This is a genomic window from Klebsiella sp. CN_Kp066, from assembly GCF_040065135.1.
GTDB lineage: Bacteria > Pseudomonadota > Gammaproteobacteria > Enterobacterales > Enterobacteriaceae > Klebsiella > Klebsiella oxytoca.
In genome coordinates, this window is sequence record NZ_JBEAIU010000023.1 from 278,840 (window position 1) to 394,182 (window position 115,343).

At 55.4% G+C, this 115,343-nt stretch carries 97 protein-coding genes and 1 riboswitch (2 of these 98 running past the window's edge); of the genes, 61 read left to right on the forward strand and 36 right to left on the reverse strand.

Annotated features, from left to right (window positions below):
• Positions 1-471 carry the 3' portion of an alpha/beta hydrolase gene (locus ABLV75_RS04305; RefSeq protein WP_004102181.1) on the forward strand. Its footprint begins 366 nt before the window's first position, so the window shows 471 of its 837 coding nt (coding positions 367-837); its start codon lies beyond the left edge, outside the window; its stop codon occupies positions 469-471.
• A 42-nt stretch (positions 472-513) separates the two neighbouring features.
• Here the strand turns inward: ABLV75_RS04305 and ABLV75_RS04310 are convergent, their stop codons facing one another.
• Entirely contained in the window at positions 514-732 is a 219-nt protein-coding gene (locus ABLV75_RS04310; RefSeq protein ID WP_004102179.1) for a YdcH family protein, read from the reverse strand.
• Between the two features lie 145 nt (positions 733-877).
• On the opposite strand from ABLV75_RS04310, the gene ABLV75_RS04315 reads away from it, so the two are divergent.
• The gene (locus ABLV75_RS04315) at positions 878-1,771 is read left to right on the forward strand and encodes an oxidoreductase (protein ID WP_004113159.1); all 894 of its coding nucleotides are present in this window, start codon (positions 878-880) and stop codon (positions 1,769-1,771) included.
• A gap of 87 nt (positions 1,772-1,858) precedes the next feature.
• Here ABLV75_RS04315 and ABLV75_RS04320 read toward each other — a convergent pair whose 3' ends face one another.
• Positions 1,859-2,107: a hypothetical protein gene (locus ABLV75_RS04320; protein ID WP_004102175.1), complete on the reverse strand. Its 249-nt coding sequence runs from the start codon at positions 2,105-2,107 to the stop codon at positions 1,859-1,861.
• 359 nt (positions 2,108-2,466) lie between these two features.
• On the opposite strand from ABLV75_RS04320, the gene ABLV75_RS04325 reads away from it, so the two are divergent.
• From ABLV75_RS04325 to ABLV75_RS04355, 7 genes are read left to right on the forward strand one after another with little or no spacing between them, the layout of a single operon-like run.
• Positions 2,467-3,438 (forward strand): phosphotriesterase, encoded by a 972-nt coding sequence (locus ABLV75_RS04325; protein WP_004102173.1) that lies wholly within the window; start codon positions 2,467-2,469, stop codon positions 3,436-3,438.
• Between the two features lie 9 nt (positions 3,439-3,447).
• Positions 3,448-4,188: a creatininase family protein gene (locus ABLV75_RS04330; protein WP_004102171.1), complete on the forward strand. Its 741-nt coding sequence runs from the start codon at positions 3,448-3,450 to the stop codon at positions 4,186-4,188.
• On the forward strand, positions 4,181-4,624 hold the full coding sequence (locus tag ABLV75_RS04335; RefSeq protein ID WP_004102169.1) for a PTS sugar transporter subunit IIA: 444 nt from the start codon (positions 4,181-4,183) through the stop codon (positions 4,622-4,624). The genes ABLV75_RS04330 and ABLV75_RS04335 overlap by 8 nt, the downstream gene beginning before the upstream one ends.
• 26 nt (positions 4,625-4,650) lie before the next feature.
• A complete protein-coding gene (locus ABLV75_RS04340; RefSeq protein WP_004102167.1) occupies positions 4,651-4,938 on the forward strand; it encodes a PTS sugar transporter subunit IIB in 288 nt (95 codons plus the stop codon).
• A complete protein-coding gene (locus ABLV75_RS04345; RefSeq protein WP_004102166.1) occupies positions 4,935-6,245 on the forward strand; it encodes a PTS ascorbate transporter subunit IIC in 1,311 nt (436 codons plus the stop codon). The genes ABLV75_RS04340 and ABLV75_RS04345 overlap by 4 nt, the downstream gene beginning before the upstream one ends.
• 16 nt (positions 6,246-6,261) lie before the next feature.
• Complete coding sequence (locus ABLV75_RS04350) at positions 6,262-7,002, forward strand: SIS domain-containing protein (protein WP_024274197.1); 741 nt, start codon at positions 6,262-6,264, stop codon at positions 7,000-7,002.
• Between the two features lie 14 nt (positions 7,003-7,016).
• Complete coding sequence (locus ABLV75_RS04355; RefSeq protein ID WP_004102164.1) at positions 7,017-7,772, forward strand: GntR family transcriptional regulator; 756 nt, start codon at positions 7,017-7,019, stop codon at positions 7,770-7,772.
• A 158-nt stretch (positions 7,773-7,930) separates the two neighbouring features.
• On the opposite strand, the gene ABLV75_RS04360 is transcribed toward ABLV75_RS04355, so the two are convergent.
• Positions 7,931-9,238, reverse strand: a complete 1,308-nt coding sequence (locus ABLV75_RS04360; protein ID WP_023329728.1) for a serine hydrolase — start codon at positions 9,236-9,238, stop codon at positions 7,931-7,933.
• A gap of 108 nt (positions 9,239-9,346) precedes the next feature.
• On the opposite strand from ABLV75_RS04360, the gene ABLV75_RS04365 reads away from it, so the two are divergent.
• Positions 9,347-10,225, forward strand: coding sequence for a LysR family transcriptional regulator (locus tag ABLV75_RS04365; RefSeq protein WP_004102162.1), 879 nt, complete (start codon positions 9,347-9,349; stop codon positions 10,223-10,225).
• A 126-nt stretch (positions 10,226-10,351) separates the two neighbouring features.
• Here the strand turns inward: ABLV75_RS04365 and asd are convergent, their stop codons facing one another.
• A complete protein-coding gene (asd, locus tag ABLV75_RS04370) occupies positions 10,352-11,470 on the reverse strand; it encodes an aspartate-semialdehyde dehydrogenase (protein WP_017145848.1) in 1,119 nt (372 codons plus the stop codon).
• Positions 11,471-11,836: 366 nt separating this feature from the next.
• Between asd and ABLV75_RS04375 the strand changes: the two genes are divergently transcribed.
• Positions 11,837-12,055 carry a ParD-like family protein gene (locus ABLV75_RS04375; protein WP_004102160.1) on the forward strand — a complete coding sequence of 73 codons (219 nt, stop codon included), beginning with the start codon at positions 11,837-11,839 and terminating at the stop codon, positions 12,053-12,055.
• Positions 12,036-12,815, forward strand: coding sequence for a type I methionyl aminopeptidase (gene map / locus ABLV75_RS04380; protein ID WP_004102158.1), 780 nt, complete (start codon positions 12,036-12,038; stop codon positions 12,813-12,815). Before ABLV75_RS04375 ends, map begins: the two co-directional genes overlap by 20 nt.
• Before the next feature lie 59 nt (positions 12,816-12,874).
• On the opposite strand, the gene ABLV75_RS04385 is transcribed toward map, so the two are convergent.
• Complete coding sequence (locus tag ABLV75_RS04385; protein WP_004102156.1) at positions 12,875-14,197, reverse strand: FAD-binding oxidoreductase; 1,323 nt, start codon at positions 14,195-14,197, stop codon at positions 12,875-12,877.
• A 909-nt stretch (positions 14,198-15,106) separates the two neighbouring features.
• Between ABLV75_RS04385 and ABLV75_RS04390 the strand changes: the two genes are divergently transcribed.
• The 14 genes from ABLV75_RS04390 to ABLV75_RS04455 all read left to right on the forward strand — a co-directional run bounded on the left by ABLV75_RS04390 (position 15,107) and on the right by ABLV75_RS04455 (position 27,267).
• Entirely contained in the window at positions 15,107-15,652 is a 546-nt protein-coding gene (locus tag ABLV75_RS04390; RefSeq protein WP_004102154.1) for a fimbrial protein, read from the forward strand.
• 67 nt (positions 15,653-15,719) lie between these two features.
• Positions 15,720-16,253: a fimbrial protein gene (locus ABLV75_RS04395; RefSeq protein WP_004102152.1), complete on the forward strand. Its 534-nt coding sequence runs from the start codon at positions 15,720-15,722 to the stop codon at positions 16,251-16,253.
• A 106-nt stretch (positions 16,254-16,359) separates the two neighbouring features.
• A complete protein-coding gene (locus ABLV75_RS04400; protein ID WP_047719819.1) occupies positions 16,360-18,861 on the forward strand; it encodes a fimbria/pilus outer membrane usher protein in 2,502 nt (833 codons plus the stop codon).
• 19 nt (positions 18,862-18,880) lie between these two features.
• Complete coding sequence (locus tag ABLV75_RS04405) at positions 18,881-19,615, forward strand: fimbria/pilus periplasmic chaperone (protein ID WP_047719820.1); 735 nt, start codon at positions 18,881-18,883, stop codon at positions 19,613-19,615.
• A 32-nt stretch (positions 19,616-19,647) separates the two neighbouring features.
• Complete coding sequence (locus ABLV75_RS04410; RefSeq protein ID WP_047719821.1) at positions 19,648-20,241, forward strand: type 1 fimbrial protein; 594 nt, start codon at positions 19,648-19,650, stop codon at positions 20,239-20,241.
• Positions 20,241-20,768 carry a fimbrial protein gene (locus ABLV75_RS04415; RefSeq protein ID WP_004102135.1) on the forward strand — a complete coding sequence of 176 codons (528 nt, stop codon included), beginning with the start codon at positions 20,241-20,243 and terminating at the stop codon, positions 20,766-20,768. Before ABLV75_RS04410 ends, ABLV75_RS04415 begins: the two co-directional genes overlap by 1 nt.
• A 183-nt stretch (positions 20,769-20,951) precedes the next feature.
• Positions 20,952-21,341, forward strand: coding sequence for a hypothetical protein (locus tag ABLV75_RS04420; RefSeq protein WP_004102134.1), 390 nt, complete (start codon positions 20,952-20,954; stop codon positions 21,339-21,341).
• Between the two features lie 35 nt (positions 21,342-21,376).
• Entirely contained in the window at positions 21,377-22,720 is a 1,344-nt protein-coding gene (locus ABLV75_RS04425) for an FKBP-type peptidyl-prolyl cis-trans isomerase N-terminal domain-containing protein (protein WP_227506363.1), read from the forward strand.
• A gap of 134 nt (positions 22,721-22,854) precedes the next feature.
• Positions 22,855-23,829: a LuxR C-terminal-related transcriptional regulator gene (locus tag ABLV75_RS04430; protein ID WP_047719823.1), complete on the forward strand. Its 975-nt coding sequence runs from the start codon at positions 22,855-22,857 to the stop codon at positions 23,827-23,829.
• Positions 23,830-24,071: 242 nt separating this feature from the next.
• Positions 24,072-24,827, forward strand: coding sequence for a fimbria/pilus periplasmic chaperone (locus tag ABLV75_RS04435; protein ID WP_017145859.1), 756 nt, complete (start codon positions 24,072-24,074; stop codon positions 24,825-24,827).
• A gap of 1 nt (position 24,828) precedes the next feature.
• Positions 24,829-25,356 (forward strand): fimbrial protein, encoded by a 528-nt coding sequence (locus tag ABLV75_RS04440; RefSeq protein ID WP_004102130.1) that lies wholly within the window; start codon positions 24,829-24,831, stop codon positions 25,354-25,356.
• 20 nt (positions 25,357-25,376) lie between these two features.
• Entirely contained in the window at positions 25,377-25,862 is a 486-nt protein-coding gene (locus tag ABLV75_RS04445) for a fimbrial protein (protein ID WP_004102126.1), read from the forward strand.
• Between the two features lie 62 nt (positions 25,863-25,924).
• Entirely contained in the window at positions 25,925-26,386 is a 462-nt protein-coding gene (locus ABLV75_RS04450) for a fimbrial protein (RefSeq protein ID WP_017145861.1), read from the forward strand.
• A gap of 26 nt (positions 26,387-26,412) precedes the next feature.
• Positions 26,413-27,267, forward strand: coding sequence for a hypothetical protein (locus tag ABLV75_RS04455; protein WP_004102124.1), 855 nt, complete (start codon positions 26,413-26,415; stop codon positions 27,265-27,267).
• Positions 27,268-27,581: 314 nt separating this feature from the next.
• On the opposite strand, the gene ABLV75_RS04460 is transcribed toward ABLV75_RS04455, so the two are convergent.
• The gene (locus ABLV75_RS04460; protein ID WP_004102123.1) at positions 27,582-28,382 is read right to left on the reverse strand and encodes a hypothetical protein; all 801 of its coding nucleotides are present in this window, start codon (positions 28,380-28,382) and stop codon (positions 27,582-27,584) included.
• A gap of 332 nt (positions 28,383-28,714) precedes the next feature.
• Between ABLV75_RS04460 and ABLV75_RS04465 the strand changes: the two genes are divergently transcribed.
• From ABLV75_RS04465 to ABLV75_RS04485, 5 genes are all read left to right on the forward strand, one after another.
• Entirely contained in the window at positions 28,715-29,386 is a 672-nt protein-coding gene (locus ABLV75_RS04465; RefSeq protein ID WP_004102122.1) for a helix-turn-helix transcriptional regulator, read from the forward strand.
• Positions 29,387-29,401: 15 nt separating this feature from the next.
• A complete protein-coding gene (locus ABLV75_RS04470) occupies positions 29,402-30,481 on the forward strand; it encodes an alanine racemase (RefSeq protein WP_004102121.1) in 1,080 nt (359 codons plus the stop codon).
• An 18-nt stretch (positions 30,482-30,499) separates the two neighbouring features.
• Positions 30,500-31,660: a M20 family metallopeptidase gene (locus ABLV75_RS04475; protein WP_004102120.1), complete on the forward strand. Its 1,161-nt coding sequence runs from the start codon at positions 30,500-30,502 to the stop codon at positions 31,658-31,660.
• A gap of 16 nt (positions 31,661-31,676) precedes the next feature.
• Positions 31,677-32,138, forward strand: coding sequence for a RidA family protein (locus tag ABLV75_RS04480; protein WP_047719825.1), 462 nt, complete (start codon positions 31,677-31,679; stop codon positions 32,136-32,138).
• Positions 32,139-32,254: 116 nt separating this feature from the next.
• Positions 32,255-33,544: an MFS transporter gene (locus ABLV75_RS04485; RefSeq protein ID WP_016808947.1), complete on the forward strand. Its 1,290-nt coding sequence runs from the start codon at positions 32,255-32,257 to the stop codon at positions 33,542-33,544.
• Positions 33,545-33,625: 81 nt separating this feature from the next.
• Here ABLV75_RS04485 and ABLV75_RS04490 read toward each other — a convergent pair whose 3' ends face one another.
• From ABLV75_RS04490 to ABLV75_RS04515, 6 genes are all read right to left on the reverse strand, one after another.
• On the reverse strand, positions 33,626-34,678 hold the full coding sequence (locus ABLV75_RS04490; protein ID WP_047719826.1) for a tyrosine-protein phosphatase: 1,053 nt from the start codon (positions 34,676-34,678) through the stop codon (positions 33,626-33,628).
• A gap of 10 nt (positions 34,679-34,688) precedes the next feature.
• Positions 34,689-35,540: a PTS system mannose/fructose/sorbose family transporter subunit IID gene (locus tag ABLV75_RS04495; protein WP_004113118.1), complete on the reverse strand. Its 852-nt coding sequence runs from the start codon at positions 35,538-35,540 to the stop codon at positions 34,689-34,691.
• Positions 35,537-36,331 (reverse strand): PTS sugar transporter subunit IIC, encoded by a 795-nt coding sequence (locus tag ABLV75_RS04500; protein ID WP_004113116.1) that lies wholly within the window; start codon positions 36,329-36,331, stop codon positions 35,537-35,539. The genes ABLV75_RS04495 and ABLV75_RS04500 overlap by 4 nt, the downstream gene beginning before the upstream one ends.
• 40 nt (positions 36,332-36,371) lie before the next feature.
• Positions 36,372-36,842: a PTS sugar transporter subunit IIB gene (locus ABLV75_RS04505; protein WP_004102114.1), complete on the reverse strand. Its 471-nt coding sequence runs from the start codon at positions 36,840-36,842 to the stop codon at positions 36,372-36,374.
• A gap of 11 nt (positions 36,843-36,853) precedes the next feature.
• Positions 36,854-37,285, reverse strand: coding sequence for a PTS sugar transporter subunit IIA (locus tag ABLV75_RS04510; protein WP_004102113.1), 432 nt, complete (start codon positions 37,283-37,285; stop codon positions 36,854-36,856).
• A gap of 208 nt (positions 37,286-37,493) precedes the next feature.
• Complete coding sequence (locus ABLV75_RS04515; RefSeq protein WP_032704848.1) at positions 37,494-38,345, reverse strand: MurR/RpiR family transcriptional regulator; 852 nt, start codon at positions 38,343-38,345, stop codon at positions 37,494-37,496.
• Between the two features lie 122 nt (positions 38,346-38,467).
• Between ABLV75_RS04515 and ABLV75_RS04520 the strand changes: the two genes are divergently transcribed.
• Positions 38,468-39,049 (forward strand): nucleotidyltransferase family protein, encoded by a 582-nt coding sequence (locus ABLV75_RS04520; RefSeq protein WP_023320965.1) that lies wholly within the window; start codon positions 38,468-38,470, stop codon positions 39,047-39,049.
• Positions 39,050-39,094: 45 nt separating this feature from the next.
• On the opposite strand, the gene fyuA is transcribed toward ABLV75_RS04520, so the two are convergent.
• The 7 genes from fyuA to ybtA all read right to left on the reverse strand — a co-directional run bounded on the left by fyuA (position 39,095) and on the right by ybtA (position 61,535).
• Complete coding sequence (fyuA, locus tag ABLV75_RS04525; protein WP_004102110.1) at positions 39,095-41,116, reverse strand: siderophore yersiniabactin receptor FyuA; 2,022 nt, start codon at positions 41,114-41,116, stop codon at positions 39,095-39,097.
• Positions 41,117-41,246: 130 nt separating this feature from the next.
• The gene (locus ABLV75_RS04530; RefSeq protein ID WP_348854894.1) at positions 41,247-42,824 is read right to left on the reverse strand and encodes an AMP-binding protein; all 1,578 of its coding nucleotides are present in this window, start codon (positions 42,822-42,824) and stop codon (positions 41,247-41,249) included.
• A gap of 3 nt (positions 42,825-42,827) precedes the next feature.
• Positions 42,828-43,631: an alpha/beta fold hydrolase gene (locus tag ABLV75_RS04535; RefSeq protein ID WP_047719829.1), complete on the reverse strand. Its 804-nt coding sequence runs from the start codon at positions 43,629-43,631 to the stop codon at positions 42,828-42,830.
• Positions 43,628-44,725, reverse strand: a complete 1,098-nt coding sequence (locus tag ABLV75_RS04540; RefSeq protein ID WP_047719830.1) for a Gfo/Idh/MocA family oxidoreductase — start codon at positions 44,723-44,725, stop codon at positions 43,628-43,630. Before ABLV75_RS04540 ends, ABLV75_RS04535 begins: the two co-directional genes overlap by 4 nt.
• Positions 44,722-54,201 carry a yersiniabactin polyketide synthase HMWP1 gene (irp1, locus tag ABLV75_RS04545; protein ID WP_048257958.1) on the reverse strand — a complete coding sequence of 3,160 codons (9,480 nt, stop codon included), beginning with the start codon at positions 54,199-54,201 and terminating at the stop codon, positions 44,722-44,724. Before irp1 ends, ABLV75_RS04540 begins: the two co-directional genes overlap by 4 nt.
• Positions 54,202-54,287: 86 nt before the next feature.
• Entirely contained in the window at positions 54,288-60,395 is a 6,108-nt protein-coding gene (locus ABLV75_RS04550) for an amino acid adenylation domain-containing protein (protein WP_348854895.1), read from the reverse strand.
• Between the two features lie 180 nt (positions 60,396-60,575).
• Positions 60,576-61,535: a yersiniabactin transcriptional regulator YbtA gene (ybtA, locus tag ABLV75_RS04555; RefSeq protein WP_023329710.1), complete on the reverse strand. Its 960-nt coding sequence runs from the start codon at positions 61,533-61,535 to the stop codon at positions 60,576-60,578.
• A 256-nt stretch (positions 61,536-61,791) separates the two neighbouring features.
• On the opposite strand from ybtA, the gene ybtP reads away from it, so the two are divergent.
• Genes ybtP through ABLV75_RS04575 form a run of 4 tightly spaced genes read left to right on the forward strand, consistent with a single transcriptional unit; the run spans position 61,792 to position 67,883 of the window.
• Positions 61,792-63,504: a yersiniabactin ABC transporter ATP-binding/permease protein YbtP gene (gene ybtP / locus ABLV75_RS04560; protein ID WP_047721063.1), complete on the forward strand. Its 1,713-nt coding sequence runs from the start codon at positions 61,792-61,794 to the stop codon at positions 63,502-63,504.
• Positions 63,491-65,293 carry a yersiniabactin ABC transporter ATP-binding/permease protein YbtQ gene (gene ybtQ / locus ABLV75_RS04565; protein ID WP_004113102.1) on the forward strand — a complete coding sequence of 601 codons (1,803 nt, stop codon included), beginning with the start codon at positions 63,491-63,493 and terminating at the stop codon, positions 65,291-65,293. Before ybtP ends, ybtQ begins: the two co-directional genes overlap by 14 nt.
• Positions 65,286-66,569, forward strand: a complete 1,284-nt coding sequence (locus tag ABLV75_RS04570; protein ID WP_023329707.1) for an MFS transporter — start codon at positions 65,286-65,288, stop codon at positions 66,567-66,569. Before ybtQ ends, ABLV75_RS04570 begins: the two co-directional genes overlap by 8 nt.
• Before the next feature lie 3 nt (positions 66,570-66,572).
• Positions 66,573-67,883 (forward strand): salicylate synthase, encoded by a 1,311-nt coding sequence (locus ABLV75_RS04575; protein WP_032746064.1) that lies wholly within the window; start codon positions 66,573-66,575, stop codon positions 67,881-67,883.
• A 69-nt stretch (positions 67,884-67,952) separates the two neighbouring features.
• Here ABLV75_RS04575 and pgtP read toward each other — a convergent pair whose 3' ends face one another.
• Positions 67,953-69,344, reverse strand: a complete 1,392-nt coding sequence (gene pgtP, locus ABLV75_RS04580) for a phosphoglycerate transporter PgtP (protein ID WP_004102086.1) — start codon at positions 69,342-69,344, stop codon at positions 67,953-67,955.
• A gap of 406 nt (positions 69,345-69,750) precedes the next feature.
• Between pgtP and pgtC the strand changes: the two genes are divergently transcribed.
• From pgtC to ABLV75_RS04605, 5 genes are all read left to right on the forward strand, one after another.
• Positions 69,751-70,971 (forward strand): phosphoglycerate transport regulator PgtC, encoded by a 1,221-nt coding sequence (pgtC, locus tag ABLV75_RS04585; protein WP_016808960.1) that lies wholly within the window; start codon positions 69,751-69,753, stop codon positions 70,969-70,971.
• Positions 70,968-72,977, forward strand: a complete 2,010-nt coding sequence (gene pgtB, locus ABLV75_RS04590) for a two-component system sensor histidine kinase PgtB (RefSeq protein ID WP_004102084.1) — start codon at positions 70,968-70,970, stop codon at positions 72,975-72,977. The genes pgtC and pgtB overlap by 4 nt, the downstream gene beginning before the upstream one ends.
• Positions 72,967-74,217 (forward strand): two-component system response regulator PgtA, encoded by a 1,251-nt coding sequence (gene pgtA / locus ABLV75_RS04595; RefSeq protein ID WP_023320954.1) that lies wholly within the window; start codon positions 72,967-72,969, stop codon positions 74,215-74,217. The genes pgtB and pgtA overlap by 11 nt, the downstream gene beginning before the upstream one ends.
• Positions 74,218-74,620: 403 nt before the next feature.
• A complete protein-coding gene (locus tag ABLV75_RS04600; RefSeq protein ID WP_024274175.1) occupies positions 74,621-75,904 on the forward strand; it encodes an HAAAP family serine/threonine permease in 1,284 nt (427 codons plus the stop codon).
• A gap of 63 nt (positions 75,905-75,967) precedes the next feature.
• Positions 75,968-77,335: an L-serine ammonia-lyase gene (locus ABLV75_RS04605; RefSeq protein WP_004102078.1), complete on the forward strand. Its 1,368-nt coding sequence runs from the start codon at positions 75,968-75,970 to the stop codon at positions 77,333-77,335.
• 84 nt (positions 77,336-77,419) lie between these two features.
• Here the strand turns inward: ABLV75_RS04605 and ABLV75_RS04610 are convergent, their stop codons facing one another.
• The 6 genes from ABLV75_RS04610 to treZ form a co-directional block, all read right to left on the reverse strand.
• A complete protein-coding gene (locus ABLV75_RS04610; protein WP_004102076.1) occupies positions 77,420-77,860 on the reverse strand; it encodes a helix-turn-helix transcriptional regulator in 441 nt (146 codons plus the stop codon).
• Between the two features lie 863 nt (positions 77,861-78,723).
• Positions 78,724-78,996 (reverse strand): DUF1471 domain-containing protein, encoded by a 273-nt coding sequence (locus tag ABLV75_RS04615; protein ID WP_004113093.1) that lies wholly within the window; start codon positions 78,994-78,996, stop codon positions 78,724-78,726.
• Between the two features lie 770 nt (positions 78,997-79,766).
• Positions 79,767-80,201 (reverse strand): DUF4440 domain-containing protein, encoded by a 435-nt coding sequence (locus ABLV75_RS04620; protein WP_004102070.1) that lies wholly within the window; start codon positions 80,199-80,201, stop codon positions 79,767-79,769.
• 59 nt (positions 80,202-80,260) lie between these two features.
• Positions 80,261-82,336: a glycogen debranching protein GlgX gene (glgX, locus tag ABLV75_RS04625; protein ID WP_004102068.1), complete on the reverse strand. Its 2,076-nt coding sequence runs from the start codon at positions 82,334-82,336 to the stop codon at positions 80,261-80,263.
• Positions 82,337-82,338: 2 nt separating this feature from the next.
• Positions 82,339-84,879, reverse strand: a complete 2,541-nt coding sequence (gene treY / locus ABLV75_RS04630) for a malto-oligosyltrehalose synthase (RefSeq protein ID WP_004102067.1) — start codon at positions 84,877-84,879, stop codon at positions 82,339-82,341.
• Positions 84,876-86,663: a malto-oligosyltrehalose trehalohydrolase gene (treZ, locus tag ABLV75_RS04635; protein WP_004102066.1), complete on the reverse strand. Its 1,788-nt coding sequence runs from the start codon at positions 86,661-86,663 to the stop codon at positions 84,876-84,878. Before treZ ends, treY begins: the two co-directional genes overlap by 4 nt.
• Positions 86,664-86,807: 144 nt before the next feature.
• Here treZ and ABLV75_RS04640 point away from each other — a divergent pair, with 144 nt between their 5' ends.
• Both ABLV75_RS04640 and ABLV75_RS04645 read left to right on the forward strand, forming a co-directional pair.
• Positions 86,808-87,335, forward strand: a complete 528-nt coding sequence (locus tag ABLV75_RS04640; protein ID WP_004102065.1) for a GNAT family N-acetyltransferase — start codon at positions 86,808-86,810, stop codon at positions 87,333-87,335.
• A gap of 113 nt (positions 87,336-87,448) precedes the next feature.
• A complete protein-coding gene (locus tag ABLV75_RS04645) occupies positions 87,449-88,333 on the forward strand; it encodes an SDR family oxidoreductase (RefSeq protein WP_004102064.1) in 885 nt (294 codons plus the stop codon).
• An 82-nt stretch (positions 88,334-88,415) separates the two neighbouring features.
• Here the strand turns inward: ABLV75_RS04645 and ABLV75_RS04650 are convergent, their stop codons facing one another.
• Entirely contained in the window at positions 88,416-88,643 is a 228-nt protein-coding gene (locus ABLV75_RS04650) for a hypothetical protein (protein ID WP_004102052.1), read from the reverse strand.
• Positions 88,644-88,962: 319 nt separating this feature from the next.
• On the opposite strand from ABLV75_RS04650, the gene ABLV75_RS04655 reads away from it, so the two are divergent.
• Positions 88,963-89,124, forward strand: coding sequence for a YqaE/Pmp3 family membrane protein (locus ABLV75_RS04655; RefSeq protein ID WP_004102047.1), 162 nt, complete (start codon positions 88,963-88,965; stop codon positions 89,122-89,124).
• Positions 89,125-89,198: 74 nt separating this feature from the next.
• Here the strand turns inward: ABLV75_RS04655 and ABLV75_RS04660 are convergent, their stop codons facing one another.
• The gene (locus ABLV75_RS04660; RefSeq protein ID WP_004102044.1) at positions 89,199-89,744 is read right to left on the reverse strand and encodes a YfaZ family outer membrane protein; all 546 of its coding nucleotides are present in this window, start codon (positions 89,742-89,744) and stop codon (positions 89,199-89,201) included.
• Positions 89,745-90,187: 443 nt separating this feature from the next.
• Between ABLV75_RS04660 and ivy the strand changes: the two genes are divergently transcribed.
• Positions 90,188-90,628: an Ivy family C-type lysozyme inhibitor gene (ivy, locus tag ABLV75_RS04665; protein WP_004102042.1), complete on the forward strand. Its 441-nt coding sequence runs from the start codon at positions 90,188-90,190 to the stop codon at positions 90,626-90,628.
• A 152-nt stretch (positions 90,629-90,780) separates the two neighbouring features.
• On the opposite strand, the gene nqrE is transcribed toward ivy, so the two are convergent.
• Both nqrE and ABLV75_RS04675 read right to left on the reverse strand, forming a co-directional pair.
• Complete coding sequence (gene nqrE / locus ABLV75_RS04670) at positions 90,781-91,380, reverse strand: NADH:ubiquinone reductase (Na(+)-transporting) subunit E (RefSeq protein ID WP_004102040.1); 600 nt, start codon at positions 91,378-91,380, stop codon at positions 90,781-90,783.
• Between the two features lie 136 nt (positions 91,381-91,516).
• Positions 91,517-93,037 carry a cyclic diguanylate phosphodiesterase gene (locus tag ABLV75_RS04675; RefSeq protein WP_004102038.1) on the reverse strand — a complete coding sequence of 507 codons (1,521 nt, stop codon included), beginning with the start codon at positions 93,035-93,037 and terminating at the stop codon, positions 91,517-91,519.
• 268 nt (positions 93,038-93,305) lie between these two features.
• Here ABLV75_RS04675 and ABLV75_RS04680 point away from each other — a divergent pair, with 268 nt between their 5' ends.
• The 5 genes from ABLV75_RS04680 (at position 93,306) to ABLV75_RS04700 (ending at position 99,438) form a co-directional block, all read left to right on the forward strand.
• A complete protein-coding gene (locus ABLV75_RS04680; RefSeq protein WP_049094763.1) occupies positions 93,306-94,631 on the forward strand; it encodes a glycoside hydrolase family 10 protein in 1,326 nt (441 codons plus the stop codon).
• A 51-nt stretch (positions 94,632-94,682) separates the two neighbouring features.
• Positions 94,683-95,135 (forward strand): nuclear transport factor 2 family protein, encoded by a 453-nt coding sequence (locus tag ABLV75_RS04685; RefSeq protein ID WP_004102035.1) that lies wholly within the window; start codon positions 94,683-94,685, stop codon positions 95,133-95,135.
• A gap of 127 nt (positions 95,136-95,262) precedes the next feature.
• The gene (locus tag ABLV75_RS04690) at positions 95,263-95,685 is read left to right on the forward strand and encodes a hypothetical protein (RefSeq protein ID WP_004102033.1); all 423 of its coding nucleotides are present in this window, start codon (positions 95,263-95,265) and stop codon (positions 95,683-95,685) included.
• Positions 95,686-95,701: 16 nt separating this feature from the next.
• Complete coding sequence (locus ABLV75_RS04695; protein WP_004102030.1) at positions 95,702-98,809, forward strand: multidrug efflux RND transporter permease subunit; 3,108 nt, start codon at positions 95,702-95,704, stop codon at positions 98,807-98,809.
• 11 nt (positions 98,810-98,820) lie between these two features.
• On the forward strand, positions 98,821-99,438 hold the full coding sequence (locus ABLV75_RS04700) for a TetR/AcrR family transcriptional regulator (protein ID WP_004102028.1): 618 nt from the start codon (positions 98,821-98,823) through the stop codon (positions 99,436-99,438).
• A gap of 99 nt (positions 99,439-99,537) precedes the next feature.
• On the opposite strand, the gene ABLV75_RS04705 is transcribed toward ABLV75_RS04700, so the two are convergent.
• Together ABLV75_RS04705 and ABLV75_RS04710 are read right to left on the reverse strand one after the other, a co-directional pair.
• Positions 99,538-100,098 carry an RNA polymerase sigma factor gene (locus tag ABLV75_RS04705; protein WP_004102026.1) on the reverse strand — a complete coding sequence of 187 codons (561 nt, stop codon included), beginning with the start codon at positions 100,096-100,098 and terminating at the stop codon, positions 99,538-99,540.
• Positions 100,099-100,103: 5 nt separating this feature from the next.
• Positions 100,104-100,529 (reverse strand): hypothetical protein, encoded by a 426-nt coding sequence (locus ABLV75_RS04710; protein WP_017145893.1) that lies wholly within the window; start codon positions 100,527-100,529, stop codon positions 100,104-100,106.
• 198 nt (positions 100,530-100,727) lie between these two features.
• Here ABLV75_RS04710 and ykgR point away from each other — a divergent pair, with 198 nt between their 5' ends.
• The gene (gene ykgR / locus ABLV75_RS04715; RefSeq protein ID WP_004102022.1) at positions 100,728-100,829 is read left to right on the forward strand and encodes a small membrane protein YkgR; all 102 of its coding nucleotides are present in this window, start codon (positions 100,728-100,730) and stop codon (positions 100,827-100,829) included.
• Between the two features lie 60 nt (positions 100,830-100,889).
• Here ykgR and ABLV75_RS04720 read toward each other — a convergent pair whose 3' ends face one another.
• The gene (locus ABLV75_RS04720; RefSeq protein WP_004102018.1) at positions 100,890-102,032 is read right to left on the reverse strand and encodes an alpha/beta hydrolase; all 1,143 of its coding nucleotides are present in this window, start codon (positions 102,030-102,032) and stop codon (positions 100,890-100,892) included.
• Between the two features lie 167 nt (positions 102,033-102,199).
• Here ABLV75_RS04720 and ABLV75_RS04725 point away from each other — a divergent pair, with 167 nt between their 5' ends.
• From ABLV75_RS04725 to ABLV75_RS04765, 9 genes are all read left to right on the forward strand, one after another.
• Positions 102,200-103,234, forward strand: coding sequence for a LacI family DNA-binding transcriptional regulator (locus tag ABLV75_RS04725; protein WP_016809028.1), 1,035 nt, complete (start codon positions 102,200-102,202; stop codon positions 103,232-103,234).
• A gap of 184 nt (positions 103,235-103,418) precedes the next feature.
• The gene (locus ABLV75_RS04730) at positions 103,419-104,342 is read left to right on the forward strand and encodes a TIM barrel protein (protein WP_142447905.1); all 924 of its coding nucleotides are present in this window, start codon (positions 103,419-103,421) and stop codon (positions 104,340-104,342) included.
• 14 nt (positions 104,343-104,356) lie between these two features.
• The gene (locus ABLV75_RS04735; protein ID WP_142447904.1) at positions 104,357-105,529 is read left to right on the forward strand and encodes a Gfo/Idh/MocA family oxidoreductase; all 1,173 of its coding nucleotides are present in this window, start codon (positions 104,357-104,359) and stop codon (positions 105,527-105,529) included.
• Between the two features lie 205 nt (positions 105,530-105,734).
• Positions 105,735-105,836: riboswitch (TPP riboswitch) on the forward strand.
• A gap of 69 nt (positions 105,837-105,905) precedes the next feature.
• Entirely contained in the window at positions 105,906-106,601 is a 696-nt protein-coding gene (locus ABLV75_RS04740; protein WP_047719841.1) for a TenA family protein, read from the forward strand.
• Positions 106,598-107,326 (forward strand): ABC transporter ATP-binding protein, encoded by a 729-nt coding sequence (locus tag ABLV75_RS04745; protein ID WP_024274161.1) that lies wholly within the window; start codon positions 106,598-106,600, stop codon positions 107,324-107,326. The genes ABLV75_RS04740 and ABLV75_RS04745 overlap by 4 nt, the downstream gene beginning before the upstream one ends.
• Complete coding sequence (locus tag ABLV75_RS04750) at positions 107,323-108,063, forward strand: ABC transporter permease (RefSeq protein ID WP_032746075.1); 741 nt, start codon at positions 107,323-107,325, stop codon at positions 108,061-108,063. The genes ABLV75_RS04745 and ABLV75_RS04750 overlap by 4 nt, the downstream gene beginning before the upstream one ends.
• 24 nt (positions 108,064-108,087) lie before the next feature.
• Positions 108,088-109,023, forward strand: a complete 936-nt coding sequence (locus tag ABLV75_RS04755; RefSeq protein ID WP_017145897.1) for an ABC transporter substrate-binding protein — start codon at positions 108,088-108,090, stop codon at positions 109,021-109,023.
• A 307-nt stretch (positions 109,024-109,330) separates the two neighbouring features.
• Positions 109,331-110,716 (forward strand): diaminobutyrate--2-oxoglutarate transaminase, encoded by a 1,386-nt coding sequence (locus ABLV75_RS04760; protein WP_017145898.1) that lies wholly within the window; start codon positions 109,331-109,333, stop codon positions 110,714-110,716.
• Positions 110,717-110,725: 9 nt separating this feature from the next.
• Positions 110,726-112,207 carry an aspartate aminotransferase family protein gene (locus ABLV75_RS04765; protein ID WP_166643886.1) on the forward strand — a complete coding sequence of 494 codons (1,482 nt, stop codon included), beginning with the start codon at positions 110,726-110,728 and terminating at the stop codon, positions 112,205-112,207.
• A 306-nt stretch (positions 112,208-112,513) separates the two neighbouring features.
• Here the strand turns inward: ABLV75_RS04765 and ABLV75_RS04770 are convergent, their stop codons facing one another.
• Positions 112,514-113,296: an SDR family oxidoreductase gene (locus ABLV75_RS04770; protein WP_023329689.1), complete on the reverse strand. Its 783-nt coding sequence runs from the start codon at positions 113,294-113,296 to the stop codon at positions 112,514-112,516.
• Between the two features lie 114 nt (positions 113,297-113,410).
• On the opposite strand from ABLV75_RS04770, the gene ABLV75_RS04775 reads away from it, so the two are divergent.
• Entirely contained in the window at positions 113,411-113,959 is a 549-nt protein-coding gene (locus tag ABLV75_RS04775; protein WP_016809038.1) for a TetR/AcrR family transcriptional regulator, read from the forward strand.
• Positions 113,960-113,961: 2 nt separating this feature from the next.
• Here ABLV75_RS04775 and ABLV75_RS04780 read toward each other — a convergent pair whose 3' ends face one another.
• Positions 113,962-114,705 carry a glutamine amidotransferase gene (locus ABLV75_RS04780; RefSeq protein WP_023329688.1) on the reverse strand — a complete coding sequence of 248 codons (744 nt, stop codon included), beginning with the start codon at positions 114,703-114,705 and terminating at the stop codon, positions 113,962-113,964.
• 104 nt (positions 114,706-114,809) lie between these two features.
• Positions 114,810-115,343 carry the end of a penicillin-binding protein 2 gene (gene mrdA, locus ABLV75_RS04785; protein WP_348854896.1) on the reverse strand. The gene runs 1,386 nt beyond the window's last position, so the window shows 534 of its 1,920 coding nt (coding positions 1,387-1,920); its start codon lies off the right edge, out of view; it ends in the stop codon at positions 114,810-114,812.

A 115,343-nucleotide genomic window follows, 5' to 3' on the forward strand; every position in this document is an offset into this window, starting at 1 on the left:
ATCAGTTCGGTTCCGCCCTTGATGGTCAAAACGGAGAGCAATCCTGGCGGTACGCCAATTGAAGTCTTCGATGGTTTTCGCCAGGCGCTGGCTGCCAATCGCTCGCAGTTTTATCTCGACGTGGCGTCCGGCCCATTTTATGGCTTTAACCGCGAGGGCGCGGAGGTGTCCCAGGGCACTATTCAGAACTGGTGGCGGCAGGGCATGACCGGTAGCGCAAAAGCGCATTATGAGGGGATTAAAGCCTTCTCTGAAACCGACCAGACCGAAGATTTAAAAGCCATTACGCTGCCGGTGCTGGTGATGCAGGGCGATGACGATCAGGTGGTGCCTTATCAAAACGCGGCGATACTGCAGGATAAGCTGCTGCCGAACAGCCAGCTGAAAATTTATCCCGGCTTTCCGCATGGCATGCATACCTCCCACGCCGATGTGATTAACGCCGATCTGCTGGCGTTTATTCGCTCGTAGTCAGGCGGTATAAGAAGGCCGCCATGGCGGCGGCCTTATCGTCTACATCAGGCTTTCATGCTGGAGGATTTTGAGCATTTCATCCTTCAACATAAGTTTTTCTTTCTTCATCTGTACGAGCTCGAGACTGTATCCTTTGCCATCGACTCCTTCTATCCGGGAAATGTCGTGATCGAGTGCGTTATGTTTTTCGAATAGCGACTGAAAGCGCGGGTGCGTGGTTTTCAATCGAGAAATCAGCTCTCTGTATTCTGGAAACATGTACCTTCCTTGTTAATGGAGAAAGTGTGTACGACGACACACACATTCAGATTACCCATATGAATAAAATGGTAATGCGAACGAAGTCGCGTTTATGTTATGTAGCCATGAAATCTCAGGGGCCGGAGGCGGCCTGGAGGCATAGATGAATGTTGAAGAACCCACCGTTGCGTTGATTGGTCCCGGCGCAATTGGCACCACCATCGCCGCCGCGCTGCACGAGGTGGGTCGAACGCCTCTGGTATGCGGCCGGCGCGCTCACCCGCAGCTATCGCTACGTTTCGATGGCGGAACGATTGTGGTTCCGGGGCCAGTCGTCACTGAACCGTCTTCGGTCGTTGCGCCGTTCGATCTGCTTTTTGTGGCGGTAAAAGCAACGCAAATTGCCGCTATTGCGCCGTGGCTTAAAGCGCTATGCCATGCGCAAACGGTGGTTTGCGTGCTGCAAAATGGCGTTGAACAACGAGCGCTTTTCGCGCCTCATGTCGCGGAAGCGACGGTACTGCCGTCGGTCGTCTGGTTCCCCGCGCAGCGCGAACCGGAAGCATCGGTCTGGCTGCGGGCGAAACCGCGCCTGACGCTGCCCGATGCGCAGGGGGCTGAACGGGTCCAGTATGCGCTACGGGACACGCGCTGCGCAGTGGATATTAGCGACGATTTTCTCTCCGTGGCGTGGCGTAAACTGCTGCAAAACGCGGTTGCGGGCCTGATGGTACTGGCGGGACGGCGGGCAGGCATGTTTGCGCGCGAAGATATCACCGCGCTGGCTTTTGCTTATCTGCAGGAGGGGCTGAAGGTTGCTCGCGCCGCAGGCGCCAGGCTGGACGAGAGCGTGGCGCAGGAGATCGTCGCGGGATTTCATCGCGCGCCTCCGGACTTAAGTACTTCTATACTCACCGACCGTGAGGCTGGTCTACCGCTGGAGTGGGATATTCGTAACGGGGTCGTGCAGCGTTACGGCCGTATTTACCACATTGCCACGCCGTTAAGCGATGTGATTGTGCCGCTGCTGGCCGCCGCCAGCGACGGTCCCGGATAAAGGCGCGGGCGGCGGCACTAATCGATTATTCTTCTGCGAGCTCTGGCGACAGGTGACCAAAACGCCGGTGTGTTGCGTTTCCCGTGATTAGAGAGATTCTGCCAGCCGGTCTACGACAACTTTGCCGCTATTATCAAACTGGGTAATTCGATAATTCACGCAATACGAACGACGGGTGGAAAATTGATTGAATAACGCCACCCGGCCTTTTTTATCGCCATTTTTACTCACAATTATCCATTCGGTGACGTCCGTTGAATTGCCGTTATCGCTGCTGGCGTCCTGCTGTTCCACCAGTCGATCCTCTTTTTCTACCTTCAAAAAATCTCGTAACATTTATTTATCTCCGCTCATCATTGTTTTTAACAATACTCTCTTTATCGATTCATTCAATTAAACATTTTAATCAAAGGTATTGATTATTAGTCTGAAATGCATTGGTTTAATAGGTGCGTATCCAATTGAATTAATAGAACATAAATTTAATCGCCTCATCCGAAACACCTATATTTTTCCATGAGTAACGGTTTTTTAGCCCGAATCTATTTACGTGACAACGTCACATAAATGTTAATGTCGACCCACCTCACAGATAAGAATTTAATATGATTGATGCGAACTTGATCACTTGACTGGTCAAGTGAGTCGCGCCTATGTTGAAGGCACCTTCTTATCCGTTCCGGAGAGTAAGAAACATGGCCATCATTCGAACGTTAAACGGGGATATTTCCGCTAATCAGCTGGGCGTAACCTACAGCCACGACCATATCTACTGTATTCCGCCCTATTGGGCCGAGCGTCAGGATGACGACCTCTTGCTCGACGATCCACAGGCTTCTGAGCGTGAATTAAGCGACTTCCGCCAGGCGGGAGGCAATGCCATCTACGACGCCACCGCGCCGGATTATGGTCGTCAGGCCGCTGCCGTCGCGGCCATGGCGCAGCGCCAGCAGCTGCACATTATTGCCACCGCGGGTTTTAACAAAGGGTTTCTGTGGAGTAGTCAGCGACCGGGCACAGCGCAAACTTTTGCCGAGTGGATTGAGCGTTCTGACGTCGACGAACTGGTTGAACACGTTTGCCGCGAGGTCACCGAGGGAATCGAAGGCACCGCGCATCGGGCCGGCGTAGTAAAATGTGGCACCGGCTATAACGCCATTTCCCCTCTGGAATACAAAACCATGGAGGTTATCGTTCGCGCCCAGCAGCGTACCGGGGCGCCGATGCACAGCCATACGGAAATGGGGACGATGGGACTCGAACAGGCGCGGATCTTTAAAAAATGGGGACTGGATTTGTCCCGCTTATGTTTTGCCCATATGGATCGCAATCCTGACCCCTGGCTGCACCGTCAGATCGCCAACACCGGGGCGTTTCTCTCATTTGACGGTATCAGCCGCATTAAATATCACCCTGAGCACATTCGCACCCAGGCCATCCTGGCGCTCTGCCAGCGCGGTTATCAAAAGCAGATTTTGATCGGCGGTGATTTTGCCCGTAAATCCATGAGCGCACATTACGGTAAAGGAGGGCTGGGACTGAAGTTCATCCTCAGCGACTGGCGGCCAAGATTCATGGAAGAGGCCCGGGAGGCGGGGTTTGACGGCGAAGCGTTGCTGCATGATTTCTTCGTCGAAAACCCGGCGCGTTACCTCGCTTTTGCCTGAGGAGGCGTCATGAAGCTGCATCATTTAAATGAGCGCGAGGCCAGGCGGGCGCTACAAAAGGCGCGGATAGCCTTACTGCCCCTTGGCGCGGTCGAACCGCACGGTGACCACCTGCCGCTGGATACCGATAACCTGCTGGCCGAGCGGTTTTGCGCGCGGCTTGATGAGCAGTTGGGCGAGTGCGCGCTGAGCCTGCCGGTTATCTCCTATAGCCAGGTCTGGTCGCTGCGCGGGCATGCGGGCGCGATTGATATCGGTAATGAACGGCTGACGTCGCTGCTGGTGGCGCTGGCGGAAAACATGGCCAGCTACGGTATTACCACCACGGCGGTGATCAACGCGCATTACGGCAACTTTGACGCGATTAAAGCCGCTTCCCGCCAGCTTAAAGAGCAGGGCATCACGCTGCTTAGCTACAGCTGGGCGGGTATGGATGAAGAGGTAAAAAAACGACAAACCTCGGCGGTGGCTTATCCGGGATATATGCATGCCGACGAGGTCGAAACCTCGCTGATGCTGGCGCTGGCGCCGGAGTTCGTCAACATGGCGGAGGCGCGCGCGCACTATCCCGAATTCCCGCAGAATTTTCGCTATCAGCCGATGCGCTGGACCGAGTTTTCTGCTTATGCGGTGCTGGGGGACCCCACCCTGGCGAGCGAAGAGAAAGGGCGCGCGTTTGTTGCCCGGGCGCTGGCGACCACCCTGGCCTCCATTCGCCACCACTTAACGCAAGGAGCCCGTGATGATTGAACGTCAGTCGATAACCGTTGACTGCCCGGCCGCTACCCCGGAGGAGGCTATTCGCGAGGCGGGGAACGCGCTGTGCCGCGCGGGGGCCTGCAGTCCGCAATACGTCCAGGCGATGATCGCCAGCTATCGCGAGCTGGGCCCTTATTTTGTCATCGCCCCTGGTCTGGCCCTGCCGCATGCCCGTCCGGAACAGGGAGCGATCAAAGCGCAAATTAGCGCGATCCGGCTGCGCGAACCGCTGGCGTTTGGTCATGCGGAAAACGACCCTGTGCGGGTGGTTCTGGGCCTTTCGGCTACCAGCAGCGACGCGCATATCCACCTTATCCAGCATATCGTCACCGTGCTCAGTGATGAAAATAATCTGCATACCCTGATGCATTCAGACGATCCGGAACAACTTTATCGGCTGTTGGCCAGCGGCTCACAGCGTTTATAGCTGTAATTAACACGGAGTGAATAGCGATGAAAATTCTGACAGTCTGTGGTTTAGGTATGGGCTCCAGCCTGATTTTAAAAATGAACGTTGAGGCGGTATTAAAGCAGCACGGGATTCAGGCCTCCGTGGAACATATGGATGTCTCATCCGCCGCTTCGGCCAACGCCGATGTCGTCATCACCAATGCTGAACTGGTGGACAACCTGAAGCATCTTTCCTGCCCGGTGGTGGTAGTAAACAACTACATTGATAACGCAGAAATCACCGCGGCGCTGACCCAGGCGCACATTCTGCGCGCGGGAGAGCCAACATGAGCGAGTTTCTTGGCGTCCTGCGCTGGATCACCATCAACATATTTGGTGAGGCGTCGATTTTAATTGGCCTGATCGTGCTGCTGGGACTGGTTTTGCAGAAAAAATCGCTGGCAGACATTGTGTCCGGCACCCTGAAAGGCATTCTGGGCTTTCTGATCATCGGCGCGGGGGCCGGGATTATCGTTTCCGCGCTACTGATCTTTCAGCCGATCTGGACCGAAGTTTTCGGCCTCAGCTCGATGAATCTGACCAATATTATCGGTCAGGCGCGCTTTAGCGAACGCTACGGAAGCAGCGTGACGATCGCCATTGCCGGCGGTTTCGCTATCAATCTACTGCTGGCCAGGCTGACGCGCTTTAAATATATCTACTTGACCGGACACATGATGTTCTGGACCACCATGATATTTGCCGGGGTGATGGTGAACACCGAGCCCGCTATTTCTGCGCTACAGCTGACGCTCATGCTGACGGTTATCATGGGACTGTACTGGACCTTGCAGCCCGCGCTGGTTCAGCCATGGGTACGGAAAATTACCGGCAACGATAACGTGGCGCTGGGGCATACTTCCGCCTCGGTCGCGCTGCTGGGGGCCATTTTCGGCCAGATCTTCGCCCGTAATAAAATCAGTTCCGAAGATATCAAAGTTCCTAAAAAGCTCGGTTTTCTGCGCGATTCCAACGTGGTGACCGCGTTAACCATGGCGCTGCTGTTTTTTATCGGCACCTTTATTCTGCAAATCAAAGGCACCCCGAAAGCGGCGGAGATCCTTGCGCAATCCGGCGACCTGAGCTTCTACATCTATGCCCTTAAACAATCGCTGATGTTCACCGGGGGCATCGCCGTGGTGCTGCTCGGGGTGCGGATGTTTATTGGTGAAATGGTGCCCGCGTTTAACGGCATCGGCTCGCGGCTGGTTCCGGGGGCCAAACCTGCGCTGGACTGCCCGATTCTGTTCAACTTTGCGCCAAATGCGGTGGTGCTGGGGTTCGTCGGCGCCTTTGTGGGATCGCTGCTGTGGCTGACCCTGATCGGCCGCTATACCGGCTACGTATTTATTCCCAGCATGATCGTCATTTTCTTCCATGCCGGTACGGCAGGGGTCTTCGGCAATATCACAGGCGGCTATAAAGGCGCGCTGCTGGCGGGATTTATCACCTCAACGGTGGTCGCCTGGGGACAATATTTCTGCGTGACCGGCTTTATCAACAACACGATCCCGGATACGGCGCTGTGGGCGGGCGATAGCGATATGTTTGTCCTCGCGCCGCTAATCCATCTTTTGACCCGCTTGCTGACGTTCTGATATCAGGAGGAAGTCTATGAGCCAGGCACTGAAACAGTATTACAGTCAGATCCGCCAGAAGCTGGGGTTGCTTGAACAGCGCGCCGATGAGCTGAACCGGGCGGCAGAAATGATGGCCCACAGCATTCTGGCGCAGCGCAATATCTTCGTCTTTGGCGCCAGCCACGCCGGTATTCTGGCGGAGGAGATGAGCTATCGGGCAGGCGGTCTGGCCATCATCAACCCGCTTTTTACCCCTGCGCTGATGCTTAACGTCAGGCCGTTAACCCTTACCAGCGCGGTGGAAAATGTGGAAAATCTTGGCCGCGTGCTGGTTGAACAGTCGCCGCTGAGGGCCGACGATACTCTGCTGATTCACTCAGTGTCGGGGCGAAATGCGATTACGATCGATGTCGCGCTGGCGGCAAAAGCCTGCGGAGCCAGGGTTATCGCCATTACCAGCCTGGCGACGGCGGCACGAGTCTCTTCCCGCCACTCCAGCGGTAAACTGCTGGTAGACATTGCCGATATCACCCTTGATAACCACTGCGAGTATGGCGATGCGGCGGTGAGCCTGCCGGGGCTGGCGCAGAAAGTGGCGCCGCTCTCCACCATCATGGGGGCGGCCATCGCCAATAGCCTGGTACTGCGTATTTGCGAAATTATGCTGGAAAATGCGCGCACGCCGCCGGTTCTCGCCAGCGCAAACATAGACGGTAATCAGGAGATAAATCAGGATATACTGAGCGCATACAGGAGCCAGATACACTATCTCTGAGTTGGAGCGCAAGTATGTATGAGTCGGATGGACTCCCTCTCTATTTAAGAATAAAAGACGTTATCCTGCAGCGGATCCTCTCTTTTACCTATGACGATAAACTCCCGGGCGAGCTGCTGCTTGCCGGGGAGTTCAAGGTGGCGCGCGGCACGATTAAACAGGCGATAGATTCGCTGGCCAGCATCGGTATGGTTTATCGCGAGCAGGGAAAAGGCACGTTTATCAACCGCGATGCGTTGCAAAAATACTACACCGACCTGCCGGACGTACTGACCACCTTTGCTGCTCCCGGCGCGATAGAAGTGGAGGTGCTGTCGCTGATTTCAACCATGGCCGACCGCCACGTAGCGGAACAGATGGGGCTCGATTTGGGTAGCCAACTGATGCGTCTGGAGCGGTTACTCGTGCAGGGGGAGCGGCCGGTCGGCCACGTGCTGACCTGGCTTAACGGCCGAATTTATAACGACCTGAGTCACGTGGACGGCAGCCGATCGCTCTATAAACAGCTGCGGGAAACATTCGGCTACTCGCCGGCTAACGCGACCGAACGCTATACGCCGGTGTGCTGCGATATCCGCACGGCGGGATTGCTGAATATTGAACCCGGGCGCCCTCTGTTTCGCATTGAGCGCGTCGCGCGCGATCTTGATGACGTGGTCCTTGAATACAGCGTCACCCATACTCTGGACGCCAGCCTGTCGCTACAGATCGCCACCAGTCAGAGTAGCGTGAGTCAGCAGTGGAACTGCACGATCGAGAAAGGGCGCTGATCCGCCTTATATTACCGGCTTGCCACCCCAGCGACAGGCAGATGATAGCCAGCGTACCGCAGCAGCTTTGCCGTTGGCAGGCTGGCTTCCAATCGTTTAAAAATGGTTGAGCTCACTTCGCTCATGGTCTGCAAAAGAGCGACAGTTTTAAACCGGCATTAGCGTAACGCCTTCGCTATCGCGCTAAACATCAGCGACGCCTCAAGCGGTTGGGCGCTGAAGGAGGGTTCAGCCTGCGGCCAGGTCGACCACTGCACGATGACCAGATTTTCCGCCTGATTGACCATAATCATCTGACCAAATATCCCCAGCGCCCACAGCGAATGTTGAAGGGATGCCTGCGGAGCGGGCTCAACGTTGCTGGCATTGGCCGGCACTTCATTGTTCCACCACTGATAGCCGTAGAGACCGTTTGGATGTGCCGCGGATACTGAACCTGTCGCCCGGGTCCAGTTTGATGATTCGGCGACCCAGTTTTCCGGCAAGATCTGCTCGCCGTTCGGCAACACGCCGTTATGCAGGATGAACTCACCGAAGCGCCCCCAATCTTCTAGCGTGGCGTTAAAGCCATGCGCGCCCACGTCGTGCTCACCTTTTGTATAGGCATGCCACACGCCATCGCTCGCCATACCGTAGGGTTGCCAGATACTTTTCTCCAGATACGCCGCCAGCGTCATACCGGTGGCGCGTTCCAGGACATCACCCAGTAGCCAGGCGCCGCCGGAGGAGTAAGACCAGTTCTCTCCGGCCGGATGTGCCCGACGCAGGCCGGACACCAGCTGACGTACGCAGTCATAGGCGCCGGGTCTGGCTTCACACTCGGTAAGCCGGGCGAAGTCAGAGTGCGGATTAGTGTAGTCCTCATTCCACGCCACCCCGGAGGTGTGGCTAATCAGCTGCCTCAGCGTCACGCCTTCCCAGGCGGTGCCTTTCAGGTCGGGTTCATACTGGGTGACGAGATCGTCAAGCGAGTGAATTTTGCCCTGTTTAATCGCCACGCCCACCAGCGTGGAAACCACGGATTTGCCCACCGAGCGCGAGGTCCAGAGGGTGGTGTCGGTATTGCCTTCCGCCAGATATTTCCAGGCAACTTTGCCATTTTTCAGCACCAGCATGCCGCTGACGTTCTGGCGCTGCAGATAATCCTGCAGGGTCCAGGTGTGGCCATTAACCTGATAGCTGGCGTGAGTTAACCGTTTCGCTGCAGCCTGCAACGGTACGGCATGACCGTGATGAAACACATCGCCTGCGTAATTGCGGTAGTCGTTACGAAAGCCGATTACCCGGTCGGTCTGGCTCCAGGTGAGCATTTTATGGGTATCCGGAAGCTGTGCATCAAAGGGAGCAGGGCACGCGCTAAGTTCGGTCCCGGGGCAGGCGGCCTGCGCGATGGGGGCCAGCAGGCCGCTGCAGAGGGTGATGACAACACTGGACAGCAGGCGACGATTAACCACTTTGTTTTTCATATTTTTTCTCGTTCAGCTCAGGAAGGCGTTTAGCTTAAAAAAATGCGGCCTATAATAAAAAACGCCTCATGGGGGAAAATCCCCCCGAATAACCGAGTGGAGAGCACAATGCCGACCCTGATGTATTCTTTTGCCCAACTTGAAGCCTTCACCGCTGTGGTTGAGTGCAAAAGCCTGGCGAAAGCGGCGCGCCAGCTGGGCAAGGACCGCACGACGCTTCGCGATTTGATTGAGTTCCTTGAAGATGGTCTGGGGTATGCGCTGTTTCTGCGTCAAGGTCGCAGCTTGCAGCTGACGCCGGAGGGGGAACAACTGCAGCGTCAGGCGCACCTGCTGATGCGCCAGGTCAAAGCCTTTGAAGCCTTTGCCAAAGAAGTGCCGAATAGCGCCACGCAGGATATTACGCTGGCCTACGATCCCTTTACCCCCAGAACGTTGTTACAGGCGCTGATTGGCGCCATGGCCCGGCGCAACGTTCGTCTGAGCCTGATTAACGCCTCGCGTGACGAGGCGGAAAGGCTGCTGGCGAGTGGATTGGCCGACCTGGGTATCTGCCAGGCGCGACATCGCAGCGTGGGCGACGCTATGGAGTGGCGCGCCCTGGGGTCAATCGAGATGGATTTTTACGCCTCCGAAGCGCTTTTTCCCGCCGCTAAACAACCGCTTTCTCTGCTGGAACTTTCGCTGGCACCGCAGGTGATTATGCACCCGGATACTGACGAGCCCGTGGCCCGCCGTCTGCAGATTTCAGGGCGCACCATTTTTACCAACGAACAGGAGATGCTGCGCGCCCTGCTTGAACAGGGCTGCGGCTGGGGATTTTTGCCGACGCACATGAATGCGGCGCGGTGGAAAAACGTCAAAAAATTGCCGACCGAAGTGGGTAATCAGGGGATCGGCCAAACGATGGTGACCATCTGGAAGCCCGGCAACGACAGGCGCACGCTGGTGGCTGACGCGCTGGCCTTGTTGCCGGAACTGTGGTGAAAGCAGAGCCTCGCTGTGGGTTTGACGGCGACAGGCCGGGGCACAGGATGCCGCGGTGGTGGAACCGATATTTAAATATATTTCCCTGACCACCATTCTGGTATTAAAACGCCTGCCGCAGAAGAATTAAACGCGATTAAGCAAGATATTTAACATACGACGCAAAGGCTCCGCCGCTCCCCATAAAAGCTGATCCCCAACGGTGAGTGCCGAATATACAGGTTCATTATTCAGGGCCATTTTTTTATAACGGCCTATGCCTACCTGCAGCGAGCCACTGATATAGGCTGGGGTTAATTTGCTGACGCTGTCGTTTTTATTATTGGGGACATAGTTAACCCAGGGATGGGCATTACCCACTAATTCAGCAAATTCAGCTTCGCTGACTTCACGCTTTAATTTTAAAGTAATCGCTGCGCTATGGCAGCGAATGACGCCAACCCGAATGCATAAACCGTTCACGGGAATAGTTCCGCGGGGCAAGCCCAGAATTTTGTTCGTTTCTGCTTCGCCTTTCCACTCTTCGCGGCTATTGCCGTCGCCTAAATCGGCATCAATCCAGGGAATGATGCTTCCCATTAGGGGAGCGCCGAAGTGTTGGACGGGCATGCCCGCGCTGTTAATCAGTTCGCTGACTTTATTGACTAAAGGAAGGACTGAGCCGGAGCTGGTCAATTCCTCTGCCGACAAATGATTGCTCACCCAGGCGCTTTGCGCGATTAATTCTCTGACATGTTTAGCGCCAGCGCCGGATGCAGATTGATAGGTCATCACGCTCATCCATTCGATCAGGTCAGCCTTGAGCAAGCCGGCGAGCCCCATCAAGCTGAGGGTAATCGAACAATTACCGCCGACAAAAAGTTTTAGCCCTTGTTGGATTGCCCGATCGATATGGGTACGGTTAACCGGATCGAGAATGATACAGGCTTTTTCATCCATGCGAAGCGCCGATGCCGCATCGATCCAATAACCCTGCCAGCCATGCGTAATAAGTGCGGGATAAATGGCTTTAGTATAATCGCCGCCCTGGCAGGTGATAATAATATCCATATCGGCGAGTTCACTGACTGAATTCGCATCTTTAAGGATATAACTCTCGCCATCTATAGTTGGGCCAACGGTCCCCGCGCTGGAGGTACTAAAAAAATGTGCAGCGATATCACGGAAATCGTTTTCTTCAACCATGCGTTGAAGCAATACAGAACCTACCATGCCACGCCAACCAATAATGCCGACCTGTTTCATTTACTTAGCCTTTGCTCTGTTATAAAAAAGTTAAATCTTGCGTGGTTTTATATCGCACTCTTAAGTTCAGGTCATCAAAAATAAATGGAATTGATATCGTAATAAGAATATTTAATCAGGGGTTAGAGAAAGTAATAAGAGAATTTTCGAAGACCAAATAAAAAACCTAATCTGCTTACACTTATTCCTCTGCCGTTCTTTCATGCAACACGGCTGGGTGTGGCTTTCGCCGCGCATCATGCTGCTCTTTTCAGTCAACACGATCGCTGTCGGCAACGGCAAAAGGGGCCGAGGCAGAAAAAACTGGACGCTTGCGTCCGCAGGCGTAATATACGAAACATATATAAATCGTAATGGTACGTATAAATGGGTATTGTAAAAATTTCAGACCTGCTGCACGACGATATTCGTGACGCCAGTAAGGCGATGTCGCGTTCGGTCAACGCCCAGGCGGAGTACTGGATCCGTCTGGGGATGATGAGCGAGCTCTATCCCGAACTTAACCATCAGCAAATCAAGCTGATGATGCTCAAGTCCGGCTCTGACCGGTTGCTGGAGGTGATCAATGCTATCAATTCCCATTAAAACCACGCAGGAGCTCGCCAGCCAGCGCCATGCCGGCAAACTGCTGGCCTCGGTCTTCGACATGTTGGATAGCTTTATTCAGCCCGGCGTCTCCACCATGGCCATCAACAATCGGGTGGAGGATTTTATCGTCAACGACCTGCATTCGCGTCCGGCCAGCAAAGGGCAGTACGATTTTCCCTATGTGCTCAATACTTCGATCAATGAAGTCGTTTGTCACGGCATGCCAAAGGAAAGCGAGCTGCTGAAATCCGGCACGATCGTGAACGTGGATATTACGCTGGAGAAAGAGGGGATGATTGCCGATTCCAGCAAAATGTATCTGATTGGCGAGGTTTCACCGCTGGCCCGTCGGCTAGTGCAGAAAACCTATGAAGCTATGTGGAAGGGCATTAAGGTTGTCAGACCGGGGGCGACGCTGGGCGATATCGGCCATGCGATCCAGACTTATGTTGAAGGTAATGGCTACAGCGTGGTCAGGGAGTACTGCGGGCACGGCGTTGGCAGAGAGATGCATGAAGATCCGCAGGTGCTGCATTACGGCAAGCCCGGCACCGGTGCCGTGCTCAAGGAGGGGATGGTATTTACCATTGAACCGATGGTTAATCAGGGCGATAGCCGAATAAAAACCAGGAAAGACGGCTGGACGGTGGTCACTCGCGATAAAAAACTGTCTGCCCAGTGGGAGCATACCGTCGCCGTCACCGCCGAGGGGTTTGAGGTGCTGACCCTGCGAAAAGATGAAGTGATTCCGGATTAGCCTGAGTAACAGGTTTCACGCCTGCGCGGTGAAACCTGTCAGTCACCCGCCCGTAGTGACTATACGGGCATCTCTTTACGTCCCATATAACGCTCTTTCCATAACGCGCCCGCCACCCCAATATCCAGGAACGGGGAGGGCGGCATAAAGTTGGCCTGGCCGAGCGACTGCATCGCGGCGATCAGCGGGTTGTCCTGGCCCATCGCCAGATCGGCAAGCAGCGTCCCGGCGATGGTCTGTTTTGATACGCCGGCGCCGTTACAGCCCCCCGCAGTCCAGATCCGCGGCGCAAGACGCCCCCAGACCGGCGCGCCGTTGCGGGTGACGCTGATGGTCCCGGACCAGGTTCGCTCCAGAGGAACATCCTGCAGCTGCGGATAGGCCGTATGGAACAGCGCCAGATGCTGTCTTGCGGCGTTAGCGGTTTGTCCGGCGGTAATCACGCCGCGCAATGCCGGATCGACATGCTGGCGGACAAGAAAACGATAATCGTGGGTATAGCGTAGGGTGGCCCCGGCGATCGCATTGACCGGGGTTAATCCCCAGCTCTCCATCGCCGGCAGACGCTGGCGCTGATCGGGCGTAAGCGGGGCAGTAATGCTGGCGTAGGTCGCCATCGACGCCTGGCGGCTCACGGTTGGCGAGAGCTCGCGGGAGAGCGCATTGGTGGCGAGCATCGCCTGGTCGGCGCGGATGGTGCCCTGCAGGGTCGTCACCCTGACGCCGCCGTTTTCCTGGTGAAGAGCCAGCGCCGGGGTCTGGTGAAACACGGTGACATTATCCGGCAGATGGCGCGCGAGGCCCGCGATCAGTTTTGCCGGATTCACCAGAATGCAGCCGGGAGTGTAAATCCCTTTGCTGTAAAGGCGAGTTCCCAGCTTTTGATACAGCTCTTCGCCGTTCAGCAGGCTGTAAGGTTCCTGCATCAGCTGCAGGTTATCCACGTACTCCTGCATAATGGCTTCGCTGGACGGATCTATCTGGCAGTGGTATTTCCCGACGTTTTCCCATTCGCAATCGATCTGGTGTTTGGTCACCGTGTCATCGAGCTGGCGGATCCCCTCCTGCAGCAGAGCGCGATAGTCCTGCGCCTTTTTCAACTCGGCGGTAGAGCTGCCGATATTATGCGGCAGGCCGATAATAAAGCCGGAATTCCGCGCCGAGGAGCTGGTCGCAGCGCATTCTGCGTCAATGAGCACGATGCTCTGCTGCGGGTTGATGCTGGCCAGCCTGCGGGCAAAGCTTACCCCGGCATAGCCGGAACCGATAACCACCCAGTCAGCTTTAATGTCGCCGCTCAGCGAGGGCTGGCGATAAAGATCTTCTTCATTAAGCGGCCATCCCACCTGATTTTGATTGAAAGGTACTGATGCAAATCTCACGGTAAATCTCCCTGTGGAAAAAACACCTGCAGGGCAGGTGTGAATAATGGATTTGCCGCTCTCCGTGTTTTTGCTCTGGAGGGTGAGGCGGCAAGCGCCAGGACAGCGTCTGATAAATAACTACGCTGAATGATAATCACCTGGACAACAATTCAGCAGAATAACAAGTAACCGAAAAAATAACACCTCTACGTGTAGGGGTATGATGTTAAATCCCACTTGCCCTATCTCCCTGCCGGGGATGCATGCTCATTTGCTGCAGTGAAGAGGGCAAATCTTTTTCCTCTTTCATCTGACCCGGCAAGATACCGCATAAGATATTGCTGTGGATCATGATCGTATTGCCGACATACCTATAAGGTTACTTCGGCCGCAAAAGGCTTTTTGACCAAATGGTAAAATATTGCTTCTCTGCGCTGCTTCCAATAAAGAAATCCTACTATTTTATAGGATTTTTCAGTTTTAAAACTTTCCCGCCAGAAATATGCATTAGGAATTTTCCTATGGATAACTCCTAATGTTTTTAGCGCCTTTATAGATCAGGTAATTCATTGAAAATTAATGTTTTTTTAATCGCTTTGATTACCGGTGCACTTCTGTTGAAGGTTGCGATAAGTTTTTTTTTAATTATTAGTAATATTTTTACACACATTGTCGTGTTAAAGGGGTGTGGCGAGATATTATCCTGTAAATTATTTTTTTATAAAATTATTAGCTAGTAATGTTCGTTTAAGTAGGTGCATATATTTGACTGGAAGGGTTTTCAAGTTAGTATGACTTCGCTGTCAGGAATAAACATAACTCAACAAGATATAGCAACACTTTGGCCACCAGAAACAGCCGTAGTTATCTTTGCGAGTTATTTTTCAGGATGGTTATCCAGTAACTTTTAATATAACGGAATGTATTATGAAAATTAGCAAAATTGCATCTGCTGTTGTTCTCACTATGGGTGTCGCCTCTTTCGCAGCTCAGGCCGATCAGGGAAGCGGCAAGGTCACCTTCTGGGGTTCTATTATTGATGCTCCATGCTCTATTAAAAATGGCTACGGCGATCAGCGTATCGAACTGGGTCAGATCTCCAATACGCATTTGGATAATGGCGGTATCTCTACTCCTCGTCCGTTCGACATTGAGCTGGAAAACTGCTCCTTCGAGAAGGATTCAAACGGTGACCCGATGTATAACACCGTCAAAGTGACCTTTGCTGGCGGTAATGTTCCGGGAGATATGAGCATGCTGGCTATTTCCGGTCAGGCTGCGGGGGCTGGCGTACGTATTGAAGATGGTTCTGGTCAACCTGTGAAATTATTGGTACCTACCAGCGGCCGCGGCCTGGGCATTGGCAACAATACCCTAAGCTTTAGCGCTTACCTTGAAAAAATCTCTACTGTTACCAACGTCACTCCGGGTGATTTTGAAGCGGTAACCAACTTTACCCTGGCTTATGAATAAGGTGAGTCCTGTTCTCATGTAGCTTTATTCGGGCTGCGTTTGCAGCCCGATATTCAGGAGCACAGTCATGGTAAAAATATCGCGTTATCTGATCTTGAGTGGGTTATTAGGCATATCACCGTTGTCTCTGGCGTCCGATCAGGGGCGGGGACTGGTCACGATGAATGGTCAAATTCAGGAGTCGGCCTGTTCCATTCATACCAACGATGCCTGGCAGGAAATTCCATTCGGCGTGATTTCGTATAACGATCTTAATGAGCAAGGCAAGGCGGTCATCAAACCCTTCGCAGTACGACTGGTGAATTGCTCACTGGAACGGAGCCGCGGTGGCTTATGGCAAAGCGTAAATATCACCTTTAGCGGGGAAACTGAGGTATTTCGCCCGGATATTTTTAAAGTCAATGGCGAGGCCCAGGGGCTTGGACTGCGTATTCACAATCAGGCTGGCGATGTGGCTCGCGACGGAATACCGATGCCGGCCGTAATGATACAAAATGAAAACAATGAGTTACGTTACTTATTATCGTTAGTACGCGGCAGCAAAACGCTGTCGGAAGGCGACTGGTACGGAATCATTCGTTTCATGGTGACCTATCAATAACGGAAAAAATGAATGATAAAAATAGATGAACTGCTCATCTAAATTATTTCCGGAATTGACATCTCCCACCGGTGAATTCTACCAGGCAATAAATGGATTTTAAAAAATGAAAAAAAGCAGACCACCAGCTTTTTACCTGCGACGACTGGGTATTTACATTGTTATTGCCATTTTTGGTTCTACATCACCGGTAGTGGCGGTAGAGTTTAATATAGATATTCTGGACTCGGAAGACCGGGAAAATATCGACTTGTCGCGTTTTTCCCGCGCCGGTTATATTATGCCCGGAACCTACACGCTCAGCATGCGCTTAAACGAGCACAGTATTTCTGACCAGGAAATTTCTTTTATTGAAAGAACCCGTGACGATGGAGTGGTTGTAGAAACCTGTCTGACGCCTGCACAGGTAGAGCTTCTCGGTCTGCGGGAAGACGCGTTTAAAACGATTAAGTGGCTCGACGAGGGGCGTTGCGCTGATTTTTCCGCTCTTGAAGGCGTCGTCCTGCGCGGCGATCTGTCCGAGTCATCCCTGCAAATCGCGGTGCCTCAAGCCTGGCTGGAATATCAGGATGCTTCCTGGTTACCGATTTCCCGCTGGGAAGAGGGTATCCCCGGGATGTTGGTTGACTATAACCTGAATACCAATGTCACCTGGCCGCGTCAGGGGAATCAGAGCCAGAGCGCCAGCATCAGCGGTACGACGGGCGTCAATTTGGGACCCTGGCGTCTGAGAGGGGATTACCAGGGGAGCTATTACAATACCACCGGACGTTCGGATAAAAATTCACGTAATTTTGACTGGAGCCGTTTTTACGCCTATCGCGCATTACCTGGAATGATGTCAAAACTCACCGTCGGTGAAGACTATCTCTCTTCCGATCTCTTTGACTCATGGCGCTATACCGGTTTGTCGCTGGCAAGCGATGAAAGCCAGCTGCCACCTAAGCTTCGAGGCTACGCGCCTGAAGTATCCGGTATCGCTCGCACCAATGCCAAAGTGACGGTCAGCCAACAGGGCAGAGTCATCCATGAAACGACGGTTGCCGCTGGCCCGTTTCGTATTCAGGAACTAAACAGCGCGCTAACCGGACGCCTGGATGTGCGGGTTGAAGAGCAGGATGGCTCCGTACAGACATTTGCGGTTGAAACGGCTCAGGTCCCTTATCTGACGCGTCCCGGCCAGCTACGTTATAAAATGACCACCGGTCGTCCGCGCGATTATAACCACAGCACTCAAGGACCCTACTTTGCCACAGGCGAACTCTCATGGGGCCTTACCAACGCGTGGTCGCTGTACGGCGGCGGCATTATTTCTCAGGACTACAACAGCCTGGCGCTTGGCGCCGGTCGTGATATGAACGCCTACGGGACGCTCTCTGCTGACGTTACTCATGCCAGTGCTCGTTTCCCGGATGATAAAAGCAGGCAAGGTCGGTCCTGGCGCCTGAGCTATTCCAAACGGTTTGATGAAATCAACAGTGAAGTCACGTTTGCCGGTTACCGTTTTTCCGAGCGCAACTATCTCACCATGGGTGAATATCTGGATATGCGCTATCGGGATGGCTACGTCGGGAACAGCAAAGAGCTTTATACCATCCAGGCGACCAAAAACTTTGCCGACCTGCGTTTGTCAACGCACATCAACTGGTCGCATCAGACTTACTGGAACCGCCCGGCGACCGATCGCTATAGCGTATCGTTGAATAAATATTTTGACCTCGGCGACTGGCGACATCTGTCGTTGTCCCTCAACGCCGCTCGCAGTGAGTTCAATGGCCGCAAGGACGACAGCGCCTATATCTCACTGACGATGCCGTTTGGTTCGGGAACCGTGGGTTATAACGGCAGCATAAGCCGCGACCGTTATACACAAAATGCCAGCTGGAGCCAAAGGCTGGATAACAACGACTATTACAGCATCAACGCCGGCAACAGCGTCGGGGGCGGTGAGGGAACGCGTAGCCAGATGAGTGGCTACTATTCTCATCCCGGCAATATAGCGGATGTCACCACCAACTTTAACTGGGCGCAAAGCCAGTACACCTCCTTTGGTATTTCCGCCAGCGGTGGGATGACCGCCACCGCTGAAGGCGTGGCCCTACACTCCGGTGGGGTGCAGGGGGGGACGCGTTTGATGGTCAGTACGGAGGGAGTAAGCGGTGTTCCGGTGGGCTTACAGGGCTATACCAATGCTTTTGGCATCGCGGTTATCCCTGGAGTGCCAAATTATTATCGAACCAGGGCTGAGATTGACGTTAATCGTCTGCCGGATGATGTCGAGTCTGGCGGAACGCCGGTTGTAGAGCTCGCCCTGACTGAAGGCGCTATCGGTTTCCGTCGCTTTGATGTGCTGAAGGGTTCTAAGGTCGTGGCAATCCTTAGCCAGGAAGATGGACGCCATCCGCCTTTCGGCGCCACGGTACACAATGCAAAAGATCGCGAACTGGGTATGGTCAGCGACAGTGGACTGGCCTGGTTGACCGGTGTGAATCCGGATGAACGCTTAACCGTGCACTGGAGTGGTTCCGCTCAGTGTGAAGTCGTACTGCCACGGGTTATCCCTGCACAGCAACTATTGCTGCCGTGCAAGCCGGTCACTCGAGGCTGAGAAAGTCAATGGTGATGTAATGAAAAGCAAAAAGATAGCGATGACGATAGTGCTGGGAAGTCTGGCCGCGGGTCTGATAAACGAAGCCGGGGCTGCGATCGCGCTGGACAGGACTCGGGCCATTTTTCCCGGTTCGGAAAAGAGCATTTCCCTGAGTATTACTAACGACAGCACATCAATGCCGTACCTGGCGCAGGGATGGATTGAAGATGAGCACGGGAAAAAAATCAGCGGCCCTCTTGTTGTCGTCCCGCCGCTGCAGCGTCTTGAAGCTAAAGGTAAAAGCATGATGCGTATCAACGCCATGCCGGATGCCGCGATGTTACCTCAGGACAGAGAGAGCATTTTTTATTTCAACGTGCGCGAGGTACCACCAAAAAGCGAGCGACCCAACGTGATGCAGCTGGCGTTACACACCAAAATTAAACTGTTCTATCGTCCCAAAGCCATCCTGCCGGAGAAGTATAGCCGCTGGGATAACCAGCTGGTGCTGCATAAAGTCAACGGCGGTTATCAGATAGAAAATCCGACACCCTATTACATGACGGTAATTGGTATTACCGCCGCGCCGAAAGTGGCGGTGGCTAGCGGATTTCAAACGGTGATGGTGCCGCCTAAGTCCACCGCGATGGTCAATAGTTCGCACTATACCACGCCGCACGTCACCACGATTAACGACTTCGGCGGTAAGCCAACCCTGCCGTTTAGCTGCAGCGGTAACATTTGCCGAGCTGCAGAAACCCCGGCTACCTGATGAATGCCGGAGCTGTACACAGGAGAAGCCTGATGAAAAAAGGATTTGGTCGAACCACCCTCATATTGTGGCTTTTGACGGCTGGAATCGTTTCTGCTGCGAGCGCCGCAAACTGGGACACCGATGGCCTGAACGGTGGGATACGCGCTAGCGGAACGCTTGTTGCGTCACCTTGCGCGTTGCTGCCTGAGTCGGCTGAACAAGAGATCGATTTGGGCAGTACCATTGCCTGGGGGCTGGAACGGCCGGGGAGCGTGACGCCATCAGTACAGGTGTACATCAAATTAGATCGCTGTCCGGGAGAGTATCAGTTTATGCGCGATCGCCAACAGATGCGCGGTGCCACGATGTTAAACGGACAGTCTGCGGTAAGAATGACTATCTATGGGGAAGCAGAACCGATGGATGACCGCTTTTTCCGGGTGCACGGTGGGGTCGAAGGCGTTGCGCTGCGCCTCAGCGACCGAAAGGGAGAGCTCCTGCGACCCGCGATTCAGAGTCGGCCGCAGATTCTCTACCCCGGACGCAACGATTTGGTGTTACAGGCTCAGCTATGGCGTCTTCCCGTTCCGTTGCTGGCTAATGAATGGCGCAGCGTGGTGAATATCGGCCTGGAGTACGAATAATGCAAAAAAACAAAGTGCGCGTACTTAGCCTGGCAAGCTTTCCTCTCATGCTTTTGCTGGCTGGCGTATCGGTCACGCATGCTGATACTGACGTCTATTTCTCCGGGAATTTGATTGCCGATCCCTGCGAATTGCACGTTGACTCGGAAGATCAGATTGTCGATTTTCGTAACGTGCCTTCTAAGACATTTATGAAATATCCCCGCAGTGAACGTGAGCGTTTTTCCATCTGGTTGACGGAGTGCGATCTCTCGCTTGGCGATACGGTTACCGTAACCTTTATGGGAACCGAAGATAGCGCTCAGCCAGGACTATTTGCGGTTAGCGGAACAGCGAGCGGCATTGCCATTGCGGTGGAAGATGAGAATGGTGTACCGGTTAAACCGAATGTACCTATGCGACCGGCAGCATTGAGATCAGGAGACACCTTTTTAAATTTTCAGGCCTTTATTTCTGCACCAGTACACAGTCTGGTCAGAGAAGGGGACTTTGAGTGCGTCACCACTTTTCTTCTGGAATATGATTAGCCCGAGTTGATAAGCTATTTCGGATTTACCTCAAATGTCAGCTGATTAACGTCTTTTGGCTGCTGTTTATTAATGGTGAAATTAACTATTGGGATATCTTCTGCAAATATCTGCTGGCCTCCTGTGCTTTATTTCAGGAGGAAAGATAATTAAAAAAGAAATACATATGGAGTACATGAAATAATGTTTAGATTAGGATGCATAGCCGCGATCATTGCTGGTACATTTTTAACGGGTTGCGTTGGAAAAAAAATTCCTTCTCAGGTGACTTCGTCCATGGAATCCGTAGAGCCCCCAGTGACCTCAGACGGAGAGCTGGATATGGTCCAGTGCGAAAAAGAGCTTCAGGCACTGGAGTCGATTAATCATATTAAGCATGTCGATCTCAAATCACGCTTTGAGCGAGTGATGCTCGGCGCTTCCGGTTATACCAATGTAAGAGGTTCCGTTAATCCTGAAACACGTAATGCTATTGATGCTTTGTATAAGTTTCAGGCGGTAAAATTATGCTCGGAGATCCGAGCCGAAATGCTCAATAGCCTGGCAGCGAAGCCAACCGGTGAGAGTATCTAATGGGTCGTAGAGCAGGGAATGTTTTGGTCCTGATTATGAGTATCATTTCGATTTCATCTTCGCAGGCAGATGTGTTGAATTATGCCCGTGAATGGACGTCACGCAAGGACGAAAACAAAGCCATCACATCCCCGTCTCAGCCCCAGACGGAGGAAGAAAAATCCTCTGCTACGCGTCAAAAATCTGCTGTAAAGCGTTCTCTGCCTGATAAGGAGAAATCGACAGCTCAGCCTCCAGCAGTCATCAGAAAAACAATCGCGCCGCCGGCTGTTGGCGCTGACAAGCGAATGCAATCACCGGCTAACAGGCCGACGGAACCGACAGCTAAGAAGGCCCGAACGGCTTCGGGTGACAACGTCACCTCAGCCGCTGGTGTCACGAAAAATAGCGCTTTACCGGAACCGCACGTTTTAGGGGGCTGGATTAAGGCTTTGATACAACATTTGTCGCTTAGCCCGGCAGAGATCGATTTACGTAAAAACCTCCAGTTGGCCCGTAAAGAGGTACAGAGATTGAAGAATGAACTCATTCTGCTTCGCCGCGAAGTACAACAGTCAGATAGTACATTGGCGGAGCAGGTCGTGGCTCTCCAGGCAACTTATGAGCAACTGGCTGCGGCAGAGGAAAAAAATGTTACTCAACAGAATGAGCTCCAGGCGCTTACTGCGCGCACTACCCAGCTGGAAGAAAAAAATGCGCAGTGGCAAGTATTAACCAGAAAATTACAGTCGAGCCTTAAGGAAGCGCACTATCCCGCACTGCCAGCAACTGACGGTGAACTGGCGGATTTTGCGGCCGGGATGGCGATGGGTTATGACATTTTGGCGGTACTCGAACAACGGGATGAACAACAGATACATATTGATAAGGAAGTCTTTCTGGCCGGCATTACGGAAACGATACGCGGCGAACGCCGATTGTCGCAGGAGGATTTTGAGCGCCACCTTAAACGCGCCAATCAGCGAGTAGAAGAAGCGATGCACAAGTTCAGGCAACAAAAGGAAGCGCGGGATAGCGCATGGCTGGCGCAATTTATTCAAGAGGAAGGGACGCAGAGTGCAGGTGAACAGGCCTGGTATAAAGTCATCCATGCAGGCGAGCCGCTGTTCGAGGATGAGCACTCTGAAGCGGCGCTAACCATTTCGGTCAATCGTCGTCTGTCTGATGGTACCGTGATTGCGGACACAGATATAACTGGCCTGGTATTACAAGAAAAATTTTCCGACCTCCCTGGATGGCTTCGGAAAGTAGTGAAAGATATCCGTCTGTACGGTGAAGCAGAGTTAGCCGTTAAAGTTGATGAATATGGTGTTCCACAAGAACGCGGTAATTATATTGAACATTGGCGCATACGTGTAATTGAACGACAGACTATGTAAATAGGTTATAGAAAAATTTACGTTACTTTTAAAATATTGCGTGTAGAGGCGTCAGAGTTAGTCGGGTAATAACTGTATAATCTTTTTTAATGTTTATTTTTGTAGAGATGACAACTTCCAGATAAGAGAGCAATATGATGAGTGATACCAGTGGTACATATTTGCCAGTTTATGTGGCAACTGAGAACAATTATTTTTCTCAGGGAATAATCTTTCTCCTGGAGGAGCTGTTTGAGGATGAGTTTAGCGGAAAAATTACTGTATCCTTAGTCAGAAAATCGCGCGAAGCCGATCTCATCGTGCAGGTCCAATCACCTGGAGAAAAAGCGTTTGACTGGGTCGATTGTCAACAGTTTCGCACCCACAATGACTATAAGTTTAAGCTTCTCAATAAAAAGTGGCTAAGCGTTTATCCACGTAGTGAACATTACGACAAAAATTTTCATTGCCCGGTTGTCAGTTCAGTCATCGCGATGAGAAATTCGGTAACCACTATCCGGAGAAAATTGTTCATGCTGTTTTTTGCCGATCTCATGTGTGGCCCTCCGGACTTACGTAAACCAAACTGTAGCAAATGTCCTGGCCCCTACCAGTTGACATGGCGGGAACAGCTAATGCTAGGCTATTTGAGCCAGGGATTAGGCCACGATGAAATTTCTCGCAGAATGGGCTGTAGTATTAAGGCGCTTAGCAGTTATCGACGCTCGATTATGCGTAAAGTCAATATCACCCGCTATAGCGATTTCGTTATGTGGCTAGGTAAAAAATCCGTTTCTGATAAATATACTGAGGTTGTTAATAATCACGAGCGTGATGCGGATGAAGACCAGCTAATATGGAAAACAACGTTGTCCGGTAATTTGGAGAGACAGCTGGATGATAAAGAGCGAGCTTTGCAAAGTATTAAACGATTGGTCAATAAACGGTTAAGAAAAAGCGAGCTGGATGATGAGGTATGGTTAACAACTCGAGAAATAGCCAATGAGATGGATATCAGTATCTACAGCATGCGTTATTTATTATGCCAGATGGAAACAAACGGTAAAGTGATTAGCATCAAAACCGGGAAGGGTAGAAGCCATACTCTGCGCTGGAAACTGGCAAGTTAATTGCTGTGTTGAACAGCTGGCATAGCTAATAAGGCTGTGACGTAGGCTGAATTTGAAGGGTGGGCGAGATGCAAATTTAGGAATGTTCATCGATCCATTTCTGAAAGTGGCTCTCTACCTTACAAATTCATATATCCAGACATGCCTAAAATGTAAATTATCTGCAAGATGAAATGGATTTGACTCTCTGCCGTCAGAGAGGAAATAACTCTGGTCCTGTAAGTTATACGACAGGTGAAAGTATGAAACTTAAATTAATGACTTTTCTGGGGATTATCTTGTTTACCGGAAGCCAGCATTTGGCTCAGGCGGCATTATCCGTAGAGCGCTCCCGGGTTATTTTCAATGAAGGGGAGAAATCTGTTGGATTGAGCGTGAAAAATAATAATACGCAGGATCCTTATCTCGCCCAAGGGTGGATGGAAAACGAGAAAGAAGAAAAAATAAACGGCCCGCTGATGATTTTACCGCCCGTACAACGTATTGAGCCTGATGGTCGAACGATGATCCGCGTCCAGCAGGTCGCCGAAACGCCGTCTCTGCCCACCGATAGAGAAAGCGTCTTCTGGCTTAACTTACGCGAGATCCCACCAAAATCCGATAAGCCTAACGTTTTGACGCTGGCAATGCAGACCCGGATGAAAGTTTTCTGGCGGCCCAAGGCCCTCAAGGTCGATCCGCTTCTCGACGTGGTGCCGGGGGCTGAAACGCTGACCCTTACCCGCAAGGGGGACCGCTATGAGGTTGAGAATCCTACGCCCTATCATTTTTCGTTTGTCGAAGCGCGCGGCAGCCTGCACGGTAAGGCGCTGGATGATTTTGAGCCTGTCATGGTTTCGCCAAAGGGCAAAGCGCAGCTGCCGTTATCCGCATCCCGGATGGGCACGACGCCGACGCTGATGTTTATCAATGATTATGGCAGCGCACGGTTACTGCCGTTTACCTGCACTGGCATCGCCTGCCGCGCCGGGAAGGTGGCACAACCAAAGGAAGGTTAATATGACACGCCAACGCTTAACGATAATCCGGATGCACCTGATGATGGCCGGAGCCGCACTGCTTCTTGCTGGCGGACAGGCGAGCGCCGCTGAAGGAGACACCACCACTATCACCATCAACGGCACCCTGATCGATGGACCGCAGTGCGTTATTGACGGTAACGATACCGTAGACGTGAAATTTGGTGATGACCTCATTACTCGGCTGGTAGACGGGGTGAATTATAAGAAAGAGATCCAGTACGGTCTGACCTGTACTGATCTGAACAGCAATGCCCTCAAGCTGACGATTCGAGGCTCGCTGGCGAGTTTTGGCTCCGGGCTTCTCCTGACCAGCAAGGGGGGGCTGGGTATACAGCTTTACAGCGGAAGCGCAGGCACCACGGTTATGACGCCCGGCAGCTACGTCAACTTCAATGGCATAGCCAATAAACCCAGGCTATGGGCCGTACCCGTGGCGCAAAACAACGCTACGCTCACCGCAGGTCCGTTTTCCGGCACAGGCACCATGGTCATTGACTACCAGTGACGTAAGAGGAGAGAGATATTATGAGCCCTGTAAACCTGCGTAAGCTACTGCTTCTTCTTACGGTGTGTATTAGTGGTAGCGTGCTGGCCGACGCAACGGTCAACTTTAGCGGCACGCTGATAGAAGCCCCGCCGTGCGTGGTGAATAACAATAATGTTATCACCGTCAACTTTGGCAACGAGGTGATGACCACCCGTATCGACGGGACGCAGTACCGCAAGCCAATTGACTTCGATTTAGATTGTTCAATGGCGGTATCGTCGAAACAGAAAGTGCGCATTACGGGTACCCCGGCAAGTTTTGACAGTACCGCGCTGGCGGGAGGGAAAAGCGGGTTAGGCATCGCTCTCTACAATGGTGATACCCGTCTTAACCTCGGCTCCTGGCTGAATTTTACCGATCCCAATATCCCCAGGCTTTACGCTGTCCCCATTAAGCAAAGCGGGATAACCCTGAGCGGCGGGGCATTCAGGGTTATGGCCTCGCTGGTCGTGGAGTATCAGTAATGGCACAGGGAATCAACATAATGAGATTGATTGGATATGCACCATTTCTTCTGGCCGCATTGATGATGACAGGGACCTCATCACTTCAGGCGGCAGACCCGGAAAACCTTGAATTTATCGGCACCCTGATAACGCCTCCGTCTTGCTCAATAAGCGAAGATGGCCCGGTATATATCAACTTCAATGATGTCCGCATAAAAAAAGTTGCGGAGGGAAGATATCGTGAAACCGTCCCGCTGACCTTGAAGTGTGAAGAGAGCAGTCTGGCCTGGCAGTTGCGGCTCAGCGTACGCGGTAATCCGGCCGGGTTTGACGCCGATAACGCCACCGTGGTGAGCGCAGAACAGGCCAATCTTGGCGTGAAAATCTTCCAGAACGGCCAGCCGTTTAAACTGGGCGAGGCCATTAACATCAATAGCGTGACGTTGCCGACTATTGAAGCCCTCCTTGTTCAGCGTGATGGGGTGGAATTGGTGGAAGGATTATTTAACGCCACCGCGACCCTGCGAGCCGAATATCAGTAACTCTATTTATGCACAGGAGAGTGCAGGTGAAGAAAAAGCTATTTCTGGCCGCCTTTGCGGCTGCTATAACCGTGCCGATCTCTGTTCCCGTGTACGGTGAAAACTATCGGTGGAAAACAATCACTGCAGTAAGGTTGGTGGCTTTCGGTTCGGGTACTGAGTGGATTATCACCACAGGCGATATTACCGTGAGTTCAGGTAGCGTCAGCCTGGACACACCAGCGAACTTAGGTAGTCATGGCGGACTTTTGGTTGCAAATGCGCTGACTGCGGATGGCTACTTTTGGGGTACCTCTGATGTTGCCACTAGTTATCCTCCGCCCGGCGTCCCGTATAAGGGAACCTGGCGAGAAGTCCTTAACGCGAGCGTCGGGAGCGTCAGGAATCAGATTTCCATCCGAAATTATGGTGTCGTTGGGGGCTCTTCTACCGTCTGTTTTGGATACACAATTCGTGAAGCCAATGGCAACTTTGATTTTTCCGACCTTGTTTATCCCCCAGGTGCCGGTAGCGGTATAAACTGCATGACGGCACCACCACTAAACGAATGGTGTGCTATGACCGTACCGCAGGTGACGCTAAGTTTCGGTACGCTAATGCTTGACCAGGCAGTGGGCAAAACGGCTGATAGTACGGTGGGCGTTTCCTGCACCTCTTCCTCGGTTAGCTATGTGTTAAAGCTACAAACAGGCAATACTTACATCCCGCTCAGTAACGGCATGCGCGCAAATCTGGGGCTTGGGACAACTAACTCGGCGCCGGGGAATACGACCTACTCTGGATCTCAGTCCTCGCTACGGTTAAGAGGTACGCTGGCTGGAACGCCTACCTCAACCGGCACCTTTAACGGTTCGGGCGTGATGATGGTGGTTTATAACTAATCATGGTCGTCAGGATCCCGGTACGCTGTTTACGTACCGGGGATGTTTACACCCGCTCAATCCTTGCCGGCAGCCCCTGACGCATCGCCGCGACGGAGACCCTGTCCAGCCAGGTATTGCCGACTTCGCGGGTTGGGTCGGTAAATCCCAGATCGTGACATTGCCGGCCATCTTGCCGCCACGAGTGATTACTGCGGCTTTACGGCCATAACGGGTAAAGGCATCCGCCAGCGCCGCGCTCTGGGGGGGGGGAAGCCGCCAAAATTGTGCGGTATACCTTTACTCCGGCCGTGTAAGCGACCGGAAGGATAAATTTAACCCTGGTCAGAAACCTTTTTCAGCATGGCAAGGACCGCCCAACGTGTCGCGTCGTCTACGATATTTTCAGGCAGAGCATCAGCTCGCAGCTTGATATAAGCTTCAACAGCCATTCTGATGGCAACGCTGACGGAGTCACGATCGTGCGTTGCCAGCGTGGAGGTCAGCAGGCCGTCAGGATCAATGCTGTGGAATTCAATGCGGCGAACCCCACGTTGCGGTAGATTTGCCCGACGATACAGCATAGGTCCCAGAACCTGCTCTCGAAAGAATGCCAGCATACCTATCGCTTCGAACAGTTCGCCTCTTCCCAGCTTAACCACTGCATAGTGAAGCCAGATCCAGGCTCGCGACTCAAACCACTCCGGCGTCATGTTGGGCCAGCGAGCACTGGATTTTACCCGTTGTCGCTCCAGAGCCGTGTTATCACGAGTAAATAATACTGCTGGCTCCTCAACGCGTTGAGTGAGCATTTCCAGGGTGACAAATTTTAGATCGACATGGAGGAGTTCAGGCCCGTACAGGCATATAAGCAGGCGGGGTTCTCCGACATGTTCCCCAGTGAAAGCATGTAACAGATGGCCTAATGTTCCGGCGAGCTCCCTACGCTGCGCCATGACTTCGTCATAATAGACAGGGTCTACGACAACGATAAAATCGAGATCGGAGTATTGATCAAATCCGCCATGAATAATCGAGCCGCCAGCGAGAAGGGAGTGAATCCGCGAGTCAGACTGAAACTTAAGCTTGAGTTGCTCTGCAAAACTTCTGTGTAAATCGGGTAACGTACTTAGCATACTTTTTCCTGTTCACAAAAAATACAAAGCATTTCAGAATAGCGAGTTGTTTATATTCAGGCCAGATTTTTTTGCACGAACAGGCATGCCCTTTACTGCCGGTTATCCTGACGTACGAAAAATAGCACAGGAGCCGCAGGGCTCCTGACCCGCACAATCCGTTACCCTCCTGACCACCAAACAAAAAGTATGATTCAGACCTCTCTCCAAACAAAAAGTCAGAAATAAGTGTGTTGTCGATCACTTTTTGTTCAGATTCATATTGCTGAATTTCTGCTGATGCAGGTATACATAACAAAAAGTTTGGTTGTCTAACATAAATTCAGGTCGACATGGAAAACATACAGCAGAATTTAGACGTCTTCATTCCGATGATGGAAGGGATAGCAAATCAGTTCGGTGACAACTGTGAAGTGGTCCTGCACGACCACTCCCAGGGGCTGGAAAGCAGTATTATCGCGATTATTAATGGGCATGTCACCGGCCGGAAAGTGGGCGATCCCAGCAGCAATCTGGGGCTGGAAGTGCTGCGGGGAACGGATGTCAACGGCGACAGGCATAACTACGTTACGCGCACCCGTGAGGGTAAAATGCTACGCTCCACCTCCATTTACATACGTAACAGCAATAAACAGGTTATAGGCGCACTTTGTATCAACCTCGACATTAGCGATATTTTACAGGCGGAAAAAACGCTCAGTAAACTGGCCGGTCATTCGGATAGTAGCGCCGCTAAAAAAGAGGACGTTAATGAGGTATTTGTTAAAGACGTCAATGAACTACTTGATTACCTGATTGCCGAGTGTATGGGAATTATTGATGTCCCCGTCGCCAATATGTCTAAGCAGGATAAACTCAACGCGATTAAATTTTTCGATGACAAGGGCGTTTTCCTTATTAAAAAGTCCGGAGAAAAAATCTGCGAATTTCTGAACATTTCGAAATATACCCTCTATGCCTACCTGGGAGAGGTCAGAGGGGAAAACCCAACAAGTGACGGCTAGCCGTCAGGAGGAAAAATGTTAACCACACCTTATGTTGCGCTGGATATGGATATTATGCAGAGGAATATTATCGCCATGACCTCCGGACTGGCTCGTCATAATATTCAACACTGGCCGCATATTAAAACCCATAAATCTGTACGCCTGGCTCAACTCGAGCAGGCGCTAGGGGCGAGTGGAATTACCTGCGCTAAGCTATCTGAAGCGGAAGTGATGGCTGCGGGCGGAATTACCTCAATTCTGCTGGCCTATCCGCTGATTGGTGATGACAAATGTGAGCGCTATGCTGAACTGGCGCGCAAGATTACCATGCGAACCATTGTCGACAGCCTGGCGGGCGCGCAGGGGCTCTCACGCGCTGCGCTGAGGCATGGCCTGACGTTTGACATCGATATTGCCATTGATTTCGGTGCCCACCGCGAAGGAGTACAGCCGGATCAATTGCTGACGTTCGCCCGTGAGGTGGCGGCGCTTCCGGGGTTAAGGGTGCGCGGGGTATTTACCTATGCCGGGACTATTTATCAATACCACAATGAGCAGGATATCCGTCGCGCGGCGCGCGAAGAAGCCGCTCTGCTGATGACCAGTCGGGATCTTCTTAATGCGCATGGTTTTCATATTGACGTTTTATCCGGCGGCTCAACGCTCTCTTCTTTTTATGCCGATGAGCTCAGCGGAATAACCGAATCCCGCGCCGGAAATTTTATTTTTGGCGATATGAACGCGATTAACGGCGGGATTTACACCGCCGCCGACTGCGCGTTGACCATTTGTGCGACGGTTGTCAGTATCCCGCTGCCGGGCTACGCCACGCTGGATGCCGGTACAAAATCGCTGACCTCCGATCTTTCCGCGACGCCCGGTTCTTACGGATTGATTCAGGAACATCCGGACGTCGCGCTGGTTAAGCTTAATGAAGAACACGGCTATCTGCGCTATGACCCGGAAAAAGTATCGCTCGCTATTGGCGATCGGCTGCATATTATTCCCAACCACTGCTGCGTGGTCGCAAATCTTGTCGATGAAATATATGCCTTCCGTAACGGAATATTGAGCGAAACGATAACTATCGACGCCCGCGGCAAAAGTTATTAATTAACTGAGAATATTATTATGACCGATATTGAATTAACTGCCGATGAACGGCAGGAGTTGACTACGCTCCTGTGCAGCCTGATACAGCACCCGTCGGAAAACCCGCCGGGCAATGAAAAAGCGGTCGCGCTGTTCATTGCTGATGTATTACGCGGCGAAGGCATTGACGTTGAAGTACAGGAGGCGGTAGAAGAGCGGCCGAACGTGATTGCCCGACTCAAAGGGCAGCGGCCAGGCAAGCGGCTGATCCTCAACGGACACTCTGACGTGGTGCCATGCGGCGCAGGGTGGTCGGTGGAACCCTTTGCCGCCGTCATTGATGGTGACCGTATTATTGGCCGCGGGGCGGCAGATATGAAATCCGGCGTTGCGGCAATGATGTACGCGGCGATCCTGATTCAGCGACGGCAGTACGCGTTCAACGGTGAAATTGTTTTACTGTTCAACGTTGATGAAGAGCGCATCAACCTGGGGATGGAACATTTTGTGGCGCAGGGCGTCGAGGCAGATTACGCCATTATCGGCGAGCCTACCTCGCTGGAGATCTGCGTGGCGCATAAAGGGGTGAGCCGAACCCGCTTGACCACGCACGGCACCGCCGGTCATGCGGCAAAGACGCGCAATCCGGACAGTGCCATCGACAAAATGGCGCGGCTCCTGCCGGGGGTGCTGGCAGAGTGTCAGCGGGTGAAGCAAAAGCATCACGATTTACTGGGCAACGCCTCTATGCTGGTGACCACCATTACCGGCGGCAGCGCGCCGAATATTGTCCCGCAATCGTGCGTTATTGAAATCGACCGCAGGGTGCTGCCGGAAGAAAGACGTAATGAAATTAACGAAAGCCTGCAAAGATCGCTTAGCGACTCAGGACTAAAACCGCAGCACGACTACGACCTCGAAAACTATCTGTATATTCCGGCCTCGTCTATTGCAGAGACGCATCCGCTGGTGGAAGCCGCTTTTCAGACGGTAGAAACGCTCACCGGCGCGGCCAAAAAAACGATTTTCGACGCCACCTGTGAAGCGCCGTTCTTCTCCGTAGGCTGCCAGATCCCGACCATCATTCTCGGCCCCGGTGATTTAGCTCAGGCGCACGTCAAAGATGAATATGTCAAAATCGAAGAGCTGCATCAGGCCGCGCAAATATATACCGCACTGGCATTATCTTTACTCAAATAAATATCAGGGAATTACCATGAATATTGAACAGCGATTAACCGAATTGGGTATAGTGCTCAGCGCGCCTGTACCGCCTAAATTTTCTTATGTGCCCATTAAGCAGACGGGAAATTTATTGTATACGTCAGGTAATGACTGCCGGGTCAACGGGGAATTACTTTATCAAGGAACCCTCGGCAGGGAACTCACGATAGAGCAGGGGCAGGCTGCCGCGCGCCAGTGCATCATCAATATTCTCTCGTCCCTGAAAAGCTATCTGGGCGATCTCAATCGCGTGGCTGGCTGCGTTAAAATGCTCGGTTTCGTGCAGAGTGCAGACGTTTTCAAAGACCAGCCGTTGGTGATGAATAGCGCTTCGGATTTACTGATCGCAATATTTGGTGAAGCGGGTAAACATGCGCGTTCAGCAATTGGTACCAACACGCTGCCTTTTAATACGCCCGTTGAAATTGAACTTATTTTTGAAATTAAAGATTAAATTTATTTAGTATTTAACATTTATCTTTCCTCCGGGAATATATCCGGGTCCCTGTGACGGCATTATTCTGCGCCGTGCAGAATGCTGCCGTGGTTTACATTACAAAAGGATAATATATGTCCAGTCAAGCAAGCTCTCGCCTGAAGCGTTTGCAAATCATGGCATTATTGTTTTTGCTCGTGGCGGGTATTATTAACTTCCTCGACAGAACCTCACTTTCGATTGCCAATACCACTATCCGTGAAGAGATGGGGTTGACGGCAACGGAAATGGGATTGTTGCTCTCGGTATTCTCCTTTGGCTATGCGCTGTGCCAGCTGCCGATTGGCATGGTGATGGAACGGTTCGGCGTTAAAAAGGTGTATGGCTTTGGTATCTTCCTGTGGTCCGCAGCTCAGACCGCGCTGGGGTTTGTCGGCTCCTTCAGCCAGATGATTGTCGCCCGTATCGTTCTCGGCATAGGGGAGTCGCCGCACCTGCCTACCGGCGTAAAAGTCGTTAATGACTGGTATAACATCCGTCAGCGCGGCGTGCCGATGGGGATTGTGAATATGTCATCAACCCTGGCGCAGGCGCTGGCGCCGCCGCTGCTGATCGCCATGATGCTGGCTTTCGGCTGGCGCATGATGTTCATCATCATCGGGGTGAGCGGTATTATTCTTTCTATCCTCTGGTTTATGTTCTATCGCAACCGGGAAGATGCCGGCCTGTCGGCAGAAGACATCGCGCACCTGGAAGAGGAGACGCCTCCTTCCAGCAAGGAAAAGGTGACCCTGAGGGATTGGGCCGGTCTGTTTAAGCAAAAATCGATGTGGGGAATGATCATCGGTTTCAACGGCGTCGGCTACATGGTTTGGTTATTCCTCACCTGGCTGCCTTCTTATCTCGAAATGTCCCGCGGCCTGAGCCTGGAAAAAACCGGTTGGGTAGCGGCTATTCCGTTCCTGTTTGGCGCTGCCGGTATGCTGGTTAACGGCGCCGTAGCCGACTGGGTGATGAAGCGCGGCGCGGATAAAATGAAGAGCCGTAAATGGATGATCTGCCTTGGCCTGCTTTGCGCTGCCGGCTTTACGCTCCCTGCCGCTTATACTGACAGTACGTTTATGGCGGTCGCCTGCATTAGTATGGCGCTCTTCTCCATTCACTTTGCCGGTACCTCGGCATGGGGACTGATCCTGGTGTCGGTACCGTCACGGCTGATAACCTCGGTGAGCGGCATTCAGAACTTCGGCGGTTTTATCGGAGGGTCGTTTGCGCCAATTATTACCGGAATGATTCTGGATAATACCGGTTCATTTACCCTGGCGCTGGTGGCCTCTTCGGTCATCGCTTTTATGGCTTCGCTGGTTTACTTCTTTATGGTGAATAAACCGATTGTGGACCCGGCGGCAGCGTCCTGTTCATGATGGTTAACTGACAGACACACCCAGGCCTCCAGCCTGAACTGGAGGCTTATTTCTACCAGTTTTTCCAGTTAGCGCGAGGGACTACTGTAAATAGTTTTCTTGCATTTTAATAAAGTCAGCGTCGGTAAAGCCAAGCTCATTTTTAATATAAGCATTAACGCTGCCGGAGAGTGCCTTCATGGTGTTCAGTGTTTCAACGATAAATGCCTCCCGGGTATCGATCAGGGTAAGTAAGTAATCGAGTACATCCTGATTATCGGTAATTTGTCGATAGGCGGTCATCTTCACATTATTTCGCGCCAGGCGGTTTGCGCCGGTCAGCATGTAGTCGGCGATAATATCCTGTTCAGAAACGCCAAGCATGGAGAGTATCAATAAAGCGCCATAGCCGGTGCGATCTTTGCCCCCACGACAATGCTGAATATTCGGCGCATTGCCCGGGTCAAGCAGGACGTTAATCATCGCCTTAAAGGCTTTTTTTGACTTGTCGCTGAGTACAAAATGCCTGTACTGCTCAATGACCTGGCCTCCCTGACCGTTAATCAGTTCCGCCGGTATATCGCGTATAACGCTCTCGATCAGCGCGCGATCCTCATTGCTGGGTTCGGCGGCAAACTGGGCCGCCAGCTCTGCGGTTTGCGCCGTGGCATCCAGGTGGAAGGTCTTATTTTCACCGATAAAGCCGTTGGGGCTTTTCGCGATTTCGTTGGCGCTGCGGTAATCGATAATGGTTTTTACCTCCAGGCCTTCCAGGTAGGCCTGAGCCTGCGGCGTCAAATTATACAGATGGTTGGAGCGATAGAGCAGGCCCCATTTAACCCTTTTGCCGCCTGCACCGCGATACCCTCCGAAATCCCTGAAATTATTTATACCGGAAATCGGCAGGGTTCTTTCGCCAAATAACCATGAACTTTGCGCATGTTCCACGATAAAATAGATACGCTGCCGCGCCTGCAAAGGGTCATCAAAATATACCGGACCTGAGATACGATCGGTAATCAAGTTACGCTCGGCGGTGTGAATATCGCGGTCTCGCGTCCAGTAGAGCGTGGCGTTATCTAATGCTTTGGAAAAATGAATTTCAAGCTGCGTATGATTATGACGAATAACGGAAAACTGCGGTGTTTCATTCATACATCTTCCCTTAATTTAAAATTCCCAACATCGAACAAATGACGCCGATGCACATCATGCCGATGATGAGCGCGACGGTATGTTTGCCCTTAAATTTTTTGACGAGGAAAAAGATACCCAGCGCAAATAGCAGGGTCAGCAAGTTAGGAATAACTTTATCGAACATCTCCTGCACTTTTATCGACTGCTCGCCAACCGCAATAACCAGCGGAGTTGATATTTTCACGGTTGTCGCTATTAACGACCCCAGCACCATCACGCCGACCACGTTGGCGATGTTGGAGATACGCTGGATAATGTTCGAGTTTTTCGACTGCTCGATTAAGTCTACGCCCTTGTTATAGCCATAGTGGATAAAGAAATATTTTGAGCCGACGTTAACGATATTAAACAGGATAAACATCAGAAGAGGGCCAATAATATTGCCCTGAAGCGCAAAGGCCGCCCCGATACTGCCGCAGATTGGCAGCCAGGTAAATTTGAGTAAGCTATCCCCGAGACCGGCAAAGGGTCCCATCAGCCCGGCTTTTACCGACACCACGGCTTCTTTTTCTTCTTCCGAGGTTTTTTCCTCCAGCGCGGCGGTGACGCCAAGGATCAGCGCGCCGGTATTCACCTGTGAGTTGTAAAACTCAAGGTGGCGCTTCATGGCTTTAATGCGCGTTGCTTTATCGGCATCAGCGTAGAGTCGCTCAAGCACCGGGATCATGCAGTGCGCAAAGCCGATGGTTTGTAACTTCTCATAGTTATAGGAAAAGGACATTGACTGGATATTCCAGAAAATACGGTTTAGATCCTGCTTAGTCAGTTTTTTGTCCTGGGTTGCGGTTTCGGCCACCCGATAAGAGGCGATATCGCTCATAAGTCATATCCTTCTTCAGTGTCGGTAGTGGACTGCTGTTCTTTTTCCGCAGGTGAACTCTCGGCCTTCTGACCATTGCTGTAGGCCATGTCATAGAGCACGGCAAAAGCCAGAGCGATAAAGGTAATGGGAATGATCGGCAGCTTCAGATAGGTGGTGAGCATGAAGCCAAGCAGGAAGAAGAACCACATCCGGCCTTTCAGCAGCATTAAGAGCAGGATACAGACGCCGATGGCCGGGATCATTTTGGCGGCAACGCCCATACCGGTCAGAATACTTTCCGGGATGGCGGCCAGAATCCGACCCACCAGGTCCCCGCCAAAATAGACGGCCAGGAAGCAGGGGACGGCGCGGATCAGAAACCACAGCGGCGTAGAGAAATAATGGACTTTCAGCAGCTTACCATAGTCACCCTCCTGAATGGACTTCTCCGCCCATACGTTCAGGAAACTGGCGAAAGAGCGCCAGATGATAAGAAGCTGCTGGCAGAGTATCGACACCGGGACGGCGAGGGCGATGCCCGCAGCGATACCGCCTTTGGAGGAAATGCCCAGAGCGACGCCGATGATTGATCCGGCAATAATGTCGGGCGCGGAATAGGCCCCGACGTTGCCGATCCCCATCCACATCAGCTCCAGCGTGGCGGCGATCGCCAGCCCCTGAACCGTATCGCCCATAATAATTCCAGCAACGGTTCCCGTCAGAAGCGGGCGGCGTAGCATCTGCGGCCCAACGTCGTCCAGTGAGCAGATCCCTGCCCAGATGGCGACCAGAAAAGCTTCAATTAACATAGAGTATTCCCTGTTTTAAAAGGCGTCATACGCGCTGGCGTTAAATTAACGTTTGCAGATCAACTACCGGATCTTTGGGCACCATCTGTATTTCCACCGGTATATTCCTGGCTATTAGCGATTTAAAGGCTTGTTCTTCTTCCGGCGTTACCGCGACGGCGCGGGAAAGACTCTTTCTGCCTTCCTGCATTCGCATGCCGCCGACGTTGAGTTTGTCGATTTTCACCCCGTTTTCAACGAGCGTGTTTACATCAATACTGTTAGTGAACAGCAGCATGGTGCGTCTTTTAATTTCCGTTTTTTGCAGGATTTCGATAAATTTCTGCACGCCGAATACCTGTACCTTTAATTCGGGCGGCGCGGACATGGTTAAAACCGATTGCTGGATTTTGTCGCCAGCGACTTTATCGTTGATGATGAGCACTTGTTCGATATCGTGGTTTTTTACCCACGTGGTAATAACCTGGCCGTGAATCAGACGGTCATCAATTCTTGCGAGATTAATCGGCATATTTATTTCCCCTACAGATCGGTCGATTGTGTGTATTCAGCGTGTAACGTTTTTCCGACGTTAAAACAGCTACCCGGGAAAACGTCTTCAATAATTGTTGCAATCTCATCGCGCGGTAAATCACGATTGCTGAGCACTTCCAGCAGCGTCGGGATATTGAACCCGCAGAACAGCAGGATGTCCGGATAGGTCAAAAAGAGCTCGCTCGCCAGGTTGCATGGCGAACCGCCCATCATATCGACCAGTATCACCACGCCGTTTCCCTTATTGACCGAGAGATAGGTCTCGAGCAGCGTGGCGCGCACATCGCTGATATTGGCCTCAGGCTGCAGCGAAATTACCGACACGTTGCGCTGTTCACCGATAAGCATTTCCGCACAGGAAAGCGCCCCCTGGGCAAAAGGACCGTGGCTGACCAGAATGACAGGAATTTCAGTTTGCATACGTTCTCCCGGGCTGACGTTGAGTGACATTGTTACTATTTATTGTTTCGATGTTAGTAATAGTATTACTTTAAGGTGAGGGAATACACAGGACAGAAGTCCCATTTATTCATTCTGCGAGGGTGATCACTCTTCAGTTATTCAGCGCCGTGTTGGGTTTACGGCGCCGCAGGCACGGCAAGGGCAGGAGGCTGGAGCGCGTTATTCGTCAGGATTTGTGATTCTGATTGTAGAAACGCTGGGCGCGGTTTTGGGTTTGTTTCAGCAGGCGATCGTCGTATTGCTGAATAAAGAGATTCGTCACCAGCATATTGATAACCGAGAGCTGCGACATTTTTGAACGGATAGGGATCAGGCGAGATACGCTTTCGCTGGTGATGGTGTGTAACAGAACGGTAGCGAGAGCAGAGATGCGGCTTTGCCCCATTTTGGTGATAGCAATTGACGGAACGCCCAGCTGCTGAGCCATGGTCAGCAGCTTAACGCTTTCCAGGTTTTCGCCGGAATGGGAGAGAATAATCACCAGGTCATGCTCATCCAGCGTATTGACGATGCTGTACTGAATACTGTAATCCGCGTGACAGCTCACGTCTTTCTTTATTTTGATGAGCTGATACTCCAGCTCTTTACCGACGAGTCCGCTGCTGCCGGCACCGTAAATCACGATCTTATTACTCTTCCTGATCAGCGCTATCGCCAGCTCTAGCTGTTCGATATTCACGATGGCATGGGTCTCATCAATGGAGGATTTTTCAATCAGCTGGATTTTATGATTGACGCTCTCTACAGAGTCATCAAGATTGATATCCTCCTGTAAAACCTTGTCGTGCTGGGGATGACCAGAAGAGGTGATCAGATCAATTTTAAGATCGCTGAAACCCTGATAGCCGAGTTTGTGGCAGAGACGCAGGATGGTTGTGGTGCTGACATCATTCGCTTTGGCCAGGGTCTGAATGCTCATGCTTTTTAGCAGCGGCTTATTCGCCAGAATATAGTCGGCGACAAGACGCTCTTTGGCGGACAGATTGTTATTCACTTCTCTTAGCTTTAGATCAAGCACCTGGCCACCTTTAAAAGTGAGACGATAATTGTTCGCCATCATACAAGATAATCGGAAGGTTGATAACCACTCTGCCATCAGGCAGATTTGTCGCCAGGCAATCAGACGGCACCAGGCGAAGAATGAAATATCAGGACGAATTACAGAGATTATTATTCAGCGACCCGCTCAGAATGGAGGCGCTTTATGCCGTTCAGGCGCTCGAACTCAACGATGGCTGGATCGGTGCCGGCCTGGTCAGAGATGCGGTTTGGGATCATCTGCACGGATACGGTCAAAGGCCGGTTTGGGGTGATGTGGATGTTGTCTGGTTCGATCCGAAAAGCTGCAGTGCTGCCCACGATAACGCGCTGGTAGCGGGGCTTTGCCAACGGTCGCCCGCCTTTAACTGGTCGGTGAAGAATCAGGCCAGAATGCACCAGCGTAACGGTAATCAACCTTATCATTCAACGGAGAATGCGCTTAGCTACTGGCCTGAGACGGCGACGGCCATCGCGGTCAGAATAGGGCGCTCTGGCCTTATTGAGGTCATTGCGCCTTACGGACTCGACGATCTGTTTGAACGTCGCCTGCGGCCAACGCCGGAATTTGAGGGCGATAAGCTGAATATTTTCCGCCAGCGCGTGGCGGAAAAACGCTGGCTGGAACGCTATCCTGTTCTGCAGCTTATGCTCCCGACCGGAGGCGGTCAAACCCAGCGGTGAGTCAGCGGTGAAGGGGATGCGCTAATCGCCCCCCTCTATCGATTGTCAGAAGAAATCAATGCGCGTATTGATCCCCACGGTGCGGCCCATATTGACCTGCGCGACAGCGCTGCTGCCGTTCATATAGCCGTAGGTACGGTAACGGCGATCGAACAGATTATCGACATAGACGGAAATATTCATCCGTTCAGTCGCCTGCCAGCCCAGGCTGCTGTCGAGGGTGGCGTAAGTCCCTTGCCGCAGCTGGTTATCGCCATCGAAATAATGCGGTCCTACCAGATTCACCGCCAGTCGGGGCATCAGCGCCCCATAACGGGTATCAATCATGCCGTTCACGCTGCTCCCCGCGCCGTAACGCGGAACAAACGGCACCCGGTTGCCGTGATACAGCTCACTGTCATTGGTGAATTCGGAACGGATCATGTTGCCATTGATGTCCCATGACCAGCCGGGCGCAAACCGCCATTTTGCCTCAAGCTCAACGCCGGTGGCGTCGGCTCTCCCCGCGTTGCTTAAGGTCTGCATCCCGACCGGACCAGAGTAGAGCTGCATATCTTTGGTGTGGGTATAAAACGTCGCGGCTTGCAGCGTGACGTCGGCGGTCTCGTAGCGGGTGCCAATTTCGTAGTTGATGGATTTTTCCGCGCTGAACGGCCTGGCATCAAGGCCTGCGGTAGGCACGATATTATATCCGGAAGGTTTATATCCCTGCGCTACGCGGGTATACACCCGCCAGTCGTCGGTCAGCATATAGCCTGCGGAGAGCTGTCCGAGCACGTGGTCATCACTGCTTTTACCACGATCGCCAAAGGGGTTACCGAGCATACTGCCGTGATACTGCGTGCTGGCTTTATCATGTGAGAAACGCGCGCCGCCGCCGATGTCAAAACGATCGGTTAAATGCCAGGTCAGATCGCTGTAGGCGGCCAGCGTTTCGGCGGTGGTGTAGCCGGTGCTGCTTAAATAGGGCATGGTCGGCATATCGTAGGCTGAATTTAGCTTCTCCCGGGTATTCTGCCGGTACAATCCGAACACCATATCCACGGTCCGCGTCTCGCCGAGAGTCGCGGCGCGTAGCTCCTGCACATCCTGATTCCAGCGTTGGGGCATATTGACGATCAACGAGCCGGAAGGAAAAGTGCGTGAATAATTCTGCTGCTGCCAGGCGCCGATCAGATTGAAAACCCAGTCCTCGGTGCTGTATTTCCCGCTGAGCGTCTGGCTGTCAGTGCAGCGCCGCATATATGGGTCCGGCGACCCCGGGTCGATCGACAGTTTACGGCTCTTAATATCATTCCATGCCACATAGGCATCCTGTGTCGCGCGAGTACATTCGCGCGAGGCGGCAAATCCCATTTCCCAGGGCTGGTCGTCCGGCGCCAGACGCAGTTTCACATTCCCTATGCTGGCGCGGGTGCCGCCTAAATCATCGCTTCCCGTCGCAGGGTTAATCATCTCGCCGTCATCAACCTGGCGTAACAGCGTTACGCTGCCATAGAGCAGACCATCCTGAAGAGGGCCGCTCAGGTTGAACTTGCTACGATAGCTGTCGCGGCTGCTGACGCCGCCTTCAATATAGCCGCGCGGGGTGCTGTCCGGCTGCTGCGTGACGATGTTGATAATCCCGCCCTGAGCGCTTTTGCCATACAAGGTTCCCTGGGGACCCCGCAGCAGCTCCACGCTTTGCACATCGGTTAGCGCCTGGATGGTGTTAGTAGATAGCTGGGGAACCCCGTCGACATACAGGGTGACGGCAGGGTTATAGAAGTCCTGGGCAGAAGAGATGCCGCGAAGCGAGATCGTTGAAAAAAGCATATTGCCGCTATTTTCAATATTGAGTCCGGGCAACACTCGGGGGAGTTTGTCGCTGGCGGTAACGCCTGCGTCGCTTAACTCCGTCGCGCTGATAACGGTAGAAGAGACGTTATTGGCTGATGCCGAGCGGGAAGACTGTTTACTGGCGGTGACCACCAGCGTGGTTTCGTCTTGCTGTGCAGTCTGGGCATGAGCCATGCCCGGGAGCAGAAACCCTCCCACAATCAGAGGGTAAAACCGTGTCATTTTCATTGTTATGAGTCCCTGTAAAACGGCGAAACGCCAAAAATAGCCACAACGGTGAATTGAAAATGATAACTATTTCTAATTGTGCTGCTACCCGAAACGGGTTTATTTCCACCTGTTTCGGGTAGGGTTGCGCTTATTGTGACGTCTGGCGACAACGCTCGGTGGCGAGCGCCGTCAGGCGTTTTTTATCTACCTTGCCGACGGCGGTGAGCGGCCAGTGGGTCAGAAACTCAATTTGGTCCGGAATTTTCCACGCGCTGAGCCCCAGCTGGGTTAGCTGGTGACGCAACTGTTGATAGTCAAATGGCGTCTGCTGCGCGATGATAAACGCGCAAATTCGCTCGCCAAGCAGCGTGTCCGGCGCGGCAACCACGGCGCAATCCTTTACCGCCTCCAGACGCATCAGCGCCGCTTCCACTTCCGCCGCGGCAATTTTCTCTCCGGCGCGGTTGATCTGCTCTTTTATGCGTCCCTCAACGTACAGGTTTCCCGCCTCATCGCGCCTGACATTATCGCCCGTACGGTAAAATCCTTGCGCGGTAAAGGCCCGGGCATTGTACTCGGGAGCGCGATAATAGCCCGAAATCGTGTAAGGGCCGCACGTTAATAACTGTCCGGTTTCGCCAGGCGCAACGTCGTTCTCTTCTTCGTCAACGACGCGAATTTCATCCAGGGGAGATAGCGGGCGCCCCTGGCTATGGAGAACGCTGACCAGCGGATCGTTGAGACGGGTAAAGCAAAGCAGCCCCTCCGCCATGCCGAATACCTGCTGCAGGGTGCAGTTAAAGGTGGCGATGATCTGCTCTGCCAGCGTCGGATCGAGGCGGGCGCCGCCCACCTGAATGACGCGCAGCGAAGAGAGATCGCTCTCTTCCCACTCTCTGGCCTGCGCCCAGAGCTGCGCCAGGGCCGGCACCAGCGCGACGTGCGTCGCCCGGCATTCGGCGATTAATGGCATCACCTCATCGCAGCTGGCGCTGTTGGTCAGCACCACCTTCCCGCCGCAGGCAAGCGTTCCCAGAATACCGGGACAGGCCAGCGGAAAATTATGCGCCACGGGAAGGACGGCGAGATATACGCTTTGGGCGTTGATGCCGCACAGTTCGGCAGAGGCGCTGAAGTTATAGCTATAGTCGGCGTGCCGTCGCGGAATAAGCTTTGGCGTCCCGGTGGTGCCGCCTGAAAGCAGCAGCAGCGCGGTGGCGGAAACCTCGGGCTGCCGCCACGCCTGAAGCTCGCCGTGCAGCGAGAACAGCGGCGTAAAATCGTCATCTGCGCATTGTTCGATGGTCAGAACATGACGCAAGCAGGCGTGTTTATGCATCATCTGGCGGGCCAGCCCTGCATGGTTTTCCCCGTGAATAAAATATGCGACGGGTTGCGCCAGCGCGATCAGCACGTCGATATCCAGCTCCCGCTGGGAGGGCATCGCCAGAACGGGGATCGCGCCGAGTCTTAACAAGGCGAACAACAGGATCACGAAGGCGTTGCCGTTTGGAAGCTGCACAATCACATGCTGTCCTGAACGCAACCCCAGCGAGTCTAACCCTGCGGCAAGCTGGTCGACCCGGACATCAAGCTCGCTGTAGGTTAGCGCACCCCCGTCATCAACGAGCGCTGTTTGCGTGGAATAACGCGCCGCCCAGCAGCGCAGCTGTGCGGCAATAGGTAAGGGATACTGTTCAATCAGAGTGTTAAAAGAAGCGTGCATGCGTCACCTTTCAGAAGTACTGGACTGTTTTTGCACAGCGGTCAGCGTCGAAAATGCGTCGGGAAAATGGCGGACAATCTGCGTAAAGAAGGCGCGGGATTGTTGAATGGGATAGAAGTGATCGCCGTCGATTGTGACCGGCCCGGTAACGTGGGTCAGCCACTGACGCCAGGCGTCGACCTGCTGCCGGGAGGCTTCGCGATCGCGGCTGCCGCATATGAGCAGCGCAGGCGTGCCCAGCGGCGAGGCGCGATCGGGCGATTCGTAGTGATAATGCTCGGTGGCGTAAAAATCGGCGCGCAGGAGGGGAAGAAACAGCGATATTAACTCCTCGTTTTCCCGCAGCTCAGGCGAACATCCGCCAATATCTATCAGCTCAGCGATAAAGTCGGCATCATCGCGATGGCTGAGTCGGCGTTCGGAATGGAGGTGAGGAGCATGGCACCCCGAAATAATCAGGCCATACGGCGCATGTCCTCGTTGCTCCAAAAGGCGACAGGTTTCAAACGCCACCTGCGCGCCCATACTGTGCCCGGCGAGCAGCAGCGGCGCCTCAGGAGATACGCTCTGTTGCAGTTCGTTCGCCAGCCGTACCGCCAGCGGCATAATGCTGTTGAGCGGCGTCAGATGGCGCAGGCGATCGCGTCCCGGCCAGGTTACCAGGGAAAGCGCGATGTCCGCCATAGGCTGCTCTCGCCAGCAGCGAAACGCGCTACTGCTGCCGCCCGCGAAGGGGCACATCACCAGATGCGCCGTACTGGCGCTGCGGGCGGGCCATAACGGAGTACACATGGCAGATTGCATCATCGGGACTCCTCATCGTGGCGGTAGAAAGCCGTTAACCGTTCATGACGCGGCGGCTTCAGGTGGCGGATCTCGGCATTGCCGGTCGCGCGTAAAATCTGCTGCCATAGGTACGACACCGCCAGCTGATGAGCGCCGTGGCAGGCGGCAGGCGCATTTTCGCCCGCCAGATGGCTGCGCAGCTGATGGAGTAATCTTCCGACGCCCTCAGGCCCGGCGGTTTCACAGCAATCACGCCAGCTCAGGGGCGCCGGGCTGCGCGTCTGACCCGGCGGGTCGCGCAGGATCTCCGGTCTGCGGTAGAGGCTGCGAGCATTCTCCTGATGTTCGGCGACAAACAGGCTGGATGACCAGATGACGGGGCCGTAGCTCGCCTCCAGCGAAAGATATCCTTCCGGCCATCCCAGCAGCAGACGGTGCATAATCAGGCTGTGCATATCCGGATCGTCAGGATCGAGATAGCGCTGAAGCAGCAGGCACGCCTCTCCCTCCGGCCAGTAGAGTCTCAGACAGTGAAAGTCGCTGAAGCTGCCGACCACTGCGCACGCCACGCTGGCGGCATCCACGCCCAGACCCAGCAGCAATAAATCGAGAGTGGAGTAGAGCAACTGCCGGCTGGTGGTGGCATGGACAATCGACGGCCCCTGATCCAGACAGCGACGTAACTGCTCCGCGTCCCTGAGCCACACGCGACCGGCAAGCGCGTGCGGATAAAACGTATTGACCCAATAGCAACGCCCCTGTTCCTGCGCCAGCGCTTGTAATGAACGGACATCATCCGGGTGGAGGGGATGCTCCTGAATAACGTGCGCCCCGTGAGTTAAAAAGTGCCGGGCAAGCTGCGTTCCGCTCCCGCCGGCGACGGTCGAGCGCACGACGATACAGGCGATATCCGGCATCTCCTTGATCTGTTCGAGCGAGGTATACAGCGGGATACCAAACGCCTGGGCCAGCTCTTTTGCGCGCGGGCTTCCCTGGGCCAGCAGGCCAACCAGTTCGAGCCCCTCCTGGGGCTGCATAAAGGCGTTGAGGTACATTTCGCCGAATTTGGCGCCCACAATCAGTACGCGTTGTTTGTCGAAGGTGGACGGCATCATAAGGTGTTCTCCGGTTGCGTTGAGGTTGCGCCAAGCCAGCGCTGGATATGCTGCGCGCAAGCCTGAACGTGGGGGGGCTCCAGCATGATTTGCCAGTGACTGGCTTTAATCGCATAGCGGTCGGCGCGGTCCATCCAGGCCCGCCATTCGGTCTCCGCTGGCGTCCAGCGCGCGGGTCTCATTACGGCATGCAGGATGAGGCAGGGAAGCGCAACGGCTTCGCCCGGCGTATGCCCGGCCAGTAAACGCAGCAGATGCGCGATGTTGTCGATCCACGTTTCTGCCGCTTGCCGCGTCAGGTTTTGCGGCACCATTCCCGCCGTTCTGGCAAGGTCGATGAAGACGGCAAGCTGGCGGGCGGGCGTCAGCCGGTCAAAATGTTCCGGCAGCGCCAGCGGCGTATTCCCTTCGGCTAACAGCCGCAGCAGGGCCGTCCGGTTGGCGCAACGAAAATCCTGTCGACACACGGGATCGATTAACGCCAGCCGTACCTGCTCGCCTTTGGCGTACAGACGCTGCGCGGCGCCAGCTGCAAGAAAAGCGCCGTACGACCATCCCGCCAGCACATAGGGGCCGTGTGGCTGCTGGCGACGGATGGATGCGACATACTCATCGATCATCCGATCAAGCGTGGCAAAACGCTGCGGCGATTTTGCCTGCAGGCCGAATACGCGCCTGTCCAGCGCCCGGGCAAGCGGCAGCCAGGCGCTGATATCGCCGTCGGAAGCGTGGAAAACAAACAACGTTTCATCACCCGCGCCGTGGCAAACGAGCACAGGATTGTCCTCCTCTGCCGACGAACAGGCCTGCAGATGGGCGCAGAAGTCGCTGAGCGTTGAATGGGTGAACAGATCCTGAAGGCTGGCGCTGGCAATTCCTCTGCGGTTCAGCTGCGCGACCATCCTTGTCGCCATCAGACTGTCGCCGCCCAGCGCAAAAAAGTCGTGATGTCTGGCCACGGGGCGAGAAAGCAGCGATTGCCAGAGTTCAGCGACCTGTTTTTCCAGCGTCGGATCGCCCCCGGCGACCGGGGTCGATTCGGCTGGGGCAATCTGCGCAACGGACGGGGTACGCAGCGGCGCAAGTAACGCTTCTTGTTGGCGAATCCGTAATGCGGGCAGGCCGGAGCCAAAACGCTGCTGCAGATAGCGTCTTACGGCTGCTTTATCCGGTCGATTCACGCCAGGCGAACGCGCGACCAGCAGATGCTGGCGCAGAGGCGAGGATTCCTGCGTCGGCCACGCCAGCTCGTTGACAAACCCGGCTTGCGCAAGCACTTCCTGCCACGCCGAACGGGCTAGCATGGGTTTCTCATCCCGGCGGCGGAAATCACGGTATCCGCTCAATCCCTCGATAAAGCCGACGCTCGCCAGCTGGAATACGCTGTTTCGCTCCGTCGCCTCGACGATCAGCAAACGTCCGCCGGTTTTCAGCAGCAGCTTTAATCGGCGCAACGTCTGAACGATATGACTGGCGTCGTGAAGCACATTGACGGCAATAATCAGGTCGTATCCTTCTGCCGGATGGGCGGCGAAATCCAGCGGCTGGTTAATGTCGAATAAGGCGTAAGAAACCCGCGATTGATCGTGGAAACGGCTCCGGGCATCGTTGAGGAACTGCGTGGAGACATCGGTGAAATGGTATGAACGTCGCGTGCTTTGCGTGGCCTTCAGCACCGGCTCCGCGGTGGCTGCGGTTCCGGCGCCCACCTCGAGGATGCGTTCTGCGCCGCATAGGGTGGCAATCTGTGCGGTATAGCGATTCAGACAGGCGCTGGCGGGGTTTTCGCGATACAGCGCGTCGGTTACGCGCAACGGCTCATTGAACAGCAGTTCCAGCGGCGAACACTGCCCGGAGAAAAGGTCGTCGTGGCGGGAAATAGAGGCGTCCAGATACTGCGCCAGCGCCTGACTCCATTGGGTTGGCGGGCAGGCATCCTGCGGCCCGGGGATCTCGCTGAACGCCATGCGGCAGCGCCAGCTATCCCCCTCGCGGGCCAACCATTCTCTTTCCGTCAGACACTGTAGCCACTGGCGCAGCAGACGTCGCCGGGCCCCCTGCGCGGCCAGCGCCTGTACAATTTCGCTAAAGCGATGGGCGCTCTCCGGCGAGGTGAATAAACCATGGCGAGTCAGCGTGTCGGCGATCCCTCGTAGCGCACGCGCCTCCAGCCAGCGCCAGGTCGCGTCCAGTTCATCAAGTTGCGCCTGCTCAGGCAACGGCAGCGCCAGCGAGGCGAGATCGCGCTCAGCCGGGGCGAGCGCGGAGGGCGACGGCCCCTCGGCCATGACGATATCCAGCGTTAATGCGCCATTTTCGCTTAGTTCCGCTCTGGCCCGCTGGATACCGGGATAGTCCAGCGTCGCCTGCTCAATATCCCGCAAATCGTAGTCCGTCTGCGCTTTGAGCGGCCAGCGGCGGCGCGGGTTCTGTTCGGCAATACCGCTGGCCATCGTCTGCAGGCTTTCAGGGCTGGCAATAGCGGCCTGCAGGATGGCGCAATAGTCTGTAAACATGGCTTGCGCTGTGCCCGGCACCAGCACGTTATCCATGCAGTACCAGCTAAACGTCAACTCGCCATCGCTCTCCATGACCTGATGATCCAGCCAGACCTGCGGCGTTTGCGTGAACACATAGCAGGGTTCACCGAACAGACGACTCATCGCCCGATCGATAGCCATGCCTTCCAGCGTCATTCCCAGCATGCTGGTAAACACCACCGGCATCAGCGGTTGATGCTGCGATCCGCGCAGGCGCCCCAGCTCGCGGATCACCTCGACGCCGTTCATTTCGCTGTGCGCCATGTTCTGCCACAGGCGCTGCTGGGTTCCTTGCATCTGCTCTTGCAGCGTCGCCGGCGCGGTGAAGTTAAAATCGACCAGCGTGACGGAGGTAAAATCACCAATCAACTGGTTGATTTGCGGATGAACCGGCTGGCGATTAAAGAAAGTCAGGTTCAGGGTAAATTCAGCGGTGCGGCTCCAGCGCTCGAGGGTGGCGGCAAACAGCGTGAGCAGCGCGGCAGAAGGGGTGAGCCCTTGCTGCTGCCAGCGCTGCTTAACGGCCTGCCACGCAGGCTTGCCGATCGTTGAGGTGAACGTGGTGAAGTGTGGAGTTTCCGGCGGCGTCTCCACCACCGGCAGTTCCGGCGCCAGGGGTAATTGCGGTAGTTTTTCCTGCCAGTACTCCCAGGCATCGTGCCATGCCGCCGTCTGCCGGCGCGCCTGTTCAGCCATCACATAATCGCGAAAGGTGATATCGAGCGGCGCCAGCGTCTCTCCGCGCCAGGCCTGCGCCAGATCGTCCATCATAACTTTAAAACTCTGCACATCGAACTGCAGAAGATCGAGGTTCATGTGCAGGCGATAGCGACAATCGTCGATTTCGCTGACCACCAGTTCAAAAAGAGGCCACTGGTCGGCGGGTAAAACGCGATAGCTCAGTTCCAACCGCCGTTTTTCCAGCGCCAGGCGCTGCTCCTGCGGGGAGAGCGCGCGCAGATCGTCGCGCGGGATGCGATACGTCGGGGTTGTCGCCAGAACGCGCTGTTGGCCGTCGGCATCTACCACCATTCGCAGCATATCGTGACGGGCAATAAGCTGGTTCCATGCTTTCTCCAGTAGGGAGAGGTCGAGTTCATCGTGGCGTTTATCCCACTCAAACAGCACGTGACAGGCAACGCCACCATAACCAATAAGATGGGTTCTTCCCAGCCAGTAGGCGTGCTGAATCGGCGTCAGAGGGAAGGGGGCATAACGCTCATCGGCGTCGTGCCGTAACGCTTCCGGCTGCGAAGCGGCAGGCGTCTTCTCTGGTATAGAACAGATAAGCTGCGTGAGCCCACGCGGCGACAGATCCTGCCACGCCCGTTCCGCATTGATGCGCACGCCCAGGTAGTGCTGAATATCGCTACTGAGCTCAAGGAAGAGCAGCGAATCCATGCCCAGCGGCAACAGATCCTGATTTGCCTGCAGCGATGCCGGATCGCTTAGCCGTAACTGAACTGCGATGCGTTTTTTCAGCCATGTCATTACCGCCGTTTCATCGCTCAGGCTGCCGTTAAAGACGTTGTCATCCGCAGGAGGGCTGACCGGCACTGCGGCTTTTTCTGCGGACCCGCTATGGAACAGGGCCTGTTGTAGCGGAGGCATGTTGTCGCTGAAAACACGCATCGCCAGCCGCCATGGGGCACCGCGCATCACCGCCTGTTCCAGATGCCAGCAGCCTTCGGCATTGCTTAACGCGCCCATGCCGCGGCTGGCCAGCGTCGCCAGCATTTCCGGCGTGGCCGCCCGACCGCTTTCCCCCCAGGCGCCCCAGGCAATGGTTATCGTTTTCGGAGTATCATCAGAAGTATGTTGCCGCGCCAGCCCGTCCAGATAGCCGCAGGCCAGCGCATGGGCGCTTTGACCCGGCGCGCCGAGGGCGGCGGCTGCGGAGGAGTAAAGAATAAGATAGCGTGCGTTGTGGTCGCTCAGGCTTTGCCGCAGCTGGTCTGCCGCCTGCGCTTTCACCGCGTAAACCGCGGCCAGCTGGCGATCGTCCAGATCCTGCAGCGGCCCATCAGCCAATACGCCTGCGGCGTGGATCGCCCCGGCAATGCCGCCATCGCCCGCCAGCTTATCGAGAACCCTGGTCAGCTGTCGGGCGTTGCCAACATCACAACGGCAGACGCGGATTTGCACCCCCTCGATGTCGCCCGGCCAGGAGGCATCCACGCGCGGCGCCAGCAGGGCAATACGTTGCGCCCCTTTTTCTTTGAGCCAGTTAACGGCAAGGCGGCCCAATCCGCTAAACGCGCCGGTCACCAGATGCCAGCGGGTATCGCCAGCGAAGACATTTGCCGGAAGATCGGCGGCGCGCCCTGGATTCGGCGCCAGGGAGGGGAGCCAGAGGGCGTTGCCCCTTGCGGCGAGCCAGCGCTGAGAAAGGGAGACGGCGCTCAATCCCTGACGCAGCGTTTCCCATGGCGTGTTTTCGGCCAGATCGATGGCGGCAATCAAGCGTTCCGGCTGTTCATTGGCCGCGACGCGAAGCAAAGCCCACAGAGCGTGATGAGACGCGGCGAGCGCCTCATTCTCCTCAACCTGCCACGCGCGGCGAGTGATCGCAATCAATCCTCCGGCGCCGGTGGTCAGGGCCTCCTTCACTTGTTTCGCTAACGCCAGCGTCTGTTCGCTCTCCTCGACAATAATGAGCACCGAAGCGGCCTGCGGATCGTGAAGGATACCGCATTGCGCCAGCTCATTTTCGTGCGCAAGCGTACCGGCGCTGAAGCGAAATGCCAGTGGGCGGCCATCGCTGGCGGCGCTGAAGGGCGTCCAGCGCCATTGATAATGCGTCTGCGGCGCAGGAACAGGCGCGGCGGGAGCCAGCGGCAGCCACTCGCCATCAGGATGACGGGCTTCCACGCGCATCTCGCCGCGGGAAAAGGCGGCGTTTCGCCAGCTTAAGCGCACCTCCCCCAGCCACTGCGGGGGGCTGACCTGGGGCGGTTCCACGGGGGAATTGTCGCCGTGCCGCGCTGAGAGCCGCCGCCAGGCCTCCTGCCAGCGGGCGTTAAACCGTTCCGGCTGACCCGCGCAATCGGACCAGTCGGCGAGATCATCAGCGTTATCCGGCAACGTCTGCCCCAGCGCGGATGCTGATGACGAGGATATCCCCTGACCGGGCAGCGTGGCGAGAATGATATGTTCGCTCATACCGGCGGTCGGGCTACCCTCCTGCGGTAGCCACGCCACTTTGCTGAATCCGGCACGGCGACACTGCTGCTGCCACTGTTGGGGGGTGAGGAAGAGCTCGCCTTCGCGGGCGTCGATATCCTGGAGCGGAAGCACCAGCGGGCCAAAAACGAAATCAAACAGACGCATTGGCTGGGTGATTTCGCGCATCAGCAGGCGTCCGCCCGGTTTGAGCAGAGGGCGCAGATTATCGAGCGTGCGGCCAATATGGCGAGTGGCGTGGATTACGTTCGCCGCCACGATAAGATCGTATGAGTTTGCCTGGAACCCCTGGGACTGCGCCTCTTTTTCGAGATCCAGTTCGTGGTAGCGCACAAAGCCATAGTCGGCGAATTTCTGCTGGGCGCGGCGGGTAAACAGGGCGGAGATATCGGTGAAGTGGTACTCCAGCGCCGGAACGCCGTTGAGTTCCGGCAGCAGCCACGCGGTGGTGCCGCCGGTACCGCCGCCGACTTCCAGGATTCGTAAAGGGCGCTGGGGCTGACGCGTCTGGACGAGACCGCGTAAGATACCGGCGGCGATTTGGTTGAAATAGCGGCCAAAGCTGAATTCCTGATAGAGGACCTCCACGCCGTCGGAGGCGCCCTGCGGGAAGATGATCGCCACCGGCTCTTCCTCGCCGCTCATCATTTCATACAGCCGTTCGCCGGCGCGGGCGATGGTCTCGGGAATAGCCTGAAAACCTTCACAATAGCCAGCAAGCTCCGCCAGCAGAGCTTCCCTCTGCTCATGTTCAATCGGGCGGGCGCGGAAATAACGCCCGTCAGCGTAGCGGTAGTCGCCGTCGGCCACGCAGTTATTCAGCAGGCGTTGAAGCAGCTGCTGGTAGCGCGGCAGCAGACGGCCTCGGCGCATAATGGTCATGGCGTCGACGCCGCTGGCAATGGCATCGTCCGCACAGCGTTGTACCAGCCGATCGACATAGATGGCGTGTAGCCGCGTGGCGCAGCGTTTAAGCGCTTCCAGCCGGGGAAGATCGAGCGCTGCCGCGGCGCGACTCGCCACCTCAGCGCCGGCGGACAGCGCGACGTCGTCAGGCTCGCAAACGTTGGAAACGTGCTCTTTCCAGTAACGCTCGGTCGCGAACGGATAGCGTGGCGCAGAGATACGTTGCCCATTGCCCGCCAGTAAGTCTGCCCACGGCAGGGTGACGCCGGCGGCGTACAGCTGGAGCAGCGCCTGATTCAGGACAGCGCTCGCCTCCTGGTTACGGCGGGCGCTGGCTATCCAGTAAGCGTTATCCCGGTATTCGCGCTGTCCGGAGGCAATCAGCTGGGCATCGGGTCCCATCTCTACAAAAACGCGGGCGCCGAGCTTGTGCGCCGCCTGAATACTCTGGATAAAGCGCACCGGCTGGCGCATATGGCGGCGCCAGTAATCCGCCTGATTGAGCGTCGACGCATCTATGGCCCCGGCGGTGAGGGTGGAAATAAGCTGTAGCTGCCCGGGCTCTGCGTGCAGCCCGGCGCAGGCGTCCTGAAAACGATCGAGTATCGGCTCCAGTAAGGCGGAGTGCGCCGCGCCGGAAACGCTCAGGCGACGATAGCTGATATCACGCTGCGAAAGCGCGGCGCAAAATTCCGCAATACGGGCTTCCGGCCCGGAAAAGACCGTATGCCGGGTGCCGTTGTTGGCCGCCAGATCCAGCTCAAACTGGCGGGCCAGCGGCATCAGCGCCTCTTCTTGCGCGAACACCGCCACCATCGCGCCGTTTGCGCACAGCTGCATCAGCGCCCCGCGGCGGCAAACCAGCGGCATAACCTGTTCAATCGTATAGTGTCCGCAGACCACGGCGGCGGCAAATTCGCCCACCGAGTGACCGATGGCGTAATCCGGCTGCAATCCCTCGGCGCGCCAGTGCGCCGCCATGGCGATTTCAAAGGCAACGATGGCTGGCTGCGCCCAGGTCATCTCCTCCAGCTGCGCCGAGTCGGGATTAAACATCGCGTCGCGCAGGGAGGGCGTGAGCATTTCACGACAGGCGGAAAAACAGCGTTCAAGCGTGTCGGCAAACACCTTCGAACGCTGGCACATGGCGTGGCCCATGGTCCGCCAGTGCGAGCCCTGCCCGGTAAACAGCCACACCTGCCTACCGCTGACGCCGTGGCCGCTATAAACCGGCGCCCCGGCCTGTTCTCCAGCCCAGGCGCTAAGGGCAGCGGCGGTATCATCATTTAATGCCGTCGCCAGACGAAAGGGGAGATCGAGACGGCGGGCGCGCAAAGCCGTGAAGGCCAGATTACTGGCATCCGCGTTTTCCCTCAGCGCCCGAGCATAGTCCGTAGCCAGCTGCCGCAACGCGGTGTCGCTGGCGGCGCTGAGCAGCAGCGCGGTGCTCCTGCTACCGTCATCCGCACCAGGCAACGGTAATTTGAGCTCATCGGGCAGCGAGGCGACGATCATGTGGCAGTTTGTGCCGCCAATGCCAAAGGAGGAGACGCCCGCGTAGCGTACTTCGTCCTGCCACGCCTGGGCCGTCACCGGCACGGTGAACGGGCTTTCGTCGAGCTTGAGCGCCGGGTTTGGCGTGGCAAAATTTAGCATCGGCGGAATTTGTCCGCGGTTGACCGCGAGGACGGTTTTCAGCAGCCCGGCAATCCCGGCCGCCGTATCCAGATGGCCAACATTGCTTTTCACCGAACCGAGCGCGCAGCGCTGATGCGGCGGGCGGGGCGCATAAACGTTGCGCAGCGCTTCAATTTCAATCGCGTCTCCCAGCGGCGTGCCGGTACCGTGGGTTTCAATGTAGCCAATCTGTCTGTCATCGATCGCCGCCAGCATTAACGCCTCTTCGATGACCGCTTGCTGTCCTGCCACCGACGGCGCGGTATAACCCACTTTTCGGCTACCGTCGTTGTTGACCGCGCTGGAGAGGATCACGGCAATAATCGGATCCTCTGACAGCAGCGCATCTCTCAGGCGGCGCAGTACCACGCAGCCGAGACCGTTGCCGGCCCAGGTGCCTTCTGCCGAGGCGTCAAAAGGGCGACAGTGGCCATCGGGAGAGAAAATCATCCCGGGCTGGTAGCGGTAGCCCGCCTGCTGGGGGAAAGAGAGCGCCACGCCGCCGGCCACCGCCATATCGGACTCCCCCGCGCGCAAGCTTTCGCAGGCCAGATGCACCGCAACCAGCGAACTGGAGCAGGCGGTCTGTATCGATAGCGCCGGGCCGTGCAGATTGAGCTTATACGCGGCGCGGGTGGCAATATAGTCCTTATCATTACCCATCAGCGACTGCAGACCCTTGACCTGCGCGACTTCCGTGACGTTCAGGGCTTCGCGGCCGGGATAGGTGCTCATCCGGGAAGAGGCGAAAACGCCGGTCTTGTGGGGGACGGCGCCGGGGGCATAGCCGGCATGCTCCAGCGCATGCCAGACCGCCTGCAAAAACAGCCGCTGCTGCGGATCGATAGATTCGGCTTCTTGCCGCGAGTAGCCAAACAGGGCGGCGTCGAAGCAGTCGGCGTTGTCTAAAACCGTCCCGATATTGACGTAATGAGGATCGTCAATCACCGCGGCATCCAGACCGGCGGCCAGCAGCGCCTCGCGGGTAAAGCGCCTGCTGCATTCACGGCCTTCCAGCACGTTTTGCCAGAACGTTTCGCCATCGGGCGCTTCAGGAAAATGGCAGGCGTAGCCGATCACCGCGACAGGTTCGCAGTCCGGGTAGCGTTCAGCGATCGATGCATCAATGGAATCTGCTGTCGGCGCAGAAGAGAAGCGCAAGTTATCCATAATCGGTCTCGTTTCCTAAGAGTCACAAAGTCAATGGCACGCCGCGCTTGCGCGACGGCGTCCCGGAAAAATCAGTTTGGTTCGCGCTAAATCCGCCGCTGGCGTCGGCGAACCGGGCGAGAGCGTGGGGCTTTCTCCTCCATCGCGACGCCGGTAAGGTATTCGGCCAGAGCGGCTGGAGAGGAGTGGGTAAAGAGATCAAGCAGCGTCAGCGTGGAAAATTCGTGACGTTGTAACAAAACGTGCAGCTGCACCAGATTCAGCGACGTGGCGCCCGCCTCAAAAAAGTTATCCGCGGGCATAATCGATTCGCCCACCACCTCGCGAAAGGCGTCGCAAATCAGACGGACAGTGCTCTCGTCCGCCGCCACGCCGGACACCGGGCGCTCAGGGCAACCGCGCGGAGCGGGAGCGGGGCTTGGTTCCGCGAGTTTAACGGGGGGAACCAGCGCGGCGAGCGGAAGCTGCCAGCAGCTCTCTTCCTCGGCCATCCGATTGAGCAATTCGCCATACTGGGCAAACTGCCGCTCCACCTGTTCGGCAGGAAACAGGGCGGCGACAAAATCCCAGTTAAAGCGCAATTCACCTTCGGACTCATAAACCTGGTGATCGAGCCAGACCTGCGGCGTCTGCGAGATACCCCAGACCGGTTTGAGTAAATTGCGCCGGGCGAGGAAATTATCCTGCGCGAAGCCGAGCGCGCTGGTGAAGACGACCGGCATGGTCACGGCGGGCAGATTTTGCCGTTGCGCCAGCTGACGCATCACGCGGATGGCGGATACATCGCGATAATTGAGGCTCTGGCTCAGGCGCTGCTGCAGTCGCTGCGCGCTGTGCAGCCAGTTGTCGCCAGGCCGCCAGCTCAGCAGCATCAGCGAGGTGAAGTCGCCCAGAATCTGGTTGATTTGGGGATGCACCGGACGGCGGTCGAAAAGCGTCAGGTTGAGCGTGAAGTCAGGCCGCGCGCTCCATGCCGAGAGCACCGTCGACCATACCGATAAGAGTAAGGCCGACGGGGTAAGGTGGGCTTCAGCCGCCCGCTGTTTCAATCGGCGCCAGCGCGCGCTGTCCATGGCCCCGTTCAGGCGGGCAAAGCGCGGCGTCGCAACGTCCTGAGGCAAGCAGCGCAGCTGCAGCGCCGGCGCCGGAGGGATATCGTCCAGCTGAGTCTGCCACCAGGCCAGGGAGTCTGGGTCTGGCGCCCGCAGCGCGGGTTGCTGCAGATAATCCCTGAAAGTGACGGGGAGCGGCGGCGGCAGCTGTTGCGGATAGCGATAGCCGTTTTCCAGCTCCGCCAGCAGGATCTGCATGCTTAGCCCGTCAAGCAACAGGTTATCCAGGCACAGCCAGAGTCGGGCGGGCATCCCGTCGACGTATCCGACCTGGAGATCGAATACCGGCCAGATTTCGGGGTTGAGTACCTGATGCGCCAGTTTTTCACGTAGCCGCAGCGCCTCGTCTGGCGTTGGGCAAACGTGCGCGGGTATGATCCAGGGGGGAGTCTGTTCGAGAACCTGCAGCTGTCCATCGTGAACAACGGCGCGCAGCATATCGTGGCGGACGATTAAACGATTCCAGACCCTCTCCAGCCGGCGGATATCCAGATCGGCAACCTCAAATTCAACGAAGAAGTGGGAGCCTACGCCGCCCAGGGCAAACCCCGGCTGCCGTCCGACCAGGTAGGCCTGCTGCACGTCGGTAAGCGCGAAAGGCTGGTAGCGATCTTCAGGATAGTGGGTGAATGGCTGTTCGACCGGGAGGTCGGTTTTACGCAGGGTAGCGGCAAAATCCGCCAGTCGGGGATGATTAAACAGATCGCTTAATTGCGCGGTATAACCCGCCTGATGGAGCTGTCCGGTCAGCCGGGTGGCCAGCAGGCTGTCGCCGCCTTGCTGGAAAAAGTCGGTCTCCCGAGTGACGGTGCCGATCGACAACAGCTGCTGCCAGATGGCGGCCACGCATGTTTCCGTATCGCCCTGAGGTAAATCCGCTTCGGCCGATGTTTCCGCCTCAGGGGTATGGCGACGGGTCAGCGCCTGATAGTCAATTTTCCCGTTAGCGGTCAGCGGGAAAGCGTCAAGGAAGTGGATCCGTTGCGGCACCATCCACCCGGGCAAGCGTTCGGCAAGGGCGGCCTGTAGTTTACGCGGGTCCCGGCGCATCTGGCTGGCCGGGCACTGGACGAGGAAGCGTTGTAATCCGCCGATTTCATCGCCATGCTGACAGCTGAAGTCGGCGGCGCTGAATATTGTTGCCCACGCTGCGCTGTTATGCAGTAAAGTCTCCGGTTGTCCAGCGGTTAACAGAAGCGTGCTGAGCAGGGCAGACGGCGTCAACTGGCGAAACTCCATGACGTAGAGCAGCGCTCCGGGGACGGCGAGCCGTTGTAAGGTCGTAAGGAGTCCGGGATCTTCTGGCAGCAAACGATGCAGGGCATTATTCAGCCAGACAATGTCCGCCGAATGCGCGTGCGCCGCCAGCGTCTCCGCATTCCAGAGGGCCAGACGGGCATCAGGCCATGGGGCAAGCCGCTGTCTGGCGCTCAGCAGCAGCTCCTGGCTATGTTCAAGCCCGACATACTCAACCTCGCCAGCGTTGAGGCGGGACAACAGGCACTCTGCGGCGCGGGCGGTGCGGACACCCACCTCCAGCAGGCGTACCGGGCGCTGTAACCGTCGGGAAAGCTGTTGGCACATTGTCGCCAGCTCCTCGATATACAAGGCGCTGGCCGGATGGTCGAAAGCCAGACTTTCCGGCGACCACCGCGCATCGTTCAGTAATGACAGTTCGTGGCGCGCGCCGCGAAGAATCTGCATTAAGGTGAGGTCATGCCCGCTGAACGAAGGATGGCGCTTTTCCGGCGCTTCTGCCGCGCAGACCTGATAACCCTCAGCGGCGGGCTGCAGCCGCTGTTGAGCCGCAAGAAAGGCTAACCAGCGTTCCATCACGGCCTGCCAGCGCGGCTGGATAGCGAGCGAATCGATCAGGGAGAGCGGATCGACGTCAGAGGCGTGGCCCGGATGCAGTTTTAACAGACGATACTGCAGAAAATCAGCGACCTGAGCGGCGGAGATTTCTGGCGGGCAGGCGCAGCAGGGCAGCGTTCCTGCCAGGGTACGCCATTCCTGCGGCAGCAACGGATCGCGATGATGGGGAACGCAAAAAGCCTCCCCCTGAGGAACAACCCAAGCCGCCAGGGTCTTCTCTTTCTCCCCGATCGCCTGAACGGTGGCTTGTTTCACGCCCGCCACCTGGCCGAGCGCGCTCTCAATTTCGCCCAGCTCGATGCGATATCCCCCGACCTTGACCTGCTTATCGCGGCGGCCGAGGAACTCTAAGGTACCGTCTGGCCAGTAGCAGCCGAGATCGCCGGTGCGATACCAGCGCTCGCCCGATTGCGTCAAAAACTGCTGCTCGCTGCGTAGGGGATCGTTGAAATAGCCTTCAGCGACCCCGAGGCCGCCAATCCACAATTCGCCAGGCACCCAGTCGGGGCAGTCCCGGCCCCGCTCATCGACTACCCGGTAGCGCTGGTTAGCCAGCGGAAAACCGTAGGGGATGGCGCGCCAGTGCTCAGGAACCTCTCTGACCTCGCAGACGTTAGACCAGATAGACGCCTCGGTGGCGCCGCCCATAGCGATAAACTGCCCTTGCGGCCGATAGGCCCGAAAGCGGGCGGGAAGATCGAGACCGATCCAGTCGCCGGAAAGCATTACCGCGCGCAGATTTGCCGGCGCAGCATCGGCAAAACCCTCGCACCAGGTCAGCAGCATATCGAATAGCGCCGGGACGCTGTTCCAGAGCGTGACCTGATGGCGTCGGATCAGTTCACACCACGCGCGGGGATCGCGCCGTTGCTCTTCCATCACCATAACCAGCGCGCCGCCGGCGCTCAGGACGCCAAAAATGTCATATACCGATAAATCAAAATGCAGGCCGGACAGCGCCAGCACCCTGTCGCCTGGACCTACCTGATAGCGGTTATTGATATCGCAACAGGTGTTGAGCGCTCCCCGGTGAGAAATGACCACGCCTTTCGGTGTGCCGGTAGAACCGGAGGTGTAGAGAATATAGGCCGGTTGTGTCGGTGCGCGAACCACCGGGTTGCCGATCGGTTCATCCTCAATGGCCTGCTGCCAGGCAAGCAGGGGAACATCGTCTGACCACGCGCTGGCGTCGTGCTGGCAAATGAGCACCAGCCGAACGCTGGCGTCAGCATAGATTTTCTTGCGCCGCGCGGCGGGCTGGTCCAGCGAAACCGGAACGTAGACCGCCCCGGCCAGCAGCACGGCCAGCACCGCAACCAGCTGTCCCGCGCCTTTTGACATGCCGATCGCCACATTGTCGCCCGGCTGCACCCCGCACGCGATTAACCTGCCGGCGCAACGGCGGGCAAAGTCCGTCAGTTCACGGTAGTTCCACTGATAATGAGCATCTGTGACCGCCAGCGCCTCCGGCTGCTGGAGGGCGATGCGGAAAATGCCTTCATGCAGCAGTCCTGCGGGAATGGGCGCGTCGGTCGCGTTGACCCGCTGGCGAATCGCGCGCTGCCTGGCGGGCAGGGTATCCGGGAACGGTTTTTGCCATGCGCTGTCATCTTCGCAGAGCTGGTTAATCAGCTGGCAGTAGGCCGCGAACAACGTCGCTACTAATGCCGGAGGGAACAGGGCGTCATTGCTGTCCCATTGCAGCCAGACCTCGCCTTGATGTTCGAAGGCCAGATGATCTATCCACACCTGCGGCGTCTGCGAGATGCCCCAGTCCGGCTCGGCCAAAGGCGGTTCCGCGCGGCTGCTGTAGAGAGAGCGTCCCAGATTGCTGGTAAATACCACCGGGGCCCCGTGGGGATAGCGCTGCTGGCGTTTGAGCTCCCGGAGGAGTTCGACGCCGGACCAGTGACGATGCTCCCAGTCTTCGGTAAAGGTCAGTTGATTCTTCTGCGCGAGGCCGCTGACGGTATCGCCGTCGCAGGCGGTATCCAGCAGCAGAATATTGGTGAAGTCGGCAAGCATAGCGCTAACCGCCGGGTGCAGCGGTTGGCGGTCGAATAACGTTACGTTGAGCAGCAGCCGCGTCAGGCCGCTCCAGCGAGCCAGGACGGCGGAAAAACAGGTTGCCAGCGCCATTGTCGGGGTGACGCCGTAGTCACCGGCCCGTTGGCTGAACGCATGCCACTGTTTGGCCGGGACAATCATGCGGCGTCGGGTATTACGGACTTCACGTAGCGCGGAGGGGTCGCAGGCCAGCGGCAAGTGCGGCGCAGGAGGAAGCGCAGGCGCTTTCGCCAGCCAGTACGCGCGGGCTTCGTCTCGCAGCGGTTGATGCACCTTCTGCTGGTGCAGCAAATAGGAGCGGAAATCATAGCGGGGGTCGATAGCCGGCAGCGATTCGCCCGCCAGCAGAGCATTAAGCTCATCGAAGAAGAGCGTAAAGCTGGAGGCATCCATAATCAGCAGGTCAATATTGACATGGAGGCAGTGGCGATTATCGGGCAACAGCGTCAGCTGAAAATCAAACGTTTCGCCGATCTCCACGCGTAAAAGGCGGTGGCTCAGGCGCTGGCGCAGGGCGTCCAGATAGACCTGGCGGCTGGCGGCGTCGTTCTGGCGCAGATCATGAACCGTCACGCCGTTCCAGTAAGGTTGCTTTAACCAGACCTGCTGTCCGTCGGTGCGAAAGGCGATATGCAGCATCGGGTGGCGCTGCATCAGGATCGCGATGGCCTGTTCCAGCTTTTCCGCCGTCAGAGAATAGCCGGCAAACTCCTGATACAGATGGCAGCCCACGCCGCCGAGGGGCTGTCCAGGCATTCGCCCCGTCAGGTAGGCATGCTGGACCGGCGTCAGAGGGAAGGGGGTACCCTCGGTCATGGTCGGCCAGACGCTTTCGCCGGATGCCGTTTCCTCCGCCGGTTTCTCCGGGGAACGGCTGCGCATCAGCTGGCGCCACCCGCCCAGCGTGGGGGCGGCATACAGTTCGCGCAGGGTCACGCGGTAGCCCCTTTTACGAAACCAGTCTAACCATCTCATCAATCTGATTGAATCCAGGCCCGCCTGGATCAAATTGCACGCTTCATGTAGCTGCTGCGGCGTTAAATTTAGCTCCTGCGTGAGCCGCTCGCGTAATTGTTGATAATCAGCCGCGTTGCCGTTGTCCGGTAACTGCGGTTCCTGAGATGGTGCGCCAGAAATCATTCTTCCTCCTGATGGCACGTCTTAGCGGAAAACACTCCTTACATGAGAATAATAATTATTAACAATTGAGTGCTACCCGAAACGGGTCTATTTATGCCCGTTTCGGGTTAATCACTGGAGGAAAGCACTGAGGCCCGGAGGGGGTTTCCGGGCCGCTGGCGGGGAGGGGGCGATCGGCGATCAGATGACGCGTTTAAAGCTGGAAGGGGTGACGCCAAACTGTTTCTGGAAAGCGGCAGAGAAGTGGCTGGCGTTGGCGTAGCCCAGATCGGCGGCTACCGTCATAACGGAGGTATTGCCATTGGCCAGCCTTCTTCGTGCCTCCTGCATGCGTTCAGCCTGAAACAGGCCATAGACGCTGTTGTTAAACAGAACGCGGAAGCCACGCTTAATTTTCAGCACGCTCAAACCGGACTCTCTCGCCAGCTCAGCAACGCCCGGCGCCTGCGTCAAATCGGCCAGCAGCAGATCCTTTGCCCGCAGCAGTTTCTGGCGCTCCACCGGGTTGAAGTGGCAGGAGAAGCAGCTGGCGTCTTCGCGGTGCTCATCCAGGACCAGGCTTAGCATCACCAGACTCTGTCCCTGTAGCCAGAGCGTCGAAGGTTTTTGTTCATGGCTGAATCCGCCGTGCATCCGCATTAGCGCATGACGCAAAGCCTGGGCCGTTAAATGGGTTTCCGCATTGCAGCGCTGCTGCTGGCAACAGCAGTGGGAGTCGATCTTATTTTTAATGACTGTACTGATATCCGGTACCCACAGCGCGAGGGTTTCAGGGCTGAAGGAGAGGGTGATGCTCTCGAATCGGCCGCCGTAGGAGGCGCTGCCGCGGCAATCTGGCGTGTGGGTAATGTAATGGCGATTGCGGGCCAGCTCCCACTCGGTGTGGCGTCTGAGCCCCTGGATGGCAAAACGCGAGGTGCCCTCGAGGATGCACGAGAAGTTAATCCTGCCCAGATCATCGTGAAGCTGTAACGTCTCAGGCTGCGCAAAATGGCCTCTCCAGAGCAAAATATCCATCCCTTCCTGCAACGAACAGCGCAGCAGTTCACACTGGGCCGGGATAGTACCGTCGTTAGCGGGTTTCCCGACCACCAACTGATGAATTGAGATTGCAGATTGCGTTTGTGGTGACTCCGTCATGACCGGGTTATCTCCCTGTGGCTTAAACCAATGCGGGTAAAAATAGAACCGAATGGGGTAGATGAGTAATTGATAATGGTTATTATTCACATTAATTCTCAGAACGCCACCCTGAAATAGCGTTTTTGGCGTCCGTAAAAATTCATCAGGAAATTCAGCCACTCCCATGTCATCTCAATCATCCAATACTGAATCTCTGTCCCGGTTTCCGCTCTGGCAGGTGATAACCCCGGTTCGCCGGAAGGTCATTCTGGCGATGGCGCTGGCGGGTCTGGCGGCCATCACCAGCCTTGCGGCGCTGCTTTTTCTGGCATGGAGCCTGCGCGATCTCCGCGTCTCGCCCGACGTTATTCCACTCTGGTCGTTGGGGGGGCTATTTGGCTGCGTGGCGCTGACTTTTGTCCTGCGCCTGCAGGCATTTAACACCTCGCATTATGCGGCGTTTCATCTGGAGAATATTCTGCGCAGCAGATTAGCGCAGAAAGCCGTGCAGCTTGCCCCGGGCGCGTTACAGCAAATGGGCAGCGGTGCGATGGCGAAGGTGATGCTGGATGATGTGAAGTCGTTACACATTTTCGTTGCTGACAGCACGCCGCTGTACGCTCGCGCGATAGTCATGCCCCTGGCGACCGCCGCTATCCTGTTCTGGCTGGACTGGCGACTGGCCATTGCCACGCTGGGTGTGCTGGCATTGGGTTCACTGATACTTACTCTCGCCCGCCAGCGCTCGGGAGAGATGGCTCAGCGTTATCATCAGGCGCGCGAGCAGGTCAGCGCCGCGGTAATTGAGTTCGTGCAGGCCATGCCGGTGGTCAGAACGTTTGATAGCGGCAGCACCAGCTTTTTGCGCTATCAGCATGCCCTTGAGGAGTGGGTCGATGTGCTCAAAATCTGGTATCGCAAAGCCGGCTTTTCAGCGCGTTTTTCATTCTCGATCCTCAATCCGCTGCCGACCTTATTCGTTCTGATCTGGTGCGGATACGGCCTGATGCAGGCGGGCAGCCTCGATTTTATCGCCTGGGTGGCCGTTTTACTGTTGGGCAGCGGGATGGCGGAAGCGGTGATGCCCATGATGATGCTCAATAACCTGGTCGCGCAAACGCGTTTAAGCATTCAGCGTATTTATCAGGTTCTCGCGATGCCGGAACTCTCCCGTCCGCTTGTCGATCGGCAGCCGAACGATGCGAGCATTACCTTTGAGCAGGTGAGTTTTCATTATCCACAAGCGCGCGCAGGCGCGGCGCTGCAGGAGGTGAGCTTTCATGTACCTGCCGGAAAAATAGTGGCGCTGGTCGGGCCGAGCGGCGCCGGGAAAAGCACCGTGGCGCGACTCCTGCTGCGTTATGCCGATCCCGATAAAGGCCATATTCGCATCGGCGGCGTGGATCTGCGCGATATGCAGACGGACACCTTGATGCAGCAAATCTCGTTTGTATTCCAGGACAACTTCCTTTTTGCCGACACCATCGCCAATAACATTCGTCTGGGCGCGCCGGATACGCCGCTGGAAGCGGTGATATCGGCGGCCAGAGTGGCGCAGGCCCATGAATTTATCAGCGCGTTGCCGGAGGGATACAGCACCCGCGTCGGGGAGCGCGGCGTCTTTCTCTCCGGCGGTCAGCGGCAGCGCATCACCATCGCCCGGGCGCTGTTGCAGGATCGCCCCATTCTTGTGCTCGATGAGGCGACGGCGTTTGCCGATCCGGAAAACGAAGCGGCGCTGATCAAAGCCCTCGCGGCGGCCATGCGCGGCCGGACGGTCATCATGGTCGCGCATCGACTCTCCATGGTGACTCACGCCGATATGATACTGCTGTTTTCCGACGGGCGGCTCCGGGAACGCGGGAGTCACCGGCAACTGTTGGCCCAGGGCGGCCTGTATCAGCAGCTGTGGCAGCGCTATCAGCAGGCGCAGCAATGGATGCCGGGGAGAACACAACCAGAGGAGGCGGAAAATGAAAGCCATTAATCCCGCGGATAACCTGGCCTGGCGCGTCATCTGGCGCCAGCTTATCTCCAGCGTTGGCAGTCAGGCAGGGATGCTGCGGCGCAGTATGATTGCGCTGCTGCTGGCGGCATTGATGCAGGGGATTGCCTTTGCCTGCCTCTATCCGATCGTTGATGCGCTATTACGTGGTGAAGCATCGCCGCTTCTCACCTGGGCTTTGGCTTTCAGCGCTGCGGCGTTCGCGGCGCTGGCGCTACGCTGGTATGGGCTGGGCTTTGAATACCGTGGTCATCTGGCGCAGGCCACCCATGAACTGCGCCTGCGCTTGGGCGAACAGCTACGCCGCGTGCCGCTGGAAAGACTCCAGCGCGGCAGAGCGGGCGAAACGAACGCCTTGTTGCTGGGCAGCGTGGATGAAAATCTCAACTATGTGATTGCGATAGCCAATATTTTGCTTTTAACCATCGTCACTCCGCTGACCGCATCGCTGGCAACGTTGTGGATCGACTGGCGGCTGGGGCTGGTGATGTTGCTGATCTTTCCCATGCTGGTGCCGTTTTATTACTGGCGCCGGCCGGCGATGCGCCGACAAATGCAGACCCTGGGCGAAGCGCACCAGCGGCTGAGCGGGGATATCGTTGAATTTGCTCAAGGGATGATGGTTTTGCGTACCTGCGGCAGCGATGGCGAAAAAAGCCGGGCGTTGCTGGCGCATTTTAATGCGCTGGAAAGCTTGCAGAGCCGCACGCATCGCCAGAGCGCCGGCGCGACGATGCTGATCGCCGGCGTCGTGGAGCTGGGCCTGCAGGTGGTCGTGTTAGCCGGGGTGGTCTGGGTAGTAACGGGGACTCTGAACCTCGCCTTTCTGATAGCCGCCGCCGCGATGATTATGCGTTTTTCGGAACCAATGGCGATGTTTATCAGCTACACCTCGGTGGTGGAACTGATCGCCAGCGCCCTGCAGCGTATTGAGCAGTTTATGGCGATCCCGCCGCTTCCCGTCGCAGAACGCGGCGAGATGCCGGAGCGTTACGATATCCGCTTTGACACCATTTGCTACCGCTATGATGACAGCGGCGATCCCGCGCTCAACAACCTCTCTTTGACCTTTCCGGCCGCCAGCATGAGCGCGCTGGTGGGTGCCTCAGGCGCCGGTAAAACCACGGTCAGCAAACTGTTAATGCGCTATGCCGATCCGCAGCAGGGAGAGATTTCTATCGGTGGCGTCGATATTCGTCATCTGACGGCGGAACAGCTCAATAGCCTGATTTCCGTCGTGTTTCAGGATGTCTGGCTGTTTGATGACACGCTGCTGGCGAATCTCCTTATTGCCCGCCCGCAGGCCACGCAGCAGGAGGTGGAAGAGGCCGCCCGCGCGGCGCAGTGTCTTGAATTCATTTCCCGTCTTCCGCAAGGCTGGCTGACGCCAATGGGCGAGATGGGCGGGCAGCTCTCGGGCGGCGAGCGCCAGCGAATTTCCATTGCCAGGGCCTTATTGAAAGATGCGCCGATCGTCATTCTCGATGAGCCGACCGCCGCGCTGGATATTGATAGCGAACTGGCGGTACAGAAAGCTATTGATCATCTGGTTCACAACCGGACGGTAATTATCATCGCCCATCGCCTGTCAACCATCGCCGGGGCCGGAAACATCCTGGTGATGGAAGAGGGAGAAGTGGTTGAACAGGGCACGCATGCGCAGCTTCTCTCCCGTCAGGGACGTTACCAGGCGCTGTGGCAGGCGCAAATGGCCGCGCGCGTCTGGCGTGATGCAGAGGTTGACGCATCTGAGGAGCGACTGCATGAGTGATGTTCAGTCGCAGGTGAAACCGTTAACGACCGGACGGGTGATTTTTGCCATTGCCGGGATCTATGTGACGCAGAGCCTGGTATCGGCGCTCTCTATGCAGTCCCTGCCTGCGCTGGTGCGCGCCGCCGGCGGCTCGCTGGCCCTTGCCGGCGCGACAACGCTGTTTATGTTGCCCTGGGCGCTGAAGTTTATCTGGGCGCCGTGGATTGAGCGCTGGCGCCTGCCGCCCGATCGCCCGGAGCGTCGTTCCCGCCTGTTAATCCTCCGGGGTCAGGTCGGGTTGGTGGCGATCCTGACGGTTGCCGCTGCGACCGGCGCGGTCGGGCGAACTGGGGGATTTCTCGACACGCAAATCGCCGCGTTGTTTGCGCTGTTTTTACTCGCGGGTACGGTTGCCGCCACCATCGATATTGCCAGCGACGGCTTTTGTGTCGATCAGCTCAGTCGCGCAGGTTACGGCTGGGGAAACAGCGTCCAGGTCGGCGGCAGCTATCTGGGAATGATGTGCGGCGGCGGCGTCTTCCTGATGCTAGCGGCGGCATTCGACTGGCCGGTGGCCATGCTGATCATGGCGGCGCTGATCCTGGTCTTATCCGTTCCCCTGTGGCGCATTGCCGAACCCATGCGCATCACGTCTGTACCGCATGTTCCGGCGTTGGGTTATGCGCTTAAAAGGCGACAGGCGCGGCTGGGTTTACTGTTGGTGCTGATGCTGAATACCGGGATGCGGTTCGTGTTGCCTCTTCTGGCGCCGCTGCTGCTGGATCAGGGGTTGAGCATGTCGGCGCTCGGCGCGCTATTCAGCGCTGGCAATATCGCGGCTGGTATCGCAGGAACGCTGGCGGGCGGGGTGCTGATGAAATACACCTCCCCCGGCAGAGCGCTGCTTGCGGCTTATGGCCTCCAGGGCGTCGTGCTGATGGCAATAGTAACGACGTTGCTGCTGGCGCCGGGACATTTGCGGCTGCCGTTACTCCAGGGGCTGATCATCCTGCAATCCATTTCGCTGGCCTGCGCCCTGGTCTGTCTTTACGCCACGCTGATGACGCTTTCATCGCCTCTGCAGGCTGGCGTCGATTTTACGCTCTTTCAATGTACTGATGCCGCCATCGCCATTCTGGCCGGCGTGGTTGGCGGCGTAATTGCGCAGCATTTTGGCTATGCGGCCTGCTTTATGTTTGGCGGCGCATTCACGCTGCTGGCAGCGTGGATTGCTTCTGCCCGGCTGCATTCGACAAACGCAATTGAAGGATCCGGGAATAACACAGAGAGGTAAGGGATGAAAATCAGTGAATTTTTACATCTGGCGCTCCCAGAGGAACGGCGGCTGCCGACGATATGTGGCGTCTTACGCCAGTTCGCCGATGACGAGTGCTATGTCTATGAGCGGCAACCGTGTTGGTATATCGGCAAAGGATGCCAGGCACGGTTGATCATTAATGCTGACGGCACGCGGGCGACCTTTATCAATGCGGACGGAGAGCAGCAATGGGCGGTGGGTTCTATTACCGACTGCGCGCGTCGTTTTATGGCCCATCCTCAGGTCAAAGGGCGTCGGGTATATGGCCAGGTCGGGTTTAACTTTGCGGCGCATACCCGGGGGATAGCCTATCACGCTGGCGAGTGGCCATTGCTGACGTTAACCGTTCCGCGTGAAGAACTGATTTTTGAACAGGGAAATGTCACCGTTTCTGCCGACACCGCCAGCGAATGCCGACGTCTGTGCGAGTGGGTAAAAGCAGCCGGTACGGCGACGCCGTGTAACACCGTGACTGTGGATACCGCTGACAACGGTGAGGCCTATCAGGAGCAGGTGGCGCGCGTGGTTTCGGCGATCCGCCGCGGTGAATATGTCAAAGCGATTGTCTCGCGGGCTATTGCCTTGCCATCGCGTATTGATATGCCCTCCACGCTATTATGCGGGCGGCAGGCCAATACGCCCACCCGTTCGTTTATGTTTCGCCAGCAGGGGCGAGAAGCGCTGGGGTTTAGCCCGGAGCTGGTGATGTCGGTCAGCGGAAGCAAAGTCGTCACTGAACCCCTTGCGGGTACCCGCGATCGCATGGGGGATCCGCAGCAGAATAAGGAGAAAGAGACCGAGCTGCTGCATGACGGTAAAGAGGTGCTGGAGCACATCCTGTCGGTGAAGGAGGCGATCGCTGAACTGGCGGTGGTCTGCCAGCCGGGCAGCGTGGTGGTTGAAGATTTGATGTCGGTTCGCCAGCGCGGTAGCGTTCAGCATCTGGGATCTTGCGTCAGCGGCCAGCTTGCGGAAAGTAAGGATGCCTGGGATGCATTTACCGTGCTGTTTCCGTCGATTACCGCCTCGGGTATCCCCAAGAATGCGGCCCTGAGCGCGATTATGCAAATTGAGAAGACGCCGCGGGAGCTCTATTCCGGGGCGGTGCTGCTGCTGGAGGACACGCGCTTTGATGCGGCGTTAGTCCTGCGATCCGTATTTCAGGACAGCCAGCGCTGCTGGATACAGGCGGGGGCGGGGATCATTGCGCAATCGACGCCGGAACGCGAACTGACGGAAACCCGGGAAAAATTAGCGAGCATTGCGCCCTATTTAAGGGTGTCTGCCTAACGACGGCCAACTCTGCGTAAGGCCAAAAGTGCCAGCAGGCTGGCACTTTCTTTCTACGTTATCAGGCGCTTACTGTGCGTCAGCCAGCGCCAGCCGGGCCTCTTCCTGCTCGGTGATTTTACGCTGTTGCTCAAGCTCCAGCGCGCCGCGATGAGAGAGGTAGCAGAACAGGATGCAGCAGACGATCCCGCCCATCAGCAGATAGAACCCGCCGTGCCAGCCCATTTTATCGACCATCACGCCAAACAGGCTGGTGCCTAACGAGGCGCCAAAGATATAGCTCATAAATCCGCGCAGACCCACGGCTGAACCAACGGCAAAGCTGGGGACGATCTCCATGGTCTGGACCGAGGCCAGAAACTGCGGGACGTAAATCAGGCAGCCCACAATCGCCGCGAATACCGTGACCATCAGCAGAGATTCGCTTTTCCAGTAGCCGATCAGACAGATGAAGATTAGCGCCATGCAGATCATGGCTAACGGCATCCGGCGCCCTTTGAACAGCTTGTCGGAAAGCCACCCGGCCAGTAGGGTAGAAGGAATCGCTGCCCACTCAAAAAACAGGAAGGCGACGCTCATCTGCTCTTTAGAAAAATGTTTCACCGTCAGCAGATAGATAGGCAGCCAGCTGATCATGCCGAAACGCACCATGTAGACAAAGACATCGACGAAGGAGACATACCAGGCGTTTTTGTTGCGCAGGACGTAGGTGCAGAAGATCTGGAACGCGCTCATGTTCTCCGGCGCTTGCTGATTATGTTTGGTCTTCAGCACCACTTTTTCTTCCGGCATCATCTCCTCCAGCGAAGGCAGGCCTTCCTCGCGCGGCGAACCTTTACCCAGCACCAGTACGCTGATGGCGAATACCACCGCCACGCAGGCCGGCACAATGTAGCTGGCGCTCTGCCAGTGCTCGGTACCGAGAATCGCAAATGCGGCGCCGACGATCGGGGCGACAATCCCGCCGCCGACGTTATGGGAAATATTCCAGAAAGCCCCTACGCGGCCACGCTCCCGACGCGGGAACCAGTTAGCGATGGTAATAAAAGAGGGGCCGACCCCCATCCCCTGAAACAGGCCGTTCAGGACAACCAGCGCAGCGAAGATCCAGAATGCGGTACTGAATCCTAACCCGACGTTGACGATTGCGCACAGTACGAGACCGCAGGCCATAAACACTTTCGGGCTGGCTTTATCCGCAAGACTGCTCATCACGCCTTTACTGATACCGTACGCTATCAGCATACAGCTGCTGAGCAAACCGATCTGCGTGGCGCTAAGGTCTAACTGCTCTTTCAGATAGGGCGTGGATAATGTGAAGTTATTGCGCACAATATAGTACGCCAGATATCCCAGAAATACGCTTAGCAGCGCCTGCATGCGGTATCGACCATAAGTTGCCTGAATTTTCTCAGCAGGAACTTTATTCGCCGACGGCCCTTTTTTTAATAATGATAACATGTCGTCACCTGTATTTTATATTGATGTGAACATCAGGAGTATTCGACCTGAAGGGTGAAATAAGCGGCTATAAAATACAAATCGTCGAAATGAGTCAAAACTGACTCAAAATAATGAATTGATAGGTTACTTTTGACTCATATTGAATGAGCGAGAGCCTGCGGAAATAATTTTGCGCTGATTTTATGTCAGGCTTGTGCGGATACCAGCAAATTCCCCAATCATTATCTGGTAATCTTTCCTGATATTCCCGGACGCCCGTTTGACTATTTTGCCGGTCGCGGTGATTAATTCGCCAGATTTCATAAACGGGTAAGTTTTGTCTCAACGCTATTTTTACGGTATTTCAATATTTATGAACGGGATCACAAACATGTCTCTTCGTCGGGGCGGGATAGTGAGCAAAATGCTCGCGCTGATGCTGCTGACCGCCTGGCTGAGACCCTGTGCGGCGCAAAGCAATGAGCTGGTGATGGCGACGACATTTTCTCCCAGCGCCACCGTGTGGATTATCGATCGCTGGCAGACGGAGCCGGGGTCAGTGATGATCAGGACGCTCAACCGTACCAGCGCCTCGCTGGAACAGCTGCTTGATACGGCAAATGCCGAAAATGTCGATCTGATCCTGACCTCGTCGCCGATGCTGCTGCAGCATCTTCAGGAGCATCAAAAACTGGCGCCGTTCAGCGGTGCGCCGGCAGTCAGCCAACATCTGGTGCCGGAATCTATCCGCTCCACCTCCGTGGCCGTGGCGATTTCCGGGTTCGGTTTGCTGATTAATCGCTCGGCGCTGATGACACGGCATCTGCCTGCGCCAGCGGACTGGGATGACCTGACCGATCCCCGCTATCAGGGGGCGCTGCTGATGAGCAGTCCGTCGCGTTCGGATACCAACCATCTGATGGTGGAGTCGCTGCTGCAACAAAAGGGCTGGATTAAGGGATGGGAAACGCTGTTGACGAGTGCCGGAAACCTCGTGACCATTTCATCCCGCAGCTTTGGGGTGGCGGATAAGATTAAAAGCGGCCTGGGCGTTGCCGGTCCGGTGATTGATAACTACGCCAATCTGCTGCTGAACGATCCGCACCTGGCTTTTACCTATTTCCCGCAGTCGGCGGTTTCGCCGACTTATGTCGCGGTGCTTAAAAACAGTCAGCACGCCAGCGAGGCGCGGCGGTTTATTCGCTATCTGTTAAGCCCGGAGGGCCAGGCGATCCTCGCCGATGCTAATACCGGGAAATACCCGGTAACGCCGCTGGCGGCAGGCAATCCGCGGGCGGCGCAGCAGGCGGTGCTGATGAATCAACCGCCATTGAACTATCGGCTGATCCTCAAACGCCAGCGTCTGGTTCAACGGATGTTCGATACGGCGATCAGCTTTCGTCTTGCCCAGCTAAAAGATGCCTGGCGAGCGCTGCATAGCGCGGAGGCCCGTCTCAAGCGTCCGCTGCCCGAGATACGCGCGTTGCTGACCCGTGTGCCGGTCGATCCGGCGAGCAGCGAGGATGAAGCCTGGCTGGCTCAGTTCGACAATAAGAGCTTCGCGGAACAGCAGATGATGGAGTGGCAGCTCTGGTTTCTCAACAATCAGCGGCAGGCGATTAATAAACTGGAAGAACTGAAATGATGGGCAGGTCCATGCTGCAACGTCTGCGGCAGATCAGTATCAGTAGCAGCCTACGCGGGGCTTTTCTGATGGGAGCGCTGCTGACGCTGATTGTCAGCAGCGTCAGCCTCTATTCATGGCATGAGCAAAGTTCGCAGATCCGCTATTCGCTGGATGAGTATTTTCCGCGCATCCATTCGGCTTTTCTGATTGAAGGGAATCTCAACCTGGTGGTCGATCAGCTCAATGAATTTCTGCTGGCGCCGAATACCACGGTACGGCTGCAGCTGCGCAACCAGATTATCCAGCATCTGGATAAAATAGAGCGGCTGAGCCAGGGGTTGTCGCCGGCAGAACGCCAGCAGCTGGCGGTGATATTGCAGGACAGCCGCGCGCTGCTGGCGGAACTGGATCGCGTGCTCTACAACATGTTTCTGGTTCGCGAAAAGGTGGGAGAGCTTTCGGCGCGGATCGACTGGCTGCACGATGATTTCACCACCGAGCTGAATTCGCTGGTGCAGGATTTTACCTGGCAACAGGGAACGCTGCTCGATCAGATTGAAGCCCGACAGGGGGATGCGGCACAGTACCTGAAACGCTCCCGGGAAGTACAGAATGAACAACAGCAGGTCTATACCCTGGCTCGTATTGAAAATCAGATCGTTGACGACCTGCGCGACAGGCTCAATGAACTGAAATCCGGTAATGATGACGGCATGCTGGTGGAGACGCATATCCGCTATCTTGAAAACCTGAAGAAAACGTCGGATGAAAATATTCGTGCGCTGGATGACTGGCCGAGCACCATTACCCTGCGACAAACGATCGATGAGCTGCTGGAAATTGGCATGGTGAAAAATAAGATGCCGGACACCATGCGCGACTACGTTACTGCGCAAAAAGCGCTCGTGGAAGCCAGCCGCGCCAGAGAAGCGACGCTGGGACGCTTCAGAACGCTGCTGGAAGCCCAGCTTGGCAGCAGTCACCAGCAGATGCAGATGTTTAATCAGCGTATGGGGCAGATTGTCCGGGTCAGCGGCGGGTTAATCCTGGTGGCGACGCTGCTGGCGCTGCTGCTGGCGTGGGGGCTGAACCATTATTTTATTCGCTCGCGGCTGGTGAAACGCTTTACCGCGCTGAATCAGGCGGTGGTGCAGATTGGTCTGGGCCAGACCGAGGCGACCATTCCGGTTTACGGGCGCGACGAGCTGGGACGTATTGCCGGTTTGCTTCGCCATACCCTGGGTCAGCTTAATGCGCAAAAACAGCAGCTTGAACAGGAGATAGGCGAGCGGAAAGCGATTGAGGCCGATCTGCGTGCCACTCAGGACGAGCTGATCCAGACCGCTAAACTGGCGGTGGTGGGGCAGACGATGACCACCCTGGCGCATGAGATCAATCAGCCGTTGAATGCGCTGTCGATGTATCTTTTTACCGCAGGAAGGGCAATCGAGCAGGGACAGACGGAGCAGGCGCGGACGACGTTAAGCAAAGCGGAAGGGCTGATCAACCGCATTGACGCGATTATCCGCTCCCTGCGCCAGTTTACCCGCCGCGCAGAACTGGAAACAGCGCTGCACCCGGTCGATTTGCGCCAGACATTTACCGTGGCGTGGGAATTGCTGGCGATGCGACATAAACCTCAGCAGGGGACGCTGCTGATACCGGATGACACCGTCTGGATCCTGGGAGACGAAGTGCGTGTCCATCAGGTGCTGGTGAACGTGCTGTCAAATGCCCTTGATGCTTGCCCGCACGCAGCGCAAATCACCGTGAGCTGGCAAATCCAGGGCGAAAGGCTGTGCGTGTTGATTGCCGATAACGGCCCCGGCTGGCCTGCGGCCTTACTCCCTTCGCTGTTAAAGCCATTCACTACCAGCAAAGCCGTGGGACTGGGAATAGGGCTTTCGATATGTGTTTCGCTGATGACGCAAATGGAAGGGGCGTTGCGCCTGGCGTCGACGTTTACGCGCAGTGCCTGCGTGGTGCTGGAATTCAATTTGACGGATGTAAAAGATGTTGAGTAATAACTGTTCGATTCTGCTGATTGATGATGATGCCGATGTGTTGGATGCCTATACGCAGCTGCTTGAGCAAGCGGGGTATCACGTCAGTGCCTGTAATAATCCTTTTGATGCGCGGGAGCAGGTGCCGAAGGACTGGCCCGGCATTGTTTTAAGCGATGTCTGCATGCCCGGCTGCTCCGGAATCGATTTAATGACGTTGTTTCATCAGGATGACGATCTGCTGCCGATTCTGCTTATCACCGGTCACGGCGATGTGCCGATGGCGGTGGAGGCGGTGAAAAAAGGGGCCTGGGATTTCCTGCAAAAGCCGATCGATCCGGGCAAGCTGCTCACGCTGGTGGATGCCGCGCTGCGTCAGAGGCAATCGGTGATCGCCCGTCGCCAGTATTGTCAGCAAAAATTACAGGTTGAGCTTATTGGCCGTAGCCAATGGACGGATCGGTATCGCCAGCGCCTTCAGCAGCTGGCAGAGACGGATATTGCGGTATGGCTTTACGGCGAGCCGGGAACCGGCCGCATGACCGGCGCGCGTTACCTGCACCAGTTAGGGCGTCACGCCGACGGTCCGTTTATCTCCTGCGAACTAAATACGGCTAACGCCCACACGCTGAATGAACTGATCGCGCAAGCCCAGGGCGGGACGCTGGTCTTAAGTCACCTGGAGCATCTGACTCACGGGCAACAGCATCATCTGGTACAGCTGCAGAGTCATGAGAAACGGCCTTTTCGCCTGATTGGTATCGGTAATGCTTCGCTGGTGGAGCTGGCCGCCAGCAGCCAGATAGTGGCGGAACTCTATTACTGCTTCGCGATGACGCAAATTGGCTGCCAGCCTCTGTCAAAGCGACCTGATGATATCGAGCCGCTGTTTCATCACTATTTGCAAAAAACCTGTCAACGGCTGAATCATCCCGTCCCGGAGGTGGATGCCGGTCTGTTGAAGGGGATGATGCGGCGAGTGTGGCCAAATAACGTTCGCGAACTGGCGAACGCCGCCGAGCTGTTTGCGGTGGGGGTATTACCGCTCGCGGAAACGGTGAATCCGCAGATGCTTGTCGGCGAACCGACGCCGCTGGATCGGCGGGTTGAGGACGTCGAGCGGCAGATTATCACTGAAGCGCTGAATATCCACCAGGGACGTATCAATGAGGTGGCGGAGTATCTGCTTATACCGCGTAAAAAACTCTACCTCAGAATGAAGAAGTATGGCCTGAGTAAAGAGCATTACAAAGGGGTGTAGGTCAGTTTAAGGGGAGGAGGTGACGATGCGGTCATTTCCTCTGCGCAAAAGCAGGACCGGTACCCGCGGTGAATTTTAATGTCGGGAAATAATTTCTTTAATTTTTTATTAATCGTATGACAAATATTGTTTGTTACCTCAAGGTTCTGGGTATATAAAGAAACGGCAGTTAAGAGCATACGAAAAATAATAACGTATTAAAAATGATACCTTAAAAAAATAACGAATTCTCGGGGTTAATTTTGATACGTTAAAAGTCACTGCAATAAATCAGGTTATGTGATCGCGGTTAGTGAATTAGCATAGTTGCATTTCATAAAATAGCCAAATAAACACCACGTTTTTATTACCTGAATCAGCGTCAAATAAATCTGACGCTACTTTATATTACTGAGGCCATATTATGGAAACCGTTCAAAATACCCTCGTCGCTCGCGAGAGCAGCGGCTGGAGAAAGAGTGATACCGTCTGGATGCTGGGTCTGTACGGTACTGCGATTGGCGCAGGGGTGCTTTTTTTGCCAATTAACGCCGGGGTCGGCGGTTTAATTCCGTTAATCATCATGGCTATTCTTGCATTTCCGATGACGTTTTTTGCCCACCGTGGTTTAACTCGTTTTGTTCTGTCGGGCAAAAACCCGGGGGAAGATATTACCGAAGTTGTGGAAGAGCATTTCGGTACGGGCGCCGGTAAGCTCATCACGCTGCTGTACTTCTTCGCTATTTATCCGATTCTGCTGGTCTACAGCGTGGCTATTACTAACACGGTCGATAGCTTTATTACTCACCAGCTTGGTCTGGTGTCTCCGCCGCGCGCCATTTTGTCGCTGATTCTCATTGTCGGCATGATGGGAATCGTCCGCTTTGGCGAAAAAATGATTGTTAAAGCCATGAGCGTGCTGGTGTTTCCATTCGTCTTTGCGCTGATGGTGCTGGCGCTGTATTTGATACCGCAATGGAACGGCGCGGTACTGGATACGCTGTCGCTGAGCAGCGCCTCCGCAACGGGGAACGGTCTGTGGATGACCCTGTGGCTGGCAATCCCGGTCATGGTGTTCTCCTTTAACCATTCGCCAATTATCTCCTCCTTTGCGGTGGCAAAGCGGGAAGAATATGGTCAGGAAGCTGAGCGCAAGTGCTCGCGTATCCTGGGCTTCGCCCACATCATGATGGTGCTGACCGTGATGTTCTTCGTGTTCAGCTGCGTGCTAAGCCTCTCACCGGAAAACCTGGCGGAAGCGAAGGCTCAGAATATCTCCATTCTTTCCTACCTGGCGAACCACTTCAACGCGCCGGTGATTGCCTGGATGGCGCCGATTATCGCCATGATCGCGATTACCAAATCCTTCCTTGGCCACTACCTCGGGGCGCGTGAAGGTTTCAACGGCATGGTGATTAAATCTCTGCGCGGAAAAGGTAAATCCATCGAAATCAACAAGCTGAACAAGATTACCGCGCTGTTTATGCTGGTGACGACCTGGCTTGTCGCTACCCTGAACCCAAGCATCCTGGGCATGATTGAGACCCTGGGCGGTCCGGTTATCGCGATGATTTTGTTCCTGATGCCAATGTATGCCATTAACAAAGTCCCGGCCATGCGCAAGTACAGCGGTCATATCAGCAATGCGTTTGTGGTTGTCATGGGGTTAATTGCCATCTCCGCCATTTTCTTCTCTCTGTTTAGCTAAGTGTTCAGCGCCGCCTGCCACAGGCGGCGCATCCGTTTTGCTATGTAACCGCATGGGTGCCACATGATTAGCGTTTTCGATATTTTCAAAATCAGCATCGGGCCGTCCAGCTCACATACCGTCGGGCCGATGAAAGCGGGAAAACATTTTGTTGATACCCTGCAGGAAAAGGGCCTGCTGCAAAAAGTGAATCGTCTGGTAGTGGATGTGTATGGTTCACTTTCATTAACGGGTAAAGGTCACCACACCGATATCGCCATCATTCTCGGACTATCGGGATATTTACCGGATACCGTGGATATCGACGCCATCCCCGGTATTATTCGTGATGTGAACACCATGCATCGTCTGTTTATAGAAGAAGGCCAGCGAGAAATTCAGTTCCCGGTGGCGGAATGCATGCGTTTTCATAATGAATTTCTGCCGCTGCATGAAAACGGCATGAGCATTACGGCGTTTTGCGACGGCAAAATTGCCCATTTCCAGACCTATTATTCCATCGGCGGCGGTTTTATCGTGACGGAGGAAAACTTTGGTAAGAATCAGGATGCCGAAGTCGATATTCCGTTCCCGTTCTATTCCGCACGTAATCTGCTGGCGCACTGTCATGACAACTGCCTGTCGATTTCTGCCGTGATGATGAAAAATGAGATCGCTCGCCACGGCAGAGAGAGCGTGGAGCAAAATATGGCGAAAATCTGGGAGACCATGAGAAACGCCATTAACCGGGGTATGAATACGGAAGGCATCTTGCCGGGGCCGCTGAAAGTACCGCGCCGTGCTTCTGCGCTGCACCGCGTGCTGGCGCCCCAGAGCCAGTCGATTACGCCACTGAGCGCCATGGATTGGGTCAATATGTTCGCGATGGCGGTGGGAGAGGAGAACGCGGCGGGCGGGCGAGTGGTTACCGCGCCGACTAACGGCGCCTGCGGCATTGTTCCGGCGGTACTGGCCTATTACGATCGTTTTATCAAAGAGGTGACGCCGGAAATCTATATGCGCTATTACCTGACGGCGGGCGCCATCGGCATTCTGTACAAGATGAATGCCTCGATTTCCGGAGCAGAAGTTGGTTGCCAGGGAGAAGTGGGCGTGGCCTGCTCAATGGCCTCTGCCGGTCTGGCCGAACTGCTGGGCGGCAGCCCGGAGAAGGTGTGCATTGCCGCGGAGATCGGCATGGAGCATAACCTCGGCCTGACCTGCGATCCGGTGGCCGGGCAGGTCCAGGTCCCCTGTATCGAGCGTAACGCGATTGCGGCAGTGAAGGCGATTAATTCGGCCAGCATGGCGATGTACCGGACCAGCGATCCAAAAGTCTCACTGGATAAAGTCATCGAAACGATGTTTGAGACAGGCAAAGACATGAATGCCAAATACCGTGAAACCGCCCGGGGCGGTCTGGCAATAAAAGTCGCGGTATGTGAATCCTGATTTTGTATAAAACCGCCTGTGCGCGCTGCAGGCGGTTTACTCTTTCTCTGGCCGCGAAACTTGCCGGCCGTCTTCTGAAGTCCCTTAGCTTTTTTTCTCCGCGTCCGGCGGTGTGAAAGACCATACCACGCTGTTCGAAGCCGATGAGGTGTACCACTCGTTAATGGTGGCATTAGCCTCGCCAGGCGGCGTAGCAGTGGGCAATTTCTCTTTTGCCTGAGGCGTTTTTTTACGGATACGGATACGGGAAGGGGTCTCGGCATTGAGCTGCGCCTTAAAGGTGCGCATGTGCGAATCGAATAAAATCGACTCCAGCTGATGCAGACGATCCAGACCGCGCAAAATGCCAATAAGCGTACTGAGGGTCACCGACTCGCCCAATTCAACGCGCTTAATGGTTGCCGCACCGACCTGGGCGCGTTCGGCCAGCTCAATCTGTGACAATCCCAGCTGTATACGCGTTTCTTTAATTCTTCGGCACAGTTCAGAAATAATTTCACTGTCGGGCATGGTACTGAAACGCATCTTAATTCCTCTACTGCGTATTAATTCTTAACTGATTATTTAACATGTTACTTTGTAAATAAAGTGGATAATGTCTCTTTTGCGAGAGTGGCGACATTGTTTTTCGCGTATGTCATCAGGTCGTTAGCAGTTATGAGGTTTTCAGTTACTTAAGAAGTGCCGTGGCTATCTTTTTTCATTATCCGAATAGAAATGGGCGCAGAGATCGCCGGAGGTGATATGATTTACATCGACTTTATGAACACGAAGAACGTGGAGCAGGGAAGTGCCGCGGCTCCTTCAGGGCATCCTGGCGCTGATTATTATCAAAAATGTCATTTTTTTTGCTTTGTTAGATTCAAATGTTCTTGTCGATTGTATCGAATTCCTTATTGCTCAAAGTATTGAGTTTTTTAACCCGAGGCAAAATAAGGTCTTAATGGTTTAAATATTCTTACTCGCTGTTGCAGTATTTTAATTAACTGCTAGTTTTAAAACGTTGACGCAGCGATGGAGTCAACAACATAGCGAATAAACATCCCATATTTTGAGAGGTTAAAATGTTTAAACTGTCAATTCCAGGGAGCAACGTTGTTTTTTTCTGTGCTGTTTTCATCTGTTATATGCTTTACACCGTATCTGATACAAAAAACGATGTTTTTCGTTAAAAGAGCGATCTAAGCCGACTGACAACCCGGCCACACAACCTGATGTCTGCCTCTGTAATGGCGGAAACCCGGGAGCAGGGTGGTTACCCGATAAACTGATGAAAATGGGATTTACCGTAGCTGATAGAAAAATAAGCAAACAGCCTGTGCGAGGAGAAACAGGCTGTTAAATATAACAGATGCTATATTGAGCTCTGATGAAATTTATCAGGATCGTTATTTATAAACTTCAGCAGTTGCTTCAAAGTTTGGACCATGCTCACGAGCCGCGGTAATCACATAGAACTTGCCACCTTTTTCATCAGCTAATTTTGAAAGCTGATCGTGCAAGTCAGAGGGAGAAGAGAATTGACCGCCGGAAGGTCCTACAGAGATACTGCCTACATGGGTCAGTTTAAAATGGTCAACTTCTTGTTTCGTAATCAACTGAGAGGCTGAGGCGCCAAATGCAAACGCGGATAACGCTAATGCAGCTAATACCTTTTTCATTATCTAATCTCCTTTAAAGAAAGCTCATCGAAAGCTTTTTCATTTTAAGTATAGTAGCCATTTTCAGGATCGCCAAAAATGACGGTGAACACCGTGGCGATCCCAGGATTAATCCAGCGTTATCCTGGTGGCAGGAATCAAGATAGCAAGACCTGCGGTGAAGCCAGGTGGCCATGTCTAAGAAATTCAGAAAGGATGTTGGCATGAGAGAACGGCAATATGCAGACGATACGTTTTCGTCTTTGTTGTCAGACGTTGGCTGAGAATATCCTGAGTGATTCTGGTTCTGGTTCTTGAGCCGGTAAAAGAACAACACCGCTGCATATACCATCCGGGAGGCTGTAAGCGATAACATGTCGCAAGATCCCGGCAGCGGGAATGGAAACGCCGGGAGCATTAGCAGAATCCCTGGCGGGTTAACCTGAGTTCTGGTCACAACCGCATAATCTGGCTGACACCATATTTGTCAAAGCTAAGTTCAGAAGTCCGGGGCCGCGGTCGATGACATCATGAAGGATTTTTAGGCGGTTGATTTCTTTCACTGTGAACATCCCGGCGTCATGTATAGCCACAGAAAACTCCTCATCAGGAAAAGTGAAGTGAGATGTTGACCAGCCATACAGGTCTGAGAACCTATATATGGCCTGGACATTCCTGATGGATGATGGACCACAAATAGGCATTAGCATTGAGCCGTTACATCATTAGTGCGCATAATGTATATTATGTTAAATTGGCTTTTCGAAGCTTAACGCCTGTACACCTGGTTCTTAATTCGCCGTCTTGCTCGCCTGCTCTTCTTCCTGAACTTCTTTCACTGGCGTCCCCTGGTGAAATCTGAGCTGCCAGCATTCCTGATGATTTGCACAAATATGGCTCCTCTGCCAGATTGACGAACGAAGCGTTTTTTTAGCAGTGCGTCCGTCTGAATCGATAACCTCGCTGCGGTACGTAAGCAACGCGCAATCTTTGGTTAGTAAAGCCAACTGAAAGCTGTAAGCGTTGATGGCCTCCACGTCCTCGTTAATTAATGCTGCTACGGTCTGCGTTTTATCGTAACGTTCTCCGCTACGGCCTATCTCCAGAAATTCGTCATGCAACAACTGCTGCAAAAGCTGCGCGCTGCGGCGTGTTGATGCCTGATGCAGGCTAACTTCCAGATGGAAAATTAACTCAAACAATTGCAGGTTTACGGGATCGAACATTATTACCTCTTTTTCAACATGACAAAAACCCGGCCATCTGCGCCGGGTTGTCTTGTAGGCTAAGGCCGTCTGAATAGCGCAATACTGCGCCCGGCCAGAACAAAATCAATTGTCTCGGTAATAATCGCGCCGTCTGTTTTTTCCTCTGCGGTCGACAGCTCGAGAACCCAGCCGCCTTCGCCAAACTGCGGGATCTGGAACGGAACATCGCCTTCAAAGGGATTGAACAGCATCAGCACGTCATGCCAGATGCCCTCCTCCTTCTCAAGATCGGGTCGACTGATGGCAAGGCCTAAGGTCGAACCCTCATCCCATTGCTCTGATTGCTGCAAACCGCCGCCGGCGTTAAACCAGCGTATTTCCAGCCCGTCGCGCCAGCTTTCACGACGTAAAAGCGGTTGCTCCTCGCGCAGTGCAATCAGATGCTGGGTGAAGTCTCGTAATGCACGATCCCGCTCAGACTGCGCTTCCCAGTTGAACCATGAAATCTCGCTGTCCTGGCAGTAGCCGTTATTATTGCCCTGCTGCGAACGACCAAACTCATCGCCGGCCAGCAGCATCGGCGTACCGTGGGAGAAAAATAACGTTGCCAGAAAATTACGCTTCTGGCGTTCACGGACGGCAATAATATCCTGATTTTCCGTTGGGCCTTCTTCGCCATAGTTGCAGGAACGGTTATCGTTGTGCCCGTCGTTATTGTCCTCACCGTTGGCTTCATTATGCTTCTCGTTATATGAAACCAGATCGTTCAACGTAAAGCCGTCATGGGCGGTAATAAAATTGACGCTGGACCACGGACGACGACCGCGTAAATCGTACAGATCGCCCGAGCCCAGTAAGCGGGCGGCAAAGTCGTTGGAGACGTTATCTCCCTTCCAGTATTCCCGCACCGTATCACGATATTTGTCGTTCCACTCGCCCCAGCCAGGCGGGAAACCGCCGACCTGATAGCCGCCGGGGCCAATATCCCACGGCTCACCAATCAGTTTAAGCTTCGATAAAACCGGATCCTGGGTTACCGCATCGAAAAAACCGCCTCGCGGATCGAAGCCTTCTGGCTCGCGTCCAAGAATAGTCCCGAGGTCGAAACGAAAGCCATCAACGTGCATCGATTGCGCCCAGTACCGTAGCGAATCCATAACCATCTGCAGCACCCGGGGATGCGATGTATTCACCGTATTGCCGGTCCCGGTATCATTAATGTAATAACGATGCTGATCCGGCATCGTCCGGTAATAAGAGAAATTATCGATACCTTTAAATGAGAGCGTCGGGCCCAGCTCATTGCCTTCCGCGGTGTGGTTATACACCACGTCAAGGATCACTTCGATGCCGGCATCATGAAAAGCGCGCACCATGTTGCGAAAGCCCGCTATACCTTCAGGGCCATAATAGCGGGAAGCGGGAGCAAAGAAGCCTAGCGTATTGTAACCCCAGAAGTTTTTCAGCCCCCGATCGAGCAGATGCTGGTCATCGGGAAACCAGTGTACGGGGAGCAGTTCGACGGAAGTAATGCCCAGACTTTTAATATAATCGACGGAAGCCTGATGCCCAAGCCCCTCAAATGTGCCGCGCAGCTCCTGAGGAAGCGCCGGATTAAGCCGGGTAAAACCTTTGACATGGGTTTCGTAGATAACCGTCTTCGGCCAGGGTACATTGGGACGGTTTTCCCCCTGCCAGTCGAAGGCATCCGGGTCGATAACCTTACATTTTGGCGTATAGGGCGCGCTATCGCGACTATCAAAGCTCAGGTCGCTCTCCTCATGGCCCAACTCGTAGCCGAAATGCGCATCGTTCCACTCAACATCGCCTTCCAGCTCCCGCGCGTAGGGATCGATAAGCAATTTATTGGGATTAAAGCGATGACCGTTTTCCGGATCGTAAGGTCCGTAAACCCGATAACCGTACAATGCGCCGGGCTGCAGATCGGGTACATAGCCGTGCCAGATCTCATCTGTATATTCAGGCAGTTCAAGCCGGGCTATTTCGGTTTTACCGGAAGGATCGAATAAGCACAGCTCAACGCGTTCAGCATGCGCTGAAAACAGTGCGAAGTTCACCCCCTTCCCGTCGAAATTAGCCCCCAACTGCTGGCCGTGGCCTGGCCGTATGATAAAAGCATTTTCCTTTGACATTGTTATTCCCCACGTTCCTTTTCACTAATAAGTGTCAATAACCACCCGGTTGCTGACGCCAGATCGAGCGTCTCTTCTACCAGACGGCTTTCACCGGTTAATGCATCGCAATAACGCCTTCCGGCCAGATCTTCCGGGAGCGATACTGCCGTCTCGCCCCACAGTTGCGCCGATGACTCGACCAACCCGTGCGCCGCCACGTCAAACACCAGCCGAGGAACCACCACGATGAGGGCTTCCTCGTCTTTGATACGCGCGTAGGCGATAAAATTATCTGCTCTTTCACCCGCGACTTTTAATGGTACCCAGTCACCATAATGAAAGAGCGCGGAATGCTGCTGCCTTAATCTGAGAAACGAAGCGGTGACGAATTGCTTCAACCGTCCGTCTCGCCATGCGCTTTCATGATGAAACAGTTCCGCGCTTCCGCTATCAAGATGTTGTGCCAGGGCGGCGAAGTCAGGTTCACGGCGGTTATCCGGATCGACGAGGCTAAAGTTCAGCGCCTCGCTCCCCTGATAAATATCCGGTACCCCGGGCGCAGTCAGTTTGATGACCGTCTGGCTAAGGCTGTTCACCAGACCGGCACGGACAAAAGGCTGCAGGGAGGTGTAAAAATCATTGAGAAACAGCGCGTTATCAGCAGAAAACAGCTGTTGAACGTAGTTCAGTACGACGCTTTCATAGCTTTCATTGCTGTCGATCCAGTCGGTTCTTTGCTTAGCCTCGCGCAGCGCTTTTTCCATAAAAGCGAGAAAACGTTCTTCGAGGGCTTTCAGCCCTGCGCTATCGTCAGGCAGCAACGTTGCAGGCCACACGCCGGCGAGCGCCTGATAGATCATCCACGTATCTGCCGCGTTCGGCGCCGTACCGTCGTTCAAAAAACGCACCAGGGTTTGATTCATCTGACGCCAGCGCGCAAGATTGGTCGCCCACAGCTGCGGAGCTTCCGTTAAGGTATACAGACGGGCGCGCGCATCCTCCCCGCGTTTAGTGTCGTGCGTCGACGTTCCCAGCAGCGCGTCGGGCTGGCGAGCAAGGCGAATACGCATCTCCTGATGGAAACGAGAAAGCGAGAAAGCGCGCGGCGTGGGATCGGCGCCGACTTCATTCAGCGCCAGATCGAGGTTATGGCGGAAGAACAGCGTATCCTCGACCGATTTAGCCATTAACGGCCCTGTCAGCTGTTGAAAACGGGTCCTGAAAAGCGAGGCGGCATCGAGGCTACTTGTTTGTAAATTGCCGGTCAGGATAGCGATAATGACCTCAAGGGCCCTGGGATCGGGGCGGTTTTCCCGAGCGTTAACCCGATCGACGACCCGGTTTAATAGCGTAATATCCTCGGCGCTCATCCCCTCAGCGGTACCGTAGGTGCGATATACCGGAAAGGCCAGCAGCAGTTCACGTAATGCGTGGCGCAGCGCTTCGCTTTCAACCTCCATGCTATTACGCTGCGCCAGTTCGATGGCCAGCCTCAACAAAGTGGTAAATTCGCCCTCAAAGTTGCGATCCGCCATCAGCCCTTTCGCCTCACGCAGCGCCTGGTGACGATCTACCGCGCCGCCGAGCGCTTCGTCATGCACCTGCTGCAGCTGGTCGAGATTATTGTCATCCACCAGCACTTCAGCCAGCGAAGCGATAAACTCATATCCGGTGGTGCCGGAGACGGGCCAATCAGCGGGAAGCTGCTCGCCTTTCGCAAGAATTTTTTCCACCGTAATGTAGCATTCTGGCCCGGCGGCCTGGCGCAGACGCTGCAAATACCCTAATGGGTCGGCAAGCCCATCGATATGATCGATGCGCAGACCATCGACGATACCGGCATGTACCAGTTCAAGAATAAGACGGTGGGTATCGTCGAATACCGCCTGTTCTTCGACCCTGACGCCAATCAGGCCCGTAATTTCGAAAAAGCGCCGCCAGGAGAGCTGTCTGGGCGCTTCCCGCCACGACATCAGCCGCCAGCTTTGCGCCTCGTGCAGCGCCACAATCGCGTCGCGATCCGGCGAAGTTAGTAGTTGCTCACCTGTTGCCAGACTTTCAGGATTCAGCGGCCAGGCCTGGTCGTAATAGACGAACGCCGGTTTCCCCGTTTCAGGATCGCGCTTAAGCTCAAGCGCCCCGCTATCCAGCTCTGCCTCAAAGGTATCCCCCAGAAACGGCAGCGTAACGGGACGCGTCCAGTCAATATCGAAATAATTGGCCCAGGCGCTGTGCTTACCCTGTTCAATGACGTCTCGCCACCAGCGATTCTCCAGAGAGGTCGCCATATGGTTGGGGACAATATCCAGAATCAGGCCAATTTGTGCACTCCGCAGCGCCTTTACCAGCCGGTCAAACCCTTCGCGGCCGCCAATAGCCGGGTCGATTTCGTTTGGATCGGTAATATCATAGCCATGGGTGGAGCCGGTGGTCGCCGTAAATATCGGCGACGCGTAAAGATGGCTAATACCCAGCGCTTTCAGATACGGGGCCAGCGTCGCCGCGCGATCGAAGGTCATACCATTACGGAATTGAATACGATAGGTTGCGGAAGGGATCATGATGAAGCTTCTCCATGTGCAAAACGGACAACAATGCTGTTTGGCGTTAACGCTTCCTGCCGCTCCGGCCAGCTAAAAATGACCTCTCCCGGTATCTCCGGCATCGTCACGGGGTCCGCGCCGATATTCAGCGCCACGGAGAGCGTCCCGTCGGGGAAGCGCCAGCTCACCGCCAGCGCATGCGCCGCCGCGTGCAGGATCCTGCCTTCCACGGTGCCCCCTGCCGCGAGCAGCGGGACGATATAGCGATGGCGCAGTAAGATAAGGTTGCGGGTAAAGCGCAGCCAGGATTTCCCCTCCTCGCTTGCCGCCTTCTGCCAGTCGAGCTTAGAGCGGATAAAGGTTTGAGGATCGTTCGGATCCGGAACGGAGGCATCATGCCCTGCGTGTCCGGCAAACTCTTTTGCCCGCCCTTCTCTTACCGCTTTGGCGAGAGCACCCTGAAAATCGGTAAAAAATAGAAAAGGATGGGTTTCACCATACTCTTCGCCCATAAACAGTAAGGGAATGTGGGGAGAGAGAAGCAATGCGGCAAGCAGCACGCGCGTTTTCTCAGCGCCGGCCAGGGAGATAAGCCTTTCGCCGTGGGCTCGGTTCCCGGTCTGATCGTGATTCTGAATAAAGTCGACAAAGAACTGCGGTGGCTGAACGGCGCAGGAGACGCCGCGAGGTTGCCCGGTTTGTGGAGAGACCTCCCCCTGATAGACAAATCCTTCCGCCAGCGCCCGAGCGACATTCTTTGCCGGCTGATGCGCAAAATCCTGATAATACGCATGGGTTTCACCGGTCGCGAAAACGTGCGCGGCATTATGGAAGTCATCATTCCATTCAGCGGTAAACAGCGGTGTGTGCCCGTTTTCATCGCGCGGGTGGAGGAAAATCACGTTACGGCTATCTTCCGTCGTCAGGTGAATATGGCGGTCGGGTATAGCCGCGCGGATATTCTCGGCTATTTCTATCAGCACGTGCCGGGCGGAGCGATCTTCAATCTGGTCAATAGCATCAAAGCGCAGCCCATCAAGTTGATACTCGGTAAGCCAGAATAGCGGCGCGTCGGTAATATACTGACGTACGGCCTCGTTTTCATAGGCGATGGCATTACCCCAGGGGGTCATTCGGTCCTGATGAAAAAAGCCCGGCGACAGCAAAGAGAGATAGTTGCCTTCCGGACCAAAATGGTTCAGCACGATATCGAGAACCACCGAAAGCCCTAACCCGTGAGCGGCATCGATGAAGGCGTGAAAATCCTCCGGGGTACCATAAGCTGAATGCGGGGCATAAAGTAGTACCCCGTCGTAGCCCCAGCCGCGCGAACCACCAAACTGAGACACCGGCATAACCTCTATCTGGGTGATCCCCAACTCTGCCAGCCAGGGGAGCTTTTCGATAGCGGCGACAAAGGTGCCTTCTGGCGTAAAGGTGCCCGGATGAAGTTCATATATCACGGTTTCTTCCCAGGGACGCCCTTTCCAGTCACGGTTAACCGGTTGATAGCGTCGGGGATCGATCACTACTGAGGGGCCATTGACATCATCGCGCTGCGCGCGGGTGGCCGGGTCGGGAATGAGGCGGCCGTCGGCTAAACGAAGCTGATATTCATCCCCGTGCTTAACGCCAGGGACATCGATCTGGAACCAGCCATTTCCCACGGCTTCCATCGCAATATCCCGGTGTCTCAGGCTAAGCGTCATCGACTTTTGACCTTCGGCCCAGACGCGAAAGCGGACAATATCCGCGGAAATGAATTCCGCCCCCCAATGCTTTTTAAACGATATGGATTCCATTCAATGTCCTCAAACGACCTGCAGGAAATGCAGCATGAAATATAAGATTAGCCCAGGTTTGGACGAATGCGCTGTTGATGGCCTGACTGTTATTTTTAACGACGTTGTCTATCATTAATAAATCGCTAAAAAATAAGGAATGCTATGCAGATTCGTAAAGGATTAAATTCTGACCTTGCTCGCCTCGAATATTGTGATTTTTCCTTCACGGTCAGCCAGGTTGCCAGAGGCCCTTTCATCAATAATGATCTGAAAATTGAGACACTTCCCTGCGCTTATAATAAAACCTATGAGCTGGATATCCAGACGCTGGAAAACCACTGTATTAATCCGGATGCAATATTCCTGATTGCCGAAACCGAAGCGGGACAGGTGGCCGGTTTCATGACCGCATCTCTGAGCTGGAACAGGTTTATTTCCGTCGATTATATTGCCATTGAAAGCTCACATCGCAGAGCCGGCGCGGCCAACAAGCTCATGGCCGCCGCCCATATCTGGGCCCGCAGTATGAACGCTGCCGGATTAAAGCTTGAGACGCAGAACGTTAACGTGCCCGCCTGCCTCTTCTATCGAAATTATGGTTTTACTCTCGGAGGATACGATCGATATCTCTACAACGCTTTAGCGGAAAAAGATGAAATTGCGCTGTTCTGGTATTACATGTTGAACTAATGTCAGGTAAATAATTCCTGGTTTTACAAAGTTAATTATTCCTGGTTTACGCTTTTTGCTCGCTCAATCACAACGATTGGCTAATCTTAAATTTCATTTATCAGGAGGCCGGTATGACAACAGGAAATAATTCATCGCTACATTATCCTCTTCCGCCGTTTGTTGAGCAGCCGCAGCAGGCTCCAGGGCTGGCATCTGAAATGAAGCCCCTTCCCGACCATGGTGAGACCAGCTATATCGGCTCCGGGAAGCTCGCGGGAAAAAAAGCGCTTATTACCGGCGGTGATTCAGGTATTGGCCGCGCTGTCGCTATCGCCTATGCGCGTGAAGGCGCGGATGTCGCCATCGGCTACCTGCCGGAAGAAGAGTCGGACGCGGCTGCCGTTATCGCGCTGATTCAGGCCGAGGGACGAAAAGCCGTCGCCATTCCCGGCGATATTCGGGTTGAATCTTTTTGCGACACCCTGGTTGAAAAAGCGGTAGCCGAGCTGGGCGGGCTGGATATTCTGGTGAACAATGCCGGCAGACAGCAGTATTGCGAATCCATTGAACAGCTGAGCACCGCTGCGTTTGATGCCACCTTTAAAACCAACGTCTATGCGCCGTTCTGGATAACCAAAGCCGCCCTCCGTCACCTGTCTGCGGGGGCGGTTATCATCAATACCTCTTCCGTGCAGGCGTTTAAACCCAGCGAGATTCTGCTGGATTACGCCCAGACCAAAGCCTGCAACGTGGCGTTTACTAAATCCCTGGCGCAGCAGCTTGGCCCGCGCGGTATTCGCGTTAACGCCGTTGCCCCTGGCCCTTACTGGACACCGTTGCAGTCGAGCGGCGGCCAGCCGCAGGAGAAGGTGCAAAAATTTGGTGAGGATACGCCGCTTGGCCGACCGGGACAGCCGGTTGAGATTGCGCCGCTTTACGTCCTTCTGGCTTCCGACGCCTGCTCCTACGCTTCGGGTCAGGTCTGGTGCTCAGATGGCGGTACCGGCGTAGCCTAAAAGAGCTGGCGCGCAACTCCTCCGGATACGTGCCTGGTCAGCAAAAGAGCCGCGGTAGCGGCTCTCTTATCACCTGCCAGCGCTAGCGTAACAGAAAGGTGACCATCATTATCAGCAAATACCCGCCACAGGCGAATTGCAAGAGCCGCCATCCCCAACGCAAGTAGCGCCATTGATAGCGCTCCGCAGCGTTTGCCTGCGCAATAAGGGGATCGGGGTTCTGCTTTTTCTTTTTTCTTCTCAGAATATCCCAACCCCACCAAACCATCAGAAAGATGGCGATGACCTTTTGAAGAACGATGTGGTCCATGTAACCCCGCCGTCAATATCTTATCCCCTGGACGGGCAGTGTAGCGCAATTTACCCCACCCGGCAGGCTATCATTGCGCGTAATTCCCCCCTCTTCCGTACAAATTTTCCACTGAGCTTTGAAGAACATAATTTAAGCAATAACCTGGAATAATCCCATATAGATATCTGGCGTAAATTAGCGCTTTGAAATTTATTAAATATGTAGTATTTGAAACTCAGAAAAGTTAGCAGGCTTATGATTTAAAAAGCTAAAATTTGCAAAAATACCGTCAGCCACTAAAATAGTATTAAGTTAGCTAACAACACAGGGAGATATTATGGGTTTCTGGCGAATTGTCTTAACGATTATTCTACCCCCGCTGGGAGTATTGCTGGGAAAAGGGTTTGGCTGGGCGTTTATTCTCAATATTATTTTGACGATCCTCGGCTACATTCCAGGGCTCATTCACGCTTTTTGGGTACAGACCAAAAACAGCTAAGCATCTGAAAGCGCCTTTTGAGATTTTCTCAGTGCTCAGTAATATGTCGGGAGCCCACGCTCCCGACCGTCATATCAGAAAGTCACGCCAGCGCCTACGTAAGCGCCATCAATGATGGTATGTCCCGGGCGGCCATCTTTTCCATCAACGCTCGCGTGTCGATAGCCAGCCTTGATAGTCAGCGGCGTCAGCGGCGTCCAGCTAATTCCGCCATTTGCTTCGACGTAATTTTTAACGCTGTTAGTTAACCCTTCCGGCGCGGAATATCCTTCGCCGTACAGATGGATACTGTCAGTCAGCGCCAGATCGATGCCGCCGCCAATCGGGAAGGCGACGCCGTTGTCCCCTTTCTTCGGCCCGAGATATACGGCTTTTGTGCCAATATTCGCCGTGAGCGGACCCAGCGCAAGATTGTAGCCAACGCCGACGCCGCCAAGCTGACTTCCGTCGTGAGTATTTTTAATCCAGTTACTTTCCGCATACAGGCCGGAAGAACTCTTACCGATTTCCATATTAAGATTGGTAAAGTTTTTCCCCTGCTCAGCGGTAAAACCCATTGCCAGGGCAGAGCCTGAAGCCATAATTAAAGAACACGCGATAATGAATTGAGTCTTTTTCATCATACCCTCCTGAAAAGTGGCGCGAACTTTAACAAGCGCGATGCCGGCGATCAAATTTTCTTTTGTGAAATGACACCGTCAATAATTTACCGAAAAATAACAGCAGAATAGTCTGGATTCTATTATACGTTAGCGGTCAAGCGAATAAGCACCGTGATTGAGCCATTATTGACGCGTTATCTTAATGGTGATTCAACCAACGGCACGAAAATGTTGAATAAAAGCTCGCGACAGTAATAATCACTGCCGGTTTTATATGCTTTATAAGTAATTCGCATTCTATAGTGACATTCTTTTTTACAAAACCATAAGAAATGAAATCACCACTTTCCGACCATTTGCGGAATATAGAGAAGCCAGCTGAGCAAATTTGCATTCACCGCCAACCAGAGCCATGATTAACAGGCGTTAAACGGAATCGGAAAGATCACAGGAGTATTATTATGCTTAAAATGTTTACCGCGCTGGCTATTCTGGCGACGTCAGCAAACGCTATGGCACAGGACGATATTACGCTGAACAGCCTCGCCAAAAAGGAGCCCGCCGCGTTTAATCAGATGCTCAAAGGACATCACCTGCCCGGTTGGGTCAGTTCAGGCGGCACGACCACGCCCGCGCGTACGGTAAAGCTTGGCGAGGATGTTTATCAGGTGCTCAGCGTCTGCAAACCTCACGATTGCGCTGCGGAGAGGCTCGCGGTGCTGTGGTCGGAAAAATCCAGACAAATGTCCGGAGTTTTTTCCACCGTTGACGATAAGACATCCCAGGAAAAGCTGACCTGGCTTAACGTTAGCGATCCATTATCCATCGATGGGAAAACGGTACTCTTTGCAGCCCTGAGCGGCAGTCTGGAAAACCATCCAGAGGCTTTCAACTACCCCTGAAATCCGCCAGCAAGCCCGGTGCGATGAACCCGCGACGCGCGTTCATCGCCCGCCAGCGCCCTCTTCTGCCGTGCGCGCCCAAAGGTGTACGGCAGAATTTCGGTAAAACGTCGTCAGGCCAGACGCACTCTCTCATGGTTCCCGACTTCTGTTTACAGGGAAATACCGGCGAACGACATAAAGCCCAGCGACATGAGTCCGGCGGTAATGAACACGCTGCCTAATCCGCGTAACCCTTTCGGCATATTGGCATATTTCAGCTTTTCGCGAATGCCAGCCAGCGCCACAATCGCCAGCGTCCAGCCAATACCGCATCCGGTGCCATAAGTCAGCGACTCAAGGAAGCTGTATTCACGCTGCACCATAAATATGGTCGCGCCAAAAATGGCGCAGTGGATGGTCAACAGCGGCAGAAACGGCCCTAAAGCATGGTTTAACGCATGGAAATATTTGTCGATCACCATCTCCAGGATCTGCACCAGCGCCGCAAGGACGCCGATAAACGTGATGAAATCGAGAAAACTGAGATCCACGCCTTCAATCAGAGCATTTTCTTTCAGTAGGTGATGATAAATCAGGTTGTTAATCGGCGTCGCAATGGCTAGCAGCGCCGTCACGGTGATCCCGAGCCGAAATGCGACATCGATCTTTTTGGAAATAGCGAGAAAAGTACACATGCCAAGGAAAAAATTGAGCGCCATATTTTCAACGAAAACCGCGCGGATAAAAATATTCAGGTGAGATTCGAACAAGACAACCTCCGTGTTGTTGAGTTGTTCCTCAATGATGACAAATTTTCAGGTGAAACAGGAAATTACGATTCGGTTTTGCCGAGTCGATCACCTTTTAATTTCCTGTTTGTGATCGAACAAACCAGCCCTTTCCTGACTAGCGAAATGAACGTGGCAGCATTTTGATAAACTCGCCAACCGGCACCGGTTGTGAGAAGTAGTAGCCCTGGTAAATAGCGATGCCCATATTCCTGAGCATTGTCAGCTGCTCCTTATCCTCCACGCCTTCGGCGATAATCTGACAGTTAAACTTCTTCGCCAGATTCACCATATTCTTGACCACCAGCGCGGAAGCATTATTGGTGACGATATTGAAGGTAAACACCTTATCGATTTTTATAATCTCAGGATTAAACTGCTGGATGTAGCTGTAGTTTGCGTAACCGGTACCGAAATCATCCAACGAAAACTGAATCCCGATGCGCCGCAGCTTATCCGTCACCTCCGAGGTTTGCAGCGTATTTTCAATCGACTCCCGCTCGGTTATCTCAAGGACGAGCCGAACTTCCGCCTCTTTCAGCTCCTGGATAAACGTCTGGCAGAGTTGGACTATCTCGTCATCCTGAAAGTTAACCGAGCTGGTGTTAAAGCAAATAAAGAGTCCTTTAGGGAGCAGGGACTGCTGGCGACGGAGCTGTCGGCTTACTTCCGCAAAGCAAATCGCCGTCACGTCTTTAATCAAACCGGTCTGTTCCGCAACGGAGATAAATTTATCCGGCGCAATAAATCCCTGTTTGGGATGTTCCCAGCGTACCAGCACCTCGCCGCCGATAATGGCGCCGTCCTCATCGTTAATTATCGGCTGAATATACGGTTTGAGCTGCTTCAGCTCGATCGCCTTCCTCAGCTGGTACTCAATCGTCTGCCGATAGCGGAGATAGTTTCTGAACAAAAAGGCGAGCAGCAAGGAGGCGAGAAGAATGGCGATGAGGGTATGCTGTTCATAGCGGATAAATGCGACTGCGCCGGAGGCAAAGCCGCGATCGGCAATGACCGAATAATTAAATTGCTCAGAGGTCAGACGCACGGGAATTTTGATCTTCGGCGTCGTGGTGACTTCCCCTTTGCGGTTCATTACCCGATCACCAACCTGAAGATACAAATGAGCATCGCCATCCAGAACGGATAAAATATTGTATAAATAATAGCCGTCAATACCTATCAGCGTGGTATTCCCCCGGTCGTCCTGTTCGCTATACACCATTAACGGATGAGACGGCGTAATATCGTTCCCCTGGAATAACTGCAACGACCCTTGGGTATATTGAGTACTATCAAACTGAAATTTGCGTCCGCCAAAAACCGAAGTGCAGTAGATCTCGTTATCCCGCCCTAAATTTACCGAGCGCACGTCGGGAATGGTCGCCACCAGCGTGCGCAGCTCCGTCAGGACGTTCTCATTGCAGTTTTTTCCCATAAAAGGTTCCGCCAGGTCGGCGGCCTGTTCGGCGTGGGAAACGGTCACATCAAGGCTGGCTATCGCCTGCTGCAGCCGTGACTGGATATCCTTATCCACCTTTTTTTGCATCTGCCAGTAGCAAAGACCGGTGCCAAGGCTGATTAATGCCATGAGAAATAGGATTATCCACAGACGATGGCGTGACGATGAGTAGTTCATTATGCTAATCCAGTTAGACTCGCCATCGGGGGCCGGCGGTCAATTGTTTGGCCAGATTTTAACAAATCCTTTTTAAACTCGCCCTGAACCGATCAAGTTTTAATGCATATCAATGATATATCATGGCCAGCCGTTGCGTGATGGCGCAGACGACTGGCCGCGAAATTTGCTGAGGCAAAAGCGGCGCTGTCTATGGCTAAATTATTGACTTAAAGTAGAATAATACGAAAATGACTTCTTTGTGCGCTGACCAGAAATGCTGGCAAATATGACGATTCACTCCCGTAATAGCATCCTGAAAAAAGTAAAAGCATCCGCCGTAGCTATCGCTGCAGCGCTGCTGCTGTCGCACTGCGGCAGTAAACCGCCCGTTTCTCTTGTCACGCCGCTGCCGCCCGCAACAAAGCAGCCGACGTTACCCAAAAGCCACGAGCCGGTGCGCGGCGTCTGGCTGACAACCGTCTCGCGCCTCGACTGGCCGCCGCTGGAATCCGTGAACGGCGGCATTACCGCCGATCGCCGCATCGCCCTGCAGCAGCAGGCGCTGATTGCCAAGCTGGATAATTTAAAAAGCCTCGGTATCAATACCGTTTTTTTCCAGGTGAAACCTGATGGCACCGCGCTCTGGCCGTCGAAGATCCTGCCGTGGTCCGATATGCTGACCGGTAAAATCGGCGAGGACCCGGGCTACGATCCGTTAAAGTTTATGCTGGATGAAGCCCATAAGCGCGGCATGCGCGTTCATGCATGGTTCAACCCCTATCGCGTCTCGGTCAATACTCGCCCCAAAACCGTCACCGAGCTTAACAGTACCCTTTCGCAGTTTCCCGCCAGCGTCTATGTCCTGCATCCGGAGTGGATCCGTACCTCCGGAGACCGTTTCGTTCTCGACCCGGGGATCCCGGAAGTGCGCGACTGGATCACCAGCATCGTGGCAGAGGTCGTAGAGCGCTATCCGGTAGACGGCGTCCAGTTCGATGATTACTTCTATACCGAAACGCCGGGGTCGAAGCTGAACGACAATCGGACGTTCCAGCAGTATGGCCAGGGCTTTGCTGCCAAAGCGGACTGGCGGCGGCACAATACCCAGCTGCTGATTGAGCAGGTTTCCCGCACTATCAAGCAGCTGAACCCCGCCGTAGAATTCGGCGTCAGCCCGGCGGGCGTCTGGCGCAATCGCTCTCACGATCCGTCCGGGTCCGATACCCGCGGCGCGGCGGCCTACGATGAGTCTTACGCGGATACCCGCCTGTGGGTTCAGCAGGGATGGCTGGACTATATCGCGCCGCAAATTTACTGGCCCTTCGCCCGCGACGCCGCGCGCTACGATGTGCTGGCAAAGTGGTGGGCTGAGGTGGTGAAGCCTACCCACACCCGGCTTTATATCGGCGTGGCGCTGTACAAAGTTGGCGAACCGTCAAAGAGCGAGCCTGACTGGATGATTAGCGGCGGCGTGCCGGAGCTGAAAAAGCAGCTTGATCTGAATGAATCCATGCCGCAAATTCAGGGCACTATTCTGTTCAGAGAGAATTACCTTAATCAGCCGCAGACCCAGCAGGCCGTTAACTACCTCAAAGGCCGCTGGGGAGGCTGATTCCCCCTGACAGGCCAGATGCCTGTTACTACAATCACCGCCGGAGGATGTATGTTGAAAAAATCGCTCATCGCCTTTTCCCTGTTTTGCGCCCTGTCGCCCGCTGTTTTTGCGGGCAACAGTGAAAGCGAACAGCTGAATAAGAAGAACGTCATTGATTTTTATAACAAAGCGTTAAATGACAAGGACTTTGCCGCCGCCAGGCCCTATCTCGGAGACCGCTACATACAGCATAACCCGATGGCGAAAGACGGCGTTGAAGGCTTTCAGCAGTTTATCGCCTTCCTGAAGAGTAAATATCCCGACTCGCGCAGCGTTATCAAGCAGGCCTTTGTCGACGGCGATCATGTGATCCTCCACGTGGAGGTAACCGGTCGCGAGCCGGGAGTGACGCGGGCGATTATCGATATCTTCCGCGTTGATGAACAGCATAAAATCGTTGAGCACTGGGACGTGACCCAGAACGTTCCGCAGAAAACCGCCAGCGGCAACGGCATGTTCTGAGCCTGAGCAGAGCTCCTCTGCTCATCATTCCCTCCGCTTTACCCATTTTCGCTTCGTACAGATGGGCACTTGTTTAAACAGTTTATTTACTTTACTGTAAAGTAAATAAACTGACGGGGTAAGGCGGATGTTCAACGAAGGAAAATGGGCAAAGCTGTTTTGTTTCATTGGATTATCATTTCTTCCCTGCGTAGCGAAGGCCTCACTGCTGAGTCTGGCTACGCAGGATCAGCAGATTCAGGCGGCATGTTCACGTGTAGATGAGCCGGCTCAGGCCAGGCTATGTCACGCCCTGCTCGTTAGCCAGCAGGCGGAGCAGCGCCAACGCTATCTGCATTTTTTACTGCAGCAGAATATTTTCAGTATTCAGACCTATGACTTTCTGTGGGGTGAATACCAGCGTACGACTGCATGTTCTGAAATCAGCCGCTTTTTTCTGTCGAGGGCGCTGGATGCGGCGCTACCGGCTCCACCCACGCCGGCATTTCCCCCATCCTCCGGGCTAAGCGAACCGCCGGCCGTGTTTGCGCTACAAGAATCCCTCAACTGACCGTAGGTGCATAACGATGCTGGCTCGCTTTTTTGTGTTTCGCCCGGTTTTTGCTGCCGTCATCGCCATCTGTATTATGGCGACCGGCGCTTTCGCCCTGCTGACCCTGCCCGTTGAACAATATCCGGATATTGCTCCTCCCGGCGTCAACGTCACCGCCAACTACCCCGGCGCCTCGGCTGAAACCGTTGAAGACAGCGTGACCCAGGTGCTGGAGCAGCAGATTAAAGGCATCGATGGCCTGCTCTATTTTTCCTCCAGCAGCAGTTCAGCAGGCCAGGCGCGTATTAGTCTCAGTTTCGATCAACGCATTGATCCCGATATGGCGCAGGTGCAGGTACAAAATGCCGTTAATCAGGCCATTACGCGTTTGCCTCAAGAGGTGCAGCAGCAAGGCCTTACGGTAACCAAGTCACAGGGTGACAGCCTGATGGTGGTGGCTCTGTACGATCAAACGCGAACGCTAACCAGCCTTGATATCAGCGACTTTCTCGTTAGCTCCCTGCAGGAGCCGCTGAGCCGGGTGGAAGGCGTGGGGGAAACGACCGTTTTCGGCGCCCAGTACGCGATGCGCATCTGGCTCAATCCGCTGCAGCTGAACGGCTACGGTTTGATGCCCTCCGACGTGCAGGCCGCCGTCGAGGCGCAAAATTCTCAGGTCACCAGCGGCGAAATTGGTTCACTGCCTACGCTGGAGGGGCAGTATCTGAACGCGACGGTCACCGCGCAGTCCCGCCTTGAGCATCCCGAACAGTTTGAAAACATTATTCTGCGCACCAACAGAGACGGCTCGGTGGTCTATCTGCGCGATGTCGCCCGGGTGGGGATCGGCGCGGAAAACTATCAAAACCAAACCACGCTCAACGGTTTCCCCTCAGCCGGAATCTCAATTCAGCTGGCCTCCGGGGCCAACGCGCTGGAGACGGCGGAGAAGATCCGGACAGAAGTCGAACGCCTGACGCCTCGCTTTCCGCAGGGCGTTGTCGCCGCTTATCCGCGCGACAGCACGCCGTTCGTGACGGTCTCTATCGAAAGCGTAGTGCGCACGCTGATTGAGGCGATTCTTTTTGTGGTGGCGGTCATGTATCTCTTTCTCCAGAGCTGGCGGGCAACGCTGATCCCGACCCTCACGGTGCCGGTCGTCCTGCTCGGTACCTTCGGCATCCTTAGCCTGCTGGGCTACAGCATCAATACGCTCACCCTCTTCGCGATGGTTCTGGCAATCGGTCTGCTGGTTGATGACGCTATCGTGGTGGTGGAGAACGTTGAACGCCTGATGGTGGAAGAGGATCTTACCCCGCTTGAAGCCACGCTGCGCTCAATGAATGAGATAACCGGCGCGCTGATTGGCATCGCGCTGGTACTCTCGGCGGTTTTTATCCCGATGGCGTTTTTCGGCGGCTCGGTGGGGATTATCTACCGGCAGTTCAGCGTGACCATCGTTTCGGCGATGGTGCTTTCCGCGCTGGTCGCACTGACCCTGACGCCGACGCTGTGCGCCCATCTGCTCAAACCCGGCCATCTTAAAAAAGGGCCGTTCTTCTCCGGTTTCAACCGCGGCGTCGCCGCCACTCAGAATCGTTACCTGGCGATTCTCCGGCGGATAGCGGTCCGCCCCTTCCGCTTTGTATTGCTGGCCCTGGCGCTGACGTTTTTGATGCTCTGGCAGTATCAGAAACTGGCTGGCGGCTTTCTGCCGGAAGAGGATCAGGGCGCGGTGATGGTTCAGTTTACGCTTCCCTCCGGCTCGCCGATGTCGATGACCGAAGAGGTCGGCGCGGAAATTAGCCGCTATTTCATGAGCGAGGAAGAGAATAACCTCAACGTCATCTTTATGGTCACCGGCAGAAATAACGCCGGCAGCGGGCAGAACGTCGGCATGGCTTTCGCCGAACTCAAGCACTGGGATGCGCGTCCCGGAGAACAGAACAGCGCTCAGGCGATCATTGCCCGGGCGAACCAGTACTTTGTTAAAACCTCCCGGCTGGCCAGCATCAGCGTGATGTCGCCACCCACCGTGCGCGGGCTCGGGCAGTCGAGCGGCTTTGAACTCTGGCTACAGGATAGCGCGCAAAACGGCAGCCCGTCGCTCATCGAGGCGCAAAACACCCTGCTCGCTGCCGCCAGACAACAGCCAGAACTGGATGCGGTGCGCATTAACAGCCTGGAGGAGAAGGCGCAGCTGCAGGTCGATGTTGACAGACAGAAAGCGCAGGCCCAGGGGTTGGATCAGGCCGCGATAAACAGCACTCTCTCTGCGGCCTGGGGCGGCGTGTACATTAACGACTTTATCGATCGCGGGCGCGTCAAGCGCGTGTACATGCAGGGAGACGCAGCCTGGCGTTCGACGCCGGAAAATTTATCCGCCTGGTTTGTCCGCGGCGACAGCAACAACATGGCCTCCTTCGACAGCTTCTCATCCTGGCGCTGGACCACCGGGCCGCAGATGCTTCAGCGTTTTAACGGACTGTCAGCCGTGCAGTTCCAGGGCAATGCGGCATCGGGCGTCAGCTCCGGTTCGGCGATGGCGGAAATGGCCGAACTGGTGGGCACGCTGAGTGGGTTTGATCTGCAATGGAGCGGTTTGTCCTGGCAGGAGCAGGCCTCTTCAGTGCAAACGCTATGGGTATATCTGGCCTCGCTGGCCTTTATGTTTTTGTGTCTGGCCGCCTTGTATGAAAGCTGGTCGATTCCGGTCGCCGTACTGCTGATCGTGCCGTTGGGGATTCTGGGGGCCGTGAGCGCGTCGCTGCTCGCCGGATATGAAAACGATATCTACTTCCAGGTCGGTATGCTGACGACCATGGGGCTTTCCGCCAAAAATGCGATTCTGATCGTTGAATTTGCGCTGGCGCAGTTTCAGCAAGGAAAAACCTTATCCGACGCGGCGCTGGAGGGCGCTCGTCTGCGCTTACGCCCCATCATTATGACCTCACTTGCATTTGTTGTCGGCGTTATCCCTCTGGTACTCTCTACCGGTGCCGGCGCTTCCAGCCAACGAGAGATTGGCACCGCGGTGATCGGCGGTATGCTCACCGGGACGCTGCTGACCTTGCTCTTCGTTCCACTCTTTTTCCTGCTGGTACAGCAAGGAATGATGCGCCTTAAAGGGCGCAAACGGTAAGGACTCAATTGATGGGAAATCAACGCGGGCGGCCAATGAAAGCCCGCCCACGCATTTTACAAACCGCCCGCGAGCTGTTTCTCAGGCACGGGCTTGATGTGTCGCTGGATACGATTGCCGCCGAAGCGGGAACCTCGCGGCCGACGCTCTACAGTCATTTCCCCGGCGGTAAAGACGCGCTGCTGCTGGAGACATTTGCGTTTCTCAATGACACCATGCAGCCGCCTCTGCGCCAGCTTTTGCAGGAGCGTCAGCAGGATTTTCCCGCGCTGCTGCGCGGGTTTGCGAAAGTGGTGCAAGCGCACTTTTATGCGCCGGAGAATATTCACTTTCAACGCCTGCTGATCCAGGTGCTGTTGCAAAAGCCCGAACTCTACGTCACGCTCGAACAGCGCCCCTCAGGGCGCGTTTTGCAGGCACTGAGCGAGATACTGGCGCAGAAAAAAAACGAAGGTTTGCTGACCATCAGCGATCCGGAGCTCGAAGCAACGGCGTTTCTCGGCGCGATTATGGGCTATCCGCTGCCGGGGGCCTTAATTGCGCAAAAAGCGGTGGAGCCAGAGAAGCTGGAACAGCTCGCGGAATGCGCGATTACCGTCTTTCTCAAGGCCTGGGGCTACCGGCCATAATCCAGGTTTACGCAGCCACTTTCAGGCCTGTCGCCGCCCTTATTCTGCTAAGCGGATAAAGACCAGGTCTTCGGCCCCGCGCCAGAGGCCGAAGAAAGACTAATCGGCGAGCAGATCGTCATACAGCGCGCGCAGGCGGGTTCGCAGGTAGAGTACCGCTTTATGCTTACGCGACAGCAGCGCCTGCTCGCTTGCGCCGGTCTCTTCGGCCAACTCCCGATAGCTGTAGCCCTGCAGTTCGGTTTTCTCAAATGCTTCGCGCTGGGCGGGCGGCAGTTCCGCGAGCGCCTGGTTTACCGCCTCCCAGAGCAGCGTTTTCAGATACGCCTCCTCCGGCGTTTGCGCAACGCCAAACAGCGTCTCGGCCAGCTCATCCTCGGGAAAGCCACCCTCTTCTTCCTCGCTGAAATCGCCAGCCAGCGGCAGCTCACGCTTTTTTCTCGCCCTGTCGGTCATCTCGTTTCGCGCGGCCCGGAACAGCCAGGCGGCAATATTCTCCACCGGTTGCTCGACGCGGATCAGCTGATAAGTCACTTCCTGCAGGATATCGTCCGCCTCATCCCTTTGCGGGATCCGGGCGCGAATAAACGCCTTCAGCTTCGTCCGGCAGGCGTCGAGAGCGGAAATCAGCCGCGATGGCGTCGCGATGCCGTTTTTCATTGCGCTCACTCGGGATCCGTATTTTTCACCGCAGGCTCCTGCTGCGGCGCATTTTCGCTACGACGATCGCGCCAGCCGCAGTGGCCACGATGCCCGCGATGACCAAAGCGCTGTACAAACTCATCGCGCTGCTCGGGACTCATCTTCATCCAGCGTTCATGCATTCGACGCCGCGCGTGTCCCATACCGAACATTCCCGGGCGAAAACCGAGACCGCCAAACAGGATCCGCGACAGCGCCAGAAGACCTAACGCCTGCCAGAAGCCGATGCCCTTTACCCCAAGGATAGCGGGCAGTAGCGCATTCCATAGCGACATGACCAGCAGCCCGAGAACGATGATTAATGCCGCGCCGATGAGAAGCGGTTTTGCCATTCTGTGGTCACCAAAACGGTGCTGATGGCGCTGCTCGCGCCTGTCGAAATCTCTCATGCTTTGTTTACCTCATAACGCTTGTGAATAGTAACCTGTGCAGAGGTAGACGAATGAGCGGACAAAATATTGCTAACAATATTTAAAAATCGACACACTTTATTTGTACGACAAATGTTATTGTGTGATCTTCATCACCTTTCGGTGCGGGCGGCGGCGGTAACGTTACCCGGTGATTCATCGAAAAAAGAGGAACTTATGAAGGCAGTAAAATCATTAAAAGCAGACTGGGCAATTATTACGCTGATGATTGTTGTCGCGGTCGTTATGTATGGCTATCTGATCCCCAAATACTGGTAATCGACGTCATACCTGCGCTGAACCGCCCCATCGCTCAGGGCGGCTCATCGACCCTCGCCATTACCGCTTATCGTTGAGCGTCTTAATCAAAAACGGCACCGAGTCGCGCAATGACGGGTTAACCGTTCCGCTATGATCCAGCCCCTCATAAATATGCACGTCCGCCCGGGTTCCCGCGCTTTTAACCGCATCCGCAAAGCGTTTTTGCATCGCCGTCGGTACGTTGATATCGACGCTGCCTATACCGATAAATACCGGATGATCGATTTTTAGCGTCGGGTAGAGCATGGTTTCTACGCTGGCGTTTAACAGCGAATCCACTCCCGGCTTGAGGGCATTCGCCGCATTGAGACCGGCCTTCATCACCTCATCGTTAAGCGGCGTAATGCATAAATGGTTCGCCTCTTTCAGCAGCGGTAGCGCTTTGTCCTGGAAATAGTCGGCGGGATTGAGCTGCGGGTTGCTGTCGGCAGCTGAAAGATAAATATAGAAAATATACGGAATTTTCGGATCGCCGCCGCTCGGCGCTTTGCCGCCTGCCGGCGGAAGAATGTCGGCTGCGGTGGTCCCTTTTTCAAAATAAGGCGTACCGGTCAGCACCGTTGCGCGAATATTAAGCTCGGGTGCATATTGCGGCTGATAGCCGGCGCTGGCGAAGGCGGCATGCGCTCCCTGCGACTGTCCTACCAGAATAAGTTCATTTTTGAGCGGAAACTGTTTCAGGGCGGCGCGAACGCTGTCAAGTACGCTCCACGCTTCGCCGCGGGCGTTCAGATAGTGGTGCAGCCCGGACGAGCCCAGACCGGCATAATCCGGCGCGACCACCGCATAGCCCAGCGACAGCCAGGTGTTCAGATACTGCTTATCGCGATCGCTGCGCGGGTTTAACGACGGCGCGCAGTGATTCGCCACGCCAACGGTACCGTGAGCCCAGACCACCACCGGCCATCCCCCTTCCGGCGTGGCGCCAAAGGGAATAAAGACCGCCGCGGTATCTTCGCGCGCGGTTTTACCGTTCACGCCGCTGTGGGAAGGATAACGCAGAAAATATTGCTTAGCCGCTTCGCTTAACCCGTTCTCCGCGCTGAGCGGAGAGACGGCATCGGTGCTGTCGGTAGCGGCGCTAGCCGGAACAGCGCTCATGGAAAGCAATAGCAGCGCAGAGGTGGCGGTAAGGAATTTTTTTGAGAGGGAATAAGTCATGACATCCTGTTCCATAATGGGGATGCACTTAGTGTAGACCCTGGCGCCTGAATACCAGCTCAATGAAGCGGGTCATTTTGCTGATTTGCATAAACCCTGAGTGGCTTCGCTTTTTATCCGCCACAAAAATGATATATTTTTATCAATCACCTCACAGGAAGAGAACAATGTCAGCGAAAAAAGTCACCATGAAGGATATAGCCAGAGACGCCAGAGTCGGTATCGCGACGGTGGACAGAGTGTTGAATAAACGAACTCCCGTGAAAGAGAGCACCGAACGTAAAGTGCTTGAGTCCGCCAGGCGCTTAGGCTTTGCGCTCGAACAATCGCAGTATCGGCTGGCAGCCGGTCAGTCGGCGATCCCGCTGAGAATGGGGTTCATCCTGCTGCAGGAGTCGCACTCGTTTTACCATCAACTGGCGCAGGCGCTTGAGCAGGCGGCATTGCCCTGGCATAGTCCGGCACAGGCGCCGGTGTTTCTGCATTATGACATTAACGCCATTGACGACATGGTTGCCGCAATCGCCCGCCTCAGCGAAGAGGTTGACGCAATCGGTATTGTGGCGCTGGATAATCCGCTTATCCGCCATGCCGTTGCTCAGGCCGTTGATAAAGGCGTGCGCGTCTTTACCCTGCTCTCCGATATGAGCATCCCGCAACGCACCGGCTACATTGGGCTGGATAATCAGAAAGCGGGCCGCACCGCCGGTTGGGCGGTGGACAGGCTGTGTCATGGAAGCGGCGAAATCGGCATTATCGTTGGCGATAACCGATTTATTTGTCAGGAAAGCTGCGAGATAAGTTTCCGTTCCTACCTGCGCGAACATGGCAAAGGCGACCGGGTGCTGGAGCCTGTACGCAGCCACGAACGCGCCGATATCGCCCGCCGGGTGACGGAGGAGATGCTGCAGCGTTATCCCGATCTGGAGGCCATCTACGCGCCCTGCGGCGGCGTGGAAGGGATTATCGCCGCGCTGCATGCGCATCAGCGTCAGCATCAGGTCACGCTGATTTGTCATGGCCCGGTAGACCACGGCGAGCTGGCGCTAATCGACGGGACAATCGATCTCATGCTGGCTCATCGGCTTGCCGAATTCGCCTCAGCGACCGTCGATGCCTTTGTCCAGTGCGCTCACCAGCCGCAGGCGACGTTTATTAACGCCCTGCAGCCTTTTGATTTACTCACCAAAGAAAACCTCTGATCGGCGAAAGCGCGGGTATATTCTCCGCGCTCCGCTTCAGCGCTACATTTGATAAAAAACTATCAATTAAAACATCAAAATAAACCTTGAATTCCATCAAAGAATTTAAATTTCATGATTGTTGAAGATGAAATTTTCATTCAATACTGGTCATGTTTTCTCCTCATCTGAAAAGGAAGCCATCATGACCATACATATTGCCAACGCGCCGTGCAGCTGGGGCGTCGATGATCCCAAAAATCCTTACCTGCCGCCGTGGACCAAGGTGCTGGAAGAGGCGGCGACGGCCGGTTATAAAAGTATTGAACTGGGGCCGTGGAGCTATCTGCCGACCCGAGCCGATGAACTCAGCGCCGCGCTGAATAAGCAGGGGCTGTCGCTGGTGGCCGGAACGATCTTTGACGATCTGGTCAGCGAAGAGAACTTTGCGAACATTGTCGCACTGACGCATAACATTTGCCGCAACCTGTCGCAGGTTCCATCGGCGGAAAAGACGCCGGGCAACCTCTTCCAGCCGCCTTATCTGGTGATTATTGATTTTGGCAATCCGCTGCGGGCGAAATACGCCGGACACAGCGAACTGGCCCCCCGCCTCTCTCCCGCCGACTGGCAGCGGATGATCGGCCATATTATTACCATCAGCCAACTGGCGTGGCAGGAGTACGGCGTTCGCCCGGTTATCCATCCTCACGCCGGCGGCTGCATCGAGTTTGCCGACGAAATCGACCTGCTCGCGGCGCAAATCCCCCATAATGTTGCCGGATTGTGTCTCGACACCGGCCATCTCTTCTATTCGGGTATGGACCCCGTCAGCTGGCTGGATCGCCATTTTGATCGCCTTGACTACCTGCACTTTAAAGATGTCGATCCGCAGGTATTCAGGAGCGTGATTTCCCGCGGCATCGACTTCTTCTCTGCCTGCGCGGAGGGCGTGATGTGTCCGCTCGGCAGCGGCGCCATTGATTATCCGGCGGTACGCGCCTTTCTCGACAAACGCGGCTATCAAGGCTGGATCACCATTGAGCAAGAGCGCGACCCGCGCAACGTTGAGGGCAGCCTTAAGGCGGTCACGGAAAGCCTGCGCTACCTGCATTCGGTTGGTTTTTAATCGGGAGATGAAACATGATTAACGGTATTAAACCTGTTGGCCGGTCGTTACGCTGGGGTATGGTGGGCGGCGGCGGAAGCAGCCAGATTGGTTATATTCACCGCTCCGCGGCGCTGCGCGACGGCACGTTTACCCTGCTGGCCGGGGCCTTCGATATTGACGCTCAGCGCGGGCGTGAGTTTGGCCAGCAGCTGGGCGTGGAGGCCGGGCGCTGTTACCCCGACTACGAAACGCTGTTTCGCGAAGAGGCCGCGCGGGAGGACGGTATTGAAGCGGTTTCCATCGCTACGCCGAACAATACCCACTACGCCATTTGCCGCGCGGCGCTGGAGGCCGGATTGCATGTGGTCTGCGAAAAACCGCTCTGTTTTACCGGCGAAAAGGCCGATGCGCTGGTGGCCCTGAGCGAAAAACAGCGCAAAATCATCGGCGTGACTTACGGCTACGCCGGTCATCAGCTGATTCTGCAGGCGCGGCAGATGATTGAGCAGGGGCTGCTGGGCGAGATACGCATTATCAATATGCAGTTCGCCCACGGTTTTCATAACCAGCCTGTGGAGCAGGAAAACCCCAGTACCCGCTGGCGAGTGGACCCGAAGTTTGTTGGTCCCAGCTACGTTCTGGGCGATCTCGCCACTCACCCGCTGTTTCTGGCGGAGACCATGGCGCCGAAGCTCAATATCACTCGCCTGATGTGCTCCCGCCAGAGCTTTGTCAAAAGCCGCGCGCCGCTGGAGGATAACGCGCATGTGCTGATGGAGTACGACAACGGCGCCGTGGGTTCGATGTGGTGCTCGGCGGTCAACAGCGGCTCAATGCACGGGCAGAAAGTCCGTATCGTCGGAGAAAAAGCCAGCCTTGAGTGGTGGGATGAACAGCCGAATCAGCTGCGCTATGAGATTCAGGGCGAGCCGGTGCGCATTCTCGAACGAGGTATGCCCTATCTGGACCCGCTGGCTCTGCACGATGACCGGATCGGCGGTGGCCATCCCGAAGGGCTGTTTGAGGCCTGGTCGAATTTGTACCGCCGCTTCGCCATCGCCATGGATGCTACCGATCGTTGCGACACTGCTTTGCTGGAAAACTTCTGGTACCCGGATGCCAAAGCCGGTGCGCTCGGCGTGCATTGGGTTGAGAACTGCGTCCGTTCAGCAGACAGTGGCGCCCGCTGGGTCGATTTCCATTAATCCATAAATAATATTTGCCGGGCGGCGGCTGACGCCTTGCCCGGCCAAAGAGAATCGGGCCGTTCTGCGCCCGGCAAGACGCCACCCGCCACTGGGCCAAAATGATGCACAACGGCCATTTATCGCAGTGTCTTAACGTGACAGTGTCACCAACTCTCAGCAAATTCACAGCATTGTAATCAAAAAGCGAATGTCGTATAACAGGTGCCAAACCGAGGGGTGTCCCGTGAGGGCTGAGATGGCGTAAGCCGAACCCTTTGAACCTGATCTGGGTCATGCCAGCGAAGGGACGGGTCGGCATTTCCGCCAGTTTTGCGCCATTGCCTGTTCACACTTCTTTCAGCACGCCCGGATCTCCCTATTATCAGGAGGTCCTGTGATTCTTCCCGCATTTACTCAGGGTATTTATGGTCGTCTGCGCCTGCAGGCCGGTGCTGACTGGCAGCGCTACATCGCCCATCCCTTCCTGCGCCAGCTTGCCGACGGCACCCTTCCCGAACCCGCTTTCCGTCGCTATCTGACGCAGGATTACCTGTTCCTGATCCACTTTGCACGCAGCTACGCGCTGCTGGTGAGCAAGCTGCGTACCCTCGCGGAAATGCGCGTTGCCGCCGCGTCCATGAACGCCATTCTCGACGAACTGCCGCTGCACGTCGGCTACTGTACGGGATGGGGGCTGGATGAAGCGACGATGGCGGCTGAAGAGGAAGCCGCTGAAACGGTAAATTATACCCGCTACGTACTGGACATTGGCCACGCCGGCGATGCGCTGGATCTACTGGCGGCGCTGATGCCCTGCGTGGCCGGCTATGCGGAAATCGGCCTCGGTCTGCTGCACGACCCGGCGACCCGGCTGACTGCCAACCCGTATGCCTCGTGGATCCGCAACTATGGTGATGAGGGCTACCTTAACGGCGTCAATGCAGCCTTAAACCTGCTGGAAACCCTCTGGCAGCAGCGCGGCGGTGAAGCGCGTTTTGCCGAACTCAGCGCCATTTTCACGACCGCTACGCGCCTGGAGGCTAACTTCTGGCAAATGGGCCTTAACGCCCTCGCGGAGCGCCAGGCGTGATGGCTCCCGGCATCGAAGTACGCGGACTGAGCCTGCGCTTTGGTTTACGACCGATCTTCGACAATTTGACGTTCTCTATTCCTGGCGGCCAGTGGAGCTCGCTGCTGGGGGCCAGCGGCGCCGGTAAAACCAGCCTCCTGCGCATCATCGCCGGGCTGGCGAAAGCCTCTGGGGGCGAAGTTCGCGCCAGCGATGGCCTGGCGATTGCCGGACGCCTGGCGTGGATGGGGCAAAAAGATCTGCTTTACCCGTGGCTAAGCGTGCGCGACAACGTCTCGCTGGGGGCGCGCCTGCGCGGGGAGCGCATCGATCACCTGCGCGTGACCACGCTGCTACAGCAGGTTGGGCTTGAACACTGCGCCGATGACCGCCCGGCCGCTCTCTCCGGCGGCATGCGTCAGCGTGCGGCGCTGGCGCGTACGCTCTACGAAGACCGGCCCATCGTGCTGATGGACGAGCCCTTTTCCGCGCTCGACACGATCACCCGCACGCGTATTCAGTCCCTGGCCGCCCGGCTGTTGGTGAACCGGACCGTTGTACTGATCACCCACGATCCGATGGAAGCCTGCCGTCTGAGCCACCGTCTGCTCGTCCTTTCCCCGGCCCCCGGCGGGATTGACGACACGCATCGCTTGTCCGGCATACCGCCGCGCGCGCCGGACGATCCGGCGCTATTAGCCGGTCAGGCGGAGTTGCTGCAACAGCTGATAAGGGCTAACGAATGAGCGCAAAACTGTTTCGCGCCGCCGTGGTGTTCTGCGGCCTGCTCCTGATTTGGTGGCTGGTGACCCGCAGCGGCATTCCCGCCTTTCTGCTGCCTTCGCCTTCGGCAGTGGCAAGCGCCCTGTGGGTCAACCGCGCCTACCTCGGTGGGCACACGCTGATCACATTAAGCGAGATCCTCAGCGGTCTCGCGCTCGGCGTTCTGCTCGGCGTGATACTGGCGCTGTGCATGATTGTTTCGCCGCGCCTTCAGCGTTGGCTGATGCCGTTGGTGCTGACCAGCCAGGCGATCCCGGTCTTTGCCCTTGCCCCGCTGCTGGTGCTGTGGTTCGGCTTCGGGATGAGCGCCAAGGTTATGATGGCGGTGCTGGTGATCTTCTTTCCCGTCACCTCGGCGTTTTTTGACGGCCTGCGCCGGGTTAACCAGGACTATCTTGACCTCGCGCGCACCATGGGCGCCTCTTTTGGCGCGCAGCTGCGCCACGTCCGCATGATGGCTGCCCTTCCGGCCCTCGGTTCCGGTCTGCGGATGGCGGCCGCCGTTGCGCCCATCGGGGCGATTATCGGCGAATGGGTCGGTTCAGCCGAAGGACTGGGCTACGTCATGCTTAACGCCAATGCCCGTCTGCAAACCGATATCTGCTTTGCAGCCCTGTTTATTCTGGTGCTACTGACCGTCCTGCTGTGGCTGGCGGTGGATGCTTTTTTACACCGGCTGATTAACTGGACGCCGGAATGACGCTCTTAAATAAAAGGACTAACCATGCGTAAACGTATTTATGCCGGTATCACGCTTGCCGCGCTGTTCAGCGGTCAGGCGCTGGCCAATGAAAAACTCACCCTGGTGCTGGACTGGTATATCAATCCCGACCACGCGCCGATCGTGGTGGCTGAACAGATTGGCGCCTTTAAAGAGGCGGGTCTGGACGTTAAAATTGTGCCACCGTCCGACCCGGCGCTGCCGCCGCGATTAGTCGCCGCCCGCCAGGCGGACCTGGCGATTACCTACCAGCCGCAGGTGCATTTTTTTGCCGATGAAGGTCTGCCGCTGGTCCGCGTCGGCACGCTGATTAATTCACCGCTGAACACGGTGATCGCGCTGGATAAAAGCATCAAATCTCCCGCCGATCTGCAGGGCAAAAAAGTGGGGTATTCGGTAAGCGGAATCGAACAAGCGACGCTGGCCACTATGGCACAGCACGCGAAAATCGATCCCAAAAGCATCAAGCTCATCAATGTTAACTTTCAGCTGACCAGCGCCCTGCTGGCCGGACAGGTCGATGCGGTGATTGGCGGCTATCGTAATATCGAAGCGCTGGAACTGCAGCTTCAGGGGAAAGATCCGCAGGTGATGAACGTCGAGGATTACGGCGTCCCGGCCTACGATGAGCTGGTGATTGTCGCCAACCGGGACGACGTCAACGCGCCGAAAATCAGGACGTTCCTGCAAGCGCTGCAAAAAGGCGTTGCTTACCTTCGCGCTCATCCGCAGGAAACCTGGCAGGCGTTTGCCGACGCGCATCCTGAACTTAACACGGAGCTGAACAAGCAGGCCTGGCTGAAAACTCTTCCTCTGTTTGCCAGCGATCCGGCAGCGCTGGATAAACCTCGTTATGAAGCTTATGAACAGTTTTTATATAACAACAAGTTGGTGAAAAAAGTCACACCTTTAACGAATTATGCGGTTGAACTGCACTAAGTCATACCATTGCTGGCGGAAATCTTTCGCCAGCAATAGCCAGGCGGCAGTAATAAAAATTGCGAGAATCCCTCACTAATAATTACAATTTTAAAGGTCTTTCATCCTTTAAAACACTTCTTTTTTATCAATGCGTTATGCGTTAATTTTGCAGTGTAAAAATAACGTAAATATAGCTTAATCAATAAAACGTTGAACGCGGTTCTAAAAAGCCATATATTGTGCCCGCTTTAATGCATGGCGATTCATTTTCTTACACCATTTTATTCAACCAGCGCTCAACCGTAACGCTGGTTGTGGGAGTGATATGATGACGGATAAAGTCCGTATTGATACTTTAGGCGCAGATTTATTAGATGCAAACAACGATACCTTTTTGGCCCGTCAGGCTGAATTCGAATCGAATGTCAGGAGCTACCCGCGCAAGCTGCCCCTTGCGATTACTAAAGCGGAAGGCGTCTGGCTGACCGATGCGGATAACAAACAGTATCTCGACTGCCTTGCCGGCGCAGGTACTCTGGCTCTCGGTCACAACCACCCTGATGTGCTGCAGAGCATCCAAAGTGTCATTACCAGCGGCTTGCCGTTACATACTCTCGATCTCACCACTCCGTTAAAAGATCGCTTCTCTGAATACCTGCTTTCCCTGCTGCCGGGCGAAGGTAAAGAATACTGCCTGCAGTTCACCGGTCCCTCCGGCGCTGACGCCGTAGAAGCGGCGCTGAAGCTGGCGAAAAAATACACCGGCCGTACTTCCGTAATCAGCTTCTCCGGCGGTTACCACGGGATGACCCACGGCGCGCTGTCCGTCACCGGTAACCTGTCGCCCAAAGCGGCGGTTAACGGCATGATGCCGGAAGTGCAGTTTATGCCTTACCCGCACCAGTACCGCTGCCCGCTGGGTATCGGCGGTGAGGCCGGCGTAAAAGCGCTGACCTACTACTTCGAAAACCTGATTAACGACGTCGAAAGCGGCGTGCGTAAACCGGCGGCGGTGATCCTTGAAGCCGTTCAGGGTGAAGGCGGCGTGAACCCGGCTCCGGTCGAGTGGCTGCAGCGCATCCGTAAAGTGACTCAGGAACACGGCATTCTGCTGATCGTCGATGAAGTTCAGGCGGGCTTTGCGCGTACCGGTAAATTCTTCGCCTTCGAACACGCGGGCATCGAGCCGGACATTATCGTGATGTCGAAAGCCGTCGGCGGCGGCCTGCCGCTGGCCGTTCTCGGTATCAAAAAGCAGTTCGACGCCTGGGAACCGGGTCACCACACCGGCACCTTCCGCGGCAACCAGCTGGCGATGGCGACCGGCCTGACCACCCTGCGCCACCTGAAAGACAATAACATTGCGGATAAAACCGCCGCTCAGGGCGAATGGCTGAAGGGCAAGCTGGCCGAGATGCAGAAACGCTATCCGGTGATTGGCCACGTTCGCGGTCTGGGCCTGATGATCGGTATTGAGATCGTTAAACCGAACGAAGCGCCGGATCACATGGGCTGCTACCCGGCGGACGGCGAACTCTCCGCCCTGCTGCAGAAGAAATGCTTCGAAGCGGGCGTGATCCTCGAGCGCGGCGGTCGCCACGGCTGCGTGCTGCGTCTGCTGCCGTCCCTGCTGATCAGCAACGCTGAGCTGGAAATTTTCTTCGACAAATTTGAACAGGCCCTGCTGGCCGCCGGCGTAAAACCGGTCTGAGTGGAGTAAGTGACCGCAATGTCCAAGTTGAATCCGATTCTTGCTGGTTCCGCACAGAGTATTGATGCCTATCAGCAAGCGATCGCCCAGACCAGCCAGGCTGTCGCGCAGTGGTTGCAGCAGCCTGAAATGTATCAGGGGAAAAGCGTTGACGAACTGCGTGAGCGCATCACCCTTGATTTCAACGAACAGGGTCTGGGCAACCAGGCGGCGATTGAACGTGCGATCGAGTACTTCCTGAAAGACAGCCTGTCGGTACATCACCCGCAGTGCGTGGCGCATCTACACTGCCCGAGCCTGGTGATTAGCCAGGCGGCGGAAGTGCTGATTAACGCCACCAACCAGAGCATGGACTCCTGGGATCAAAGCCCGTCAGCCACCATCATTGAGATCAAGCTTATTGAATGGCTGCGTGCGCAGGTCGGCTACGGCGCTGGCGATGCGGGCGTGTTCACCAGCGGCGGTACCCAGAGCAACATGATGGGCCTGATGCTGGCGCGCGATGCCTTCTTTGCCCGCCAGGGCCACTCCATCCAGCAGGATGGTCTGCCGGGCGATGTTCGTCGCTACAAAGTACTGTGTTCTGAAAACGCCCACTTCTCGGTGCAGAAGAATATGGCGCTGATGGGCCTCGGCTACCGTTCCGTGACGCTGGTGAAAACCGACCAATTCGCGCGGATGGACGTGGCGGACCTGAAAGCGAAAATCGCCGAGGCTCAGGCTAACGGCGAGCAGATTATGGCGATTGTCGCTACCGCTGGTACTACCGACGCGGGGGCCATTGACCCACTGCGAGAAATCGCGGCTGTCGCGGCAGAGCATCAGATCTGGCTGCACGTTGACGCAGCCTGGGGCGGCGCGCTGCTGATGTCTGAGAAGTATCGCGATCGTCTGGACGGCATTGACTTAGTGGATTCCATCACTCTGGATTTCCATAAGCAGTTCTTCCAGACCATCAGCTGCGGCGCGTTTCTGTTAAAAGAAGCCCGTCACTACGAGCTGATGCGCTATCAGGCGGCCTATCTGAACTCTGAGTTCGATGAAGAGCATGGCGTACCGAACCTGGTGTCCAAATCGCTGCAGACCACCCGCCGCTTCGACGCGCTGAAGCTGTGGATGGGTCTTGAGGCGCTGGGCCAGAAGCAGTACGCGGAAATCATCGATCACGGCGTGACGATGGCGCTGAACGTAGCGGATTATGTCGAAACGCAGCCGACGCTGGAACTGGTGATGCAGCCGCAGCTGGCGAGCGTGCTGTTCCGTTCCCGTCCGCAGCAGATGGCGGGCAGCGACGACGCCGCCATCGCCCTGCTCAACCAGCGGGTAGGCGATGCGCTGCTGGCCTCCGGCCGCGCTAACGTCGGGGTGACCGAGCACAACAGCGTTACCTGCCTGAAGCTGACCTTGCTGAACCCGATCGTTACGTTAGATGACGTGAAGGTGCTGCTGAGCCTGGTCGATCGCACCGCCCAGGAGCTGCTGGCGCAGTAAGCTTTTCGCATTGACCACGAAAGCCGATAACTTACCTTATCGGCTTTTTTATTGGGTTTCGCCCTGAGCTTGTGACGTTGTCACGCCATTTCCCGGGGGCGGCGCAAGGCGCCTGCCCGGGCTACAGTCCTGCAGACTGCTGAGGACGCGTAGCCCGGACAGATGCGCAGCATCGCCTCCGGGAAATTCTGCCACTTCGGGCGCTTTCCCCGGAGGCGTTATATCTGCGCCGGACGTGCGATGGCGCGATGTTGTCGCACCGGGTATCGACTCTCCTTTCCGATACACGGTGAGACAAACAAACGATCAGGCGAGATAACGTGCCGCTGGCTCAGATTGCACGAAAGCGGGCAGCATAGCCTGACGCGTCGCGTTCAGCGTCTGCCACTGCGTTTCGTCCTGCAGCGGCGGTATGGTGACCAATTCGCGGCGGTCAAAACCGACCAGGGCGGCATCCACCAGTTTCTCCACCTCCATAACGCCGGGAATGGCGTTGACATCTTTACCGCTATGCTGCCAGATTTCGGTACGGGTGGCCGCAGGCAGGACCGCCTGCACGTATACGCCCTTCGCGCTTAGCTCAACGTCGAGCCCCTGCGAAAGAAACAGCACAAACGCTTTTGTCGCGCCGTATACGGTCAGGCCCATTTCCGGGCCCAGCCCAACCACCGATGCAATATTGACGATGGACCCTGTTCCAGCCCGAGCCAAACGCGGTGCGATAGCGTTTGCCAGGCGGGTCACGGCAGTAACGTTGAGGGTAATCAGCCGAGTGATATCGGCGCTGCTCTGGTTAAGAAAATCGCCGGGTATCGACGTGCCGGCATTGTTAATCAGTATCCCAATTTGTGCGTCTTCCCGCAGTCGCTGCTCGACGGCGGTAATGTCGCTATCCTGGGTTAAGTCGGCCTGCAGGATGTCGACCTGAACGCCGGTTTCACCGCGCAGCCGCTCGGCCAGCGCCGTCAGCCGCTCGAGATGACGCGCAACGAGCACCAGGTCATGACCGCGGCGAGCAAAACGTTCGGCATAGACTGCGCCAATACCTGTCGATGCCCCGGTCACCAGTACTGCTGATTGACTACTCATAACGACACTCCTGAATTATACATGATGGTCGTCATGTATAATGGCACGAGCTGGGTAAGCTGTAAATATTGTTATATGATGGTCATCATAAATAATTTATCGCAGGAACACGCCATGAGAGTGAGCAGAAAACAGGTTGAAGAGAATAAGCAGACAATCCTGACCGCCGCCGGCCGGTTGTTTCGTGAGCGCGGTTTTGACGCGGTCACGGTCACCGATATTATGAAATCAGCCGGTCTGACCCACGGCGGATTTTACGGCTACTTTAAATCGAAGGATGACCTGATCGCACAAACCCTTGCTGAACTGAAGATAGAGAGCGAAGCGGCGGATAACGACGTCGAATCGCTTATCGCACGTTATCTCTCACCCGAGCACCGGGATAATTTTGCCAGCGGTTGCCCGCTGGCAGCGCTGGCGGCGGAGACCATCCGCCAGTCTGAATCCGCACGCGATGAAATGACCGCGCGACTGCAGCAGCAGATAGCTTATCTCAGCGAAGCGATTAATGAGAAAAACCCGGAAAAGAGCCGTCGTGCGGCGATAGGCAACTGGTCTGCCATGGTCGGGGCGTTGATTCTGGCGCGAATGACCGCTGATTCGGCGTTTTCAGATGAAATCCTGCGTGAAACGGCGGCCTGGCTTGAGGAAAACCAGCGCTAACGTTACGCCGTTTCCCGATCCGGCGGCAGATAGCCGGCAACAAAGCGGGTCAAAATCGCCGAGGCCACCGGGCTTTCCTCAACCTCAAGGCTCAGCTTATCCGGGTCAATACCTTCGTTGCGCAGTGCCGCCTGACGGTACGCGATCAGCGAGCGGGCAATCGCCGGCGTGATTTCCGGGTGGAACTGGGTGGAGACGGCATGGGCGCCGTAGCGCACAATCTGGTGCGGATCGTGCTGCGACGAGGCCAGCACCGTCGCCCCCGGCGGTAATCGGGTGACCGTTTGCATATGGGTAAGATGCGCGCTGAACGGCGCCGGATTATCGGCCAGAAGACGATCCGCCCGCCCGCTTTCTGACAGCGAAATGGTTTTGCTTCCGGCCTCGCGCCCGGCAGGATGATAATCCACATCACCGCCCAGCGCATGCGCCATCAGCTGATGCCCGTAGCAGACGCCGAACAGCGGCATCTCTATCGCCATTGCCTCGCGGATCCAGGCCGCGGTCATTTCGCTCCACGGCAGGCGTTCGGTCACCATATCCCATGAGCCGGTAATCACCGCGACGGTCGCGTTATCCGGGGCGGGAAGCGTCTCCCCGGCAAACACTCGCGCCACGCTGATTTTATTGCGCCACGGCGCCAGTAAATGAGCAAACCAGGAGGGAAGATCGCCGTGGTCGGAGGCGATTTCATCCGGCGGGGTGCCGGTCTGCACAATGAGAAGCGTATTTCGGCTTAACGACATCGGAGGGCCTTTTTTCACAACAACACAGAGCCCTACTATGAGCAAAAGCGCCAGCGGCGGCAAATAACCAATCCGCTAACGCTTATGCTCCGGGCGAATAACGTCTATTGCGCGTCCGCGCTCTCCACCTGCGGCACCGCAGCCGCAGCACCCTGTTCAGCCGGCGCGTTTGCCGGGTCAAAGATATGGTCGAGGATGGCGCGTGCCGTCGGTCCTGCCACTACGCCATCGCCGCCGCCGTTCTCCAGAATCAGCGCCATCGCCACCTTCGGATGCTGATACGGCGCAAACAGGGTGTAGAAGATATGGTCGCGCAGGCGCACCGGGATCATCTTCGCGTTGTAGGTCTGATTCTCCTTCAGGCTGAAGACCTGGGACGTCCCCGATTTTGCCGCGATCTGGTACGGCGCGGTATGGAACAGCTTATAGCCGGTGCCGTTTGGCAGGTTCGCCATGCCGTACATACCGTTGCGCACCACGTCCCAGTATGGCGAATGCGGATCGCCAATCTGCGGCAGATTCTGCGGTGGCTGATAGCGCTCGACCCTATTCCCCTGCTTCATGGAGTAAAGCAGATGCGGATTTTGCACTTTGCCGTTATTTATCAGGGTCGTCAGCGCTTTAACCATCTGGATCGG

Coding starts and splice junctions, on each gene's coding strand:
- ABLV75_RS04405 (WP_047719820.1), top strand. CDS start 18,881: ATGAAAAGCAAAAAGATAGCGATGACGATAGTGCTGGGAAGTCTGGCC.
- ykgR (WP_004102022.1), top strand. CDS start 100,728: ATGAAGGCAGTAAAATCATTAAAAGCAGACTGGGCAATTATTACGCTG.
- ybtP (WP_047721063.1), top strand. CDS start 61,792: ATGGCGCTGGCGGGTCTGGCGGCCATCACCAGCCTTGCGGCGCTGCTT.
- ABLV75_RS04655 (WP_004102047.1), top strand. CDS start 88,963: ATGGGTTTCTGGCGAATTGTCTTAACGATTATTCTACCCCCGCTGGGA.
- ABLV75_RS04355 (WP_004102164.1), top strand. CDS start 7,017: ATGTATGAGTCGGATGGACTCCCTCTCTATTTAAGAATAAAAGACGTT.
- ABLV75_RS04340 (WP_004102167.1), top strand. CDS start 4,651: ATGAAAATTCTGACAGTCTGTGGTTTAGGTATGGGCTCCAGCCTGATT.
- ABLV75_RS04350 (WP_024274197.1), top strand. CDS start 6,262: ATGAGCCAGGCACTGAAACAGTATTACAGTCAGATCCGCCAGAAGCTG.
- ABLV75_RS04660 (WP_004102044.1), bottom strand. CDS start 89,744: ATGAAAAAGACTCAATTCATTATCGCGTGTTCTTTAATTATGGCTTCA.
- ABLV75_RS04375 (WP_004102160.1), top strand. CDS start 11,837: ATGGGTATTGTAAAAATTTCAGACCTGCTGCACGACGATATTCGTGAC.
- ABLV75_RS04500 (WP_004113116.1), bottom strand. CDS start 36,331: ATGTTAATTGAAGCTTTTCTGGTCGCCATCTGGGCAGGGATCTGCTCA.
- ABLV75_RS04495 (WP_004113118.1), bottom strand. CDS start 35,540: ATGAGCGATATCGCCTCTTATCGGGTGGCCGAAACCGCAACCCAGGAC.
- ABLV75_RS04505 (WP_004102114.1), bottom strand. CDS start 36,842: ATGCCGATTAATCTCGCAAGAATTGATGACCGTCTGATTCACGGCCAG.
- ABLV75_RS04755 (WP_017145897.1), top strand. CDS start 108,088: ATGCGTAAACGTATTTATGCCGGTATCACGCTTGCCGCGCTGTTCAGC.
- ABLV75_RS04425 (WP_227506363.1), top strand. CDS start 21,377: ATGAGTATCATTTCGATTTCATCTTCGCAGGCAGATGTGTTGAATTAT.
- glgX (WP_004102068.1), bottom strand. CDS start 82,336: ATGTCAAAGGAAAATGCTTTTATCATACGGCCAGGCCACGGCCAGCAG.
- pgtC (WP_016808960.1), top strand. CDS start 69,751: ATGCTCGCGCTGATGCTGCTGACCGCCTGGCTGAGACCCTGTGCGGCG.
- ABLV75_RS04410 (WP_047719821.1), top strand. CDS start 19,648: ATGAAAAAAGGATTTGGTCGAACCACCCTCATATTGTGGCTTTTGACG.
- ABLV75_RS04325 (WP_004102173.1), top strand. CDS start 2,467: ATGGCCATCATTCGAACGTTAAACGGGGATATTTCCGCTAATCAGCTG.
- ybtQ (WP_004113102.1), top strand. CDS start 63,491: ATGAAAGCCATTAATCCCGCGGATAACCTGGCCTGGCGCGTCATCTGG.
- pgtP (WP_004102086.1), bottom strand. CDS start 69,344: ATGTTATCATTATTAAAAAAAGGGCCGTCGGCGAATAAAGTTCCTGCT.
- ABLV75_RS04735 (WP_142447904.1), top strand. CDS start 104,357: ATGATTAACGGTATTAAACCTGTTGGCCGGTCGTTACGCTGGGGTATG.
- asd (WP_017145848.1), bottom strand. CDS start 11,470: ATGAAACAGGTCGGCATTATTGGTTGGCGTGGCATGGTAGGTTCTGTA.
- ABLV75_RS04400 (WP_047719819.1), top strand. CDS start 16,360: ATGAAAAAAAGCAGACCACCAGCTTTTTACCTGCGACGACTGGGTATT.
- irp1 (WP_048257958.1), bottom strand. CDS start 54,201: ATGGATAACTTGCGCTTCTCTTCTGCGCCGACAGCAGATTCCATTGAT.
- ABLV75_RS04415 (WP_004102135.1), top strand. CDS start 20,241: ATGCAAAAAAACAAAGTGCGCGTACTTAGCCTGGCAAGCTTTCCTCTC.
- ABLV75_RS04485 (WP_016808947.1), top strand. CDS start 32,255: ATGTCCAGTCAAGCAAGCTCTCGCCTGAAGCGTTTGCAAATCATGGCA.
- ABLV75_RS04490 (WP_047719826.1), bottom strand. CDS start 34,678: ATGAATGAAACACCGCAGTTTTCCGTTATTCGTCATAATCATACGCAG.
- pgtB (WP_004102084.1), top strand. CDS start 70,968: ATGATGGGCAGGTCCATGCTGCAACGTCTGCGGCAGATCAGTATCAGT.
- ABLV75_RS04680 (WP_049094763.1), top strand. CDS start 93,306: ATGACGATTCACTCCCGTAATAGCATCCTGAAAAAAGTAAAAGCATCC.
- ABLV75_RS04730 (WP_142447905.1), top strand. CDS start 103,419: ATGACCATACATATTGCCAACGCGCCGTGCAGCTGGGGCGTCGATGAT.
- ABLV75_RS04600 (WP_024274175.1), top strand. CDS start 74,621: ATGGAAACCGTTCAAAATACCCTCGTCGCTCGCGAGAGCAGCGGCTGG.
- ABLV75_RS04480 (WP_047719825.1), top strand. CDS start 31,677: ATGAATATTGAACAGCGATTAACCGAATTGGGTATAGTGCTCAGCGCG.
- ABLV75_RS04345 (WP_004102166.1), top strand. CDS start 4,935: ATGAGCGAGTTTCTTGGCGTCCTGCGCTGGATCACCATCAACATATTT.
- fyuA (WP_004102110.1), bottom strand. CDS start 41,116: ATGAAAATGACACGGTTTTACCCTCTGATTGTGGGAGGGTTTCTGCTC.
- ABLV75_RS04650 (WP_004102052.1), bottom strand. CDS start 88,643: ATGGACCACATCGTTCTTCAAAAGGTCATCGCCATCTTTCTGATGGTT.
- ABLV75_RS04475 (WP_004102120.1), top strand. CDS start 30,500: ATGACCGATATTGAATTAACTGCCGATGAACGGCAGGAGTTGACTACG.
- ABLV75_RS04640 (WP_004102065.1), top strand. CDS start 86,808: ATGCAGATTCGTAAAGGATTAAATTCTGACCTTGCTCGCCTCGAATAT.
- ABLV75_RS04705 (WP_004102026.1), bottom strand. CDS start 100,098: ATGAAAAACGGCATCGCGACGCCATCGCGGCTGATTTCCGCTCTCGAC.
- ABLV75_RS04780 (WP_023329688.1), bottom strand. CDS start 114,705: ATGTCGTTAAGCCGAAATACGCTTCTCATTGTGCAGACCGGCACCCCG.
- ybtA (WP_023329710.1), bottom strand. CDS start 61,535: ATGACGGAGTCACCACAAACGCAATCTGCAATCTCAATTCATCAGTTG.
- ABLV75_RS04450 (WP_017145861.1), top strand. CDS start 25,925: ATGATGACAGGGACCTCATCACTTCAGGCGGCAGACCCGGAAAACCTT.
- ABLV75_RS04330 (WP_004102171.1), top strand. CDS start 3,448: ATGAAGCTGCATCATTTAAATGAGCGCGAGGCCAGGCGGGCGCTACAA.
- ABLV75_RS04690 (WP_004102033.1), top strand. CDS start 95,263: ATGTTCAACGAAGGAAAATGGGCAAAGCTGTTTTGTTTCATTGGATTA.
- ABLV75_RS04645 (WP_004102064.1), top strand. CDS start 87,449: ATGACAACAGGAAATAATTCATCGCTACATTATCCTCTTCCGCCGTTT.
- ABLV75_RS04775 (WP_016809038.1), top strand. CDS start 113,411: ATGAGAGTGAGCAGAAAACAGGTTGAAGAGAATAAGCAGACAATCCTG.
- ABLV75_RS04725 (WP_016809028.1), top strand. CDS start 102,200: ATGTCAGCGAAAAAAGTCACCATGAAGGATATAGCCAGAGACGCCAGA.
- ABLV75_RS04700 (WP_004102028.1), top strand. CDS start 98,821: ATGGGAAATCAACGCGGGCGGCCAATGAAAGCCCGCCCACGCATTTTA.
- ABLV75_RS04710 (WP_017145893.1), bottom strand. CDS start 100,529: ATGAGAGATTTCGACAGGCGCGAGCAGCGCCATCAGCACCGTTTTGGT.
- ABLV75_RS04720 (WP_004102018.1), bottom strand. CDS start 102,032: ATGACTTATTCCCTCTCAAAAAAATTCCTTACCGCCACCTCTGCGCTG.
- ABLV75_RS04530 (WP_348854894.1), bottom strand. CDS start 42,824: ATGCACGCTTCTTTTAACACTCTGATTGAACAGTATCCCTTACCTATT.
- ABLV75_RS04320 (WP_004102175.1), bottom strand. CDS start 2,107: ATGTTACGAGATTTTTTGAAGGTAGAAAAAGAGGATCGACTGGTGGAA.
- ABLV75_RS04540 (WP_047719830.1), bottom strand. CDS start 44,725: ATGATGCCGTCCACCTTCGACAAACAACGCGTACTGATTGTGGGCGCC.
- treZ (WP_004102066.1), bottom strand. CDS start 86,663: ATGGAATCCATATCGTTTAAAAAGCATTGGGGGGCGGAATTCATTTCC.
- ABLV75_RS04570 (WP_023329707.1), top strand. CDS start 65,286: ATGAGTGATGTTCAGTCGCAGGTGAAACCGTTAACGACCGGACGGGTG.
- ABLV75_RS04460 (WP_004102123.1), bottom strand. CDS start 28,382: ATGCTAAGTACGTTACCCGATTTACACAGAAGTTTTGCAGAGCAACTC.
- ABLV75_RS04620 (WP_004102070.1), bottom strand. CDS start 80,201: ATGTTCGATCCCGTAAACCTGCAATTGTTTGAGTTAATTTTCCATCTG.
- ABLV75_RS04430 (WP_047719823.1), top strand. CDS start 22,855: ATGATGAGTGATACCAGTGGTACATATTTGCCAGTTTATGTGGCAACT.
- ABLV75_RS04750 (WP_032746075.1), top strand. CDS start 107,323: ATGAGCGCAAAACTGTTTCGCGCCGCCGTGGTGTTCTGCGGCCTGCTC.
- ABLV75_RS04615 (WP_004113093.1), bottom strand. CDS start 78,996: ATGAAAAAGGTATTAGCTGCATTAGCGTTATCCGCGTTTGCATTTGGC.
- ivy (WP_004102042.1), top strand. CDS start 90,188: ATGCTTAAAATGTTTACCGCGCTGGCTATTCTGGCGACGTCAGCAAAC.
- ABLV75_RS04465 (WP_004102122.1), top strand. CDS start 28,715: ATGGAAAACATACAGCAGAATTTAGACGTCTTCATTCCGATGATGGAA.
- ABLV75_RS04435 (WP_017145859.1), top strand. CDS start 24,072: ATGAAACTTAAATTAATGACTTTTCTGGGGATTATCTTGTTTACCGGA.
- ABLV75_RS04605 (WP_004102078.1), top strand. CDS start 75,968: ATGATTAGCGTTTTCGATATTTTCAAAATCAGCATCGGGCCGTCCAGC.
- ABLV75_RS04535 (WP_047719829.1), bottom strand. CDS start 43,631: ATGATGCAATCTGCCATGTGTACTCCGTTATGGCCCGCCCGCAGCGCC.
- ABLV75_RS04445 (WP_004102126.1), top strand. CDS start 25,377: ATGAGCCCTGTAAACCTGCGTAAGCTACTGCTTCTTCTTACGGTGTGT.
- ABLV75_RS04420 (WP_004102134.1), top strand. CDS start 20,952: ATGTTTAGATTAGGATGCATAGCCGCGATCATTGCTGGTACATTTTTA.
- ABLV75_RS04550 (WP_348854895.1), bottom strand. CDS start 60,395: ATGATTTCTGGCGCACCATCTCAGGAACCGCAGTTACCGGACAACGGC.
- ABLV75_RS04575 (WP_032746064.1), top strand. CDS start 66,573: ATGAAAATCAGTGAATTTTTACATCTGGCGCTCCCAGAGGAACGGCGG.
- ABLV75_RS04310 (WP_004102179.1), bottom strand. CDS start 732: ATGTTTCCAGAATACAGAGAGCTGATTTCTCGATTGAAAACCACGCAC.
- ABLV75_RS04685 (WP_004102035.1), top strand. CDS start 94,683: ATGTTGAAAAAATCGCTCATCGCCTTTTCCCTGTTTTGCGCCCTGTCG.
- ABLV75_RS04770 (WP_023329689.1), bottom strand. CDS start 113,296: ATGAGTAGTCAATCAGCAGTACTGGTGACCGGGGCATCGACAGGTATT.
- ABLV75_RS04390 (WP_004102154.1), top strand. CDS start 15,107: ATGAAAATTAGCAAAATTGCATCTGCTGTTGTTCTCACTATGGGTGTC.
- ABLV75_RS04675 (WP_004102038.1), bottom strand. CDS start 93,037: ATGAACTACTCATCGTCACGCCATCGTCTGTGGATAATCCTATTTCTC.
- map (WP_004102158.1), top strand. CDS start 12,036: ATGCTATCAATTCCCATTAAAACCACGCAGGAGCTCGCCAGCCAGCGC.
- ABLV75_RS04520 (WP_023320965.1), top strand. CDS start 38,468: ATGAAATATCAGGACGAATTACAGAGATTATTATTCAGCGACCCGCTC.
- ABLV75_RS04440 (WP_004102130.1), top strand. CDS start 24,829: ATGACACGCCAACGCTTAACGATAATCCGGATGCACCTGATGATGGCC.
- ABLV75_RS04315 (WP_004113159.1), top strand. CDS start 878: ATGAATGTTGAAGAACCCACCGTTGCGTTGATTGGTCCCGGCGCAATT.
- treY (WP_004102067.1), bottom strand. CDS start 84,879: ATGATCCCTTCCGCAACCTATCGTATTCAATTCCGTAATGGTATGACC.
- ABLV75_RS04610 (WP_004102076.1), bottom strand. CDS start 77,860: ATGCGTTTCAGTACCATGCCCGACAGTGAAATTATTTCTGAACTGTGC.
- pgtA (WP_023320954.1), top strand. CDS start 72,967: ATGTTGAGTAATAACTGTTCGATTCTGCTGATTGATGATGATGCCGAT.
- ABLV75_RS04510 (WP_004102113.1), bottom strand. CDS start 37,285: ATGCAAACTGAAATTCCTGTCATTCTGGTCAGCCACGGTCCTTTTGCC.
- ABLV75_RS04395 (WP_004102152.1), top strand. CDS start 15,720: ATGGTAAAAATATCGCGTTATCTGATCTTGAGTGGGTTATTAGGCATA.
- ABLV75_RS04335 (WP_004102169.1), top strand. CDS start 4,181: ATGATTGAACGTCAGTCGATAACCGTTGACTGCCCGGCCGCTACCCCG.
- ABLV75_RS04695 (WP_004102030.1), top strand. CDS start 95,702: ATGCTGGCTCGCTTTTTTGTGTTTCGCCCGGTTTTTGCTGCCGTCATC.
- ABLV75_RS04360 (WP_023329728.1), bottom strand. CDS start 9,238: ATGAAAAACAAAGTGGTTAATCGTCGCCTGCTGTCCAGTGTTGTCATC.
- ABLV75_RS04470 (WP_004102121.1), top strand. CDS start 29,402: ATGTTAACCACACCTTATGTTGCGCTGGATATGGATATTATGCAGAGG.
- ABLV75_RS04365 (WP_004102162.1), top strand. CDS start 9,347: ATGCCGACCCTGATGTATTCTTTTGCCCAACTTGAAGCCTTCACCGCT.
- ABLV75_RS04760 (WP_017145898.1), top strand. CDS start 109,331: ATGATGACGGATAAAGTCCGTATTGATACTTTAGGCGCAGATTTATTA.